The organism is Caldovatus aquaticus (genome assembly GCF_019458025.1).
Taxonomy (GTDB): domain Bacteria; phylum Pseudomonadota; class Alphaproteobacteria; order Acetobacterales; family Acetobacteraceae; genus Caldovatus; species Caldovatus aquaticus.
In genome coordinates this window covers 1-81,114 of the sequence record NZ_JAHZUY010000013.1, presented here as the reverse complement: position 1 = coordinate 81,114, position 81,114 = coordinate 1, and the positions used below count along the sequence as shown (strand labels likewise).

The following is an 81,114-nucleotide window of genomic DNA, read 5'->3' as shown; positions in this document are numbered from 1 at the left end:
ATGCTTCAATCGCCTCAAGCATTTCCGCCGCATCGCCACACGCTTCGACAAGCTCGCACGCAACTACCTCTCCACCGTCGCCCTCGCCGCCATCCGGCTGTGGACACGGTTTGAGTCCAGGACCTAGGCGGCCGCGCAGCGCATGCCCCACGCCTGGATCCCGGGCGACGGCGCGCAGACCCGCCTGCTCCGCCGGCAGATCGAGGCGATGCCCGACGGCGGCGGCGTCGCCTTCGCCATCCCGGACAACCCGTTCCGCTGCCCGCCCGGCCCCTACGAGCGGATCAGCATGGTCCGCGCACTCCCTCAAGCGCCACAAGCCGCGCTCGAAGATCCTTGCGCTCGACGCCAAGACGGCGTTCTCCAAGCAGGCGCTGTTCCAGGACTGCTGGCGCGCGCTCTACGGCGGCATGATCGAGTGGGTCGCGGGCGATCGCGACGGCAAGGTGACGCGCGTGGATCCGCGCAAGACGGTGCTCGAGACCGAGTTCGGCACACGGCACAAGGTCGCCGTGGCCAACGTGATCCCGCCGCAGATGGCGGCGCCGATCTGCGCCGAGGCCGGGCTGACCGACCGGTCCGGCTGGGTCCCGGTGGCCCCGCGCACCTTCGAATCGCGCGCCCAGGCGGGGATCCACGCGGTCGGCGACGCGAACATCGGCAGCCCGATGCCGAAGTCGGGCTTCATCGCCTCCAACACTGCGAAGCAGGCGGTGGCGAGCGCGGTGGCGCTGCTGCGCGGGCAGGCGCCGCCCGAGCCGGTGTACTACAGCACCTGCTACAGCCACGTCGGGGAGAACCACGCCATCTCCGTCGTGAACATCTACCGGAACGAGCAGGGCGCGATCGCGGAGGTGCCGAACGCCGGCGGCGTGTCGCCGCGCGGCGAAATGCCGGAGCAGCGCATGCTCGAGGCGCGCTACGCGGATGCATGGTACGCCTCGATCACGCAGGACATGTTCTCCTGAGCCGCCGCCCGCCCCGGCCGGGCCGCGCCCGGGCGCCGCGGCGGGGCGCGGAGGGCGACAGATCGGCGGGCGCCGCCGCCCGCCCCGGGACCGGACGGCGCCGGTCGGGCGGGGCCGGACCGGGTCCGGTCCGGGGGGACGGCGATCCCCGCCTGCCGGGCCGTCCCCGGCCGCGCCTGCCGGTGCGGTCCCTTGCAGGCCGCGTGACAGCCCGGGCGGTCTGTGGTTCCTTCGCTCCGCCAGAGCCATGGACGATCTGCCGTCGCCCGTCTCCTCCGCCGAACCGACGACGGCCACCCCTGCCCCGCCGGGGGGCGGCGAGGCGCTCCCGCCGTTCGTCCTTCGCCGGCCCGATCGCCAGACGGCCCCCCTGGTCTTCGCCTCGCCGCATTCCGGCGCCGACTATCCGACCGACTTCCTCGCCGCCGCGCGGCTCGATCCGCTGACCCTGCGGCGGAGCGAGGACAGTTTCGTGGACGAACTGTTCGCCGCCGCCCCCGCGCTCGGCGCGCCGCTGATCGCGGCGACCTTCCCGCGCGTCTTCTGCGACGTGAACCGCGAGCCCTGGGAGCTCGACCCGGCGATGTTCGAGGGGCCGCTCCCGGCCTGGGTCAACACCGGCAGCCCGCGGGTCGGCGCCGGGCTCGGCACCATCGCCCGCGTGGTTGCGACCGGAGAGCCGGTCTATCGCCGCAAGCTCGCCTTCGCCGAGGCCGAGGCGCGCATCCAGCGCTACTGGCAGCCCTACCACGACGCGCTCGCCGGCCTGATCGCCGAGACCCGGGCCCGGTTCGGCTGCTGCCTGCTGATCGACTGCCACTCGATGCCGGCCCATCCGGCCCAGGCGGCCAACCCGCCCGACTTCGTGCTCGGCGACGCGCACGGCACGGCCTGCGCGCCGCGCGCGACCCGCTTCGTGGAGGAGGTCCTGACCGGGCTGGGCTACCGGGTGCGGCGCAACGACCCCTACGCCGGCGGCTACGTCACCCGCCACTACGGCCGCCCGCGCGAGGGGGTCCACGCCCTGCAGATCGAGGTCGCCCGCGCGCTCTACATGGACGAGGGGCGGATCGAGCGCGGCCCCGGCTTCCCCGCTCTGCGGCGCAGCCTCACCCGCCTGATCGCCCGCCTCGCCGCCGCGGACTGGTCATATCTCCGTTGATCGCAAAAAAAAGGCGGTGCCCGGAGGCACCGCCGAGTTTAGGGAGGAAACGTCCAAGAATGCAGCGCCGCGGCGAACCGCCTTGCTGCGCTGCGGTAGATAGGAGCTGCACGACCCGCCCGCAAGTGACTTTTTGCACTGCACAATGGACGAGAACGCATAGCTCGGCCCGCAGGGGGATGGCCGCGCTGGCACGTCGGTTGCTGCCTCGGCTGCGAGACAGGACGTTCGATGGCCGGAAACCGCCCCCGCAGGACCGCCGCCGGGATCGGCGCCGCCGCACGCCGACGGGCGGGCGCGCCGCTCCTCCTCTTCGCCCTCCTTGCGATCACCGCTGCCCCCGCCCGCGCGGCTCCCGGAGGCATTCCGGGGCCTGATCCGGCACAGCAGTGCCGCGCCGCCATCCAGGCCGCGGAGCGGAGCCACAACCTGCCGCCGCAGCTCCTGCAGGCCATCGCCCGGGTCGAATCGGGCCGGCGCGACCCGGCGACGGGGGCCGTCAGCCCCTGGCCGTGGACCGTCAATGCCGAGGGCCAGGGGCGCCATTTCGACACCCGGGAGGAAGCGATTGCCCATGTCCGGCAACTTCAGGCCCGCGGCGTGCGGCTGATCGACGTCGGATGCCTGCAGATCAACCTGCATCATCACCCCCGGGCCTTCGCCTCGCTCGAGGAGGCTTTCGATCCCGCCGCCAACGCCCGCTACGCGGCCCGCTTCCTGAACGAGCTCTACGCGGCGCGGCGCGACTGGACCTGGGCGGCGGCGCACTACCACTCCCAGACCCCCGAGCTGGCCGAGGCCTACCGGGGGCGCGTCCTCGCCGCCTGGCCGGCGGAGCAGCGCCGGCCCTACACGATTCGCGACGAAATGGCCTACGCCTGGGCCCAGGCCGGCGGCGCCCGGGCGGGCGGCGCGCGGTCCGCGCTCGCCTCGGTCGCGTCCGGGGCCGCGGTGCGCGACCGGATGAGCGCCACCGAAGGGCCCGCCGGAGGGGCGCCGAACGGCTTCCAGGCGCTGGCGCTGTCCCTGTCCAACCGGGCCGAGCGGGCGCGGCTCCTGCCGCTCGCCGGCCAGGGGGGCGGCGGCCGCGCCGCGGGGCGTGGGCTCGATGCCTACCGCGCCGCGCCGATCGCCATCGCCGGCCGGAGCGCCCCGATGCTGCAGGTGGCCGAGGCGCCGCCGGACCGCAGGGCGGAGGCGCCAGGCGGCCCGCGGCGGCGCTGAGCGCCGGCCCGGCAGGGCGCGGCCGTCAGCCGGCGAACTCCGCCCGCACCCGCTCCGTGTGCTCGCCGAGCGCCGGGACCGGGCCGTAGCGCCGCTCGCCGTCGCTGAACCGCGCCGGCGGGGCGGCCATCTCCACCGGGCCGTTCGGCGTCTGCACGGCGAGCCGGCGCAGCGCCGGGTGGCGGGCGAGGCCGGCGACGTCGTTGACGAAGCCGAAGGCGGTGTTGGCGGCGAGCAGGCGCTCGCGGCACTCCTCGCGCGAGAGCGCGGCGAAGGTCGCGCCGATGTGCGCGTCCACCAGGGCGCGGTGGGCGACGCGCTCGACGTTGCTGCGGAAGCCCTCGCGCTGCGGCAGCTCGGGCTGCAGCAGGAAGCGGGCGCAGAACTCGGCCCATTCGCGCTCGTTCTGGATGGCGATCAGCACCAGGGCGCCGTCGCGGGTGGGGAAGGCGCCGTAGGGGCAGATCGAGGGATGGGCGAGGCCCATGCGCTCCGGCGCCTTGCCGGTGCCCTCGTAGAACAGCAGGGGCACGTTCATCCAGTCCGCCATGCCGTCGAAGAGCGAGACGGCGATGCCCTTGCCGCGGCCGGTGATGCCGCGCTCGATCAGCGCCTCCAGCACGGCGGCGTGGGCGTTCATGCCGCAGGCGATGTCGCAGGCGGAGACGCCGACGCGGCCCGGCCCCTCGGGGCGGCCGGTGACGCTGCACAGGCCGGATTCGGCCTGCACCAGCAGGTCGTAGGCCTTCATCCGCGCGTACTCGCCGGTCTCGCCGTAGCCGGAGATGTCCACGGTGATCAGGCGCGGATGGCGCTCGCGCAGCGCCGCGCTGCCGAAACCGGCGCGGGCCATGGCGCCGGGGGCGAGGTTCTGGATGAACACGTCGGCGCGGGCGATCATGCGCCCGAGCAGCGTCTTGTCCTCGGGCTTCTTGATGTCGAGGCAGACGCTCTCCTTGCCGCGGTTGAGCCAGACGAAGTAGCTCGACTGGCCCCTGGCGGCCCGGTCGTAGCCGCGCGCGAAGTCGCCCTCGGGGCGCTCGATCTTGATCACCCGCGCGCCGGCGTCGGCCAGCCGCATCGAGCAGAGCGGCGCGGCGACCGCCTGCTCCATGGAGACGACGAGAAGGCCGGAGAGGGGCTTCGATCCGCCGTTCATGCGCACCTGTTCCTTCACTGAAGCGTCTGCGCCTCGCGCGGGTCCATCCAGCGGCCGCCGTCCACGCCGCCGCCGCGATAGCAGCGTCCCGCCGGCACCACCGCGGCGACGATGAACCTCCGCGCCTCCTTGAGGAGCCACTGCGGCACGCCGCCGCCCGGCGGGTACTGATCGGGCTCGGCCATGCCGCTGTCGTGCCCGATCGCCGGCAGGATCTTCGCGACGCGCCGCGGCCCGCGGATCTCGAGCCCGTCCGCAATCCGCGCCTTGACCCGGTCGTAGCCCTGGGCGCCGAGCATCGCGCGCAGCCGCGCGTCCGCCGTCTGCCGCGCCGCGCCGAGGCCCGGATGCCCGATCCGCCCGCCGGAGAAGCGCGTGTAGCCGGCGAATTCGAAGTCGCCGGGCCGCAGCGGCTCGGTCAGCAGCAGGAGCGCCCAGCCCCGCGCGAGCCGTCCCCGGTGATAGCCGAGGATGTCCTCGAGCACCCGCCCGGGACGGTTGATCACGCTGTCGAGCCGCGTGACGAAGCCGTGCAGCGGCAGCACGGTCCCGGGCGCCGGCAGCGGCCTGCCGCTGGTCGCTCCGCCGGCCATGGCGCGTCAGTAGCTCCGCGGCAGGCCGAGCACGTGCTCGCCGAGGTAGCTCAGGATCAGGTTGGTGCTGATCGGCGCCACCTGGTAGAGCCGCGTCTCGCGGAACTTGCGCTCGATGTCGTACTCCTCGGCGAAGCCGAAGCCGCCATGGGTCTGGATGCAGGCCTCGCCGGCGGCCCAGCTCGCCTCGGCCGCGAGCATCTTGCCCATGTTCGCCTCCTCGCCGCAGTTCTCGCCGGCCTCGAACTTGCGCAGGCCCTTCTGCACGATCGCCTCGGCCGCGCGCATCTGCGCGTAGGCACGCGCGATCGGGAACTGCACGCCCTGGTTCTGGCCGATCGGGCGGCCGAACAGCACCCGCTCCTTCGCGTAGGCGACCGCCTTCTCGATGAACCACTTGGCGTCGCCGATGCACTCGGCCGCGATCAGCAGCCGCTCGGCGTTCATGCCGTCGAGGATGTAGCGGAAGCCCTTGCCCTCCTCGCCGATCAGGTTCTCGGCCGGGATCTCGACGTTGTCGAAGAACACCTCGGTGGTGTTGTGGTTCATCATGGTGCGGATCGGGCGGATGGTGAGGCCCTTGCCGAGCGCCTCCCGCATGTCCACGAGGAACACCGACAGCCCCTCGGTCTTCCTGCGCACCTGCTCGCGCGGCGTGGTGCGGGCGAGCAGCAGCATCAGGTCGGAGTGCTCGGCGCGGCTGGTCCAGATCTTCTGGCCGTTGACCACGTACTTGTCGCCCTCGCGCCGCGCCGTGGTGCGGAGCGCGGTGGTGTCGGTGCCGCTCGAGGGCTCGGTCACGCCGAAGGCCTGCAGGCGCAGCGCGCCGGAGGCGATCTTCGGCAGGTAGCGGCGCTTCTGCTCCTCCGAGCCGTGCCGGAGGATGGTGCCCATGATGTACATCTGCGCATGGCAGGCCGCGGCGTTGCCGCCCGAGTGCTGGATCTCCTCGAGGATCGCCGCGGCGGCGGAGAGCGGCAGGCCGGCGCCGCCATACTCCTCGGGGATCAGCGCGGCGAGGTAGCCGGCCTCGGTCAGCGCGCGCACGAACTCGGTCGGATAGCCGCGCTCGCGGTCGAGCGCGCGCCAGTACTCGCCCGGGAAGCGGGCGCAGAGCTTGCGCACCTCGGCGCGGATCTCGGCGTGGTCCTCGGCGGTCGCGGTCGTGGTGGTGGGGGTCATCGCGGCGTTCCTCAGGCCGCGCGGCTTAGGCGCGCGGGGCGCCACTGGCAAGGCGCGCCGCCCGCGCCGTCCCCCGCTGGCGGAAGCCGCAGGAGGCTGGCATAGCTTCGCCAAGGCGCCGAATCGAAAGCGCCCGCCACGCCTCGGGAGGCCACGTCATGGACCGTCGCACCCTGCTCCTCGCCCCTGCCCTGCTGCTGCCGCTCCCCCGCCGGGCGGCCGCGGGGCAGGCCGTCCCGCCCTGGCGCCCCGAGCGCCCCGTGCGCGTCGTCGTGCCCTTCGCCCCCGGCGGCGCCACCGACGTCGTCGCCAGGCTGCTGCAGGAGACCGTCAGCGGCATCCTCGGCCAGCCGCTGGTGATCGAGAACCGGCCGGGCGGCGCGGCCGGCCTGATCGGGGCGGAGGCGGTGGCCAAGGCGGCGCCCGACGGCCACACCATCCTCATCAACTCCAACGCCCACGTCATCGCCCCGGCGCTGGTCGCGCGCATGCCCTACGACGCGATCGCCGACTTCGCCCCGATCGCCCATCTCGGCCGCATCCCCCAGGTGCTGGTGGTCAATCCGCGCCTTCCCGTGACCGACATGCGCTCGCTGCTCGAGTGGCTGCGCGCCAACCGCGGCCGGGTGAACTTCGCCGCCGCCGGCATCGGCAGCGCCAATCACCTGGCGAGCGAGGTGTTCCGCGCCGCCACCGGCGCGGAGGTGCAGATGGTGCAGTACCGCGGCGGCGGCCCCGCCATGCAGGCGGTGATCGCGGGCGAGGCGCACATGTGCGTGGACCCGGTCGCCTCCGCCCTCGGCCACATCCGTGCCGGCACGGTGCGCCCGATCGCGGTCGCGGGCGACACCCGCGCCGCCGCGCTGCCCGAGGTACCCTCGGCCGCCGAGGCAGGCCTGCCTGCCTGGTCGGCGGCCGCCTGGATCGCCGCCTTCGCCCCGGCGCGCACGCCCCAGGCCGCCGTCGCCGCGCTCAACGCCGCCTTCAACGAGGCGATGCAGCGGCTGGAGCAGCGGCTGACCGAGCTTGCGATCGAGCGCCGGCCGGAGCTCGCCACGCCGGAGGCGCTGCTCGCGTTCGTGCGGCAGGATGCGGCGCGCAGCCAGCAGGTGCTGCGCGACGCCGGGGTGCGGCCGGAGTGAGGCCGCGCGGCGCGGCGGGCGGCTGCGGCGCGTTGTCCCTCGCGCGGATTCGCGCTCGCGGAGGTTTCCGGCCGTCCGCGCCCCGCTCTATCCGCCGCGGGCGATGATCCGCTGCACCGCGCCCTGCCACGCCTCCCAGGCCGCGTCCGCCGCGGCGCCGGCCCGCTCGGCGGCGAGGGAGGCGCGGTTGAGCGCCTGCCGTGCCTCCTCGCGCGCCGCGCCGGTGCGGTCCTCCGCCGCGCGGCGCGCCCGCTCCAGCGCCGCCTCGGCGGTCAGGTAGGCGCGCCGCCGCTCGCGGAAGAGGTCGAGCAGCCGGCGCGCCTCGGCCAGCTCGGCGACGAGCGCCGCCAGCGCGTCGCGCCCCGGCGCGTCGGCGGCCAGGCGCGCGAGCAGGCTCTGCAGCGCCTCCAGCGTGCCCGGCCCGCCCGGCAGGCGCCGCGCCTCGCGCTCCACGTCGATGTCGCGCCAGCGCAGCAGGATCGGGTCGTCGAGCCCCGGGTCCCAGAGCGGCATCTGGCGGAGGAAGAGACGCTCCCAGACGAACCGCAGCGTGGCCGGGGCCCCCTCCAGCGCCGCCTCGTGTCGCAGGCCGAAATCGCCCTCCGCCGCCACCGGGAAGCGCGGCTTCTCCCCTTCGTGCCGCGGCAGGTCCACGACCAGCGTCCCGCGCGCGCCCTTCGGGTCCACCGCGAGCGCCGCTTCGCGCAGGGCCAGGAACTCCACGTCCACGGCGCCGCGGCGCAGCGTCACCCGCCGCGGCTGCTCCGCCGTGCCGGCGGAGTTCGTCATCACCACGTCGCGGTCGCGCGCGAAGGCGAGGAGGCGCACCTCGCCCGGCGGCAGGGCGCGGATCTCCGCGTCGCCGAGGAAGCCGCCGGCTTCCGCCCCCTCGGTGCCGTACACGGTGGCGAGGCCGTCCGGCAGGGTGTGCGGCGTCGCGTTGCGCAGCCGCACGGCCTGCAGCGGGTGGCGGGCGGCGAGGTCCTGCACCCACCAGACCCGCTCCGCCGGCAGGCGGAGGTCGAGGAAGGGCACGTTCGCCGTCTCGCCGCTGCGGATCGAGACCGGCTCCGGCAGGACGAAGGCCACGCGCCCGGCCGAGGCCTCCGCCAGCGCCGGCGCGGCCGGCCGGGCCGGCGCGGCGAGCCGCGGCACGCTCCCGCCCTCGCGCGCCTCGGCGCTTTCCGCCGGCGCCGCGCGCGCGGCCGGGGCGGCCATCGCCAGCGGCGCCGGGGGCGGCGGCGCGGGCCGCACGCCGGTGTCGGGGCGCACCGGCACCGACTCGGCGCCGCGCACCGGCATCTCCGGGCGGGCGACCAGGACGGGGGTGTAGAGGGCCTGGCGGTAGGCGGCCGCCTCGCCGCTGACCAGGGTGAGGCGCACCCGGTCCCAGTCGCTGCCGGTCCGGTTCTCCACCACCGCCCAGCCCATCAGCCGCGCCTCGGCGCCGGCGGGCGCGCCGATCGGCGGCACGGCGAGCCGCCAGGAGGGCTTCCACAGCGGCGCCCCGGCGACGTAGGCGAGCGCCACCTCGCGCGGCCGCTCGGCGCGCAGCGCGACCTCCACCGCACGGGTATCGGCGGTGCGCGCCGCGGCCAGCGCCTCGGCGGCGCGCGCGACCCGGGCGGCGAGGGCGGCGTCCGTCAGGCGCACCTCCTCGCCCTCGCGGACGACGAGGCTGCGCAGCCCGCCCGGCGTGATCAGGGCCAGGCGCAGCGCGCCTCCCTCGCCCTCCGCCGCCTCGGCGATGCGCCCGCGCGCGCCGCCCGCCTCCGCCTCGTGCCCGCGCAGCGCGTTCAGCAGCGCGGCGCGCGAGGCGAAGTCCTCGGGCCGCAGCGGCAGGCCGCGGAACGCCTCCGCGGCGAGGTCTTGCGCGGGCAGGCGCACGCCCTCCACCGTGCCGGCGGGGTCGGCGACGACCAGGCTCTTGAGGATGTCGTCCACGTCCTCGACCGGGGCGCGGAACCGCGCCGCGGCGCCCGGGCCGAGCACGCCGGCGCGCTCGACCTGGATCAGCCCGGAGGAGGAGAGCGTCACCCGCCGGACCGGCAGATCCTCTCCCGGCGCCTCGGCGCCCATCGCGGCGGCCACAAGCAGCAGCGCGGCGGCGGCGGCCCCGGCCGCGACGAGGAGCGTGGTGTGGCGCATGGGCGGCGGTCCCCGGTTCGGCCCTGTCGGCGCGCGCCAGGGTAGCACAGGACGCGCCGGCTCACCCCCTGTTGCGCGTGATCAGCCGCCCCGGCTTCTCTCCCGTCGCCCCCTTGCCGGCGACATAGACCGGGACGCCGTTCGCCCACACCTCCTCGATGCCGATCGCGGGCTGGATCGGCCGCTCGAAGGTGGCGGCGTCGAGCACCGTGTGCGGGTCGAACAGCACCAGGTCGGCGAAGGCGCCGGGGCGGATCACGCCGCGGTCCACCATGCCGAAGAGCTGCGCCGTGCGCCCGGTCATCTTGTGCACCGCCGTCTCCATGCTGAACAGGCCGAGCTGGCGCGCATAGACGCCGAGCACGCGCGGGAAGGTGCCCCACAGGCGCGGATGCGGATGCGCATCGTGGGGGATGCCGTCCGATCCGATCACCGAGGAGGGATGCGCCATGATCCGGCGCACGTCCTCCTCGTCCATCTGGAAGCTGATCTGGCCGGCGGGCAGCAGGCGCTCGGCCGCCGCGCGGATGTCGGTGTTCCAGCCGCGGGCGATGTCGTCGAGGTAGCGCCCGGCCATCTCGGGGTGCGGCACCGACCAGGTGATCATCACCTTGACGTCCTCGCGCAGCCGCTCGGGCATCAGCACGGTGGAGCCGGCCGGGTAGGGATAGACGTCGAAGAAGATGTCCTGGCGCCTGGCGATGGCATCGATCAGCGCCAGCGTCTCCACCGAGCGGCCGTAGTTCTCCGGCATCGAGCACTTGTGGTGGCTGATCCACACCGGCACCCCGGCGCGCCGGCCGATCTTCGCCGTCTCCTCGATCGAGGCGCAGACGCGGTCCGCCTCGTCGCGCATGTGGGTGACGTAGATCCCGCCGAAGGGCCGGAGCGCCTCGGCGACCGCGATCACCTCCTCGGTGGTGGCATGCATGCCGGGCGGGTACCAGAGGCCGGTGGAGAAGCCCGACGCGCCCTCGGCGAGCGACTGCTTCACCCGCTGGTGCATGCGGTGGATCTCGCGGTCGCTGGCGGGGCGCATCACGTCGCCCGCCATCGCCTCGACGCGCAGCGTCTGGTGGCCGACGAGGGCGTAGGTGTTCACCTCCGAGCCCCTGGTCTTCAGCTCGTGCGCGTAGTCGCCGAAGGAATCGAAGCGCCACCAGCCCTCCTCGCCGACCAGGTCGAGCGGCGGCGGCGGCCGCCGCTCGAAGCGGGCGGGGGAGAGGCTGATGCCGCAATTGCCCACCACCACCGTGGTCACGCCCTGGCTGATCTTGCAGGTCATGCATTGCGGGCCGCACAGCACGGCGCGGTCGTCGTGGGTGTGGGCGTCGATGAAGCCCGGCGCGAGGGCCTTGCCGGTGGCGATCACCTCGCGGTCGGCGCTCATGCCGCCGAGATCGCCGACGGCGACGATGCGGTCGCCGGTGACGCCGACATCGCCGCTGCGGCGCGGCGCGCCGGTGCCGTCGAAGATCGTCGCGTCGCGGATGATGAGGTCGCAGCGGAGCGCCATCGGCCGGAACTCTCCAGGAGGGGGCGGGGGATCAAAGCGGCCCGGCGCCCGGCCGGGAAGCCCCCCGCCGCGCAAGGCCGCGCGCCTCGTTCACCACAAAATGTAGGGTCGCCAAAGCCGGCAGACCCATATATGCTGTGGCCATCGACTCGCAGGTGAGGGAGAGTGGTGCGCATGGACGGCTCGATCGCCGGCGTGGTGGTGGCCTCGAGTGCGGCGCGCAGGGCGAGCCGCCGCCCCCCGCCGGGGGCGAGCTTCGGCGAGGCGCCGTTGCCGCCGCGCCCGCTCGATCCCGGCATGGGACTCGCGGTGGCGCGGCGCACCGTGTTCCGCCCGGAGGACGGCGAGTGCTTCGGGCGCGTCGCGGATCGCGTCGCCGCCGGCAACATCGCCCTGCTGCCGCGCGTCCCCGACGCGGCCGACCGCATCGAGCAGGCGCGTCTGCGCAACGCCATCGCCACCGGCGCGCTGCTCACCTCCGGGCGGCACCTCCAGCACGGCGATCCGACGCAGCCCGGACGCAACATGGAGGTGTTCACCAACTGCGCCACGGCGATCGCCTCCTTCGCCAAGTTCTACCTTCTGCTCAACGGCAGCGGCGTCGGCCGCTCCTACGACGACGCGCTGATGGCGGTGGACTGGGCCGAGGCGCCGGACCTGCTGCTGCATCTCGACCCGGCGCACCCGGACTGGCCGCGCGCGCGCGCCGACTGGCACCGCATCGGGGTGGAATTCGGCCTCCTTCCCTGGGGCACGACGCTCGATTCCTTCGACGCGGCGCAGGAGGCGGCGGTGCGCGCCTTCTTCGCGCGCGAATTCCTCGCCGATCCCGCCGCGGCGCCGGCGGGGGTCCTGCGCCACGCCGTCGCCGACAGCCGCGAGGGCTGGGCCAAGGCGGTCGAGCTGGTCGAGAGCCTGGCCTTCGCGGGCGCGCGCGGCCGCGCCGTGCTGCTCGACTTCTCCGCCATCCGCCCCCGCGGCGCGCCGATCGGCGGCATGCAGGGGCGCCCGGCCTCCGGCCCGCTGTCGCTGTTGCGCGCCTTCCTCAATATCCGCCGCGCCGTGATCGAACCCGCGCGTGCCGGCGCCCTGCCGGAGCTCTGGGAGCAGGCGCTGCTCGTGGACCACCACCTCTCGGTCGAGGTGCAGGTCGGCGGCGCCCGCCGCGCCGCGCGCATGGCGACCAAGTCCTGGCGCGACCCCGGCGTGCTGCGCTTCATCCGCGCCAAGGAGGCGGGCGGCCTCTGGACCGCCAACAACTCGGTGATGGTGGACGCCGAGTTCTGGCACCGCCTGCGCGACGGCGGCGGCGACCCGCTGAGCCGCCACGCCCGCGCCGTGTTCGAGGAGGCGACGCGCTGCGCCTACGTCAACGGCGAGCCCGGCTTCATCAACGCCGACAAGCTGGAGGACCACCGCACCGGCGCCGCCCGGCGCAAGCCCGTCCACACCGACGGCCGCGACATCCGCAGCGCGCGCTACCAGGTGGACCACGCCGCGGCGCTGCTCGCCGAGCTGTCGCGCCGGGCGGCGCGGGCGGACTACCCGGCCACCACCAATCCCTGCGGCGAGATCGTGCTGCACGTCACCGGCGGCTACTGCGTGATCGGCGACTTCGCGCCCCTGCTCGCCTGTCCCGTGCCGCTCGAGGAGGTGACGCCCGGCCGGCTCGACGATGCGACCGCCGCGCTGTGGGATGCCCGGGTCGAGGACTCCGTCCGGCTGGGCGTGCGCTTCCTCATGCGCGCCAACCTGATGGACGCGCTCTATGCGGAGGAGGTCCGGCGCACCAACCGCATGGGCATCGGCCCGACCGGCCTGCACGAATGGGCCTGGCTGCGCTTCGGCCTCGCCTTCGACGACCTGCTCGACGAGGCGCGCTCCGCGCCCTTCTGGGCGATGCTCGCGCGGCTGTCGGAGGCGGCGAAGGAGGAGGGCGACGCCTACGCGGCGGAGCTCGGCCTCGCCCGGCCGCTCACCGTGACGACGATCAAGCCGGCCGGCACCACCTCCAAGCTGTTCGGGCTGACCGAGGGCGCGCACCTGCCGGCGCGGCGGCAGTATCTCCGCTGGGTGCAGTTCCGCGGCACGCGCGGGCCGGACGGGGACTGGACGCCGGATTCCGACCCCCTGCTCGCCGAGTACGAGCGCCGCGGCTACCCGATCCGCACCCTGCGCAGCTTCCCCGGCATGTCCGCCGTCGGCTTCCCGACCCTGCCGCTGATCCAGCGGCTCGGGCTCGGCGAGCGGCTGGTGACCGCGCCGGAGGCCACGCCCGAGCAGCACTACCGCTGGCTGATGCTGCTCGAGCGCCACTGGATCGGGGCGGAGCGCGGCAACCAGATCTCCTACACGCTGAAGGTGTTCACCGACCGGCACGACCTCGACGCCTTCCGCGCCATCGTGCGCACCCACCAGCCCGCGGTGCGCTGCTGCGCCGTGCTGCCGACCCGGCCCGACGACGTGCTCGGCTACGAATACCTGCCGGAGGAGGAGCTGCCGGCCGACCGTTTCGCCGCGACCGTCGCCGCGATCCGCGACCCGGCCCTGCACGAGGCCGTGGACCTCGCCACGCTGCAATGCGCGAGCGGCGTGTGCCCGATCTGAGCGGCGGCATGTCCGCGCCGCCCGCCTCCGCCCTGCCCTTCCGCCGCCCGTCCGAACGGCCCGACGCGATCGCGCCGGACGGGTCGGAGGTGCGCGTGCTCTGCGCCCTCGGCCGCGGCTCGATGGCCCTGTTCACGCTGCCGCCGGGCGCCGTCTCGCGCGCCGTCGCGCATCACCGGCTCGAGGAGCTGTGGTTCGTCCTGGGCGGGCGCGGGCGGATGTGGCGCCGCCTGGGAGAGGCCGAGGACGTCCTCGACCTCGCGCCCGGCCTGTCGCTCGCGATCCCGCCGCGGACCGCGTTCCAGTTCCGGTGCGACGGGACGGAGCCGCTGGTCGCGCTCGCGGTCACCATGCCGCCCTGGACCGACGCCAGCGAGTGCTACCCGGCGGCCGGCCCCTGGCCGCCGACGCTGTAGCCGGACCGCCACTTGGCGCCCGGCGGCCGGTCCGGCCGGGACGGCGAGGCGGACCGGCCGTCGCCCGCGCTCCGGCACGGCGCCGGCCCTGCCGCGCCGGCGGCCGGCGGCGTGTCCCGCGGCGAGGCGCAGACCGGGGCGCCCTGGCCCGCCCGCCGGCGGCCATCCGCATGGCCCGGGCGGCCACGCCCCCGGAGGGGCGAGCGCGCCGCGCCTCCCCCGCCCCCGGCGCCGCCCCGTTCGGACCGAACCGGCTCCGGGCGTCGCATCAGCCCTGCACCCGCCGCGGGGCGTCCGGCCGTGTCCTCGCTTGATTCCTGCCGCGCGGCGAGACAAGGATCGCCCCTCGATGATCCTCCTGATCGACAACTACGACAGCTTCACGTTCAATCTCTACCACTTCCTCGGCGATCTTGGGGCGGCGGTCGAGGTTCGGCGCAACGACACGATCACTCCGCAGGCCGCGCTCGCCCTGCGGCCGGAGGCGATCGTGCTCTCCCCCGGCCCCTGCACGCCGAACGAGGCCGGGATCTGCCTCCCCCTGATTGCCCTCGCCGCGGAGGCGGGCATCCCCCTGCTCGGCGTCTGCCTCGGCCACCAGGCGATCGGCCAGGCCTTCGGCGGCCGGGTGGTGCGCGCGCCGGAGCCGGTGCACGGCAAGGTCTGGGACATCCACCACGCCGGCAGCGACGTCTTCGCCGGCCTGCCCTCGCCCTTCCGCGCCACGCGCTACCACTCGCTGGTGGTCGAGCGCGCCACGCTGCCCGGCGACCTCGCCGTGACCGCCTGGACCGAGGACGGTCTGGTGATGGGCCTCGCCCACCGTTCGCTGCCCGTCTTCGGGGTGCAGTTCCACCCGGAGAGCATCGCCTCGGCCCACGGCCACGACCTGCTCTCCAACTTCCTCAAGCTCGCGGGCGTGCGGACCGCGCAACCCCTTGTCGCCGCCTGACACATCGCTGCGTCCGATCCTCGCCCGCCTCGCCGAAGGCGAGCGGCTGGCGGAATCGGAAGCCGAGCACGCCTTCGGCATCATCATGGCCGGGGAGGCGACGCCGGCGCAGATCGCGGGCCTGCTGATGGCCATGCGCGTGCGCGGCGAGACGGTCGCGGAGATGACCGGCGCGGTGCGCGCCATGCGCGCGCGCATGCTGGCGATCGAGGCGCCGCCGGAGGCGATCGACATCGTCGGCACCGGCGGCGACGCGGCGGGCACGCTCAACATCTCCACCGCCGCCGCCTTCGTCGTCGCCGGCTGCGGCGTGCCGGTGGCCAAGCACGGCAACCGCGCGCTCTCCTCCCGCTCCGGCGCGGCGGACGCGATCGCGGCGCTCGGCATCAGCCTGGACACGCCGATCGAGCGGCTGCCGGAGGTGCTGCGCGAGGCCGGGATGGTGTTCCTGATGGCGCCGCGCCACCACGCCTCGATGCGCCATGCCGCCGGCCCGCGGGTCGAGCTCGGCGTGCGCACGATCTTCAACCTGCTCGGCCCGCTCGCCAATCCCGCGCGGGTGAAGCGCCAGATGACCGGCGCCTTCTCCCCGCAGTGGCTGCGCCCGATGGCCGAGACCCTCGGCCGGCTCGGCACCGAGCGCGCCTGGGTCGTGCACGGCCAGGGACTCGACGAGCTGACGCTCGCGGGCGAAAGCCAGGTGGTGGAGATCCACGGGGAACGCCTGCGGGAGTTCACGGTCGCCCCCGAGGATGCCGGCCTCCGCCGGGCGCCCGCCGCCGCCCTAAAGGGCGGCGATCCGGCGGAGAACGCGGCGGCGCTCACCGCGTTGCTGCAGGGCGCGCCGGGTCCCTACCGCGACGTGGTCCTGCTGAACGCCGCCGCCGCGCTCGTGGTGGCCGGGCGGGCCGCGGACCTGCGCGAGGGCGCGGCGCTCGCCGCGCGGGCGATCGATTCGGGCGCCGCCGCCGCGGTGCTCGAGAAGCTCAGGACAGCGTGCACTCCCCCCGAGGCCAGAGGCCAGACATGAACGCCCCCCTGCTCCGCGTCGCGGCCGCCGCAGCGAATGAGCGCAAGACCATGCCCGATACCCTGGCGCGCATCCTCGCCGACAAGTACGAGGAGGTGCGCGAACGCTCGGCCGTCGTCCCCCTCGCCGAGATGGAGAGCCGCGCCGCCGCCGCCGAGGCGCCGCGCGACTTCACCGGCGCGCTCTGCGCCCGGCTCGCGGAAGGGCGGGTCGGGCTGATCGCCGAGATCAAGCGCGCCTCGCCCTCCGGCGGACTGATCCGCGACCCGTTCGATCCGGCCGCGCTGGCCCGCGCCTACGAGGCGGGCGGCGCCTGCTGCCTCTCGGTGCTGACCGATGCGCCCCATTTCCAGGGCGATCCGGAGCACCTCGTGGCCGCCCGCGCCGCCTGCTCGCTCCCGGTGCTGCGCAAGGACTTCATGGTCCACCCCTGGCAGGTGTTCGAGAGCCGCGCCATGGGCGCGGACTGCATCCTGCTGATCATGGCGGCGCTGTCCGACGACCAGGCGACGGAGCTCGAGGACGTGGCGCGCTCGCTCGACATGGCGGTGCTCGCGGAGGTGCATGACGAGCGCGAGCTCGAGCGCGCGCTCGGCCTCGAGACGCGGCTGATCGGTATCAACAACCGCGACCTCCGCCGCCTGACGACCGATCTCGCCGTCACCGAGCGCCTGGCGCCGCTGGTGCCCGCCGACCGCATCCCGGTCGCCGAGAGCGGCATCCGCTCGCCCGAGGACGTGCGCCGCATGGCCGCGGTCGGCGCGCGCTGTCTGCTGGTGGGCGAGTACCTGATGCGCCAGGCGGACGTGACGGCGGCGACGCGGGCGCTGGTGGAGGCGCTCTGAGCGGCGCCGCGGCGTGAGCGAGGACGGGGACCGGCGGCTGACGCATTTCGACGCGGCCGGCCGCGCCGCCATGGTGGACGTCTCGGCCAAGCCGGCGACGGAGCGCGTCGCGGTGGCGCGCGGGCGCGTGGTGATGGCGCCGGCGACGCTCGCGCGCATCCAGGAAGGCGCGATGGGCAAGGGCGACGTGCTCGGCGTCGCGCGCATCGCCGGCATCATGGCGGCCAAGCGCACCAGCGAGCTGATCCCGCTCTGCCACCCGCTGATGCTCGCGCGGGTCGCCGTGGACCTCACGCCGGCGCCGCCGGACGCGGTCGAGATCGAGGCGACGGTGAAGGTGGCCGGGCAGACCGGGGTGGAGATGGAGGCGCTGACCGCGGTGACGGTCGCCGCCCTCACCGTCTATGACATGTGCAAGGCGGTGGACCGCGGCATGCGCATCGAGGCGGTGCGCCTGGTGCGCAAGTCCGGCGGCAAGTCCGGCACCTACGAGGCGGAATGACATGCTCTCGGTCGAGGAGGCCCGCGCCCGCATCCTTGCTGCGCTGACGCCGACCGCGCCGGAGACGGTGGCGCTGCCCGAGGCCTGGGGACGCGTGACGGCGGAGCCGGTCGTCGCGCGCCTGACCCAGCCGCCGGCCGACGTCTCGGCGATGGACGGCTACGCGGTGCGCGCGGCCGACGCGCAGGAGGGCGCGCGGCTGCGCGTGATCGGCATCGCGCCCGCCGGCCATCCCTTCGCGGGGACGGTCGGTCCCGGCGAGGCGGTGCGGATCTTCACCGGCGGCGTCCTCCCTGCCGGCGCCGATTCGGTCCTGCTGCAGGAGGACGCCGAGGCCGGCGCCGACGGCACCGTGCTGGTGAAGGAGACGGTGCGCCCCGGCCGCTGGGTGCGCCGGCGCGGCCTCGACTTTGCCGAGGGCGAGGCGGTGATCCCGGCGGGGCGGCGCCTGACGGCGCGCGACATCGGCCTCGCCGCCGCCTCCAACCACGCCTGGCTCGCGGTGTACCGCGCGCCGCGCGTCGGCCTGCTCGCCACCGGCGACGAGATCGCGCTGCCCGGCGACCCGATCCCGCCGGGCGGCATCGTCAGCTCCAACACCCACGCCCTCGCCGCGCTGGTGCGCGCGGCGGGCGGCGTGCCGATCGTGCTGCCGATCGTGCCGGACGACGCCGCCGCCATCGCCGCCGCCGCCCGCGCCGCGCGCGGCTGCGACCTCCTCGTCACCACGGGCGGGGCGAGCGTCGGCGACCACGACCTGGTGCAGCAGGCGCTGGGGCCGGAAGGCTTCGCGCTCGACTTCTGGAAGATCGCGATGCGGCCGGGCAAGCCGCTGATCTTCGGCCGGCTCGGCCAGACGCCGGTGCTCGGCCTGCCGGGCAACCCGGTGAGCGCGCTGGTCTGCGGCGTGATGTTCCTGCTGCCCGCGCTCGCGCGCCTCTCCGGCCTGCCCGGCGAGCCGCCGCGCACGCGCCGCGCCGTTGCGGGGGCGGCGCTCGCCGCGAACGACCGGCGGCAGGACTTCCTGCGCGCCCGGCTGGAGGAGCCGGCCGAGGCGGGCGGGCCGCCGGTCGCCACGCCGTTCCCGGTGCAGGACAGTTCGATGTTGGCCACACTCGCGCGGGCGGACGCGCTGATCCTGCGGGCGCCGCACGCCCCCGCCCTGCCGGCCGGAGCGCCGGTCGAGGTGATCGTGCTGGGCGAATTGGGCCTTTGATACGCGCGCCGAAAGAAACCGTTTGACGGCGGGCCGCGAACCTATCTAGAACAAGCTGCGGTTGCCGGTTTGTTCCCCGACGGATTCTCCGGGCGTCTCGGGAAGCGGCGGGAGAGGAGGAGTCCGCGCATGCTCACGCGCAAGCAGCTCGAGCTGCTGATGTTCATCGACCGCCACCTGCGCACGACCGGCTTCTCCCCCTCCTTCGAGGAGATGAAGGACGCGCTGAAGCTGCGCTCGAAATCGGGCATCCACCGCCTGATCACGGCGCTCGAGGAGCGCGGCTTCCTGCGCCGCCGCGCCCACCGCGCCCGCGCGCTCGAGGTGATCCGCCTGCCGGACCACGTGGCGCCGCGCCCCGCCCCGCTGCCGGCCGCGGCCACCCTGCCCGCGCCGGCGGAGGCGAACCCGGCGGGCGGCGCCTTCGCGCCGAACGTCATCCACGGCCGCTTCGCCCCGCAGCTCAGCGGCGTCGCCAAGGCGGCGAACGAGGCGGCGGCGGTGCACCTGCCGCTCTACGGCCGCATCGCCGCCGGCCAGCCGATCGAGGCGCTGCGCGATTCCGGCGCGAGCGTCGAGGTCCCCGCCGCGCTGCTCGGCAGCGGCGAGCACTACGCGCTCGAGGTCGCGGGCGACTCGATGGTCGAGGCCGGCATCCTCGACGGCGACATCGTCATCATCCGCCGCGGCGACACGGCGGAGAACGGCGCCATCGTCGTCGCGCTGGTGGACGACAACGAGGTCACGCTGAAGCGCCTGCGCCGGCGCGGCAATTCGATCGCGCTGGAAGCAGCCAATCCGCGCTACGAGACGCGGATCTTCGGGCCCGACCGGGTGAAGGTGCAGGGCCGGCTGGTCGCGCTGCTGCGGCGGTACTGAGCCCGGCGGGCCCTGGCCGCCCGCCGCTCCCGCTACTCGGTCGGCGCCGGGGGCTCGGCCGGCGCGCGCGGGCGCGGCGGCGGCGGCACCCAGGGCCGCGCGCCGCGGAAGGCACGGTCGGAGACCACCCGTGCCCCGTCGCGCTCCAGCCAGACCGCATGCGGGCCGTCGCGCCAGACGCGGAAGCGGTCGATCACCGCCGCGCCGCGGCAGCGCATCCGCAGCGGCTCGGCCGCGACCACCACCGCCGCGCCGCCGGCGCAGGCCTCCTCCAGCAGCGCGTGCCGCGCGTTCTCCTGCGGGCCGCGGGGGGCGGCGCGCACCAGCAAGGCGTCTGCCGTCCCTTCGCGTGGCCGCAGCAGGCAGGCCGCAGGCGTGCAGCGGATCGCGCCGCCCGCGGCCTCGCCCGACTCCGGGAAGGGCTGTGCCTGCGCGCCGCCCTCCACCCCCCAGGCCCGCAGCATCGCGTCGCGCGTGAAGGCGGAGCCGCCGGCGAGGCGCTGGACGAAGGCCCCGCCGCCGTCCCCGGCGACGCGCAGCGCGATCAGCCGCGCATCGGCGGAAACCAGCAGGTCGGGCGGTCGCTCGAAGGCTCCGGACGAAAGGCCCAGGACGATCGCCGGCACCCCCAGCGCCCGCCAGCCGGTCCGCCAGAGGCAGAGCCAGACCATCCCGAACGCCGTCGCCGCCAGCCCCCAGGCGGGCAGCGGCGGCAGGGCCAGCGCCGCGCCCGGCCAGGACGCCACCGTGCGCGCGACGGCGAGGATCGCCTCCACGCCCCAGCCCATCGGCGCCAGCGCGAGGCCCTCGAGCCCGAAGGGCATCAGCGCCACGGCCGCCATCCCGGCCGGCATCACCAGCACCGAGGTGAGCGGCACCGCCACCGCGTTCGCGGCGACGCCGTAGAGCTGCAGCCGCCCGAAGTGATGCAGGCCGAAGGGCGTCGTTGCCGCGCCCGCGAGCAGGCTCGTCGCCACCCCGCCCGCCAGCCACACCAGCGCCCGCCCCGCCAGGCGCCCGGCCCACCCGCTCTCCGCCCGCGCAAGCCGCGCCGCCGCGAGCCGCGGGCGCACCCATTCCCAGCCGGCGACCAGCGCCAGCACGGCGGCGAAGCTCATCTGGAAGCTCGGCCCGAGCAGCTGCACGGGGTCGAGCAGCAGCAGCGCCGCCGCCGCGAGCGCGAGCCCGCGCAGCGACAGCGCCCGCCGGCCGAGCAGGATGCCGAGCGTGACCAGCGCCGCCATGGCGAAGCTGCGCCGCATCGGCACCTCGGCGCCGGCGAGGATCATGTAGAACCCGCCCGCCGCGAGCGCCGCCACCGCCGCGCAGCCCTTCGCGGAGATACGCAGCGCCAGCGCCGCCGGCAGCGCCGCCGCGAACAGCCGCACGACGGCGAAGGCCACGCCCATCACGATCGCGAGATGCAGGCCGGAGACGGAGAGCAGATGCGCCAGCCCCGAATCGCGCATCGCCGCCAGCGCCGTCGGCGGGATCGCGCTCTGCCCGCCGGTGAGCAGCGCCGCCGCGACCGCGCCGGCCTCGCCGGGGATGGCGGCGACGGCGCGGGCCTCGATGCGGGCGCGCAGGGCGGCGAGCGGCGGCGCCCTCCCCGCGCCGGGCTCCACGCTCGCCGGGCCGAGCGCGAAGCCGCTGGCGCCGAGGCCGGAGAAGAACGCCGCCCGCTGGAAATCCCAGGCCCCCGGATAGGCGGGAGCGGCCGGCGGGCGCAGCAGGGCGCGCACCGTCACGCGATCGCCCGGCATCGGCCGGGCCGGGTCGTCGCTCCGCAGCCGCACGCGGACCAGCCGCGGCAGGGGCGGCGCCGCCTCGCTGCTCGCCCGCTGCGCCGCGTCCGCTTCCGCCGCCTCCGCCAGGAGGCGCGCCTCGGCCAGCGTGACGCGGCGGCCCTGCGGCAGCAGGGCGACCGATTCGACGATGCCGGCGACGACCACGGCACGGGCCGGGACGGCGAGCGGCGGGGACAGGCGCGCCGCGGGCCGGGCGGGGCCGGCGCCGCCTCGCGCCGCCGCGGCCAGAAGCCCCACGCCCCAGGCGAGATGCGGCCGGCGCGCGGCGAGCAGCAGCGCGCCGGCCAGCGGCGGCAGCGGCAGCCACCGCCAGGCCGGCGACGGCTCGCTGCGGAGGCCGAAATACAGGAGGATGCCCGCCCCCAGCGCGACCGGCAGCCACAGCGCGAGCCGGCCACGCTCCGCCGCGAGCCGGTCGGAGAGGGCGGCGGCCGGGCGCCGGAGCGGCAGCGGCGCGCCGAACCGCGCGGGGCTCCCCGCGCCCGCCCCTGCCGGAGGAGCGCCCGGCCCCCGCGCGAGCGTGCCGACGCCGGACATGCCCACAACTTGCGCGCGCAAAAGCCGGGAGGGAAGTCTCCCCCTCGCGGCCTCCGCCGCCGCCCGCCCCATCCGCCGCGCCATGCTTGCGACGTGACCTGCGCGCCCGGCCGGGCTAGAGGAGCGACCCTTTCCGGGATTCGCCGAGCATGACCGTCCGCACGCGCTTCGCCCCCTCCCCCACCGGCTTCCTGCACATCGGCGGCGCGCGCACCGCCTACTTCAACTACCTGTTCGCGCGGCGCCACGGCGGGCAGTACCTGCTGCGCATCGAGGACACCGATCGCCAGCGCAGCACGCCGGAAGCGGTCCGGCAGATCCTCGAGAGCCTGGAATGGCTCGACCTCTCCCCCGACGAGCCGCCGGTGTTCCAGAGCACCCGCACGGCGCGCCACGCCGAGGTCGCCCACGCCCTGCTCGCCATGGGCAAGGCCTACCTCGCCTACGACACGCCGGAGGAGCTGCAGCAGATGCGCGAGCGGGCGATCGCCGAGGGGCGCCCGCCGCGCTACGACGGGCGCTGGCGCGACCGCGACCCGGCGGAGGCGCCGCCCGGGGTGAAGCCCGCCATCCGCCTCAAGGCGCCGCGCGAGGGCGAGACGGTGGTCAGGGACCTGGTGCAGGGCGAGGTGCGCGTCGCCAACGCCGAGCTCGACGACATGATCATCCTGCGCTCGGACGGCACGCCGACCTACCTGCACGCGGTGGTGGTGGACGACCACGACATGGGCATCACCCACGTGATCCGCGGCGACGACCACCTCACCAACACCTTCCGGCAGTGCCAGATCTACGACGCGATGGGCTGGCACCGCCCCCACTTCGCCCATCTGCCGCTGATCCACGGCCCGGACGGCACCAAGCTCTCCAAGCGCCACGGCGCGGTCAGCGTGCTCGAGTTCCGCGAGCAGGGCTACCTGCCGGAGGCGGTGTGCAACTACCTGCTGCGCCTCGGCTGGGGCCACGGCGACGAGGAGGTGGTGCCGCGCGAGCGCGCGATCCGCCTCTTCGACCTCGCCGATGTCGGCCGCAGCCCGAGCCGCATGGACTACGCCAAACTGACGCACCTCAACGCCCTCTATCTCCGCCAGGCCGACGACGAGCGGCTGGTGCGCGAGGTGCTGGAGCGCTTCGCCAGGCGGGGCGTGCTGTTCGGCGCCGAGGACGCGGAGCGCGTGCGGCTGCTGATGCCGGAGCTGAAGCTGCGGGCGAAGACGCTGGAGGAGCTGGCGGGCAGCGCCGTGTTCCTCGTCACCGAAGGCGCCCCGCCGATGGAGCCGAAGGCCGCCGCGCTGCTGACGCCGGAGGCGCGCGCGCGGCTCGCCGACCTCGCGGTGTTCCTCAACGACGCGCCGTGGGAGCGCAAGGATCTCGAGGCCTGGCTGCGCGACTATGCGGAGGTGAAGGGCCTCAGGCTCGGCGAAATCGCCCAGCCGCTGCGCGCGGCGCTGACCGGCAGCACGCAGAGCCCGCCCATTGACGCGGTGCTCCACGCGCTCGGCCGGGCCGAGGCGATGCGGCGCATCCTGGCGGCGGCGGAAGGCGGCGCCGTGCCCGGACCGGCCTGAGGCGCGTCCCCGGCGGCGGGCGCCGGGGCGCGCCCGGAGCGGATCGCGGACGGCCGGAACCGGCCGGGAGCGGGAATCCGCCCGGCAGACGGCGCGCCGCAGCCGTTGCCGCGCGCACGGCCGAGCGGCAACGGCTCTATGCCGCCGTCCGGGCCGCTGCCGGCGCCACCGCGTGGTCCTGGTTCGCCGCCGGCGCGCCCGGCAGGGGAGGCGCGGCGGCACCGGGCAGCGGCAGCGGCGCCTCGATGGTGCAGACCGCGCCGGCAGGCGGGAATTCGATGCGCGCCTGCCCGCCGAGGTCGTGCGCCAAGCTGCGCTCGATCAGGCGCGAGCCGAAGCCGCGCCGGGCCGGCGGCGCGACCGGGGGGCCGCCGGTCTCCGACCAGCGGATGCGCAGCCGGCCCTCCGGATCGAGCGACCAGGCCACCGTGACGCGCCCGGACTCGGAAGCGAAGGCGCCGTACTTGGCCGCGTTGGTCGCCAGTTCGTGGAACGCCAGGGTGAGCGTGAGCGCCGCGCGCGGCGGGAGCCAGACCTCCGGGCCCGCGATCCGCAGGCGGGCGGGATCGGCGGGACGCAGCGGCGCCAGCGCGGCGCGGATCAGCTCCTCGAGCGCCGCGCCCTCCCAGCAGGTGCGCGTCAGGACGTCGTGCGCCGCCGCGAGCGCGAGCAGGCGGTCCTGCAGGACCCGCCGCGCCTCCTCCGTGTCCGCGGCATGGCGCAGCGTCTGCACGGCGATCGCGAGCACCGCGGCCAGCGTGTTCTTGACCCGGTGGTTCAGCTCCTCGATGAGCAGGCGCAGATGGGCCTCCTGCCGGCGCAGCGCCGCCGCGTCGCGGACCCGGTCGGTCACGTCCACCATGGCGACGGTCGCGCCGACGACCGCGCCGGTGGCGTCGCACAGCGGCTCGGCCGTGACGTCGTAGTGCCCGGGCCGCCCGTCGCGCGTGGTGAAGGTGAAGTCGGCGCGAGCGCCGCGGCCCGCCTCGATCACGCCGCGCTTGAACGCCGCGAGCGCCGAGAGCTCGTCCGGGTAGCCGAAGTCCAGCTCCTCGTCGCGGCGACCGAGCAGCGCGGCCACGTCGTACTCGCCGCGCGGGTTGGCGATCCAGGTGTAGCGCAGCTCGCGGTCGCAGGCGTACACGATGATGGGCGCGTGCAGCAGCGCGACGCGGAAGCGCTCGCCGGTGAGGCGCAGCGCGGCGGTAGCGGCGGCGCGTTCCGCCTGGCGCGCGCGCAGCTCCGCGGCGGCGTCGGCGAGCGCGGCGCCGATCTCGTTCGCCTCCCGCAGCGGCGTCGCCAGGCGAGGCACGGGCGCATCGGTGCGCAGCGCGTCGGCCGCGCCGGAGAGGGCGCGGAACGCGCCGGTCAGGCGCCGGCCGACCAGCAGCGCCGCGAGCAGGCCGAGCGCGACCGCCGCGGCGCCAAGGGCGCCGAGGATCGCAAGCGCGCGCTGCAACGGCGCCCGCAGCGCCGCCTCGGGCACGCTGACGGCGACCATCCAGCCCGAGGAGCGCAGGCGGCGGTAGGCGACGAGCGACGGGACGCCGTCGCGCCCCGCGCCGGAGGCGACGCCGCTCTCGTCGGACCGGTCGAGGATCGCGTCGGCGAGCAGGAGCGACCGCTCGCCGATCATGCGGTCCGCATCGCGCGTCCGCGCGACGTAGGCGCCGCGCCGGTCCACGACGCCGGCCACCGCGCCGGGGGGCAGCGCGGGATTCAGGCCCTGCAGGAGACGCTGCACGCGCGCGACCGGGAAGGAGACGGCCAGGAAGTGCGCCTTCCCGTCCCCCCGCGCTCCCACCGCCACGGGCAGCACGACGGCGAAGCCGGGTTGCCCCGCGACCAGGTCGCGATGCAGGTCGGAGACGACCGGCTGGCCGCTCCCCGCCGCTTCCGCGTCCCCCTGCGCGAGGCCGGCGCCGGCAGGCGGCCCCCCGCCGCCCCGCGGGATGGCGAGGGCAACCCGCGGCCGGAGCGCGGGGCCGTGCAGAGTCACCGTGGCGCCGAGGACCCTGGCGGCGGCGGCGGCTTGGCGGCGGAAGGTCTCGAGGTCGCCGGCCTCGAGCGCCTCGGAGGCCGCGAGCACGCGCGCCATGGTGAGGATCTCGGCGATGTCGCGTTCGACCGCCGCCGCGACGTCGCGCGCCGCGTCCCTCGCCTGCGCGACGATGCGGCCCTGTTCCGCCTCGGCAAAGCGCCAGACGGCGATGCCCGAGAACGCCAGCACCGGCAGCAGCACGCCGAACAGAAGCAGCACCAGATGGGTGCGGACCGAATGCCCCCCCATCGGCGCGCGCGAAGCCGTTGCGCTTGCCGACATGTCGCACCCCGAGCCGACGTGTGCGACTCTGACGGAGAGAGGAACGCATCGCAACTTGCCATTCAGGGGCGAAAGGAAACCGGCATCACGCTTCCGTGACGCCGATCCGGGCCGCCCCGCGCGGCCGTCGCGCGGCGTGCGCGCCAGGTCCCGTCCGGCCGGTGTCACCGCCGCACCGGCGGCCCGCGCGGGCGGCACCCTTTCCGTTCCGTGCGCGCCCCTCCTATCGTGGCCGGCGCAACCCCGAATCGAGAGACGCCGAAGCGACCGGGAGGAAAACGTCATGGCCCCCACGCCGACCCGCCGCGCCGCGCTGGCGGCGACCGCCGCCGCGCTCGCCGCGCCGCGCCTCGCCCGCGCACAGTCCGACTATCCGAGCCGGCCGGTCCGCATCATCGTCCCCTTTCCGCCCGGGCAGGCGGCCGACCTGCTCACGCGCCTCGTCGCCGACGAGCTGTCGAAGCGCTGGCCGCAGCGCGTCGTGGTCGAGAACCGCGGCGGCGGCGCCGGCGCCCCGGGCGTGGAGGCCGGCGCGCGCGCGGCGCCGGACGGCTACACCCTCACCACCGCCACCTCCGGCACCTTCGGCATCAATCCGAGCGTGCTGCCGCGCCTGCCCTACGACGCGGAGAAGGATTTCGCCGCGATCAGCGGCATCGCCATCGTGCCGCTCATCGTCATCTGCCACCCCGCCTTCGCGGCGCGGACGATCGGGGAGCTCGCCGCGCAGGCGCGGGCGCGGCCCGGCGCGATCGACGTCGCCTCCGCCGGGCCCGCCACCGCGCAGCACCTGTCGGCGGAGCTGCTGATGCTGCGCACGGGCCTGCGCTTCAACATCGTGCACTACCGCGGCAGCGGACCGGCGGTGACCGACCTCGTCGCCGGCAACGTGCCGGTGATGTTCGACAGCGTCGCGAGCGCGCTGCCGCACATCCGCGCCGACCGCGCGCGGCCGCTCGCCGTCACCACCGCGCGGCGCGTGCCGCAGCTTGCGGACGTGCCGACGCTCGCCGAAACGCTGGCGCCGGGCTACGAATCGGTGGGCTGGACCGGCCTGGTCGCGCCGGCGGCGACGCCGCCCGAGATCGTGCGCCGGATCAACGCCGAGGTGGTGGCGATCCTGCGCGAGCCCGCGGTGGTCGCGCGCATGACGGAGATGGTCACCATCCCGCAGCCGACGACGCCGGAGGAATACGCCGCCTTCATCCGCAGCGAGATCGCGAAGTGGCGCGAGGTGGCGCGGGCGGCCAATGTGCGGCTGGAGGGGTGAGGAGCACCGCCGATGATGCGACGCCGCAGCGCCCTTCTCGCCGCCGCCCTGGCCGCGGCGGCCGCCCTGCCGGCGCGCCGCGCGCGCCCAGCGCGCCTTCCCCGAGCGCTCCGTGCGCATCGTCGTCCCCTACGGGCCGGGCGGCAGCAGCGACATCGTCGCGCGCATCCTCGCGCAGCGGGCGACGGAGCTCACCGGACAGTCCTTCCTGGTGGAGAACCGCGGCGGCGGCGCCTCCATCCCCGGGACGCAGGCGGTGGCGACGGCGCCGCCGGACGGCTACACGATCGGCACCGCCGACAACGCGCCCGTGGTCAACCCGGCGCTGTTCCGCGAGCGCCTGCCCTACGACACCGAGAAGCATCTGGCGGCGCTCGGCCTCGCCGTCACCGCGCCGCTGCTGCTGCTCGCGCACCCCTCCGCGCCCGCCCGCAGCGTGGCGGAAGTGCTGGCGGAGGCGTGGGCGCGGCCCGGCAGCCTCGCCGTCTCGCACGGCGGCATCGCCACGCCGACGCATCTCGCGGCGGTGCAGCTCCAGCTCGCCACGGGGCTGGAGTTCAACCTGGTCGGGTATCGCGGCGGCGGACCGCAGCTCGCCGGGCCGGTGGCGGGAGAGGTGCCCTACGGGCCCGTCGCCATCTCCTCCGCCTTCGGCCACGTGCAGGCCGGGCGGCTGCGGCCGCTCGCCATCACCTCGGCGACGCGCAGCCCGCAACTGCCCGGCGTGCCGACCATGGCCGAGTCCGGCCTGCCCGCCGTGGACCTGGTGGGGTGGTGGGGCTTCATCGCGCCCGCCGGCGTGCCGACGGAGATCGCGCGGAGGCTCAACGCCGTGCTGATCGCGCCAGCGCGCGAGCCGGCCATCCGGGCGCGGCTGGAGGAGCTCGGCTACAGCGTCGTCGCCGGCAGCCCGGAGGACTACGCCGATCGGATCCTGCGCGAGATCGCGCAGTGGCGGGAGATCGTGGCGCGGGTCGGGATCGGGGTGGAGTAGCGCACGCGCACGCGTCAGCGCCGCGGCACAATCCGGCACGCCTCCGAGGCGGCGCGCGCAAGCCGCAGCATGCGCCGCGCCGCGACCGCGCCGGCCGCCGCCTCGCCGGCGATCTTCTCGAGCAGCGGATTGGTCAGCAGCGCGCGCGCCGCCGTGTCCACCGCGACGTCGGTCGCGGCGACCGTCGCGGCATCGAGCAGGGTGCGGCGCAGCAGCGCGAGGGTGCCGGCGAGGCCGGGCCGCAGCCCGTGCAGCGCTGCGACCTGGCGCACCAGCCGCACGCCGCGCGAGGCGAAGACCAGCGCGTCGAACCCCGCCGAGGGGCTGATCGCCGTCACCGCGAAGGCCTGCAGCGCCGCCGCGCGCCCCAGCGCCTGCGCCTGCGCCTCCAGCGCGGCGAGCGGCCCCGCCTCCAGGATCGCGCGCAGGCTGTCGGGATCGTTGGCGGCCCGCAGCGCGGGCAGGACCGACTGCGCGGCGGGCACTTCCGCCGCCCAGCGCAGCGCCTCCGCGCGCGCCGTCGCATGGTCGCCGCGGGCGAAGGCGGCGCGCGCGCGGTCCACGCTGCGCAAGGCCGCAAGGCCGCGCGCCTCGCGCCACAGCGCGGCGCCGATCAGCCCGTAGCCGGCCCCGGCGACGCCGAGGGTGAGCACGCCGAGCCAGGTCGCGCGCGCGAATTGCGCGGCGACGAAATTCGCCGCCTCCAGCGCCGAGAGCCCGAGCACCAGCACCGCCGCGCCGGCGCCGAGCAGGCCGAGCGAGGACCAGCCGCCGGCCGGGCGAGGACGTGCCGCGCTCCCCTGCGCCACGGCGCGCTCCCAGCCGAAATCGAGCCGCGGCGCCGGCGGCGTCTCGCGGTCGCGCGGGGCGGGAGCGGCCGATCGCGGCGGGGGCGCCTCGCCCTCCTCCAGGATCACGCGCGGTTCGCGCGGCGGCGGCGTGCCCGGCGCGCTCACAGCAGGTCTCCGATCAGCCAGGCCAGCAGCGTGTCGAGGCCGAGATGCGGCACGCCCGCCGCGCCGTGCGGATCGAGACGCGGCGGCTGGAAGTCCGGCATCGCGAACCGCCGGCCGTGCCGCCAGAACTCCGGCCCCGGCCGGCGCGGCGGCACCTCGCCGGGATAGACCCTGGCGACGCGCCCGCTCTCGAGCAGCACGCCGCGCACCGCCTCGACCGGGCGGCCGTCCACGATCGCCGTGTCGTCCTCGGTGCAGCGGATCGCGGCCAGCGCGTGCACGCCCGTCTCCGCCCCCGCCGCCAGGGCGCGCTCGCGCGGCGCCTGGACGAGGTCCTCGAGCAGCGCGGTCAGCGCCGCGCGCTGGCGCTCCGGGACGTGATCCGCCTTGGTGGCGACGAAGGCGACGCGGCGCACCCCCTGGCCGGTCAGCCGGTCGAGCAGCGAGCCGCCGTAGCGCAGCGCGGCGGTGATCTCCGCCAGCGCCGCCGCGGTGTCGTCGAACGCCTCCTCGCCCTGGTGCAGCGCGGCGAGCACGTCCACCAGCACCGCCTGGCGGCCGAAGCGGCGGAAGAAGGGCTCGAGGAAGACGGAGCGCTGGTCGGCGAGATAGGCCGCGTAGCGCCGGGCGCAGAGCTCGGCGAGGCCGCCGCCCTCCGGGTGCGGCAGCGGGAAGAACCACATCAGCGGCGCCTCGCCGCGCGGGCCGGGGTTGAGGAAGCGCCCGGGCTGCAGCAGCCGCAGCCCGTGCGTGTCGCGCGCCGCGCGCAGGCCCTCGCGGTAGAGGGCGAAGCCGCGGCGCGACAGCGCGTCCTCGGCCGGCGCCGCCGCCGGCAGGGCGTCCACGAACGCGAGGAACGGGCCGAACGCCGCCGCGCGCGCGCCGCGCCGCAGGCGCGCCAGGGTCGCCGCCGACCATTCGGCGTAGGACTGGCGCAGCATCGGCAGGTCGAGCAGCCACTCGCCCGGGTAGTCGAGCAGCTCGAGCGTGACGCGGCGCGCGCCGAACACGCTGCCGAGCCAGGAGCGGCGGTCGAGCTCCAGCGTCAGCGCGAGGGTGGAGAGGTCCTCGGTGCGCGCCGGCCAGCGCGGCGGGTCGGCGGCGAGCGCGGCGAGATGCGCCTCGGGGTCGAAGCGCGGCACCGCTTCCACCCCCGCCGGCAGCAGGCGCACGCGCCGGAGCCGCCCGGCCGCCGCCGCCTCCAGCGCCGGCAGGGTGCTGAGCCCGGCGCCGGCAGCGAGCAGGTTGGCGACGAGCGAGGTGAGGAAGACCGTCTTGCCCGCGCGCGACAGGCCGGTGACCGCGAGTCGCACCCGCTCCTGCCCGAGCAGCGCGCGCGCCGCCTCCTCCGCCCCGGCGAGCGCATCGCTGAGGAAGCCGAGCGGGTCGGGCGCGGGCACCGGGCGGTGGGCGCGCTACGGCCGCTCGATCAGCTCGATCTTGTAGCCGTCCGGGTCCTCGATGAAGGCGATCACCGTGGTGCCGAACTTCACCGGCCCCGGCTCGCGGGTGATCTTCACGCCGGCGGCGCGCAGGCGCTCGCAGGTCGCCTTCACGTCGGGCACGCCGATCGCGAGGTGGCCGAAGGCGGTGCCCATCTCGTACTTCTCGACGCCGTAGTTGTAGGTCAGCTCGAGCACCGTGTTCGACGCCTCGTCGCCGTAGCCGACGAAGGCCAGCGTGTACCTGCCCTCCGGCACGTCGCGCCGGCGCAGCTCCTTCATGCCGAGCAGGCGCGTGTAGAAGTCGACGCTGCGGTCGAGGTTGCCGACCCGGATCATGGTGTGCAGGAAGCGGCCGCCGCCGGTCGCCGTCTCGCTCATGGCGTGCTCTCCTCCTTCATGGCGGGATCCTCCGGATTGATCGCGATCAGGAACAGGCCCGCCTCCTCCGCCGCCGCGACGACCGCGGCGCGGTCCAGGATGATGGTGCCGCCGGCCTCCACGGCGATGCCGCGCAGCCCGGCCATCGCCGCCTCCTCCACCGTGGCGAGCCCGACCGTCGGCAGGTCCACGAGGCGGCTCTGCCCGGGCTTGACCAGCTTCACCAGCACGCCGCCCGCGCCCTCGCGCGCCAGGTCGCGGCAGCGCCGGATCAGCGCGTCGGTGCCCTCGATCGCCTCGACGCCGAGCACGAGGCCCTGCTGCACGACGGCCGCCTGGCCGACATCCACGGCGCCGAGGGCGCGCACGACGGCGACGCCGCGCCGGATGTCGGCCATCGCCTGCGCGTCGGGGGCGTGCCTGGTCAGCAGCCCGGCCGGGGCGAACAGGTCGTCGAGGAAGGCCTGCGCGCCGACCACCTCGAACCCCTCCTCGCCGAGCACGCGGATCACCGCCGAGAGCAGCGTGTCGTCGCCGCCGAAGGCCCTGGCGCCGATGCGGGCGAGCAGCCGCAGGCCGGCCGCGTCCGGGCGCAGCGCCGCGAGCGAGGGCCGCGCGACGCGCCCCGCGAGCACGAGCTGGCGCACGCCGCGCGCGCGCAGGAGCTCGATCATCTGCCCGGCGGCGCCGAGGCGCAGCGTGACCTTCGGGATGCTGCCGAAGGGCTCGGGGTCGCCGTGGCCGCCGATCACGATCACGAACACCTCGCGCCCGGCGGCGCGGGCCGCCCTGGCGACGCGCACCGGCAGCTCGCCGCCGCCGGCGACGATGCCGAGCGGGCCCTCCCCGGCCGCGCCGGCGCGGGCGCCGCCGGGCGAGGCGGACGCCGCGCGGTCCGGCGCGGTGGCGCCGCTCATCCCTCGGCCTCCTCGCCCGCCTCCTCGTCGGGCATGGCGCGGCCGACCCGCACCAGCCCGCGGCGGGAGGGAGCGCGGATGAAGGCGAGCATCTCGGCGACGTTGGGATCGCCGGCGAATTGCGCCTCGACCGCCGCCTGGCGCTCGGCGAAGAGGCCGGGGTCGCGGAACAGCATGCGGAAGGCGGCGCGCAGGGCGTGGATCTGCGCGCGCGGGAAGCCGCGGCGCTTGAGGCCGATCAGGTTGAGGCCGACCAGGCGCGCGCGGTTGCCCATCGCCGAGCCGAACGGGATGACATCGGCCTCGACCCCGCTCATCCCGCCGATCACGGCCTGGCGGCCGATGCGCACGAACTGGTGGATCGCGGTGCCGCCGCCGACGAACACCGTGTCGCCGATCTCGACATGCCCGCCCAGCATGACGTTGTTGGCGAGGATCACGCGGTCGCCGAGCACGCAGTCGTGGGCGACATGCGCGACCGCCATGATCATGCAGTCGGCGCCGATGCGCGTGACGCCGGCGCCGCCGACGCTGCCGCGGTGGATCGTCGCGTGCTCGCGCACCAGGGTGCGGGGGCCGATCTCGCAGCGGGTCGGCTCGCCCTTGTACTTCAGGTCCTGCGGCGGCAGGCCGATGCTGGCGAAGGGAAAGACGCGGGCGCCGGCGCCGATGCGGGTGATGCCGTCCACCACGACATGGGCGACGAGCTCGACTCCCTCCTCGAGCGTGACATCGGGGCCGACGACGCAGCCCGGGCCGATGCGGCAGCCGCGGCCGATCGCGGCGCCGGGGGCGATGCTGGCGCTGGGGTGGATCTCGGCCGGCGCGGCGACGGGCGGGATGCGGGCGTCGTCCACGCTCAGCGGTCCAGGATCATCGCCGAATAGGTGGCCTCGGCGACGACCTTGCCGTCCACCTTCGCCTCGGCCGAGAATTTCCAGATGTTGACGCGGTGGCGCTCCTTGCGCACGTGCACGCGCATCTGGTCGCCCGGCACGACGGGCTTGCGGAACTTCGCGTTCTCCACGGTCATGAAATACACGAGCTTCCCTTCCGCCTCCGGCCCCAGCGTGGCGACCACCAGCACGGCCGCGGTCTGGGCCATGCTCTCGATGATGAGCACGCCGGGCATCACCGCCATGGCGGGGAAATGGCCCTGGAAGTAGTGCTCGTTGATCGAGACGTTCTTGATGCCGACGGCCGAGACGCCGCGCTGGACCTCGACCACCCGGTCCACGAGGAGGAAGGGGTAGCGGTGCGGGATCGCCCGCATGATGCGGGCGACGTCCCAGGATTCCAGGGTGGCGCCCGCCGCCGCCGGCGCCGCGTCCGCGTGCATTGCGTCGTCCATGCCGTTCAGCCCGTGTCCTCCCCGGCGCGGCCGGCGGCCGCCTTGCGCGCGACGCGGCCCTTGCCGTCCCCGCCGCGCGCGGCGAGCTGCCGCAGCCGCGCGACGGCGCGCCAGAACTCCCGCACCGGCCAGGCCGGACTGCCGAGGACGTCGGTGCCGGCCGGCACGTCGTTGATCACGCCGGCCTGCGCCCCGATGCGCGCCCGCGGCCCGATCGTGAGATGGCCCGTCAGCCCGGCCTGCGCCGCAACGATCACGAAATCCCCGAGCGTGGTGGAGCCCGAGACGCCGGCCTGCGCCACGATCACGCACCCCCGCCCGGTGCGGACGTTGTGCCCGATCTGCACCAGGTTGTCGAGCCGAGTGCCCGGGCCGAGCACGGTGTCGTGGCCGGAACCGCGGTCCACCGTGCTGTTGGCCCCGATCTCCACGCCGTCGCCCAGGATCACCCGGCCGAGCTGGGGCACCGTGACATGCGCGCCCTCCGCGGTGGTGGCGAAGCCGAAGCCCTCGTTCCCCACCCGCGCCCCGGGGTGCAGCACCACGCGGTCGCCGGCCAGGCAGTGGGTGATCGAGGCATGGGCATGGATCCGGCACCCAGCGCCGAGCACCACGCCCGGGCCGACGACGGCGTGCGGCCCGATCACGCAGCCCGGCCCGATCCGCGCCCCGGCGCCGATCACGGCGTAGGGGCCGATCTCGCAGCCCTCGCCGATATCGGCGTCGGGGGCGACGACCGCGGTAGGGTGGATGCCGGGCGTGGGCGGCGGCGCCGGATGGAACAGCGCCGCCACCCGCGCATAGCCGAGATACGGGGCGTCGGTGGCGATGGCGATCGTCCCGGGCGGCACCTGGCCCACCAGATCCGGCTGCAGGATCACCGCCCCGGCGCGCGTGGCGCGCAGCGCCTCCAGGTAGCGGCGGTTGTCGAGGAAGCTCACCTCGTCCGGACCGGCCGATTGCAGCGGCGCGACACCGGAGAACAGGCGACGCTCCGGATCGGCCGCCGCCGGCGCCGCCGCCACCACGCCTCCCGCGGCCCTGGCGACCGCCGCGAGGCTGAACGGACCCGAGCGGGGATGGAAGCGCGGATCGGCCGGCACGGCAGGCGCCCCGGCGCCCTTCAGTTCCGGCGCGGCTGCTGCGCCGGACGCTGCTGGGCCGCCGGCCGCTGCTGCGGCTGCGCTTGGCCGGAGGAGGCCGCCTCCCCCGTCTCCTCCGGCGGGATGTCCACACTGCGCAGCCGCTGGTTGAGCTGGGCGGCGACCTCGGCGGTCAGGTCGAACTGCGGCTGGTTGTAGATCACCACGGGCGCCGGCAGCACGAGGTTGACATGCCGGCTCTCCGCCACCTGCGTGATGACCACGACCAGCGCCTGCTCGACCTCGGCAAGGGCCTGCTGCGCCGCCTCCTCGATGGCGCGCTGGCGGTCCCGGAAGATGCGCTGCGCGTCCGTCACGCGGTCCTGGAGCTCGCGCTCGCGGGCGCGGAGCTGCTCGGGCGAGAGGGCGGCGCGCTCGGCCCCAAGGCGCTGCTGCTCCTCGCGCCAGCGCTGCTGCTCGCGCTGCAGGTCCTCGTTGAGCTTGGCGCGCCGCCGTTCGATCTCCTCGCGCACCTGGGTATGGGCGATGGAGACACGCAGCACCTCCGGCACGTTGACGAGCCCGATCACCGGCGCCGGCGGCGACTGGCCGGGCGGCAGCGGCGCCGGCGCGTCCACCCGCGCCTGCGCCGGGCGCTGCTGCGCCGGCCGCTGCTGGGGCGCACGCTGCTGCGGCGTCGCCGCGCCCTGGCCCGGCCGCTGCTGGCCGCCGGGGACGAACCATTCGGGCTGCGCCTGCTGCGCCAGGACCTGAACCGGGGCAACCCCGGCGCCCCCGCCGAGCAGCAGCGCCGCCGCTGCGAGGCCGGCAAGCCGGCGACGGCGGCCGCCGCGCTGCGGCGCGAGGCCCTTGGAACCCGCCGCGGCGCGGCAGACGAAAGGAACGCGGAACGACATGGGCGCTATCCTGGCTGGTGCTAGAATCGAGTGCCGAAGCCGAGGCGGAAGACCTGCGTCTGGTCGTAGGGCCGCTTCACCACGGCCTGGGCGAGGTCGATGTTGATCACCCCGAAGGGGCTGCGCCAGGAGACGCCGATGCCGGCGCCGACCCTCGGCGTCGCCTCGTCGCGCACGGTCGGGCCGCTGGTCGCGGAGGGCAGCCCCGAGAGCGAGCCGACGTCCACGAAGGCGCGGCCCGAGAGGCCGAGCTCCTGCGGCAACGGCAGCGGGAAGCGGAACTCCGTGCTCTGGGTCCAGATGAAGCGGCCGCCCAGCGTGTCGCCGGTGAGGACGTCGCGCGGGCCGGCGCCGCCGATCGCGAAGCCGCGCAGGTTCTCGCCGCCGAGGAAGAATCGGTCCACGATTCGGTCCTCGCGCGAGCCGAAGGGCTTGAGGATGCCGACGCCGGCCGAGATCGCGAGGACGTAGTCCGGGTTGCCGAAGAAGCGCTCCAGCGGGATGTAGTAGGCGCCGTCGAGCCGGGCGCGGACGTAGGCGACATCGCCGCCGAGGCCGGCGACGTCGGTGCCGAGCCGCACCACGTAGCCCGAGTGCGGGTCGATGCGGCTGTCGCGCCGGTCGTAGGTGATGGTCTGGCCGATCTGCGAGAGCAGGGTCTTGCCGCGCTGCTCCTGGATGAAGCGGCTGGCGTCGGGCTGGACGTTGTACACGTTGCGCTCGACCAGCGTGTAGGCCCAGGACTGGCGCAGGTACTCGTTGAACTCGTAGCCGATCCGCAGCGCGCCGCCGTAGCGCCGCTCCTCGTAGGAGGCGATGGTGAGCAGGTTGCGCTGGATGGCGAACAGGTCGAAGCCGGCCGCGAGGTTGCGCTCGAGGAAGGCCGGGTCGGTGACGGAGATATCCACCTGGCTGCGGCGCTGCGCGAGCGTGATGTTGAAGCGCCCGTCCACGCCGGTGCCGAGCAGGTTGCGCTCGCGCAGGCCGAAGTCGGCGAGGAAGCCGGCATCGGTGGCGTAGCCGCCGCCGAGCGAGATCTCGCCGGTGGCGCGCTCCGTCACCTCGGTGTTGAGGATCACCCGGTCCGGCGCGCTGCCCGGCTGCGGCGTGATCTCGACCGAGGAGAAGTAGCCGAGCTCCCGCAGCCGCTGGCGGGAGCGGCGGATCTGCGCGGGGATGAACGGGTCGCCCTCGGCGAGCCGGAACTCGCGCCGGATCACCCGGTCGAGGGTCCGGGTGTTGCCGGTGATCTCGATGCGTTCGATGTAGGCGCGCGGTCCCTCGCCGATCTCGAAGGTGAGGTTGACACGCCGCGCCTCGCGGTCGCGCTCGATGCGCGGCGTGACCTCGGCGAAGGGGAAGCCGCGCTGCTGGATGGCGTCGGTCAGCACCTGGACGGAGCGCTCGACCGCGTCGCCGTCGTACCAGTCGCCCTCCTCGATCGGCACCTCGCCGCGCACCGTCGCGGGATCGAAGTTGCGCAGCCGGGAGACCAGATCGACCCTGCCGACCCGGTAGCGCGGTCCCTCCTCGATCGTGTAGGTGATGAAGAAGCCGGAGCGGTCCGGCGCCAGCTCGGCGGTGGCGCCGGTCACCTGCACGTCGGCGTAGCCGTTGCGCAGGTAGTAGCGGCGCAGCAGCTCGCGGTCGAAGTTCAGCCGCTCCGGATCGTAGGTGTCGGCGGTGCTGAAGGGGCGGTACCAGGCCGCCTCGCGCGTTGCGATGATCTCCTTCAGGCGGCTGTCGGAGAAGGCGCGGTTGCCGACGAAGTTGATGCGCGCGACCAGCGCCGCCTCTCCCTCGACGATCTCGAACACCACGTCCACGCGGTTCTGGTCGAGCTCGATGATCTTCGGCTCCACCTGGGCGGCGAAGCGGCCGCGCCGGGCGTACAGCTCGAGGATGCGGTTGCGGTCGGCCTGCGCCGCGGCCGGGGTGAAGACGGCGCGCGGGCGCAGCGTCACCTCGTTGCGCAGCACGTCGTCGGAGATCTTGCGGTTGCCCTCGAAGGCGACGCGGTTGACGATCGGGTTCTCCACGACCTGCACGATCACGCGGCCGCCCTCGGTGGTGATCTCGACGTCGCGGAACAGGCCGGTGGCGAAGAGGGTGCGCAGCGACCGGTCGAGCCGCTCCTGGTCCATCGGGTCGCCGGGCTGGAGCAGCATGTAGCTGCGCACCGTGTCGGCCTCGATCCGCTGGTTGCCCCGCACCTCGATGGCCTGGACGGTGGCGCCGGCGGCGGCGGGCGGCGGCGCCCGGCGCGGCTGCGGCTGCGCCTGCGCCTCCCCCCCGGGGGCGGCCAGGACGACGGCGAAGACGAGCGGCAGGAGCGCGCGGAGCAGGGCTTGCAAGCGACTCGGACCCGAAAGCGAGGGTTGCGGAGGGGCGGCACACTAACCGGCCCGGTGCGGCCCCGCCACCCCCTGCACGACGGCCCCGCGGCGGCCCTGCCCCGGATCGGACCGCGCCCGGAGACCGGCCGCCCCGTCCGGGCGCGGGCGCTCGCCTGTCCCCGCGATCCGCGCCGCGGCGCGGGCTCTCAACCGGGGGTCAGCCGGCGATTCCCGCGATCCAGCGGAACACCCCCCACTGCGCCAGGTCGTTCCAGGTGGCGAACAGGAACAGCGTGATCAGCAGCGCGAAGCCCGCCCGCAGCCCGATCTCCTGGGCGCGCGGCGGCAAGGGGCGGCCGCGCAGCGCCTCCGCCGCGTAGAACAGGAGGTGCCCGCCGTCGAGGAGCGGGATCGGGAACAGGTTGATCAGCGCAAGGTTGACCGACAGCACGGCGATGAAGCTGACGAGGCTCGCCCAGCCCATCTCCGCCACCTGGCCCGAGAGCTGGGCGATGCGGAGCGGCCCGCCCAGCTCCTCGGTGCCGCGCTCGCCGGCGATCATCTGCCAGACGCCCGCCAGGGTCTGCCAGGTGATCTCGGCGGTGTGGGCCGCGCCGGTCCAGATCGCCTCCAGCGGCCCGAGCCGCTCATAGACCACCGCTCCGCCGCGGATGCCGAGCACCCCGATCCCGCCGCGGGCGCCGCCCGGAGCGGCGGCCGCGCCCGCCGGCTCCGGCACCGCGCGCAGCGTCAGTTCCTGCTCGCCACGGCGGACGCGGATCTCGATCGGCACGCCCGGCCGCGCCTGCACGTAGCGCTGCAGCTCCTCGAAGCGGTTCACCGGCGTCGAGTCGAGCGCGAGGACGCGGTCGCCCGGCCGCAGGCCGGCGCGCTCGGCGGCCGAGCCCTCGACGACGCCGCCGACGGCCGTGCTGGTCCTGGGCACGCCGACGGTGCCGAACAGGGCGGCGAACAGCACCGCCGCGAGGAGGAAATTGGCGAGCGGGCCGGCCGCGACGACGATCGCGCGGTCGCCCACCGGCTTCTCGTGGAAGGTCTCGCCGCGGCGGTAGCGCGCGCGCTGCTCGGGCGGCGCCTCGCCCGGATGCTCCTGCCCGTGCAGCTTCACGTAGCCGCCGAGTGGGATCCAGCCGACGCGCCAGTTCGTGCCGCGCCGGTCGGTCCACGACCAGAGCGGGCGCCCGAAGCCGATCGAGAACGCCTCCACATGCACGCCGCGCCAGCGCGCCGCGAGGTAGTGGCCGAGCTCGTGGACGAACACCAGCACGCCGAGCACCACCACGAAGGCGAGGATGGTACGGAACGGATCGGGCAGAAGGTCCAAGGATCAGCTCTCCTGAGCAGGCATGAACGGCGCCGCGCGCCCGGCCGGAAGGCGCGGCGGCGTGCGCTCCCCGCCGCGCCCGGAAGGGCTCACGCCGCCCGGATCCGGCGCGCCGCGGCGCAGCGCAGGGCCTCCTCCCGCGCCGCCGCGTCGAGGGCGAGGATCGCCTCCAGCCCCTCGGCCGGCGGCGCCCCCAGCCGCGCGAGCGTCTCCTCCACGACCGCGGCGATGTCGAGGAAGCCGAGGCGGCGGTCGAGGAACAGCCCGACCGCGGCCTCGTTCGCCGCGTTCAGGATGGTGGGGGCGCCGCCGCCCGCCCGCAAGGCCTCGCGCGCGAGGCGCAGCGCGGGGAAGCGGGCGAGGTCGGGCGCCGCGAATTCGAGCCGCCCGAGCGCCGCGAGGTCGAGCCGCGGCAGGTCCACCGCCATGCGCCGCGGCCAGGCGAGCGCGTAGGCGATGGGCGTGCGCATGTCCGGCGTGCCGAGCTGGGCGATGATCGAGCCGTCGGCGTACTGCACCAGCCCGTGCACGGCGGACTGGGGGTGGACCAGCACCTCGATCCGCTCCTCCGGCACCGGGAACAGGCGCGCCGCCTCGATCAGCTCGAGCCCCTTGTTCATCATGGTGGCGGAATCGACGCTGATCTTGGCGCCCATGCGCCAGACCGGGTGGCGGACCGCGATCTCCGGCGTCACCGCCGCCATCTGCGCCTGGTCCATCAGCCGGCAGGGCCCGCCCGAGGCGGTGAGCACGATCTTCTCGACCGCCGCCGGGTCGCGCGAATCGAGCGCCTGGAAGATCGCGCTGTGCTCGGAATCCACCGGCAGGATGGTGGCGCCGGCGCGGCGGGCCTCGGCCAGCACCAGCTCGCCGGCGCAGACCAGGCTCTCCTTGTTGGCGAGCGCGAGCACGCCGCCCCGGCGCAGCGCGGCCAGCGTCGGCCGCAGCCCGGCGGCGCCGACGATCGCCGCCATCGTCCAGTCGGCGGCGGCGGCCGCCGCCTCCTCGGCCGCCTCGGCGCCCGCGGCGACGCGGATCCCCGTGCCGGCGAGCGCCTCGCGCAGCGCCGCGTAGCCCGCCGGGTCGGCGAGCACGGCCCGGCGTGCGCCGAGCCGCCGCGCCTGGGCGGCGAGGGTGGCGGCGTCCCGCCCGGCGACCAGCGCCTCGACCGCGAAGGTGCCGGGCGGCGCGGCCTCGAGCAGCGCGACGGTGCTGCGCCCGACCGAGCCGGTGCTGCCGAGCACGCTGACGCGGCGGGGCAGCGCCCTTCCGGCGCTCTCCGGAGCCGCGGCGCTCATTGCCAGAGCGGCGTCCCCGCACCGAGGATCCAGGCGAGCAGCGCCGCCGCCGGCGCCGCCGCCAGCACGCCGTCCAGCCGGTCGAGCAGCCCGCCGTGCCCGGGGATCAGCCGGGAGGCGTCCTTCACCCGGAAGCGGCGCTTGATCCAGCTCTCCAGCAGGTCCCCCGCCTGCGCCATCACGCCGAGGAAGGCCGCCACCGCCATGCTGCGCCACGCTTCTCCTCCCGGCGCGAGGACCGCGGCGGCGGCCGTCCCTACCAGCACCGCCGCGGCCAAGCCGCCCGCCGCGCCCGACCAGGTCTTGTTCGGAGAGACAGCCGGCGCGAGCTTCGGCCCGCCCAGCGCACGGCCCGTCACGTAGGCGCCGATGTCGCTCGCCCAGACCACGAGAAAAAGAAATAGCACATTCGCGCGGCCCGCGTCGTTGTCGTCGCGCAGCGTGATCAGCGCCAGCCCGGCGAGGCCGATGTACAGCACCCCGGCGGCGAGCGCGCCGGCGGGCACGGCCACGCCGTCGCGCGCCGGCAGGCGCCCGGCGGCGCCGAGCCTGGCGGCGCCGATCCAGGTGAGGCCGAAGCCCGCGACCAGCAGCGCGAGGCCGGCCAGCGGCCAGCCCGCGACCGCCAGCGCGCCGGCCGCCAGCACCGCCGCCGGCACCGCGATCCCCGGCGCGGCGCGGGTGCTCAGTCCGCACAGATGCACCCATTCCCAGGCGAGCACCGCCGCAGCGGCCGCGACCAGCACGGTCCAGAGCGCGGCGCCGAACCAGATGCAGGCGAGCGCCGCGGGCCCGAGCACCAGCGCCGACAGCACCCGCTTGCGCAGGTCGGTCCAGCGGCGGGGGGGCGCCGTGCCCGGCGACGCGGCGCGGCTCGGAGACCCCTCGTCGCCGCCGAAGGCGGTCGTGCTCATGTCAGCCCGCCACGGCGGCCGGCGGCATCGCCTCCGGCGGCGGTCCGCCCTCGGCCGGCGGCGCCGGGGAGGCCCCGCCGGCCGGCGCCGGTCCGCGGCGCAGCCCGTAGCGCCGCTCGCGGCGATGGAATTCCGCCACCGCGCGGGCGAGATCGGCCGGGCCGAAATCGGGCCACAGCACCTCGGTGAAGACGAACTCGGCGTAGGCCGCCTGCCAGAGCAGGAAGTTCGAGAGCCGCTGCTCGCCCGAGGTGCGGATGATGAGGTCGGGATCGGGCATCCCGGCGGTGTGCAGGAAACGGGCGAAGGCGGTCTCGTCGAGCGCCTCCGGATCGAGCGTGCCGGAGCGCGCCGCGCGCGCCACCGCCCGCGCCGCGGCGAGGATCTCGGCCCGGCCGCCGTAGGAGAGCGCCACGGTGAGGTTGAGCCGCGTGCCGCCGGCGGTGGCGGCCTCCGCCGCCTCGATGGCGCGGGCGAGGTCCGGGCCGAAGCGGTCGTGCTCGCCGATCACGCGCAGGCGCACCCCCTCCTTCACCAGGGTCGCGACCTCGCTGCGCAGGTAGAGGCGGAGGAGGCCGGTCAGCGCGCTCACCTCCTCCGCGGGCCGGCGCCAGTTCTCCGAGGAGAAGGCGAACAGGGTCAGCCAGGAGATGCCCATGCGGCCGGCCGCCTCGATGGTCCGGCGCGCCGCCTCCGCCCCGGCGCGGTGGCCGAGCGAGACCGGCAGGCCGCGCGCCTCCGCCCAGCGGCGGTTGCCGTCCATGATGATGCCGACATGGGCCGGCGGCGGCGGAGCCTCCTCCGCGGCCGGTCCGGGCCGGGCGGCGCCGCTCAAGCCGTCCGCCATGGCCCGGCGCGGCGGGAGCTCCCGCGGCGTGGCTGGATGCGGCCCATCCCCGGGCTCCGCTGCGCGTGGTCGCGGCGTGCCATCAGACGTGGCGGATGTCCTTCTCCTTCTCGTGGAGCAGCTCGTCCACCTTCTTGATGTAGAGGTCGGTCAGCTTCTGCACCTCGTCGTGCCAGCGGCGCGACTCGTCCTCGCCGATCTCGTGCTTCTTGTCCAAGGCCTTGATCTGCTCCATGCCGTCGCGCCGCACGCCGCGGATCGCGACGCGCGCCCCTTCCGCATAGCGGTGCGCGGCCTTGACCAGCTCGTTGCGGCGCTGCTCGGTCAGCGGGGGGAGGGGGACGCGGATCACCTGGCCCTCGGTCTGCGGGTTGAGGCCGAGATTGGCCTCGCGGATCGCGCTCTCCACCGCCTTGACCAGCGACTTGTCCCAGACCTGCACGGAGAGCATCGCCGGGCCGGCGACCGAGACGTTGGCCACCTGGTTGAGCGGCTGGTGGCCGCCATAGGCCTCGACCCGGACGGGCTCGAGCAGCGCGGGGCTGGCGCGGCCGGTGCGCAGGCCGGCGAACTCGCGCTTCAAGGTCTCGATCGCCCCCTCCATCCGGCGCTGGAGATCCTGCTTGAGCGTCTTGAGGTCGGCGGGCATGGCCGCACCCTCCCCCTGCGGTTGCTGCTACTGGGTCTGCTCGACGACGGTGGTGAAGCGCCCCTCGCCCTTCATCACGGCGGTGAAGGCGCCGGGCTCGTGGATGTTGAAGACCACGATCGGCAGCTTGTTCTCCCGCGCGAGGCTGATCGCCGCGGCGTCCATCACCTGCAGGTCGCGCGCCAGCATGTCGAGGTAGGTGAGCGTCTCGTACCGTTCGGCGCGCGGGTTCTTGCGCGGGTCGGCGGAATAGACGCCGTCCACCTGGGTGCCCTTGAACAGCGCGTCGCAGCGCATCTCGGCGGCGCGCAGCGCGGCGGCGGTGTCGGTGGTGAAGAACGGATTGCCCGTGCCGGCGGCGAAGATGACGACGCGGCCCTTCTCCATGTGCCGCTCGGCGCGGCGGCGGATGTAGGGCTCGCAGACCGAGGTCATCGGGATCGCCGACTGCACGCGCGTGGCGACCCCGATCTTCTCGAGCGCCGACTGCATGGCGAGCGCGTTCATCACGGTGGCGAGCATGCCGATGTAGTCGGCCTGGGCGCGGTCCATGCCGGCGGCGGCGGCGGAGACGCCGCGGAAGATGTTGCCGCCGCCGATGACCAGGCAGACCTGGACGCCGAGGTCCACCACGCCCTTCACGTCCTCGGCGATGCGCCGGCAGGCGGCGGTGTCGAGGCCGTATTCGCGCTCGCCCATGAGGGCCTCGCCGGAGACCTTCAGCAGGACGCGCTTGTAGAGGGGCGGCTTGACGGCGGTCATCGGTGCGGCGGGGCCTTCGGCAGGGCCGGAACGGTCGTCCATCGGGCGGGGCACCATAGGCAGCGCCCCGGGGCCGGGCAAGGCAAAGCCGCCCGGCCGCGGCGAGGCCGGGCGGCGGGGCGGGCGCCGGCTCGCGCGGCTGTCAGGAAGCGCCGGCGGCGGACGCACCCGCGGCGGCGGCGACCTCGGCGGCGAAGTCGCTCGCCTGCCGCTCGATCCCCTCGCCGAGCTGGAAGCGGGCGAAGCCGGTGATCCTCACCCCGGCCTTGCGCGCCACCTCCTTCACCCGGGTCTCGCCGTCGTGGACCCAGACCTGCTCGAGCAGGACGACCTCCTCGTAGTACTTGCGGATCCGGCCCTCGACCATCTTCTCGACGATCGCCTCGGGCTTGCCGGAGGCGCGCGCCTGCTCCATCAGCACCGCCTTCTCGCGCGCGAGCGCGGAGGGGTCCACGCCGGCGATGTCGAGCGCCTCGGGGCGGGCGGCGGCGACGTGCATGCCGACCTGGCGCCCGAGGGTCTCGAGCACCTCGAGCTCGCCCGGCCCCTCGATCGCGACCAGCACGCCGATCTTGCCGAGCCCCGGGCGGACGGCGTTGTGCACATAGGTCGCGACCACGCCGTTCTCGACCTGCAGCCGGCGGGCGCGCCGGATCGTCATGTTCTCGCCGATGGTGGCGATCAGCCGCGTCAGCTCGTCCTGCACCGTGTGGGTGGTGCCGGGATAGGTGGCGCGCTTCAGCGCCTCCACGTCCTCGCCGACCGACAGCACGAGGCCCGCCACCTCGGCGACGAAGTTCTGGAACATCTCGTTGCGGGCGACGAAGTCGGTCTCGGCGTTGACCTCGACCATCCCCGCGACCTTCGGGCCGCTGGCGACGCCGATCAGCCCCTCGGCGGCGACGCGCCCGCTCTTCTTGGCTGCGACCGAGAGACCCTTCTTGCGCAGCCAGTCCACCGCGGCCTCCATGTCGCCGCCGGTCTCGCTGAGCGCCTTCTTGCAGTCCATCATGCCGGCGCCGGTCTTCTCGCGCAGCTCGCGGACCATCGCCGCCGTGATCTCGGCCATGGCGTGTCGTCTCCCCTCGGTTGCTTCCGGCCTCAGCCCTGGCCCGGCCGGGCCTCGTCCGCGCCGCCGCCCGTCTGGGCGAGCTCCTCGCGCAGCTCCCGCTCCATATCCTCGCGGTCCATCGCGGCCAGCGCCCGGCCCGGCGCCTCGCCCTCGAACAGCGGCTCGCCCGCCGCCTCGGGCGGGAGCTCTTCCGGCAGCGGCTCGGCGGCGGCGCCGATGTCCACCCCCGAGGCCTGCAGCTCGGCCGAGATGCCGTCGAGCACGGCGGCGGCCACCAGGTCGCAATAGAGGTTGATGGCGCGGATCGCGTCGTCGTTGCCGGGGATCGGGTAGGCGATGCCGGAGGGGTCGGAGTTGGAATCCACCACCGCCACGACCGGGATGCCGAGCTTGTTGGCCTCCTCGATCGCGAGCTTCTCCTTCACCGTGTCGATGACGAACAGGATGTCGGGCAGGCCGCCCATCTCCTTGATGCCGCCGAGCGCGCGCTCGAGCTTGTCGCGCTGGCGCGTCAGCATCAGGATCTCTTTCTTGGTCAGGCCGGCGGTATTGCCGGCGAGCTGCTCCTCGAGCTGGCGCAGGCGTCGGATCGAGGCGGTGATGGTCTTCCAGTTGGTCAGGGTGCCGCCCAGCCAGCGGTGGTTGACGTAGTACTGGCCGCAGCGCTTCGCCGCTTCGGCCACGTACTCGGCGGCGGCCTTCTTGGTGCCGACGAACAGCACCCGCCCGCCGGCGGCGACCACGTCGCGGATCGCGCGCAGCGCGCGCTCCAGCATCGGCACGGTCTGGCGCAGATCCAGGATGTGGACCTGGTTGCGCACGCCGAAGATGTAGGGCGCCATCTTCGGGTTCCAGCGCCGGGTATGGTGGCCGAAATGGACGCCGGCCTCGAGCAGCTGGCGCAGGGTGACCTCGGGCATCGCCATGGGCGAGACTCCTTCCTGGTGGTCCGGTTGGGCCTCCGCGGCGTCCCCCCGTCGCCGGGGGACCGGACCCTTGCCTGAGGATGCAGGAAGGGGGCGCCGCGTGCGGATTGCCGGCACGGGCGGGGCCCGCGCCGGCGGCGGGGATATGGCGGAAACGATGCCCCGGCGCAAGCCGCCGCCGGGCGCGCCGGCGCGGCCGCGCGGCGGGATCAGCGGCGCCCGGCGCGCCGCGGCGGGGCGGCGCCTGCCGGGCCGGGGCGGGCGCTCAGGCCCGGTCCCTCACCTCGTGCGCGCCCCGGGCGCGGGCGCAATGCGCGCAGCAGTAGATCTGCCCGCCCTCCTCCACGCCGTGCCCGGCGACGCGCACGCCGCAGTTCGGGCAGACGGGCGCGACCGCCTGGATCGCGCATTCGAAGCTGTCGAAGGTCCAGGTCCGGCCGTCCTTGGTCAGCTGGAAGGTCTTGTCGTAGTCGTTGCCGCACTGATCGCACCTGGGCATGCCTCTCCTCCCGTGCCGAGCGCCCGACGCAATACAACGCCCGAGCCGCCCGGGCGTTCGCGGCCGGGACAGGGCGCGGCGGCGCCGCTCAGCCCAGGCTCTCGCGCAGGCCGGCGAGGGCGATCTCCGCCGCCAGGGCGGCGAGCACCACCCCGAGCACGCGCCCGATCACGTGCTGCCCGGTCTCGCCGAGGAAGCGCGCGATCCACGCCGCCGCCAGCATGGCGGCAAGGGTGAGGAGCAGCGCCGCCGTCATCGCCGCGAGGATCGCGGCGAGGCGCGCCCAGTCCCCCTGCGCCTGCTCGGCGAGCAGCACCGCGGTGGTCATCGCGCCCGGGCCGGCGATCAGCGGGATCGCGAGGGGAAAGGCGCTGATGTCGCCGATGCTGCGGCTCGCCGCCGCCTGCTCCTCCGGGCTCGCGCGCAGCATGGTCCGGCCCATCACCATGTCGGCGGCGAGCAGGAACAGCAGCAGCCCGCCCCCGACCTTGAGCGACGGCAGGCTGATGCCGAGCGCGCGCAACAGCCCCCCGCCGCCGAGGGCGAAGGCGACGAGCACGACGAAGGCGATCGCGCTGGCGCGCACCGCCTGGGCGCGCCGGCGGGACGGGCTGTCGCCCGCGGTCATCGCCGCGAACATCGCCGCCGTCCCCGGCGGGTCGAAGATGACGAGGAAGGCGACGAAGGCGTAGAGGCCCGCCTCCCGCATCGCCGCCTCAGGTGCCGACCCGGAGCGTGCTGGCCAGGCCGCGCAGGCAGGCGAGGATCGAGAGCGGGGTGATCCTGCCGGTGCGCGGGTTCTCCTCGCTCGGCACGTTCTCGATCGTCATGGTCAGGCGCGCCGCCTCGGCCTCGACGCGGATGGTGTGCGTGTTGCGCGTGAGGGAGGGATCGGCCCAGATCTCCACCTGCGTCCGCTCGGGCCCGATGCCGGCCAGCGCCAGGGCGGCGGCGACGTTGACGTTGGCCGGGAAGCCCTGCGCCGCCTCGAAGGCGTTGCCGGCGAAGACGCGCGTCGGCGCCGTGACCGCCATCACGTCGATGCCGTGGCGCTCGAGGTAGGGCGCGCCGGCGAGGCCGCGCGGCGGCTTGCGGGTCTCGAGGGTGACGCTTTCGACCCGCCCCTCGGCGGCGGCGCGCACCGCATCGAGGCCGAGCAGGGCGCCGGTCGGGACGAGGATGCGCGCCCCGCTGCGCCGCGCCTCCTCGACCAGATGCAGGCGCGGCAGCAGGGCGCCGGCCGAGGCCGGCACGAGGATGCGCCCGCGCGCGATGGCGGCGCGCGCCACCTCCTCGAACACCGCCGCCGGCGCCGCCTCCACCACCACCTCCGCGCGCTCGGCGAGCCCGGCGAGGCCGACCACCGCCGGCGGATCGCGGAAGCCGGCGAGGGCGCGCTCCGCCTTCGCCCGGTCGCGCGCGGCGACGGCGACGAGGCGCAATCCCTCGACGCCCGCATCCAGCGCGCGGGCGAGAGGCAGTCCGATCGCGCCGAGACCGGCGATGCCGACGGTGAGAGTCCCCTGCGCCATGCCCTTGCTCCTCCAGAGTCGTTTCCGCCCGGCCGCGCCCTTCGCCGGCCGCCCCGATCCGCCGGCCCGCCGCGGCGCCGCCGCCGCCCGGGGCGCGGCGCCGGCCCGGGGCCGTGGCCGGCCGGGCCGCTTCACGGGCCCGGCCGCGTCCGGCCCTCCGCGACCGGCCTCAGACGACCGGGCAGCGCCCGCCGTCCACGTTGATCGCGGTGCCGGTGACGTAGCCGCACTGCTCGCTCGCCAGGAGCAGCGCCATCGCGGCGAACTCCTCGGCCTTGCCGATGCGGCCGAGCGGCACCGCCCTGCCCTGCTCCGCCTTCCACTCCTCCCAGGAGATCGCGCGCTGCTCCTGGGCGTAGCGGCGCACCCACTGGTCGGACTCGACGATGCCGACCAGCAGCGCGTTGACGAGGACGTTGTGCGGCGCGGCCTCGTTCGCCAGCACCTTGGTCAGCGCCATCCCCGCCGCCCGGCTCACCGAGGTCGGGGCGCTGGCGGCGAGCGGCGCCTTGGCGCCGATGTTGAGCACGTTGATGATGCGCCCCCAGCGGCGCGCCTGCATCCCCGGCAGGGCGAGGCGCGAGAGGCGGATCGCCGCGAACAGCTTGAGGTCGAGATCGGCCTGCCAGAGCGCATCGGAGATCTCGAGGAACGGCCCGCGCTGCGAGGTGCCGGCGTTGTTGACCAGGATGTCCACCTGGCCGAGCGCCCGCTCGGCCTCGGCGAAGGCGCGCGCGCAGCCCTCGGCGGTCGCGATGTCGGCGGCGATGGCGGCGACCTTGCCCCCCGGCGCCGCGGCCGCCCTCACCTCCGCCTCGGCCCTGGCGAGCGCCTCGGCGCCGCGGGCGACGATCGCGACATGGCCGCCGGCGCCGGCATAGGCCTTGGCGACGGCGAGGCCGAGGCCCTTGGAGCCGCCGGTGATCAGGGCCGCGCGGCCGTTCAGGGTGAGCTGCATGGGACGCCTCCGGGGTCGTTGCGACGCTTGCCGGGCCGGACTGTCGCCGGGCCGGAGGGGCCGCGCAACCGGGGGAGGAAGGTGGGGCGACCTACGGGATTCGAACCCGTGACATCCAGGACCACAACCTGGCGCTCTACCAGCTGAGCTAAGGCCGCCACTGGGGCGGCTCGCGGGCCGCCGGGACGGCGCGGAGATAGGGCCTCCGCCCGGGGAGCGTCAACACCGCGGCGCCGCCCGGCCGGGGCTCCGCTCCCCGTCCGCGCGCCCGCCCCGGCGGGGCCGCGCTCGCCCTAGCCGGCCGCGGCGCGCCGCTCTGGCGCCGCCCCCCGCGCCGCGAGCCAGCGCCCGAGCCGGGCCAGCGCCTCGTCCAGCACCGCCTCGCTCTTGCAGAAGGCGAAGCGGACGTAGTGCCGCGGCGGGTCGTCGCTGGCGAAGAAGGCGGTGACGGGGATCGCCGTCACCTTCGCCTCCTCGGTGATGGTGCGGCAGAAGGCGACGTCGTCGCCGGGGAAGCCGAGCGGGCGGAAATCGGCGGTGAGGAAGTAGGTGCCCCGCGTCTCCAGCACGCCGAAGCCGAGCCGGGCGAGGCCGGCGGCGAGCCGGTCGCGCCGCGCCTGCAGCGCAGGGCCGATCGCGGCGAAGTAGGCGTCGTCCTTCATCAGCCCGACCGCGACCCCGCGCTGCAGGTTGGGCGGCGTGGTGAAGGTGAGGTTCTGGTGCGCCTTGGCGACGTTGCCGGCGAGCGCGCGGTCGCAGGTGACGTAGCCGACCTTCCAGCCGGTCAGGCTGAAGGTCTTGCCGGCCGAGCCGATGCGCATCGCGCGCGCGCGCATCCCGGGCAGGGTCATCAGCGGGATGTGCCGCCAGCCGTCGAAGGTGAGGTGCTCGTAGACCTCGTCGCAGATCGCGTAGCAGTCGTGGCGCCGGATCAGCTCGGCAAGGAAGGCGAGCTCGGCGGCGGTGAACACCTTGCCGGTCGGGTTCATCGGCGTGTTGAGGAGGATCGCCTTGGTCCGCGGCCCGAAGGCGGCGGCGAGCGCGGCGCGCGGCAGCGCCCAGCCGGGCGGCTCGAGCCGCACCAGCTTCGGCACGGCGCCGAGCAGCCTCACCACCGGCAGGTAGGTGTCGTAGAGCGGCTCGATCAGCACGCACTCGTCGCCCGGGTTGAGCACGGCCATCAGGCAGGCGGTGATCGCCTCGGTGGCGCCGGAGGTGACGACGACCTCGGCGTCCGGGTCCACCGCGAGCCCGTAGAAGCGGCGGTTGTGGTGGGCGACGGCGCGGCGCAGCTCCGGCACGCCGGTCAGCGGCGGGTACTGGTTGCGCCCGTCGAGCAGCGCGGCGGCGGCGGCGTGGATGACGTCCGAGGGGCCGTCGTAGTCGGGGAAGCCCTGGCCGAGATTGATCGCGCCGTGCTCGAGGGCGAGCGCGCTCATCACGGTGAAGATCGTGGTGCCCGTGGCGGAGAGGAGGGCGTTCTGCGGCTGCATCGCCGGCATCTTTCCGTTTCGTCGCAGGAGGCAGGCGGCCCGGCGGGGCGCGGCCGGAGGCGGCGCGCGGGCGCCCCTCCGCGCCGGCGGCTCCCCGCGCCCCGGCCCCGGACCTGCGGCCGCGCATGATAGGAGACGGCCCGGGGGCCGCAACTCGGGCCCCGCCGGGGCGACGCGCTGCGCGTCCCGCGGGCAGGTGCCGGGTCAGGGATTCGGCAATTCGCCCAAGGAATGGGCAGAGACGCGCCGCGCGCGCGGATTTTTCCCCGCCCCTCCGGATTGAAGCCCTGGCGGGCCGCGTGCGATATCCCGCCCGCCCGCGCCCCCGCCGCGGCGGCACCGTGCGGCACGGCGGCCGCGCCGGGCGGGCAGAGGCGGGGGATGCGGCCGGGAAGGCGGGCCAGGCAGAGGCGATGAAGAAGATCGAGGCCATCATCAAGCCCTTCAAGCTCGACGAGGTGAAGGACGCGCTGCACGAGATCGGCCTGCAGGGCCTGACCGTCGTGGAGGCGAAGGGCTTCGGCCGCCAGAAGGGGCACACCGAGCTCTATCGCGGCGCCGAGTACGTCGTGGACTTCCTGCCGAAGGTGAAGATCGAGGTGGTGTGCTCGGACGACCTCGTCGAGCGCGCCATCGAGGCGATCCAGCAGGCCGCGCGCACCGGCCGCATCGGCGATGGCAAGATTTTTGTTAGCGAGGTTCTCGAGGTCATCCGCATCCGCACCGGCGAACGGGGCGAGGACGCGGTCTGACCGCAACGCCACCGCCGGCCGCGGCGCTCCGGCCAGGGGCAGGCGCGGCCGCGGGCGGCGGGCGTGCCGGTTCCGGCACCGCGCGCCGCCGGCGGAGGGCAGGGAACGGGTTCGGGACAGCAGCAGGGGATCAGAGGACCGCACACATGGCGAAGAAGTCCGCAGGAGGCGCCAATCCGAACGGCGGCGTCTCCAAGGTCATGGAGATGATCAAGGAGCACAGCGTGGAATACGTGGACCTGCGGTTCACGGACCCGCGCGGCAAGTGGCACCACACCGCCCAGCACGTCTCGACCATCGACGAGGAGGTGTTCGAGAGCGGGGTGATGTTCGACGGCTCCTCGATCGCCGGCTGGAAGGCGATCAACGAGTCCGACATGATCCTGATGCCGGACCCCGAGACGGCCTGCATGGACCCGTTCGCGGCCAAGCCGTCGCTGATCCTGTTCTGCGACATCATCGAGCCCTCGACCGGCCAGCTCTACAACCGCGACCCGCGCGGCACGGCGAAGAAGGCCGAGGCCTACCTGAAGAGCAGCGGCATCGGCGACACCGCCTACTTCGGGCCGGAGGCGGAGTTCTTCGTCTTCGACTCGGTGAAGTTCGGCACCGGCGGCAATTTCGGCATCTACCAGCTCGACTCGGTCGAGGGCCCGGGCGCCAGCCTGAAGGACTACCCCGAGGGCAACATGGGCCACCGCCCGAGCGTCAAGGGCGGCTACTTCCCGGTCCCGCCGGTGGACAGCGAGAGCGACCTGCGCGCCGAGATGCTCTCCACCATGGGCGAGATGGGCGTGGTGATCGAGAAGCACCACCACGAGGTGGCGCAGAGCCAGCATGAGCTCGGCATGAAGTTCGGCCCGCTGGTGCGCATGGCCGACCACATGCAGATCTACAAGTACGTGATCCACAACGTCGCGCACAGCTACGGCAAGACCGCGACCTTCATGCCGAAGCCGATCTACGGCGACAACGGCTCCGGCATGCACGTCCACCAGAGCATCTGGAAGGACGGCAAGCCGCTGTTCGCCGGCAACGGCTACGCCGACCTCTCGGAGATGGCGCTCTACTACATCGGCGGCATCATCAAGCACGCCAAGGCGCTGAACGCCTTCACCAACCCGACGACCAACAGCTACAAGCGGCTGATCCCGGGCTTCGAGGCGCCGGTGCTGCTCGCCTACTCGGCGCGCAACCGCTCCGCCTCCTGCCGCATCCCCTACGCGACCAGCCCGAAGGCGAAGCGCGTCGAGGTGCGGTTCCCGGATCCGGGCGCGAACCCCTACCTCGCCTTCGCGGCGATGCTGATGGCCGGCCTCGACGGCATCCGCAACCGCATCCATCCGGGCGACCCGATGGACAAGGACCTCTACGACCTGCCGCCGGAGGAGCTGAAGGGCATCCCGACGGTGTGCGGCTCGCTCCGCGAGGCGCTGCAGTCGCTGGAGGCGGACCACGAGTTCCTGCTCGCGGGCGACGTGTTCTCGAAGGACCAGATCGAGAGCTACATCGAGCTCAAGTGGCAGGAGGTGTACCGCTTCGAGCACACCCCGCACCCGGTCGAGTTCGAGATGTACTACTCGGTCTGAGCCGCCCCGCGCCCGGGCCGCGGATCGGGGCTCCGCCTGCCGGCGGAGCCCCTTTTCGTTGTAGGCTGGCGCAACGTCCGGTCCTTCGCCAGGGAGCCGCCGCCATGCCCCCCTCCCCCCGCGACATCCTGCGCAACCCCGTGCGCGACAAGCTCGCCCGCGACGAGGTGGTCGCCTCGATGACCGTGCGGCTCGTGCGCAGCATCGAGATCGCGCGCATCGCCGCCACCGCCGGCTTCGACTCGCTCTACGTGGACCTCGAGCACTCCCCGCTCTCGCTCGACGCCTGCGGGCAGATCTGCATGGCGGCGCTCGCGGCCGGGATCGCCCCCTTCGTGCGCGTCCCGGCGCCCGGGCCGGAATGGGTGGCGCGGGCGCTCGACGGCGGCGCGCTCGGCGTCATCGCCCCGCATGTGCGCGGCGCGGCGGAGGCGCGCGCGGTGGTGGCGGCGGCGAAGTTCCCCCCGCTCGGCCACCGCTCCGCGGCCGGCGGCCTGCCGCACCTGCACTACCGCGCCTTCCCCGCCGCCGAGGCCGACCCGGCGCTGAACGAGGCGACCATGGTGGTGCCGATGGTGGAGACGCTCGCCGCGCTCGAGGCGGTGGAGGAGATCGCCGCGGTCGAGGGCGTGGACCTGCTGCTGATCGGCAGCAACGACCTGACCGCCGAGATGGGCATCCCCGGGCAGTTCGACCATCCGCGGCTGCGCGCGGCCTTCGCGCGGACGATCGCGGCGGCGCGCGCGCACGGCAAGCATGTCGGCATCGGCGGCCTCGCCTCCCGGCCCGACCTGGTCGCGGAGTTCGTGCGCATGGGGGCGCGCTACGTCTCGACCGGGACCGATCTCGGCTTCCTCGCCGCCGCCTGCGCGCAGCAGGCCGCGCGGGTGCGCGCGCTGGCGACCCGCTAGCCGGCGCCGCGCCGCCGCAGGCACGCCATGAAACGGGAGAAGCACCCGACATCCGCGACACGCCCGCGCAGCGCGAATCCCCGTTCCGGAACACGTCTGCCGCGGAAGCCCTGACGGATGCGGAATGGTTTCGCGCCGCAACCGGAAAGCGGCAGCGAGAAGAGCCGCGGGCTTCCACGACGACCTGCGCGGCACGTACGACAGCTTCAACCGCCTCCCGATGGAGGTGCCGAAGGCCCTGTTCGCCGGCCGGCTCGTCTTCATCGACGAGACGGCGAAGTCCCTCGTGCCGGCACGATCGCGCGCCATCGTGCCGTGAGAGCGCCCGAGCGCGGGCCGGCCGCGGTCAGCCGCCGGGCACGCAGCCGAGCTGCCGCTGGATGGCGGCGAGGTCGCACCAGACGTTCTCGCGGGCGATCCTGCCGTCGCGGAACTCGAAGATGTGGAGCAGCCGGAAGCTCACCGGACCGCTCCTGCCGTCGCACAGAAAGGGCCGGCCGTCGGCGATGTGGCCGTGCCAGACCGCCTCGTCCACGACGAAGTCTTCGCCGTAGAGCCGGCGCACGGGGGTGACGCGCTCGCCCTTCAGGTCGCGGAAGAGCATCTCGTAGAAGGCGCGGATCCGGGCGCGGTCCTTGAGCGCCCCCATCGGCGAGGGGATGACCTCGTGCTCGGCGCCCTCGGCGAGGCTCCCGAGCACGCCCTCGACGCCGTCGGCCGCCTCGTAGGCGAAATGCTCGTTGATGAGCCGGTCCACCTGCTCGCGGGTCATGTTGTCCATGGTCATCCGCCCTCCGGGTGGCTGGGACTTGCGTCTCTCCATGAGACTTGCGTATCATAAAGATATGCCAGTCTCAGATCAAGCGGATTCCGGACACGAAGCGGTGAAGGTCGCGGGTCGGCCCGACCCTCGCGCCAACCAGAAGGAGCGGACGCGCGCGGCGCTCGTCGCCGCCGCGGCCGAGCTGCTCCGCCGCGGCACGCCACCCACGGTCGCCGAGGCCGCGGAGGCGGCAAGGGTCTCGCGGGCCACCGCCTACCGCTACTTCCCGACGCAGGAGGCGCTGCTGCTCGAGGTGGCCGAGCTCGCCCCGGCGGTCGCGCCGGTCGAGGCGATGCTCGCCGCCCTGCCGCCCGGCGGCGATCCGGAGGATCGGCTGCGGCGGCTGCTCGACGCCTTTCATCCGGTCATGTTCGCCGAACAGGTGCCGATGCGGACGGCGCTGCGGGTCTACCTCGACACCTGGCTCCAGAGCCGCCGCGCCGGCGAGGACGCTCCGCCGCTGCGCGAGGGCCGACGGCGCCGCTGGCTGGACCTCGCGCTCGAACCGCTGCGCCGGGAGATGCCGGAGCGGGACTGGCGGCGCCTGCGCGCCGCGCTCTCCCTCACACTCGGGATCGAGGCGGTGGTCGTGATGAAGGACGTCTGCCGGATCGAGGACGACGAGGAGGCGATCGCCGTCCTGCGCTGGGCGGCGGCTGCGCTCCTGCGCGCCGGGCTCGAACAGGCACGGCGGACTGCGCCGTCGCCGAGGGCGGCGGACGAGCCGGGGCGGGCGGCGCGGCGGATGCGGGGTGCCCGGAGAGGGCCGCAGCCGTGATGAGGCCCGGCGCAAGCGGGCCGCGCTGACGGCCTTCGCGCGCGCCGCCGGCTGTTCCGGATGCCGAATCGCCCTAGGCTGGGCTGGCCGATTCGCATGGCGGGGAGCAGCAATGGACCGCTTCTTCGACCTGGCGGCGCGCGGCACCACGCCGCGCACCGAGTTCATGGCCGGGCTCGCCACCTACCTGACGATGGCCTACATCGTCGTGGTCAATCCGCAGATCCTGGCCGCGGCCGGGATCGATCCCGGCGCCGCCTTCGTCGCCACCTGCCTCGCCGCGGCGATCGGCTCGGCGCTGATGGGGCTGCTCGCCAACTTCCCGATCGCGCTGGCGCCGGGCATGGGGCTCAACGCCTACTTCGCCTACGCCGTGGTGCAGGGCATGGGGGTGCCCTGGCAGGCGGCGCTGGGCGCCGTGTTCCTCGGCGGGCTGCTGTTCTTCGCCGTCTCCGTGCTGCGCATCCGCGAGTGGCTGGTCAACGGCATCCCGCTGTCGCTCAAGCTCGGCATCGCCGCGGGGATCGGCTTCTTCCTCGGGCTCATCGGCCTGCGCGGGATGGGGCTGGTGGTGGCGCACCCGGCGACCCTGGTCGGGCTCGGCCCGCTCAGGGCGACCCCGACCCTGCTCGCCTGCGCCGGGTTCCTGCTGATCGCGGGGCTCGCCGCGCGCGGCGTGCCGGGGGCGATCGTGATCGGCATCCTCGCCACCGCAGCGGCCGGGATTCCGTTCGGCCTGACGCGCTTCCAGGGCCTCGTGGACCTGCCGCCCTCCCTCGCGCCGACCTTCCTCCAGCTCGACATCGCCGGGGCGCTCGGCCTCGGCGTCCTCGGCATCGTCTTCACCTTCTTCCTGGTGGACCTGCTCGACAACACCGGCACGCTGATCGCGACCACGCACCGGGCGGGGCTGATGAACCCGGACGGCACCGTGCCCAATCTCGGCCGCGCGCTGATGGCCGATTCGGGCGGGGCGATGATCGGCGCCGTGCTCGGCACCTCCACCACGGTGAGCTACATCGAGAGCGCGGCCGGCATCCAGGCGGGCGGCCGCACCGGGCTGACCGCGCTGACGGTGGCGGCGCTGTTCCTGCTGACGCTGTTCCTCGCCCCCGTCGCCACCGCCATCCCCGGCTTCGCCACCGCGCCGGCGCTCGTCTTCGTGGCGCTGCTGATGGCCCGCGCGCTCGGCGACATCCGCTGGGACGACGCGACCGACTCCATGCCGGCGATCGTCACCGCGCTCGCCATGCCCTTCACCTTCTCGATCGCGACCGGGATCGGGCTCGGCTTCCTGGTGCATGCGGCGATGAAGACGATGGCGGGCCGGGCCCGCGAGGTCTCCGGCGCGGTGTGGCTCATCGCCGGACTCTCGGCGATCAAGTTCGCCTTGGGCTGAGCCGGCCTCGCGGCCAGTCACGGAGCGCCCGGGGAACAGGGGCGGCAGGACCGAGCGCGACCGCCGTGGCGGCCGGGCGCGGAACCCGGTTCGGGGGGCGGAGCCGACGCCGCGCGTCGGGCCGGACGACAACCGGTCCGCCTCCGCGCCTGTCCCGCGGATCCCCGGTCCCGGCTGCCTCGCGCCGTTCGCGCTCCGCCCTAGCGGCGCGGCTCCGCGTCTCCCTCGAGCGCCTCCTTCAGGGCCTCGCCCTTGCGCTCGAGCCACTCGCCGGTCCGTTTCAGCGCACTGCCCGTGGCCCGCGCGGCGTGGCCCGCGGCGGCACCGGCCGCCTCCGCGGCCCGGCCGAGCGCCTTGCCGGTCGCGGTGGCGGCGCGGTCAAGGGCGCCGCCGGCACGCGCCGCCGGGCCAGGAGGCTCGGGCGCCGCCGGCTCGCCGGTGTGCGGGACCGGTGGCGGCAGCGCGCCGGGCGCCGCCGGGGCGGTCCCGCCCTGCGCCAACGCTCCCGACGGTGCGGCGAGGGCGAGAAGCAGCAGCAGCGAAGCGAACGACAGACGCGGCGGCTGGCGCATCGGCACGGTCTCCCTCAAGCGCGGGGGTGGCCCCGTTCGCCCGCCGAATTGGCCCCGGGCCGCCGCCGGCGCAATCGCCGGAGCGGGAACGCCCGCTACAGGCCAGCGCGCCGCAGCTCGCCCTCCAGCCGGCCGGTCAGGAACAGCGCCGCCATGCGCAGGTCGCTCCGGAGGGACCAGAGCGGACGAGCGAAGCTGGCCGGCCGGTTGCCCTCGATGGCGAAGTGGGCGATCCAGGCGAGGCCGTAGCCGGCCACGGGCACGAGCAGCAGCAGCCGGAGCGGGCCGAGGACCAGGCCCCAAAGCAGCAGCAGCGCGGCCGCGACGGTGCCCGCGACGTGCAGGAGCCGCGTCGCCGGACGGGCATGCTCGCGGAGGTAGCACGGCCAGAAATCGGCGTAGCGGGCGATGCGGGACAGGTCCTGGCCCATACGCCCAGCCTAGCGGAAGGGCCGGCCGGCGCGCCAGCGCCCGCCGAGCGCAGCCGAGGCCGCGCACACCCACGCCGACGCGCCGCAGGGGGCTGACACGGCGGCGCTCCGCCCCATCTCTCCCCCGACACCTCAACGAAGGAGGAGATGGAGAATGGCGAAGACCGCGACTGCCGAGGCCGTGACCGGCAAGCCGCTGCACCGTACGCTCAACGACACGCCCGACAACGCGAAGAAGGTCTCGATCGGCGTGCTGCAGGCCTGCCTGACGGACGCGGTGGACCTCTACAACGCCACCCGCCAGGCGCACTGGAACGTGAAGGGGCCGCACTTCGCCGCCCTGCACGCGCTGTTCCAGGACTTCTACGGCCGGCTCGCCGAGGGTGCGGACGACCTCGCCGAGCGCATCGTCACCCTCGGCGGCACGGCGATCGGCACCACCCAGGCCGTGGCGCAGGGCACGCGGCTCCCGCCCTACCCGACCGACCTGCAGGACGGCCTCGGCCATGTCCGGGCGCTGGCGGAGCGCTACGCCCAGGTGGCGAAGGCACTGCGCACCGGCATCGACCAGGCCGCCGAGGCGGGGGATGCGGATACGGCCGACCTGCTGACGGAGCAGTCGCGCGCCGTGGACAAGATGCTGTGGATGCTGGAGGCGCACCTCCAGACGCGCGACTGAGCTCTGCTGCCGCGCGCCTGCCGGGGGCGGCGCGGCACGCCGGACGGCATCCGCCTGCCGCCGGGGCGCGACCGGGCCGCCCCGCGCTCCGCCCCGCCCCTGCGGCGCTGGAGATTCACGCTGCCGGCTGCGGCCGGCCGCCCGCGATCGGCGCCAGGTGCAGCGCCACCACCTCGCCCCCGGTTCCGGGCACGGCGGGGTGGCGGTGCCGCACTTCCGGATCGTGCCCCGGCACCACGCGCGTCTCGTCCCCGCCGGCGAGGCGCCTCACGAGCTTCCAGCCCTGCGTCATCGCGCCGAGGTCGAAGACGATCGGGAAGGGGTTGCCGCGCGCGACGTTGGCGTAGAAGTGCATCGCGTCGGAGGCGAGCACGACCGGGCCGCGCGCCGTCACGACCCGCACCACCTGCAGCCCGTCGCTGTGCCCGCCGACGCGGTGCACCGTGACGCCCGGCGCCACCTCGCCCTCGCCGTCGTGGAACACCATGCGGTCGCCGTAGAGGGCGCGGACCGCCGCGATCACGTGATCGGCCTCGAAGGGCAGGCGGATGCAGGCGGTGCACATGTGCCGCCCGGTGGCGAAGGCCATCTCGCGGTCCTGGATGTGGACCCGGGCGTTGGGGAAGAGGTCGATGTTGCCGGCGTGGTCGTAGTGCAGGTGGGTGAGGATCACGTCCCGCACCCCGGCGGGATCGGTGCCGAAGTCGCGGAGCGCCTGCCCCACGGGGCGGCTGATGCGGCGGTTGCGCTTCGCCGCCAGCGCCTCGTCGAAGCCGGTGTCCACCACGATCTCGTGCCCGCCCGGGCCGCGCAACAGCCAGACGTAGTAGTCGAGCGGCATCGCCTCGTGCGCGTCCTCGACCGGCAGCAGGAAGTTCTGCTGCGCTGGCCGCTCGTGGCGGCCGTAGCGGATGGCGTAGGCCTCCCAGGTCATGGCCCCTTGTTCCCTCCCAGGATGGTGTTGCCGGCGAGCTGCTCGCTGAGCTTCGCCATCGCCGTGTGGTCCTGGCCCGGCCCGAGCGCGGCGAGCGCCGCCGCCCACATCTCCCGGCACAGCGCAGCGAAGGGCGTGGGCGTCGCGGTCTCGCGCCCGACCTCGAGGGCGATCGAGAGGTCCTTCACCATCAGGTCGAGCGTGAAGCCGGCGTCGAAGCGGCGCGACAGCACGTACTGGGCGAACTTCTTCTGCGTGCTGTTGTTCATGCCGGTGGAGGCGTTCAGCACCTCCACCATCTTCTGCGGGTCGAGGCCGAACTTCTGGCCGATCAGCAGCGCCTCGACGCCGATCAGGAAGCCGCCGGCGCTGACCAGGTTGTTCAGGGCCTTCATCGCCTGGCCGGCGCCGATCGGCCCGCAGCGGTGGATCGAGCTGCCCATCGCGCGCAGCACCGGCTCGGCGCGGTCGAGGTCGGCCGCGGCGCCGCCGGCCATGATCGCGAGCTCGCCGCTCCTCGCGCGCGGCACGCCGCCGGAGACCGGGCAGTCCACCATGGCGACGCCGCGCGCGGCGAGCGCCGCCGCGATCTCCCGCGTCCTGCCCGGCTGGCCCGAGGTCATGTCGATCAGCAGCGCGCCGGGGGCGAGGGCGTCGCCCATCGCCGCCACCGCCGCGGCGACCTCAGCGCTGGTCGGCACGATGGTGACGACGCAGTCCGCGCCGCGCGCCGCCTCGGCGGCCGAGGCGGCGGCGCGGCCGCCCACCTCGGCGGCGAAGCGCTCGGCGCGGCCGGGCGCGACGTCGCACACCGCGACCTCGAACCCGGCCTTCACCAGGTTCGCCGCCATCGGCCAGCCCATGTTGCCGATGCCGACGAAGCCGATGCGGCGGATGGGTGCGGCGCTCATCTCATTTCTTGCCCGGCAGCGCGCCCTCGGCGACCAGCACCTCGTGCGCCGCCTTGAAGGCGTCGAGGCCGGCCGGGATGCCGCAATAGGCGGTCGCATGCAGCAGCACCGCCTTGATCTCGTCCACGGTGAGGCCGTTGTTCAGCGCGCCCTTCACGTGCAGCCTGATCTCCGGCGTCTTGCCGAGCGCCGTCAGCATGGCGAGGTTCAGCATCGAGCGCGTCCTGCGGTCGAGCGTCGGGTCGCCCCAGGCCCAGCCCCAGGCCCAGGCGGTGGTGGCGCGCTGGAACGCCATCATGAAGTCGTCGGCCTTGGCGAGCGACGAATCCACGTAGTCGGCGCCGAGCACGGCGCGGCGGATCGGCAGCCCCTTCTCGAACAGGGCCTGGTCTTCGGCGGACATGGCGGTGCTCCTCCCGGGCAGGGTGTCGTCGCGCGCACGCTCGCCCGGTCCGCCGCGGCGGTCAACCCGTGGACGCCGGGCCGCGCCGGCGGGAGTCGGCGCAAGCCCCGTGCGGCGCGGTCGCCCCGGACCCGCCGCCCGTCCCGGCGCGCGGGCGCGGCCGCAGGGGCCGGCGCCGGATCAGTCCCGACCCGCTGGCGGCGCGCCGGGCGCGTCGCGGCCGGCCGCGTGCGCGAGCATGCGATGGGCGATCTCGCGCTCGCCCATCACGATCAGGTCGGCGCCGAGCCGGCGGAGGTACTCGACCTCCTCGTCCGAATGCGCGCGGGCGATGATCTCGATGGCCGGGTTGGCGGTGCGCGCCTGCTCGACCACCTGGCCCGCCTCGAACGCCTCCGGGACGGTGACGAACAGCCGCTGCGCCGCCGCGAGGTTCGCCGCGGCGAGCACGTCCGGATCGGCGGCGTTGCCCGCGACGACCTCCGCGCCCGCGCGGCGCGCCGCCGCGATGGCCTCGGCCCTCTCCTCGAACACCAGCAGCGGGCGGCCGGCGGCCAACAGGCCCGCCCCGACCAGCGAGCCGACGCGGCCGTAGCCCACCAGCACGTCGTGGCCGGTGAGCGTGGTCGCCGGCGGCGCTTCCGGCGCCGCCTCCGCCTCCTCCCGCGCCGGCGGCGCGACGGCGGGCGGCGCCCCCGGCGCCGGCTCCGCACCGGCAGGCAGGCGGACGAGCCTCGTCCGCCGCCGCTCCACCGCGCCGAACAGCAGCGGGTTCAGCAGGATCGAGAGGATCGCCCCGGCCAGCACCAGGTCGCGCCCCTCCGCCGGCAGCAGGCCGAGCGCGACGCCGAGGCCGGCCAGGATGAAGGAGAACTCGCCGATCTGCGCGAGGCTGGCCGCGATGGTCAGCCCCGTCGCCCAGGACTGCCCGAAGGCGCGCACGATCAGCAGCGCCGCCAGCGACTTGCCGACGACGATGATCGCGACCGTCGCGAGCACCGCGAGCGGCGCCTGCACCACGATGCGCGGGTCGAACAGCATGCCGACGGAGACGAAGAACAGCACGGCGAAGGCGTCGCGCAGCGGCAGCGCCTCCTCCGCCGCGCGCTGGCTGAGCTGGCTCCCGCTCAGCACCATCCCCGCGAAGAAGGCGCCGAGCGCGAAGGAGACGCCGAACAGCGCCGAGGCCGCGTAGGCGACGCCGAGCGCGATCGCGTAGACCGCAAGCCGGAACAGCTCGCGCGATCCGGTGTGCGCCGCGTAGTGCATCAGCCAGGGGATCGCGCGCCGCCCTGCGACCAGCATCACCGCGACGAACGCCCCGACCTTGGCGAGGGTCAGCGCCACCAGCACGGCGATGCCGAAGCCGCCCGGTGCCGCGCCGCCCGCCGCCAGCGCGTCGCCGACCGCGGGCAGCACCACCAGGGCGAGGACCATCGCCAGGTCCTCCACCACCAGCCAGCCGACCGCGATGCGCCCGCGCTCGGTCTCCAGGATGCGCCGCTCCTGCAACGCGCGGACCAGCACCACCGTGCTCGCGACCGAGAGGGCGAGGCCGAACACCAGCCCCGCGCCGAGGCCCCAGCCGAACTGCCAGGCGAGCGCCGTGCCGAGCAGCGTCGCCACCGCGATCTGCGCGACCGCGCCCGGCAGCGCGATCGCGCGCACCGACATCAGGTCGTCCAGCGAGAAGTGCAGCCCGACCGCGAACATCAGCAGGATCACGCCGATCTCGGCGAGCTGGTCGGCGAGCTGCTGGTCGGCGACGAAGCCCGGCGTGAACGGCCCGACCGCGATGCCCGCGAGCAGGTAGCCGACGATCGGCGAGAGGCGCAGCCGGTGCGCCGCGAGACCGAGCGCGAAGGCGAGCGCGAGGCCGAGGGCGATGGTGGCGACCAGCGGCGCGTGGTGTTCGGGCAATCCGCCATCCTCCTCCGGTCACGCGGTGCAGTCCGGCCGGGAGGTCGCCGCGCACGGCTTCCTCCCCTGCGCCTTTCCAGCAGATCGGCCGCGCCCGCGCGAGTCCCGCCGCGCGCCGGAGGCCGCCCGGGCGGCGCCGCACGGCGCCGGTTGCCGAGGCCGGGATGGTCCCGCCAGACGCCCCTTCCGGGCGAAGCCTCATCCGCGGCCGTGCCGGCGGCGCCGGCGCCGCCCGGGCATCACCGTCGCCGGGACGAAGGACTTCCGGCAGATCGGATCGCTCGCCCTGACGCCGCCGTGCGGTGCCGCCGCCCGCGCCGCCAGGCAACGCCGGACCGCGACGCGGACCGCCCCACACGAGGCACGGGGAGCAGCCGCGGCCCGTCTTTCCGGTTTCCGGAAAGGCTCGCCGCGGCGCGCGCCCTCCGCGCGATCCTCTCCGGCGTCCGGCGGCCTACGGAGGCCGGCCGCCGCCGCTCCCGGCGGTCAGCCCCGCTCGATCGGCAGCGTCTCGTCCTTCGCCCATTCGCTCATCGAGGCGTCGTACACGGCGACGTCCCGGTAGCCGAGCTGGTGCAGCAGGAAGGCGTCGAGCGTCGCCGCGATGCCGCCCCCGCAATAGACCAGGATGCGCTGCGACGGCGCCGCACCGGCCGCGGCGAAGGCCGCCGCGACCGCCTCCGGCGGCCCGAGGGCCCGGGTGGCCGCGTCCACGAGAGACAGCGCCGGCACGTTGACGCTCCCGGGAATGCGGCCGGGACGGCCGTAGCGCGGGTTGTCGCCCCGGTGCAGGTCCGGCGCGAGGGCGTTGAGGATGCAGACGCCCGGATCGCCGATCGCGGCCCGGACCTCCTCCTTGCCGACGAACAGGCCGGGGCGCGGCCGGACGACGAGGGTCGCGGCCGGGTAGCGCGTCTCGCCCGTCTCGACCGGCCGTCCCTCGGCGCGCCATGTGTCGAAGCCGCCGTCGAGGATCGCGGCCTCGTCGAAGCCGATCGCGCGCAGCATCCACCACACGCGCGTCGCCCATTGCGGGTTCCCGCGCGCATAGAGGACGACGCGCGTGCCCGCGCCGACGCCCCTGGCCGCGAACCGCGCCGCGAGATCGTCCGCGGCCGGCATCATGAAGTTGAACGGACTCGCCTGGTCGGAGAGTTCGCCCTGGAGGTCGAGGAAGGCAGAGCCCGGGATGTGCCCCTGCTCGTAGTCCCTGCGCCCGCTCTCGACCCGGTATGGCCGGCCCGTCCCCGTCTCGTAGTGCAGATAGGTCGTGCAGTCGAACACGCGCAGCGCGGGATCGCGGAGGTGGTCGGCCAGCCACTGCGTGTCCACGATGGCCTCGGGATGGGCGTAGCGCACGGGCGCGGTCATCGGCGTCTCCTCCCGGCGCGAGCGTGCGCCCGGCCGCGGGCCGCCGCAAGCCCGCCGCGCCCCGGCCGCGCCCCGGTCGCGCCGGAGCGGCGCGGCGCCGGCGGCGCCCTCGCGCCACGGGCGGGACGCGCTTGACCGCCCGGCCGGAGGCGCGAGGATGCCGCGGCAGAGAGGAGACACCGCCATGGCCGAGATCCGCATCCTCGCCCGCGGCCTGGGCTTTCCGGAGGGCCCGGTGGCGATGCCGGACGGTTCCGTGATCCTCGCCGAGATCAACGGCGGGCGCATCACGCGCGTCGGCCCCGACGGGACGGTGACGCGGCTCGGCCCGGCGGGCGGCGGCCCGAACGGCCTGGCGATGGGGCCGGACGGGATGCTCTACCTCTGCGACAACGGCGGCAACCGCTACGTGCCGGGCCACTTCATGGGCCAGGGCCCGTCGGACGACTACGCCGGCGGCTGCATCGCGCGGGTGGACCCGGCGACCGGCGCGCGCACCGTGCTCTACACCGAATGCAACGGGCGCCGCCTCTCCGCGCCCAACGACCTGGTGTTCGACCGCCACGGCGGCTTCTGGTTCACCGACCTCGGCAAGCGCTACGCGACGCACCGCGACCACGGCGGGCTCTACTACGCCCTGCCGGACGGCTCCGCGATCCGGGAGGTCGCCTACCCGATCCTCAGCCCCAACGGCGTCGGCCTGTCGCCGGACGAGCGCACCGTGTACGTCGCGGACACCGAGTCCGCTCGCCTCTGGGCCTTCGACGTCGAGGCGCCGGGCGTCGTGCGCAAGCACCCCTTCCCCTCGCCGCACGGCGGACGCTTCGTCGCCGGCCTGCCGGCCTTCAGCCGCTTCGACAGCCTGGCGGTGGAGGCCTCGGGCAACATCGCGGTGGCGACGCTGGTGACGGGGCGCATCACCGTCTTTGCGCCCGACGGGCGCCTGGTGCGCGAGGTGCCGGTGCCCGACAGCCACCCGACCAACCTCTGCTTCGGCGGGCCCGACCTGCGGACCGCCTACATCACGCTGTCCGGGAAGGGCGAGCTCGCCGCGATGGAGTGGCCGGAGCCCGGGCTGAGGCTCAACTTCCAGCGCTAGAGCGGAGCGCGGACGGCCGGGGACAGCCGGGAGGCGCGGATCGGCCCTGCGGCCGGCAGCCCGGGCCGCCGCGGCGAACCCGGCCGCGCGGGAACGGCTTCGCGTCTCCGGGACGCGCACGGCCTTCCGGATGCGGGAGCGGGAGTTCCGCCGCCACCACGGCGCGGACCCGCCGGCACCGGCGGCGGGCGCAGGCACCCCGGCCGCGGCACCCCGGGCGGCCGCGCAGGGTTGCGCCGTGGCCACCCGTGCGCGGCCGGTCGGATCAGCGCGGCAGGTGGCCCAGCGCCACGAAGGCCAGGATCAGCGCCGGGACGACCCAGCGCAACAGGAAGCGCAGCGCGCCGACCGCCCTCGGGCCCCAGCGCAGCTCCGCGGCCAGGAGATCGCCCCGTGCGACCCAGCCGGCGAAGACGGCGAGGAGCAGCCCGCTGGCCGGCAGCAGCAGGTTCGAGGCGATGCGGTCGATCGCGTCGAACAGCCCCGCGGTCGCGAAGCCGGGCACGGCGCCGAGCGGGCGCACCTCGCGCCAGAGGTTGAAGGAAAGCACGCTGGGCAGGCCGAGGAGCCAGCAGACCACCCCGGCACCCACGGCGGCCCGCGCCCGCGGCCAGCCGGTCCGCTGCACCACCGGCGCGACCGCGAGCTCGAGCAGCGACACCGCCGAGGCGAGCGCGGCGACGAACAGCGAGAGAAAGAAGGCAGCGCCGACCGCATCGCCGAAGGGCAGCCGGCCGAAGGCGATGGGAAGGGTGAGGAACATCAGGCCCGCCCCCTCCGCCGGGTCGAGGCCGTGGGCGAAGACCAGCGGGAACACGGCGAAGCCGGCGAGGAAGGAGATCGCCGTGTCGCCGGCCACGGTCGCCACCGCCGCCGTCGTCAGGTCGGTGTCGCGCCCGGCGTAGGCCGCGTAGGTGATCATCGCGCCGAGGCCGACGCCGATCGAGAAAAAGCCGAGGCCGAGCGCCTCGAGCGCCACCCGGGGCGTCAGCGCCTCGGGCCGGGGCGCGAGCAGGAAGGCCACGGTCCGCCGCAGATCGCCCGCGGTCGCGGCGTAGGCGACGAGCCCCAGCATCAGCGCGGCCAGAAGCGGCATCAGCACCCGGCAGGCCCGCTCGATCCCGCCGCCGACGCCGCGCGCGACCACGGCGACGGTGGCGGCGAGAAAGGCCGCCTGGTATGCCGCGAGCGCCGCCGGACTGCCGGTCATGGCCTCGAACAGCGCCCGCGTCGCGGCGCCGTCGGCGCCGGCGAAGCCCCGCCGGATGGCGTGAAGGAGGTAGGCGAGGGTGAGCCCGCCGACCACGGCGTAGTAGGTGAGGATCAGGAATCCGGTGGCGATCGCGAGGCCGCCGATCCAGGCCCAGCGGCGGGGGGACCTTCCGGCCTCCGCGGCCACCGCGGCGACGCTCGCGGCGGCGTCGCCCCGGCCGCGCCGCCCGAGCGCGAACTCGGCGAAGATCAGCGGCAGCACGACGAGGACGAGGCCGAGAAGGTAGAACAGAACGAAGGCGCCGCCGCCGTTCTCGCCGACCTCGTAGGGGAATTTCCAGATCGAGCCGAGCCCGACCGCCGAGCCGATCGTCGCCAGGACGAAGCCGAGCCGGCCCGACCAGCGCTCGCCGCGCGGCGGCTGGCGCTCGCTCACCGCGGATGCTCCGCCCGCCCGGGCCGCTCCGCCGCAAGGCGGCGAGCGGCCGCGCCGCTCCGGCGAACGCCCCGCCCGCCCGCGGAGCGCCGCCCCCCGGCGATGGCGGGAGGCCGGGTTCCCCTGCTCGTCGTCGCGCCGTCCCGTCCGGCCCTCATGCGCCGCGTCTCCCGCAGGCCCGCCGGCCGTCCCCCGGCGCCGCCGGGGGCGCGCCGGCGCCCTTCCGCTGGCCCGGGCACGCGCCGACGGCTCTCGCGGATCGTCCGCCTGCGACCGCCCTCAGCCGCCACCGGCCCGTGCGTGCGTGGGCTCCGCAAGTTCCCGGATCCAGGCCTCGCCGCCACAGGTGATGTCCAGGGCGATGGCGGTCTCGAGGGTGTGCCGCAGAACGGCGGCGCCGTCCACGCGGCGGCCTTCCGCCTCCGCCGCGCGCAGCAGGGCGTGGCCGGCGCCGAGCGCGACCTCGCGCCCCGATCCCTCGGCCCAGACCGTGCCGGCCGGCACCGGCAGGATCGAGAAGTCGGCGCCGATCGCCCACACCCCGCCCGGGCGGGCGAGCAGGAGGGTCTGCGCGAGATCGAGCGGCCCGCGCTCCTCCGCGCCGCCGCGGAAGCCGTCGGCCTGCAGCAGCGCGCGCGCCCGCAGCGCGAACTCGTCGGGCCCCGACAGGCCCTCGAGCAGCGTCTCGGCGCCGCGGAACAGCACGTTGGCGGCGCGCAGGTGCCCCGCCACGCCGATCGCCCACGGCGCCCGCACCACCCATTTCGGGCCGAAGGCGTGGCGGATGTTGTCGGCGCAGACCACGGTGTCGCTGCCGACCCAGGTCCCGCCTCCGCCGCCGCGGCCGGTGCCGAGCCACAGGGCGACGATGATGCTCACGGCACGCGACCTCCGCTTCTCTCTCCCTCCGGGCCCGGGCAGGGGCCTCCTCGGCCGCACCATGGCGGGGATCGTGGCGGCGCGGAAGGCGCCCCGTCGCTCCCTCCCCCGTTCGCGCGGGCGCGATGACCGAGATCAAGGACGCGGCGCCCGCGCCGGAGCCGAATGCGCGCGCCGCCGGCGGGGCCGGGCCCGTCCGGGCGCCCATGCGGCCGCGAGGAGGAACGGGAAATGCCGCCGTCCTGCGGGACCGGCGCCATACGCCGCCCTGTCGCGCCTGCGGAGCGCCCGCCCCACCGGCCGGTCGCGACGCGGGGGCCTCCGCGGGCAAGGGAGCAAGGACGGTGAACGGCATCCGGGAATTCGACGAGGCGGTCCGCGTGGCCGCGGAGTGGTTCGAAGCGTTCGTGGCGCGGCTCGGCTGGCACGACCGGGAGCGGGCCTACCGGGCGCTGCGCGCGGCCGCGCACGCCCTGCGCGATTGCCTGCCGGTGGACGAGGTGGCCGCCCTCGGCACCCAGCTTCCGACGCTGTTGCGCGGCGAGTACTACGAGGGCTGGCGGCCGACCGGACGCGCCTTCCGCATCCGGACACGCGAGGCCTTCCTCGAGCGCATCCGCGAGGGCGTCCACCGCGACCCGGCGGTGGACGCCGAGCAGGTGGCGCGCGCCCTGCTCGCCCTCCTCGCCGCCCGCCTCCCTCCGGCCGAGATCGAGGACGCCAAGGCCGTCACCCCCGCCGAGCTGCGCGGCCTGTGGCCCGACTGAGGCGGCGCCTCAGCCCTTCCGGTCCTCCGCCGCCGGGGACTCCTCCGGCGGACCGACGAGGAGCGCGGGAACGCCGCGCGCCGAGACCAGCGGCGGCGGCAGCAGCCGCGCCGCGCCGGCGGCGCCGCGGCCGAGCACCAGCAGCCGCTCCCGCGCGCCCTCGAGCGCCTCCAGGATGGCGTCGGCGCTCAGCTCGCGCAGTCCGCGCGCGAGGACCCGCCCCTCGGGCAGGCGCGCCGCGCGCGTCGCCGCGGCCACCGCCTCCTCGAAGCCGGCGGCGCCCGGCGGCCGCAGCACGAGCAGCCGCTCGCGCGCCGCCGCGGCGATGCCGGCGGCGGCGCGCAGCCCAGGGTCGGAGGGGGTCGCCGCCACGGCCGCGACCGGTCCCGCGTGACGGGCGATCCGCTGCGGCAGCAGCATGACCGACGCCGCCGAGCGCAGCGCGGCCTCCAGGGCGCGGGGCAGCGGCTCGCCGCTCGCCCGCCCCGCCGGGGCCCGCGCCCCGGGCAGGGCGACGATGTCGCCCGCCCGCGCCAGGGCGCCGAGAGCCGCCGCCGGGTCGCCGCGCAGGAACTCGAACGCGGCGGAAACGCCGAGCCGCGCGCACTGCTCCTCGAGCAGCCGCCGCGCGCGCCGCGCGGCGCCCTCGAACTCCGCGGCGATCCGCGCCGCGTCTATCCGGCTCCACTCGTAGCCGGGCAGCCGCAGCTCCCGCGCCAGGGGAAGGTCCGCGAGGCCGAGCACCGCCTCGTCGGCGACGAAGACGCCGAGCAGGTCGACCCCCAGCAGGCGCGCGAGCTCCGCCGCCGCCCGGACCCCGCCCTCGCCGTCGCCCGTCTCGGCGAGGTCGAGCAGGACGCGCCGGAACGCGTCGGGTTCGCGCGTCATGATCCGCCCTCCTCCGGTCCCGCCTCCGCGGCCGCCCCCTCGTGCATCGCCCGCCGCGCCGCGGCGAAGCGCCGGAGGCGCTCCTCCACCAGGCGGTTGACGCTGCCCTCGGGATAGGCGCCGTCCGGCCCCCGGACCCCCGCGGGGCGCCCGGTCAGCAGGGCAGCCGCCTCGTCGATGCGCCGCACCGGGTAGATGGCGAAGCGGCCGGCGGCGCAGGCCTCGACGACGTCGGCGTGCAGCATCAGGTGCTGCACGTTGGCGTGCGGGATCACCACGCCCTGCGTCCCGGTCAGCCCGCGCGCGCGGCAGACCTCGAAGAACCCCTCGATCTTCTCGTTCACGCCCCCGATCGCCTGGACGTCGCCATGCTGGTTGACCGAGCCGGTGACCGCGAGGTCCTGGCGCAGCGGCAGGCCAGAGAGGGCCGAGAGCAGCGCGAGCAGCTCGGCGCAGGAGGCGCTGTCGCCCTCGACGCCGCCGTAGGACTGCTCGAACACCAGGCTGGCGTAGAGCGACATCGGCGCATCGAGGGCGTAGCGGCCCGACAGGAAGCCGGTAAGGATCAGCACGCCCTTGGCGTGCAGCGGACCGCCCAGCGCCACCTCGCGCTCGATGTCCACGATCCGCCCGGAGCCGGGCCGCACGCGGGCGGTGATGCGCGTCGGGCGGCCGAAGGCCTGGCCGCCGATCGTGATCACGCTGAGCCCGTTGACCTGCCCGACGCGGCTGCCCGTGGTGGCGATCAGGGCGATGTCGCGCAGGATCGCCTCGCGCGCGAGCTCGTGCACGCGCGCGAGCCGGCGCCGCTGCTCGGCGATGGTGCGCTCGACGTCCTCGCGGGCGATCGCGGCGCGGCCGGCGAGGCCGGCCCAGTGGTCCGCCTCGACCACAAGATCGCGCAGCCGCTCCGTGAGCAGCGTCAGCCGCTCGGCGTCCTCGGCGAGACGCGCGGCGTGCTCCACGGCGCGCGCCGCGGCGCCGCGGTCGAGCGGCCGCAGCCCCTCCTCCCGGGCGATGGTTCCGATCATCCGCGCGAGCATCGCCTCGCTCTCCGGCGAGCGCGCCGCCTCGTCGTCGAAATCGGCGACGATCTTGAAGTGCCGGTCGAGGTCGGGATCGAGCGCCGCCAGCAGGTAGTGGAGCAGCCGCTCCCCGACCAGCACCACCTTGACGTCGAGCGGGATCGGGTCGGGCTCCAGCGAGACGGTGCTGGTGAGGCCGATGTGCTGCGCGACGTCCTCGATGGTGATGCGCCGCTGCAGCAGCGCGCGCTTGAGGGCGGCCCAGCTGAACGGCTCCATCAGCAGGGCGCGCGCGTCGATCAGGATGGTCCCGCCGTTGGCGCGGTGCAGCGATCCGGGCTTGATCAGGCGGAAGTTGGTGATCAGCGCGCCCTGCACCGGGATGTGCTCGACCCGGCCGACGAGGTTGCCGAGCGTCGGGTGCAGCTCCTCGATCACCGGCGCGCCCGCCTCCGCGGGCCGCGTCACCAGGACATTGACGTCGTAGCGGTCGAACGGGCTCATGCTGCGCGGGCCCGCCGGCAGCCCGACCGGCATCCCGCCGTCCGGCGGCAGCGCCTGGGCCTCGAGGAAGAGCGGCGCGTGGTCCAGCAGGTCGGCGCGGACCGCCTCGAGATGCTCCAGCACCCGCGGCAGGTCGGCGAAGGGCGCCTTCGCCTCCTCGATCGCCTGGTCGATCGCGAGCTTCGCCGTCTCGCGGTCGAGGGCGCGCACCGCATCCCGGCGCTCCTTCTCGATGCGCGGGATGCCGCGCAGCGTCTCCTCCAGGTCCTTCTCGATCTCCTCGATGGCCGCGCGCATCTCGGCCTGGCGCTCCGGCGGCCAGGCGGCGAACTCGTCCGGCGGGACCACCTTGCCCTCGCGCGCCGGCGCGACCGCGAACCCCATCGGCGTGCGCAGGATCGCGACCCCCTTCGCCGCCGCCTTCTCGCCGAGCGCGGCGAAGCGCCGCTCGGCCTCGCCCTGGAAGGAGGCCTCGATGGCGCTCCGCCGGCGCTGGTAGTCCTCGCTCTCGAACAGCGCGGGCAGCGCGGCGCGCAGCTCGTCGATCAGGCCGGAGAGGGCGGCGCGCAGCGCCGGCGCCCGGCCGGCGGGCAGCGCGAGGGCCACCGGCCGGTGCGGCACCGCGAAATTGTTCACGTAGACCCAGTCGGGCGGCGCGGGGCGGCGCGCCGCGGCCTCCCGCAGCAGCTCCCGGAGCGCCTCGCCGACGCGCGCGGCACCCGGCCCCACGGCGAAGATGTTGAATCCGTCGGCGGCGATCTGCGTGCCGAGCCGGACCGCCTCGCGGGCGCGGGCCTGGCCCGCCAGCCCCTGCAGGGGCTCCAGCTCCGCCGTGGTCGTGAAGGCGAGCGCGGAGAGATCCGCCGGCCGGTAGAGCCGCTCGGCCGGCAGCGCGGCGGGCGGCGCCTCCGCCGGCTGGCCGGAAACCTGCGGGTCGGTCGCATCCATGCAATGTCCCCCTGGGGCCGGTGTTCGCCCCGGTGTTCGCTTCGCGCAAGGCCCGCCGCGCCGGCGGGTGCGCCCGCCGGTTGCCGCGGCACCGCCGGGCCGGAACCCGAAGGACGCCTCTTGCCGGGCCGGCGGCCGCGAACGGTCGGCGGCCGCGAACTCTACAAGGGCGCGGCCGCCCCCGTTTGATCGAGATCAGAACGGTGCGCGGACCGCAACGACACGCCCAGCCACCGCACCGGCGGGCAAACGGCCGCGCCCGCCGAAGGCGCGGGCAGCATGGCCGCGATCGCCGGGCCTTGCCAGGGGCCTCGCTGCGGGACGACGCCCGGCCTCGCCGGCGGCCACGGGGACGAGGCCTCCTCAGCCGGCGGATCCGCCGCCGCCCTCGGGGGCCGAGCGCGCCGCCGCGGCGGCGGCGTCGAGCAGGCGGATCACCTCGGCGTCGTCGAGCTGGTGGAAGTCGGCATAGCAGCCGCCGATGCCGAAGGGGATCTCGCTCTCCGCCAGGCAGACGATCTCGTCCGCCTCGCCGCGCAGCGCCGCGATGGTCTCGGGCGGCGCGACCGGGACCGCGAGCACCAGGCGCGCGGGGCCGCGCCGGCGCAGCGCGTGCAGCGCCGCGCGCGCGGTGGCGCCGGTCGCCAGCCCGTCGTCCACCACCACGGCGGCGCGCCCGCGCGGATCGGGGCGCGGCCGGCCGGCGAGGTAGAGCTGGCGGCGCCGCTCGATCTCCGCCAGCGCCTGCGCGCGCGCCCGCGCGATGTAGGCCTCGTCGGCACCGGTGAGCGCGACGACGTCGGCATTCAGCACCGTCTCGGCCTCGGCGCCGTTCACCACGGCGCCGAGCGCGAGCTCCGGCTGGCCCGGCGCGCCGATCTTGCGCACCAGGACGAGATCGAGCGGGGCGTGGCCGAGCGCCGCCGCGACCGCCGCCCCGACCGCGACGCCGCCGCGCGGCAGGGCATAGACGATCGGCCGCTCGAGCGGCGGGCTGAGGCGCCGCAGGCGCACGCCGAGCCGCTGGCCGGCCTCGGCGCGGTCGGCGAACAGCGGCGGTTCAGGCGGCCACATGGCTCGGCTCCGGCGCCAGCCAGCGGAGGAACCAGCCCGCGGCGAGCCGCGCCACCTGCTCCAGCGCGCCCGGCTCCTCGAAGAGGTGCGTCGCGCCCGGCACGATGGCGAGCTCGGTCGGGCAGGTCATCCAGGACTGGGCCCACTCGTTCAGGCGCAGCACCTCGTGGTCCTCGCCGCCGACGATGAAGAGCGTCGGCGCCGTGACGCGCGTGAGATGCCCCTCGCCCGCGAGGTCCGGCCGCCCGCCGCGCGAGACGATGGCGCCCACCGCTCCGGGTCGCGTCGCGGCGGCGACCAGCGCGGCCGCCGCGCCGGTGCTCGCGCCGAACAGGCCGACCGGCAGGCCCGCGGTCGCCTCGTGCGCGGCGACGTGTTCCATGGCGGCCGCGAGGCGGCGGGCGAGCAGGCCGATGTCGAACACGTTGCGCCGGTCGGCCGCCTCCTCCTCGGTCAGCAGGTCGAACAGGAGGGTGGCGAGGCCGGCATGGTGCAGCGCCGCGGCGACCTGGCGGTTGCGCGGGCTCAGCCGGCTCGAGCCGCTGCCGTGGGCGAAGACGACCACGGCCTCGGGCCGCGCCGGCAGCTCCAGCACGCCGGGAAGCCCCACGGGCGGAATGACCAGCGGCTCGGTCCGGACGATGCCGGGAGAGGAGGGCGGAGGCATGCCGCGTGCTCCCTGTTTCCGTTTCCGGGGCGCGGACCCAGATTGCTCCTGGACCGATCAACGCCGCGTCCCGGCCGCGTTTCCTAGGCGGCCCGGCGGCCCGCCGCCTTGCGCGGCGTCAATGTGGCGCGGCGGCGGCCCGCCCAGCCTGCGCGGCGGGCACCACGACGCGGGAGGCCGGAGATGCCGAACACGGAGCGGGGCGGGGGCGGGGCAACACCTGCGGCACAGGCGGCGCCGGAGGCCGGCTGGGAGCACTTCGCGCACGATGCCGACATCGGCGTGCGCGGCTGGGGCCCGACGCCCGAGCAGGCCTTCGAGCAGGCGGCGCTCGCCCTGACGCGCATCGTCACCACCGCCGAGGTCCGGCCGCTGGCCGAGGTCGGCGTGACCTGCGAGGCGCCCGACCTCGAGCTGCTGCTGGTCGAGTGGCTCAACGCCGTGATCTTCGAGATGGCGGTGCGCCGGATGCTGTTCGGCCGCTTCGCCGTCACCATCGAGGGCGGCGGCGCCGGTCCCTTCCGCCTGCGCGGGACGCTCTGGGGCGAACCCGTCGACGCCGCGCGCCACGCCCCGGCGGTGGAGCCGAAGGGCGCGACCCTCACCGCCCTGCGCGTCGCGCGCGAGCCCGCGGAGGCGGGCGGGCGCTGGAGCGCGGCCTGCGTCGTGGACGTCTGAGCCGAAGGCGCGAGGAAGAGGAGCTGCGAGCATGGACCCGGCACGCCTGACGAGGCTGGACGAGGTGACTTGGCGGATCGAGCCGACCGGCGCGATGCGCGTTCCCGTGATCCTCTACGCCGACGAGGCGCTGCTCCGCGACATGGACGACAAGGTCGCCGAGCAGGCGAGCAACGTCGCGACCCTGCCCGGCATCGTCGGCGCGAGCTACGTGATGCCGGACGCGCACTGGGGCTACGGCTTCCCGATCGGCGGCGTCGCCGCCTTCGACCCCGAGCAGGGCGGCGTCGTCTCCGCCGGCGGGGTCGGCTTCGACATCTCCTGCGGGGTGCGCACCATGACCACCGGCATCCCGCGCGCTGCGGTGGAGCGGGTGAAGGACGCGCTCGCCGACTCGCTCGCCCGCACCATCCCGGCCGGCGTCGGCAGCGAGGGCGCGATCACGCTCGACCCGGCGGCCATGGACGCCATGCTGTGCGGCGGCGCCCGCTGGGCCGTCGAGCAGGGCTGGGGCGAGCCCGCCGACCTCGAGCGCATCGAGGAGGGCGGCCGCGCCGAGGAGGCGCGCCCCGAATTCGTCTCCGGCCGCGCCAAGGAACGCCAGCGGCGCGAGATGGGCACGCTCGGCTCCGGCAACCACTATCTCGAGATCCAGGCGGTGGAGGAGGTCTTCGACCCGGCGACGGCCCGCGCCTTCGGCCTGGTCCCCGGCGAGGTGGTGGTGACGATCCATTGCGGTTCGCGCGGGCTCGGCCACCAGATCGGCTCGGAGTTCCTCAAGGAGATGGCGGTCGCCGCCGCGGCGGCGGGGCTCGCGCTGCCCGATCGCGAGCTCGCCTGCGCCCCGATCGCCTCGGAGGTCGGGCGGCGCTACCTCGGCGCCATGCGCGCCGCGACCAATTGCGCGCTGGCCAACCGCGAGATCCTCGGCCACTACGCCCGGCGCGTGCTGCGGCACTTCTTCCCGCAGGCGGAGATCCGGCTGCTGTTCGACGTCTCGCACAACACCTGCAAGGTCGAGACCCACCAGGTGAAGGGCAGGCCGCGCACGCTGTTCGTGCACCGCAAGGGCGCGACCCGTGCCTTCGGCCCGGGGCATCCCGCGCTGCCCGCGGCGCTGCGCGCGGTCGGCCAGCCGGTGCTGATCGGCGGCAGCATGGGCACCGGCTCCTACGTGCTGGTCGGCGCGCCCGAGAGCGAGGCGCGCTCCTTCGCCTCCGCCTGCCACGGCGCCGGGCGCGCGCTGTCGCGCCACGCCGCGACCCGGCGCTGGAGCGGCCGGCAGGTAGTGGACGAGCGCGCGGCGTGCTGGTGCGCAGCCCCTCGATGCGCGGCGTCGCCGAGGAGGCGCCGGGCGCCTACAAGGACGTGGGCGCGGTGGTGCGGGCGGCGGAGCGCGCCGGCCTCGCGCGCCGCGTCGCGCGGCTCGCTCCCCTCATCTGCATCAAGGGCTGAGGCGGCGGACGAGGCCATGCGCCCCGGCGGCTCGCCGCATCGTGATCCGCGCCTCGCGGCGGCGCCCGGGGCGCCCCCGGCGCTGCCGCCGCGATCCGTCGCCCGGCCGCCGGCGGCACAGGAGCATTGATGGGGATCAATGCGATCGCCGCCCCCGATCCCCAGGATCCGCGGCGCGCCGGCCCGTCGCCGCGCGAAGGACCAGGCCAATGACCGTTCCGCTGCAGATCACCTTCAAGGACATGGAGCCGTCGCCGGCGCTGGAGGCGCGCATCCGCGCCAAGGCGGCCGAGCTCGAGCGTTTCGAGCACGACATCCTGCGCTGCCACGTCATCGTCGAGGCGCCGCACCGCCACCACCACCAGGGGCGCCTCTACCGCGCGCGCGTCGAGGTGTTCGTGCCGCGCGGCGACGTCTTCGTGACGCGGGAAGGCCCACTGAACCACGCCCACGAGGACCCCTACGTGGCCGTGCGCGACGCCTTCGACGCGGCCATCCGCCAGCTCGAGGACCATGTGCGCAAGCTGCGCCGCCAGGTGAAGCAGCACGGGCCGGCGATGCGCCGCGGCCGGGTCGCGCGGTTCATCGCCGGCGAGGACTACGGCTTCATCGAGACGGAGGACGGCGAGGAGGTCTATTTCCATCGCAACAGCGTCTCCGGCAACGCCTTCGACGAGCTGCGCGTCGGCGATCCGGTCCACCTCTCCGTGGAGGAGGGCGAGAAGGGGCCGCAGGCCGTCGTCGTGCATCCGGTCCACCGGCACCGTTCGGCCGGCTGAGGGCGAGGCGCGGAGGAGGCAGTGGCAGTCACCGTCATGCCGGCGCACCTCCCGCGCGCCGCGCCGGAGGACGGCGCGACCCCGCCGGCGCGGCGGGCCGCGTCCGGCCCGCCCCTCCGCCGGCGGAAGGGGTGAGCGGCTCCGCCGCGCCCGGCCCGCAGGACGGCCGCGACGTCTTCGGCGCCCCGGACGGGGAGGCCGCCATCGCGGGGAGGGCGATCGTGCGCGCCCCGGCCCCGCGCAGGGGGAGGCCCGGGGCGCGACGGAACGGCGGCGCTCCGTGGCCCCGGCGGATGAGCCGCCGCGGCGATGGCGATCCCCGAGGCCGCGGGGACCCGGCCGGCGGGGTAAGGGCCGAAGCCTCCGGCCGACGGCGGGGCGCCACGGCCCCGCCCCGGCGACCGATCGCAAGGGAGCATCCGCATGCAGAGCGCCACCTTCCGCAAATGGCTTGCCGAGCGCGGCTGCTATTTCCGCCGCCACGAGCGTGGCCACGGCCAGGGCCACCCCACCGTCACGGTGGTGCGGGATGGCCGGACCGCCGAGCTGCCCCTCGTCGGCTCGCACGACCGGCTCGATCCGGAACTGGTCCGCGAAGTCTGCGAGCGCCTGGGCCTCGACTGGTCCGAGTTGCCCGGCGAGGCGAGCCGGGTCTGACCGCCAGGCGGAGCCGCCGATGGGCCCTGCCGGGCCGCGCCCCCCGCGGGCACGGCGGCGGGGCGTCCGTGACCCGGCGATCCGGGCCGGCGCGCGCCCCGACCCGGCACGCCGCGTCCGCCGCGGGCGGGTGCGAGCGGCGCGGCGGCCGGAGACACCGCGTCCGCCCCCCGTGCCACGCCGGGCGTCGCGGCGAACCGGCCGGCCGGCGGGTTCCGCCGCGCCCGGCCCGGGGTATCCCTTCCTTCCGTCGAGCGGAGGCACGCGCGATGCGCGAAACCGAACTCCACGGACCCGGCCAAGGCCGCCTGCGCATCGTCACGGACGACCGCGGCACCGACATCCTCGACGCCGCAGGCCGGGTGATCGCCAGCTACGGCTCCGACCGGCACGAGGAGATGATCGCCCGCTACGAGGAGGCCGGCTGGCAGATCGCCAGCGACCGCGCCGTGCGGCCTCCGATCCTGGCGCACACGCCGCCGCCGCCCGCGCCGGACACCGATACCGTGCGCGGCCCGCAGGACCTCGCCCAGCCCGACGCCGAGGACGCCTGAGGCACAGGGGGCGCCCGGCCGGGCCCCGTGGCGTCCCCTCGGGCGCCCCGCGCCGCCCCCATTGACGCAGATCAGCCGCGCCACGGCCGCGGCCGCCTAGGATGGCCGCGCGCCATGGCACGGCGGCCGGAGGATCGCGCGATGACGATGACTCTCTCGAGCCCCGCCTTCCCCCCGGGCGGAACCATCCCGAAGGCCTACACCTGCGACGGGCACAACGTCTCGCCGCCCCTCGCCTGGTCGGGCGTGCCGCCGCGGGCCGGCGCGCTCCTCCTGGCCTGCGAGGACCCCGACGTGCCGCGGGGCGTGTTCCGCCACTGGGTCGCCTTCGACCTCCCGCCCTCCTTCGACGGCCTGCCGGAAGGGGCCGGCGCCGCGGATTCCGGGCACGTCTTCCGGCAGGCGGTGAACGATTTCGGCCATGTCGGCTACGGCGGGCCGTGCCCGCCGCCGGGCGATCCGCCCCACCGCTACGTCTTCCGGCTGCTCGCGCTCGACCGGCCGCTCGGCGCGGCGGTGACGGCGCGCGCGCCGACCTGCGCGGAGGTGCTCGCCCTGGCCCGGCCGCACGTGATCGCCACGACCGAGCTCGTCGGCCGCTACGGCCGCAGCCCGAGGCGGTGAGGCGGCGGGGGCGCCGCCCGCGGGCGCCCCGGTCCCGCCACCCCCCTGCCCCCACCCTCGCGCCGGGCCGCTGCCCGGCCGGCGCGGCGCCGCGGGGGCCAGCGCCGATCCCGCGGGCGCGGCCAGGACCTTGTCGATGCGGCGGCCATCCATGTCCACGACCTCGAAGCGCCAGCCCTGCGCCAGCGCGGCGTCCCCCACCTGCGGCAGGCGGCCCAGCGTGGCGAGCACGAAGCCGGCCACCGTGTGGTAGGGCCGCTCCTCCGGCAGCCGAAGGCCGAGCCGCTCGGCCATCTCGTCGGCCGGCATCCAGCCCGCGAGCAGCCAGGAGCCATCCTCGCGCCGCACCGCCTTGGGCTCCTCCTCCTCGTCCAGGTCGGCGCGGAACGCGCCGACGATCGCCTCGGTGAGGTCGGCCGGCGTGACCAGGCCCTCGAAGTTCCCGTACTCGTCGTGCACCAGCGCCATCGGCACCGCGGCCTCGCGCAGCGTCGCCAGCACGTCGAGCGCGTCGGCCGTGTCCGGCACCGCGGGGGCCGGTCGGGCCATCGCCCGCAGGTCGGGCTTCTCGCCGCGCAGCAGCGCGGCGAGCAGGTCGCGCGCCTGGATCACGCCCAGGATCGCGTCGGGCGAGCCCTCGCCCACCGGCAGGCGCGCGTGCGGGGAGCGCAGCACGACCTCCCGCGCCGCCTCCGGTCCCGCCGTCGCGTCGATCCAGTCCACCTCGCCGCGCGGCGTCATGACGGCGCGCACCGACCGCTCGCCGAGGCGCAGCACGCCCGCGATCATGCGCCGCTCGGCCGCCTCGATCGCGCCGGACCGCTCCGCCTCGGCCACCAGGTGGCGCACGTCCTCCTCCGTCACCCGCTCCGCGGCCTCCTCGGGACTGCGGCCGAGCAGGCGGAAGACCAGGTCGCTCGAGGCGTCGAGCAGCCAGGCGGCGGGGGCGGCGACGCGCGCGAGCACGGTCATGACGGGCGCGACGAGGCAGGCGAGGCGCTCGGCGTCGCGCAGGGCGAGACGCTTGGGCACGAGTTCGCCGACGACGATCGAGAGGTAGGTGACCGCGAGCACCACCGCCCCGAAGCCGACCGGCTCGGCAAGCCCGCGCGGCAGGCCGAGCCCGGCCAGCAGCGCCGCCAGCCGCCCGCCCAGCGAGGCGCCGGAGAAGGCGCCGGCGAGGATACCGACCAGGGTGATGCCGATCTGCACCGTGGACAGGAAGCGGGCCGGGTCGTCGGCCAGGGCGAGCGCCGCCCGCGCCCCCGGGCGGCCCGCCTCGGCCATGGCGCGCAGGCGCGGGCGGCGGGCCGCGACCACCGCCAGTTCCGAGAGGGCGAAGAAGCCGTTCAGGAGGACGAGGACGAGGACGATGGCGAGTTCGAGCATGCGCCTCCCCGACGGCCGCCACCGCGCGCCATCCGCTGTCGTCCGGCCCAGCCTAGCGCGGCCGGCCGCGGCGGGGGAAATGCGGCGGCCGGCTCGCCCCCGCCGGGCGCCGACCGGCCGCGGTCGAAACCGGGCGGGAAGCGCGCGGGGCGGGCGCGCCGGCGGCGCCCGCGCTACGCCCCGCGGCGCAGCAGCGCCATCAGCTCGGGCAGCGGGCGGGTGTTGAGGACGTCGTCGGGCTCCAGCCAGCCGCGCCGCGCCTGGTCCACGCCGTAGCGCATGAAGGCCAGCTCCTCCGGGCCGTGGGCGTCGGTCGAGATCGCGACCTTCACGCCGATCTCCTTGGCCAGACGGCAGAGGCTGTCGGAAAGGTCGAGCCGGTCCGGCTGCGCGTTGACCTCGAAGTGGCAGCCGCGCTCCCGCGCCGCGCGCAGCAGCCGCTCCATGTCGAGCGGATAGGGCGGGCGGGCGTTGATCATCCGGCCGGTGGGATGGGCGATGATGTCGAGGTGGCGGTTGTCCATCGCGCGCAGCAGGCGCTCCGTCTGCTTCTCCCGCGACAGCCCGAAATGCGAGTGGATGGCGCCGACCACGAGGTCGAGGTCGGCGAGCACGGCATCCGGCAGGTCCAGGCGGCCGTCCTCCAGGATGTCCACCTCGATCGAGGCGAGCAGGGTGAAGCCGCCGCCCAGCGTCGCGTTCAGCCGGCGGATGGCGGCGACCTGGCGCGCCAGCTCCTTCGGGCCCAGGCCGTGCGCCATGGTCAGGCGGCGGCTGTGGTCGGTGATGGCGAGGTAGGCGTAGCCGCGGTCCCGCGCCGCCTGCGCCATGTCCTTGAGGCTCGCGCGGCCGTCGGTCGCGTCGGTGTGGGCGTGCAGGTCGCCGCGGATGTCGGCGGCCGTGACGAGGCGCGGCAGCCGGCCCTCGCGGGCGGCCGCGATCTCGCCCAGGTCCTCGCGCAGCTCGGGCGGGATCGGCGCCAGGCCCAGCGCGGCGTAGATCTCCTCCTCGGTGCGGCCGGCGATGCGCCGCCGCCCGCGGAACAGGCCGTACTCGTTGAGCTTCAGGCCCTTCTCCACGGCGATCCGCCGCAGTGCGATGTCGTGCGCCTGCGAGCCGGTGAAGTAGAGCAGCGCGGCCCCGTAGGAGGCGGGCTCGACCGCGCGCAGGTCCACCTGCGTGCCGTTGCGCAGGACCACCCGGGCGCGCGTCGGACCGCGCTCGGCGACCTGCGCGATCTCGTCGTAGCCGAGGAAATGCGCGATGGCCGCCTCCGGCGTCTCGCTCGCCACCACCAGGTCGAGGTCGCCGACCGTCTCGCGCCGGCGCCGGTAGCTGCCCGCGACCTCGGCCGCCAGGATCCCCCGGCCCTGGCGCAGATGCCGCAGCAGCGGCTCGACGATCTGCTCGGCCGCGCGCAGCTTGAGCCGGCGCGGCTGCCCCTCGCCGCGGGACAGCGCCTCCAGGATCTTCGCCTCGATGACCGGGCCGAAGCCGGGGATCGAGCGCAGCCGGCCGGCGCGCGCCGCGGCGGCGAGCGCCGCGACGTCGGTGATGCCGAGCGTCTCGTAGAGGGTGCGCACGCGCTTCGGCCCGAGGCCGGGGATCGCCAGCAGCGCGGTGATACCGGGCGGGACCTCGCGCTCGAGCTCCGCGAGCAGCGGCGGATGCTGTCCGGCGGCGATGGCGGCGATCTTGCCCGCGAGATCCTTGCCGATCCCCGGCAGCGCGTCGAGATCCTCGCCGGCGGCGAGCATGTCGGCGACGCTGCGCGGCAGCCCCTCCACGATCCGGGCGGCGCGCCGGTAGGCGCGGACGCGGAACGGGTTCGCGCCCTCGATGTCCAGCAGGTCGGCGATCCTGTCGAGCTCGGCGGCGATGTCGGCGTTGGTGACCGGCATGGGCCCTCGCTGCTGCGGATGTTTCCGGCCGCGCAGCAGATCACGAGTGGTCGCGCGGCGTCACCCGTGGGGCGCCCGCGCCGCCGGCCCTGCGGCCTGATCCAGATCAAGAACGGCGCGCGGCGCCCGCGCATAAATTTGAAAAAATGCGGCAGCGATGCGCCCGCCGCCGGCAGGCGGCTCCCCCGGGGCCGCGGACGGGGATCGGCAGCACGGGGCGGGGCGCGCGGATGCCGTCGGCATCGGGAAGGAGGCACGACCATGGCGGCCACCGGGCTTGAAGTGTTCGACCGGACGGTGCAGACGACCAACATCTGGCTCGACGAGATCATGAAGACGATCGGGCCGGACCGGCACGCCGCGTGGCACGCGCTCGGCGCCGTGCTG

General features: G+C 75.5%; 73 protein-coding genes, 1 tRNA gene and 3 pseudogenes. 31 read left to right on the top strand and 46 right to left on the bottom strand.

The window, feature by feature from the left end; genetic code table 11:
- Positions 1-142 precede the first annotated feature (142 nt).
- The 4 genes and pseudogenes from K1J50_RS19555 to K1J50_RS07580 form a co-directional block, all read left to right on the top strand.
- Positions 143-241 (top strand): annotated as a pseudogene (locus tag K1J50_RS19555) (hypothetical protein); the annotation flags it as partial.
- Positions 242-332: 91 nt separating this feature from the next.
- On the top strand, positions 333-968 hold the full coding sequence (locus tag K1J50_RS07590; protein WP_369413546.1) for an FCSD flavin-binding domain-containing protein: 636 nt from the start codon (positions 333-335) through the stop codon (positions 966-968).
- Between the two features lie 247 nt (positions 969-1,215).
- Positions 1,216-2,130, top strand: coding sequence for an N-formylglutamate amidohydrolase (locus K1J50_RS07585; RefSeq protein ID WP_220117102.1), 915 nt, complete (start codon positions 1,216-1,218; stop codon positions 2,128-2,130).
- A 231-nt stretch (positions 2,131-2,361) separates the two neighbouring features.
- Complete coding sequence (locus tag K1J50_RS07580) at positions 2,362-3,354, top strand: lytic transglycosylase domain-containing protein (RefSeq protein WP_220117101.1); 993 nt, start codon at positions 2,362-2,364, stop codon at positions 3,352-3,354.
- Between the two features lie 25 nt (positions 3,355-3,379).
- Here the strand turns inward: K1J50_RS07580 and K1J50_RS07575 are convergent, their stop codons facing one another.
- The 3 genes from K1J50_RS07575 to K1J50_RS07565 are packed head-to-tail and all read right to left on the bottom strand — an operon-like array spanning position 3,380 to position 6,288.
- A complete protein-coding gene (locus K1J50_RS07575) occupies positions 3,380-4,513 on the bottom strand; it encodes a CaiB/BaiF CoA transferase family protein (RefSeq protein WP_220117100.1) in 1,134 nt (377 codons plus the stop codon).
- Between the two features lie 14 nt (positions 4,514-4,527).
- Positions 4,528-5,106 (bottom strand): hypothetical protein, encoded by a 579-nt coding sequence (locus tag K1J50_RS07570; RefSeq protein WP_220117099.1) that lies wholly within the window; start codon positions 5,104-5,106, stop codon positions 4,528-4,530.
- Positions 5,107-5,112: 6 nt separating this feature from the next.
- Positions 5,113-6,288 (bottom strand): acyl-CoA dehydrogenase family protein, encoded by a 1,176-nt coding sequence (locus K1J50_RS07565; protein ID WP_220117098.1) that lies wholly within the window; start codon positions 6,286-6,288, stop codon positions 5,113-5,115.
- A gap of 158 nt (positions 6,289-6,446) precedes the next feature.
- Between K1J50_RS07565 and K1J50_RS07560 the strand changes: the two genes are divergently transcribed.
- Positions 6,447-7,430, top strand: a complete 984-nt coding sequence (locus K1J50_RS07560) for a Bug family tripartite tricarboxylate transporter substrate binding protein (RefSeq protein ID WP_220117097.1) — start codon at positions 6,447-6,449, stop codon at positions 7,428-7,430.
- 87 nt (positions 7,431-7,517) lie between these two features.
- On the opposite strand, the gene K1J50_RS07555 is transcribed toward K1J50_RS07560, so the two are convergent.
- Together K1J50_RS07555 and K1J50_RS07550 are read right to left on the bottom strand one after the other, a co-directional pair.
- On the bottom strand, positions 7,518-9,578 hold the full coding sequence (locus K1J50_RS07555; protein ID WP_255575031.1) for a DUF4139 domain-containing protein: 2,061 nt from the start codon (positions 9,576-9,578) through the stop codon (positions 7,518-7,520).
- A gap of 61 nt (positions 9,579-9,639) precedes the next feature.
- The gene (locus tag K1J50_RS07550; protein WP_220117096.1) at positions 9,640-11,094 is read right to left on the bottom strand and encodes an N-acyl-D-amino-acid deacylase family protein; all 1,455 of its coding nucleotides are present in this window, start codon (positions 11,092-11,094) and stop codon (positions 9,640-9,642) included.
- A gap of 174 nt (positions 11,095-11,268) precedes the next feature.
- Here K1J50_RS07550 and K1J50_RS07545 point away from each other — a divergent pair, with 174 nt between their 5' ends.
- From K1J50_RS07545 to lexA, 8 genes are all read left to right on the top strand, one after another.
- Complete coding sequence (locus K1J50_RS07545) at positions 11,269-13,701, top strand: recombinase (protein WP_220117095.1); 2,433 nt, start codon at positions 11,269-11,271, stop codon at positions 13,699-13,701.
- An 8-nt stretch (positions 13,702-13,709) separates the two neighbouring features.
- Positions 13,710-14,117 (top strand): cupin domain-containing protein, encoded by a 408-nt coding sequence (locus K1J50_RS07540; RefSeq protein ID WP_220117094.1) that lies wholly within the window; start codon positions 13,710-13,712, stop codon positions 14,115-14,117.
- Positions 14,118-14,466: 349 nt separating this feature from the next.
- Positions 14,467-15,069 (top strand): anthranilate synthase component II, encoded by a 603-nt coding sequence (locus tag K1J50_RS07535; RefSeq protein ID WP_220117093.1) that lies wholly within the window; start codon positions 14,467-14,469, stop codon positions 15,067-15,069.
- Positions 15,056-16,099, top strand: coding sequence for an anthranilate phosphoribosyltransferase (trpD, locus tag K1J50_RS07530; RefSeq protein ID WP_220117092.1), 1,044 nt, complete (start codon positions 15,056-15,058; stop codon positions 16,097-16,099). Before K1J50_RS07535 ends, trpD begins: the two co-directional genes overlap by 14 nt.
- Positions 16,100-16,149: 50 nt before the next feature.
- Positions 16,150-16,944, top strand: a complete 795-nt coding sequence (gene trpC / locus K1J50_RS07525; protein ID WP_220117091.1) for an indole-3-glycerol phosphate synthase TrpC — start codon at positions 16,150-16,152, stop codon at positions 16,942-16,944.
- A 13-nt stretch (positions 16,945-16,957) separates the two neighbouring features.
- Positions 16,958-17,446 carry a cyclic pyranopterin monophosphate synthase MoaC gene (moaC, locus tag K1J50_RS07520; RefSeq protein ID WP_369413544.1) on the top strand — a complete coding sequence of 163 codons (489 nt, stop codon included), beginning with the start codon at positions 16,958-16,960 and terminating at the stop codon, positions 17,444-17,446.
- Between the two features lies 1 nt (position 17,447).
- Positions 17,448-18,662: a molybdopterin molybdotransferase MoeA gene (locus K1J50_RS07515; protein WP_220117090.1), complete on the top strand. Its 1,215-nt coding sequence runs from the start codon at positions 17,448-17,450 to the stop codon at positions 18,660-18,662.
- A 129-nt stretch (positions 18,663-18,791) separates the two neighbouring features.
- On the top strand, positions 18,792-19,541 hold the full coding sequence (lexA, locus tag K1J50_RS07510) for a transcriptional repressor LexA (RefSeq protein ID WP_220117089.1): 750 nt from the start codon (positions 18,792-18,794) through the stop codon (positions 19,539-19,541).
- Positions 19,542-19,573: 32 nt separating this feature from the next.
- On the opposite strand, the gene K1J50_RS07505 is transcribed toward lexA, so the two are convergent.
- Entirely contained in the window at positions 19,574-21,886 is a 2,313-nt protein-coding gene (locus tag K1J50_RS07505) for a ComEC/Rec2 family competence protein (protein WP_220117088.1), read from the bottom strand.
- Between the two features lie 149 nt (positions 21,887-22,035).
- Here K1J50_RS07505 and gltX point away from each other — a divergent pair, with 149 nt between their 5' ends.
- Positions 22,036-23,454 carry a glutamate--tRNA ligase gene (gene gltX / locus K1J50_RS07500; RefSeq protein WP_220117087.1) on the top strand — a complete coding sequence of 473 codons (1,419 nt, stop codon included), beginning with the start codon at positions 22,036-22,038 and terminating at the stop codon, positions 23,452-23,454.
- A gap of 136 nt (positions 23,455-23,590) precedes the next feature.
- On the opposite strand, the gene K1J50_RS07495 is transcribed toward gltX, so the two are convergent.
- Entirely contained in the window at positions 23,591-25,744 is a 2,154-nt protein-coding gene (locus tag K1J50_RS07495; protein ID WP_220117086.1) for a sensor histidine kinase, read from the bottom strand.
- A 316-nt stretch (positions 25,745-26,060) separates the two neighbouring features.
- On the opposite strand from K1J50_RS07495, the gene K1J50_RS07490 reads away from it, so the two are divergent.
- Entirely contained in the window at positions 26,061-27,047 is a 987-nt protein-coding gene (locus tag K1J50_RS07490; protein WP_220117085.1) for a Bug family tripartite tricarboxylate transporter substrate binding protein, read from the top strand.
- Positions 27,048-27,159: 112 nt separating this feature from the next.
- The gene (locus K1J50_RS07485; RefSeq protein WP_220117084.1) at positions 27,160-28,041 is read left to right on the top strand and encodes a Bug family tripartite tricarboxylate transporter substrate binding protein; all 882 of its coding nucleotides are present in this window, start codon (positions 27,160-27,162) and stop codon (positions 28,039-28,041) included.
- Between the two features lie 14 nt (positions 28,042-28,055).
- Here K1J50_RS07485 and K1J50_RS19550 read toward each other — a convergent pair whose 3' ends face one another.
- From K1J50_RS19550 to K1J50_RS07370, 23 genes are all read right to left on the bottom strand, one after another.
- Positions 28,056-28,997, bottom strand: coding sequence for a DUF697 domain-containing protein (locus K1J50_RS19550; RefSeq protein ID WP_220117083.1), 942 nt, complete (start codon positions 28,995-28,997; stop codon positions 28,056-28,058).
- Positions 28,994-30,397, bottom strand: a complete 1,404-nt coding sequence (locus K1J50_RS07475; RefSeq protein WP_220117082.1) for a YcjX family protein — start codon at positions 30,395-30,397, stop codon at positions 28,994-28,996. Before K1J50_RS07475 ends, K1J50_RS19550 begins: the two co-directional genes overlap by 4 nt.
- 15 nt (positions 30,398-30,412) lie before the next feature.
- Complete coding sequence (gloA, locus tag K1J50_RS07470) at positions 30,413-30,820, bottom strand: lactoylglutathione lyase (protein WP_220117081.1); 408 nt, start codon at positions 30,818-30,820, stop codon at positions 30,413-30,415.
- Positions 30,817-31,737 (bottom strand): LpxI family protein, encoded by a 921-nt coding sequence (locus tag K1J50_RS07465; RefSeq protein WP_220117080.1) that lies wholly within the window; start codon positions 31,735-31,737, stop codon positions 30,817-30,819. Before K1J50_RS07465 ends, gloA begins: the two co-directional genes overlap by 4 nt.
- Entirely contained in the window at positions 31,734-32,594 is an 861-nt protein-coding gene (lpxA, locus tag K1J50_RS07460) for an acyl-ACP--UDP-N-acetylglucosamine O-acyltransferase (protein ID WP_369413543.1), read from the bottom strand. Before lpxA ends, K1J50_RS07465 begins: the two co-directional genes overlap by 4 nt.
- A 2-nt stretch (positions 32,595-32,596) precedes the next feature.
- Positions 32,597-33,088 carry a 3-hydroxyacyl-ACP dehydratase FabZ gene (fabZ, locus tag K1J50_RS07455; protein ID WP_220117079.1) on the bottom strand — a complete coding sequence of 164 codons (492 nt, stop codon included), beginning with the start codon at positions 33,086-33,088 and terminating at the stop codon, positions 32,597-32,599.
- A gap of 5 nt (positions 33,089-33,093) precedes the next feature.
- The gene (lpxD, locus tag K1J50_RS07450) at positions 33,094-34,191 is read right to left on the bottom strand and encodes a UDP-3-O-(3-hydroxymyristoyl)glucosamine N-acyltransferase (RefSeq protein WP_220117078.1); all 1,098 of its coding nucleotides are present in this window, start codon (positions 34,189-34,191) and stop codon (positions 33,094-33,096) included.
- A gap of 20 nt (positions 34,192-34,211) precedes the next feature.
- Complete coding sequence (locus tag K1J50_RS07445) at positions 34,212-35,087, bottom strand: OmpH family outer membrane protein (RefSeq protein ID WP_220117077.1); 876 nt, start codon at positions 35,085-35,087, stop codon at positions 34,212-34,214.
- A 20-nt stretch (positions 35,088-35,107) separates the two neighbouring features.
- The gene (gene bamA / locus K1J50_RS07440; protein ID WP_255575030.1) at positions 35,108-37,441 is read right to left on the bottom strand and encodes an outer membrane protein assembly factor BamA; all 2,334 of its coding nucleotides are present in this window, start codon (positions 37,439-37,441) and stop codon (positions 35,108-35,110) included.
- A gap of 199 nt (positions 37,442-37,640) precedes the next feature.
- Positions 37,641-38,768 carry an RIP metalloprotease RseP gene (gene rseP / locus K1J50_RS07435; RefSeq protein WP_220117076.1) on the bottom strand — a complete coding sequence of 376 codons (1,128 nt, stop codon included), beginning with the start codon at positions 38,766-38,768 and terminating at the stop codon, positions 37,641-37,643.
- A gap of 89 nt (positions 38,769-38,857) precedes the next feature.
- The gene (gene dxr / locus K1J50_RS07430) at positions 38,858-40,066 is read right to left on the bottom strand and encodes a 1-deoxy-D-xylulose-5-phosphate reductoisomerase (protein ID WP_220117075.1); all 1,209 of its coding nucleotides are present in this window, start codon (positions 40,064-40,066) and stop codon (positions 38,858-38,860) included.
- A complete protein-coding gene (locus K1J50_RS07425) occupies positions 40,063-40,980 on the bottom strand; it encodes a phosphatidate cytidylyltransferase (RefSeq protein WP_220117074.1) in 918 nt (305 codons plus the stop codon). The genes dxr and K1J50_RS07425 overlap by 4 nt, the downstream gene beginning before the upstream one ends.
- Position 40,981: 1 nt before the next feature.
- Positions 40,982-41,827 carry a polyprenyl diphosphate synthase gene (gene uppS, locus K1J50_RS07420; protein WP_220117073.1) on the bottom strand — a complete coding sequence of 282 codons (846 nt, stop codon included), beginning with the start codon at positions 41,825-41,827 and terminating at the stop codon, positions 40,982-40,984.
- A gap of 82 nt (positions 41,828-41,909) precedes the next feature.
- Positions 41,910-42,476, bottom strand: coding sequence for a ribosome recycling factor (frr, locus tag K1J50_RS07415; RefSeq protein ID WP_220117072.1), 567 nt, complete (start codon positions 42,474-42,476; stop codon positions 41,910-41,912).
- Positions 42,477-42,503: 27 nt separating this feature from the next.
- Positions 42,504-43,238, bottom strand: a complete 735-nt coding sequence (gene pyrH, locus K1J50_RS07410) for a UMP kinase (protein ID WP_220117071.1) — start codon at positions 43,236-43,238, stop codon at positions 42,504-42,506.
- Positions 43,239-43,380: 142 nt separating this feature from the next.
- Positions 43,381-44,307 (bottom strand): translation elongation factor Ts, encoded by a 927-nt coding sequence (tsf, locus tag K1J50_RS07405; protein ID WP_220117070.1) that lies wholly within the window; start codon positions 44,305-44,307, stop codon positions 43,381-43,383.
- A gap of 32 nt (positions 44,308-44,339) precedes the next feature.
- On the bottom strand, positions 44,340-45,236 hold the full coding sequence (rpsB, locus tag K1J50_RS07400) for a 30S ribosomal protein S2 (protein ID WP_220117069.1): 897 nt from the start codon (positions 45,234-45,236) through the stop codon (positions 44,340-44,342).
- Between the two features lie 265 nt (positions 45,237-45,501).
- On the bottom strand, positions 45,502-45,735 hold the full coding sequence (locus tag K1J50_RS07395; protein ID WP_220117068.1) for a hypothetical protein: 234 nt from the start codon (positions 45,733-45,735) through the stop codon (positions 45,502-45,504).
- Between the two features lie 88 nt (positions 45,736-45,823).
- Positions 45,824-46,444, bottom strand: a complete 621-nt coding sequence (locus K1J50_RS07390; protein ID WP_220117067.1) for a MarC family protein — start codon at positions 46,442-46,444, stop codon at positions 45,824-45,826.
- 7 nt (positions 46,445-46,451) lie between these two features.
- Positions 46,452-47,267 (bottom strand): aspartate dehydrogenase, encoded by an 816-nt coding sequence (locus K1J50_RS07385; RefSeq protein ID WP_220117066.1) that lies wholly within the window; start codon positions 47,265-47,267, stop codon positions 46,452-46,454.
- Positions 47,268-47,436: 169 nt separating this feature from the next.
- Entirely contained in the window at positions 47,437-48,225 is a 789-nt protein-coding gene (locus K1J50_RS07380) for an SDR family NAD(P)-dependent oxidoreductase (RefSeq protein WP_220117065.1), read from the bottom strand.
- Between the two features lie 82 nt (positions 48,226-48,307).
- A tRNA-His gene (locus K1J50_RS07375) sits at positions 48,308-48,383 on the bottom strand.
- 135 nt (positions 48,384-48,518) lie between these two features.
- Positions 48,519-49,718 (bottom strand): aminotransferase, encoded by a 1,200-nt coding sequence (locus tag K1J50_RS07370; RefSeq protein ID WP_220117064.1) that lies wholly within the window; start codon positions 49,716-49,718, stop codon positions 48,519-48,521.
- 413 nt (positions 49,719-50,131) lie between these two features.
- Here K1J50_RS07370 and K1J50_RS07365 point away from each other — a divergent pair, with 413 nt between their 5' ends.
- From K1J50_RS07365 to K1J50_RS07350, 4 genes are all read left to right on the top strand, one after another.
- On the top strand, positions 50,132-50,470 hold the full coding sequence (locus tag K1J50_RS07365; RefSeq protein WP_220117063.1) for a P-II family nitrogen regulator: 339 nt from the start codon (positions 50,132-50,134) through the stop codon (positions 50,468-50,470).
- Positions 50,471-50,616: 146 nt separating this feature from the next.
- The gene (glnA, locus tag K1J50_RS07360; RefSeq protein ID WP_220117062.1) at positions 50,617-52,059 is read left to right on the top strand and encodes a type I glutamate--ammonia ligase; all 1,443 of its coding nucleotides are present in this window, start codon (positions 50,617-50,619) and stop codon (positions 52,057-52,059) included.
- A gap of 104 nt (positions 52,060-52,163) precedes the next feature.
- Positions 52,164-52,970: an HpcH/HpaI aldolase family protein gene (locus tag K1J50_RS07355; protein WP_220117061.1), complete on the top strand. Its 807-nt coding sequence runs from the start codon at positions 52,164-52,166 to the stop codon at positions 52,968-52,970.
- A gap of 124 nt (positions 52,971-53,094) precedes the next feature.
- Entirely contained in the window at positions 53,095-53,289 is a 195-nt protein-coding gene (locus K1J50_RS07350; RefSeq protein ID WP_220117060.1) for a hypothetical protein, read from the top strand.
- A gap of 27 nt (positions 53,290-53,316) precedes the next feature.
- Here the strand turns inward: K1J50_RS07350 and K1J50_RS07345 are convergent, their stop codons facing one another.
- Complete coding sequence (locus K1J50_RS07345; protein ID WP_220117059.1) at positions 53,317-53,751, bottom strand: nuclear transport factor 2 family protein; 435 nt, start codon at positions 53,749-53,751, stop codon at positions 53,317-53,319.
- Positions 53,752-53,854: 103 nt separating this feature from the next.
- Here K1J50_RS07345 and K1J50_RS07340 point away from each other — a divergent pair, with 103 nt between their 5' ends.
- Together K1J50_RS07340 and K1J50_RS07335 are read left to right on the top strand one after the other, a co-directional pair.
- Entirely contained in the window at positions 53,855-54,571 is a 717-nt protein-coding gene (locus tag K1J50_RS07340) for a TetR/AcrR family transcriptional regulator (RefSeq protein WP_220117058.1), read from the top strand.
- 112 nt (positions 54,572-54,683) lie between these two features.
- Complete coding sequence (locus K1J50_RS07335) at positions 54,684-55,970, top strand: NCS2 family permease (RefSeq protein WP_220117057.1); 1,287 nt, start codon at positions 54,684-54,686, stop codon at positions 55,968-55,970.
- A gap of 200 nt (positions 55,971-56,170) precedes the next feature.
- Here the strand turns inward: K1J50_RS07335 and K1J50_RS07330 are convergent, their stop codons facing one another.
- Entirely contained in the window at positions 56,171-56,542 is a 372-nt protein-coding gene (locus tag K1J50_RS07330) for a hypothetical protein (RefSeq protein WP_220117056.1), read from the bottom strand.
- Positions 56,543-56,637: 95 nt separating this feature from the next.
- Entirely contained in the window at positions 56,638-56,973 is a 336-nt protein-coding gene (locus K1J50_RS07325) for a DUF962 domain-containing protein (RefSeq protein WP_220117055.1), read from the bottom strand.
- 154 nt (positions 56,974-57,127) lie between these two features.
- Here K1J50_RS07325 and dps point away from each other — a divergent pair, with 154 nt between their 5' ends.
- Entirely contained in the window at positions 57,128-57,652 is a 525-nt protein-coding gene (dps, locus tag K1J50_RS07320; RefSeq protein WP_220117054.1) for a DNA starvation/stationary phase protection protein Dps, read from the top strand.
- 115 nt (positions 57,653-57,767) lie between these two features.
- On the opposite strand, the gene K1J50_RS07315 is transcribed toward dps, so the two are convergent.
- The 5 genes from K1J50_RS07315 to K1J50_RS07295 all read right to left on the bottom strand — a co-directional run bounded on the left by K1J50_RS07315 (position 57,768) and on the right by K1J50_RS07295 (position 63,191).
- Entirely contained in the window at positions 57,768-58,586 is an 819-nt protein-coding gene (locus K1J50_RS07315; RefSeq protein ID WP_220117053.1) for an N-acyl homoserine lactonase family protein, read from the bottom strand.
- Positions 58,583-59,497, bottom strand: coding sequence for an NAD(P)-dependent oxidoreductase (locus K1J50_RS07310; protein WP_220117052.1), 915 nt, complete (start codon positions 59,495-59,497; stop codon positions 58,583-58,585). Before K1J50_RS07310 ends, K1J50_RS07315 begins: the two co-directional genes overlap by 4 nt.
- 1 nt (position 59,498) lies before the next feature.
- On the bottom strand, positions 59,499-59,900 hold the full coding sequence (locus K1J50_RS07305; protein WP_220117051.1) for a carboxymuconolactone decarboxylase family protein: 402 nt from the start codon (positions 59,898-59,900) through the stop codon (positions 59,499-59,501).
- A gap of 180 nt (positions 59,901-60,080) precedes the next feature.
- Positions 60,081-61,820, bottom strand: coding sequence for a YbaL family putative K(+) efflux transporter (ybaL, locus tag K1J50_RS07300; protein WP_220117050.1), 1,740 nt, complete (start codon positions 61,818-61,820; stop codon positions 60,081-60,083).
- 486 nt (positions 61,821-62,306) lie between these two features.
- Positions 62,307-63,191 carry a sulfurtransferase gene (locus K1J50_RS07295; RefSeq protein WP_220117049.1) on the bottom strand — a complete coding sequence of 295 codons (885 nt, stop codon included), beginning with the start codon at positions 63,189-63,191 and terminating at the stop codon, positions 62,307-62,309.
- A gap of 184 nt (positions 63,192-63,375) precedes the next feature.
- Between K1J50_RS07295 and K1J50_RS07290 the strand changes: the two genes are divergently transcribed.
- Complete coding sequence (locus tag K1J50_RS07290) at positions 63,376-64,290, top strand: SMP-30/gluconolactonase/LRE family protein (RefSeq protein ID WP_220117048.1); 915 nt, start codon at positions 63,376-63,378, stop codon at positions 64,288-64,290.
- 265 nt (positions 64,291-64,555) lie between these two features.
- Here K1J50_RS07290 and K1J50_RS07285 read toward each other — a convergent pair whose 3' ends face one another.
- Both K1J50_RS07285 and K1J50_RS07280 read right to left on the bottom strand, forming a co-directional pair.
- Entirely contained in the window at positions 64,556-65,938 is a 1,383-nt protein-coding gene (locus K1J50_RS07285; RefSeq protein ID WP_220117047.1) for a sodium-dependent transporter, read from the bottom strand.
- A gap of 279 nt (positions 65,939-66,217) precedes the next feature.
- Positions 66,218-66,817 carry a hypothetical protein gene (locus tag K1J50_RS07280; RefSeq protein WP_220117046.1) on the bottom strand — a complete coding sequence of 200 codons (600 nt, stop codon included), beginning with the start codon at positions 66,815-66,817 and terminating at the stop codon, positions 66,218-66,220.
- Positions 66,818-67,161: 344 nt separating this feature from the next.
- Here K1J50_RS07280 and K1J50_RS07275 point away from each other — a divergent pair, with 344 nt between their 5' ends.
- Positions 67,162-67,584, top strand: a complete 423-nt coding sequence (locus K1J50_RS07275) for a DUF2267 domain-containing protein (RefSeq protein WP_220117045.1) — start codon at positions 67,162-67,164, stop codon at positions 67,582-67,584.
- A gap of 9 nt (positions 67,585-67,593) precedes the next feature.
- On the opposite strand, the gene K1J50_RS07270 is transcribed toward K1J50_RS07275, so the two are convergent.
- From K1J50_RS07270 to K1J50_RS07255, 4 genes are all read right to left on the bottom strand, one after another.
- Positions 67,594-68,472, bottom strand: coding sequence for a hypothetical protein (locus K1J50_RS07270; RefSeq protein WP_220117044.1), 879 nt, complete (start codon positions 68,470-68,472; stop codon positions 67,594-67,596).
- Positions 68,469-70,949, bottom strand: coding sequence for a Lon protease family protein (locus K1J50_RS07265; protein WP_220117043.1), 2,481 nt, complete (start codon positions 70,947-70,949; stop codon positions 68,469-68,471). Before K1J50_RS07265 ends, K1J50_RS07270 begins: the two co-directional genes overlap by 4 nt.
- A gap of 363 nt (positions 70,950-71,312) precedes the next feature.
- Entirely contained in the window at positions 71,313-72,023 is a 711-nt protein-coding gene (locus K1J50_RS07260) for a phosphoribosyltransferase (protein WP_255575027.1), read from the bottom strand.
- Entirely contained in the window at positions 72,010-72,690 is a 681-nt protein-coding gene (locus K1J50_RS07255; protein WP_220117042.1) for a dienelactone hydrolase family protein, read from the bottom strand. The genes K1J50_RS07260 and K1J50_RS07255 overlap by 14 nt, the downstream gene beginning before the upstream one ends.
- 183 nt (positions 72,691-72,873) lie before the next feature.
- On the opposite strand from K1J50_RS07255, the gene K1J50_RS07250 reads away from it, so the two are divergent.
- The 6 genes and pseudogenes from K1J50_RS07250 to K1J50_RS07225 all read left to right on the top strand — a co-directional run bounded on the left by K1J50_RS07250 (position 72,874) and on the right by K1J50_RS07225 (position 77,437).
- Positions 72,874-73,368, top strand: a complete 495-nt coding sequence (locus tag K1J50_RS07250) for an archease (RefSeq protein ID WP_220117041.1) — start codon at positions 72,874-72,876, stop codon at positions 73,366-73,368.
- Between the two features lie 31 nt (positions 73,369-73,399).
- A pseudogene (locus tag K1J50_RS07245) lies at positions 73,400-74,823 on the top strand (RtcB family protein).
- Positions 74,824-75,032: 209 nt separating this feature from the next.
- Complete coding sequence (locus tag K1J50_RS07240; RefSeq protein WP_220117040.1) at positions 75,033-75,602, top strand: HPF/RaiA family ribosome-associated protein; 570 nt, start codon at positions 75,033-75,035, stop codon at positions 75,600-75,602.
- A gap of 423 nt (positions 75,603-76,025) precedes the next feature.
- The gene (locus K1J50_RS07235; protein ID WP_220117039.1) at positions 76,026-76,259 is read left to right on the top strand and encodes a hypothetical protein; all 234 of its coding nucleotides are present in this window, start codon (positions 76,026-76,028) and stop codon (positions 76,257-76,259) included.
- Between the two features lie 269 nt (positions 76,260-76,528).
- Positions 76,529-76,813: a hypothetical protein gene (locus K1J50_RS07230; RefSeq protein WP_220117038.1), complete on the top strand. Its 285-nt coding sequence runs from the start codon at positions 76,529-76,531 to the stop codon at positions 76,811-76,813.
- A 114-nt stretch (positions 76,814-76,927) separates the two neighbouring features.
- Positions 76,928-77,437, top strand: coding sequence for a YbhB/YbcL family Raf kinase inhibitor-like protein (locus K1J50_RS07225; RefSeq protein ID WP_369413545.1), 510 nt, complete (start codon positions 76,928-76,930; stop codon positions 77,435-77,437).
- 132 nt (positions 77,438-77,569) lie between these two features.
- On the opposite strand, the pseudogene K1J50_RS07220 reads toward K1J50_RS07225, so the two are convergent.
- A pseudogene (locus tag K1J50_RS07220) lies at positions 77,570-78,826 on the bottom strand (hemolysin family protein); the annotation flags it as partial.
- Positions 78,827-78,999: 173 nt separating this feature from the next.
- Positions 79,000-80,727, bottom strand: a complete 1,728-nt coding sequence (gene polX, locus K1J50_RS07215; RefSeq protein ID WP_220117037.1) for a DNA polymerase/3'-5' exonuclease PolX — start codon at positions 80,725-80,727, stop codon at positions 79,000-79,002.
- Positions 80,728-81,114: the final 387 nt, after the last annotated feature.

Excerpts from the sequence above, each read along its gene's own strand:
- K1J50_RS07585 (WP_220117102.1), top strand. The coding sequence starts at position 1,216 with ATGGACGATCTGCCGTCGCCCGTCTCCTCCGCCGAACCGACGACGGCC.
- K1J50_RS07580 (WP_220117101.1), top strand. The coding sequence starts at position 2,362 with ATGGCCGGAAACCGCCCCCGCAGGACCGCCGCCGGGATCGGCGCCGCC.
- K1J50_RS07575 (WP_220117100.1), bottom strand. The coding sequence starts at position 4,513 with ATGAACGGCGGATCGAAGCCCCTCTCCGGCCTTCTCGTCGTCTCCATG.
- K1J50_RS07570 (WP_220117099.1), bottom strand. The coding sequence starts at position 5,106 with ATGGCCGGCGGAGCGACCAGCGGCAGGCCGCTGCCGGCGCCCGGGACC.
- K1J50_RS07565 (WP_220117098.1), bottom strand. The coding sequence starts at position 6,288 with ATGACCCCCACCACCACGACCGCGACCGCCGAGGACCACGCCGAGATC.
- K1J50_RS07560 (WP_220117097.1), top strand. The coding sequence starts at position 6,447 with ATGGACCGTCGCACCCTGCTCCTCGCCCCTGCCCTGCTGCTGCCGCTC.
- K1J50_RS07555 (WP_255575031.1), bottom strand. The coding sequence starts at position 9,578 with ATGCGCCACACCACGCTCCTCGTCGCGGCCGGGGCCGCCGCCGCCGCG.
- K1J50_RS07550 (WP_220117096.1), bottom strand. The coding sequence starts at position 11,094 with ATGGCGCTCCGCTGCGACCTCATCATCCGCGACGCGACGATCTTCGAC.
- K1J50_RS07545 (WP_220117095.1), top strand. The coding sequence starts at position 11,269 with ATGGACGGCTCGATCGCCGGCGTGGTGGTGGCCTCGAGTGCGGCGCGC.
- K1J50_RS07540 (WP_220117094.1), top strand. The coding sequence starts at position 13,710 with ATGTCCGCGCCGCCCGCCTCCGCCCTGCCCTTCCGCCGCCCGTCCGAA.
- K1J50_RS07535 (WP_220117093.1), top strand. The coding sequence starts at position 14,467 with ATGATCCTCCTGATCGACAACTACGACAGCTTCACGTTCAATCTCTAC.
- trpC (WP_220117091.1), top strand. The coding sequence starts at position 16,150 with ATGCCCGATACCCTGGCGCGCATCCTCGCCGACAAGTACGAGGAGGTG.
- K1J50_RS07515 (WP_220117090.1), top strand. The coding sequence starts at position 17,448 with ATGCTCTCGGTCGAGGAGGCCCGCGCCCGCATCCTTGCTGCGCTGACG.
- lexA (WP_220117089.1), top strand. The coding sequence starts at position 18,792 with ATGCTCACGCGCAAGCAGCTCGAGCTGCTGATGTTCATCGACCGCCAC.
- K1J50_RS07505 (WP_220117088.1), bottom strand. The coding sequence starts at position 21,886 with ATGTCCGGCGTCGGCACGCTCGCGCGGGGGCCGGGCGCTCCTCCGGCA.
- gltX (WP_220117087.1), top strand. The coding sequence starts at position 22,036 with ATGACCGTCCGCACGCGCTTCGCCCCCTCCCCCACCGGCTTCCTGCAC.
- K1J50_RS07495 (WP_220117086.1), bottom strand. The coding sequence starts at position 25,744 with ATGGGGGGGCATTCGGTCCGCACCCATCTGGTGCTGCTTCTGTTCGGC.
- K1J50_RS07490 (WP_220117085.1), top strand. The coding sequence starts at position 26,061 with ATGGCCCCCACGCCGACCCGCCGCGCCGCGCTGGCGGCGACCGCCGCC.
- gloA (WP_220117081.1), bottom strand. The coding sequence starts at position 30,820 with ATGAGCGAGACGGCGACCGGCGGCGGCCGCTTCCTGCACACCATGATC.
- K1J50_RS07465 (WP_220117080.1), bottom strand. The coding sequence starts at position 31,737 with ATGAGCGGCGCCACCGCGCCGGACCGCGCGGCGTCCGCCTCGCCCGGC.
- fabZ (WP_220117079.1), bottom strand. The coding sequence starts at position 33,088 with ATGGACGACGCAATGCACGCGGACGCGGCGCCGGCGGCGGCGGGCGCC.
- K1J50_RS07445 (WP_220117077.1), bottom strand. The coding sequence starts at position 35,087 with ATGTCGTTCCGCGTTCCTTTCGTCTGCCGCGCCGCGGCGGGTTCCAAG.
- dxr (WP_220117075.1), bottom strand. The coding sequence starts at position 40,066 with ATGAGCGCCGCGGCTCCGGAGAGCGCCGGAAGGGCGCTGCCCCGCCGC.
- K1J50_RS07425 (WP_220117074.1), bottom strand. The coding sequence starts at position 40,980 with ATGAGCACGACCGCCTTCGGCGGCGACGAGGGGTCTCCGAGCCGCGCC.
- uppS (WP_220117073.1), bottom strand. The coding sequence starts at position 41,827 with ATGGCGGACGGCTTGAGCGGCGCCGCCCGGCCCGGACCGGCCGCGGAG.
- frr (WP_220117072.1), bottom strand. The coding sequence starts at position 42,476 with ATGCCCGCCGACCTCAAGACGCTCAAGCAGGATCTCCAGCGCCGGATG.
- pyrH (WP_220117071.1), bottom strand. The coding sequence starts at position 43,238 with ATGACCGCCGTCAAGCCGCCCCTCTACAAGCGCGTCCTGCTGAAGGTC.
- tsf (WP_220117070.1), bottom strand. The coding sequence starts at position 44,307 with ATGGCCGAGATCACGGCGGCGATGGTCCGCGAGCTGCGCGAGAAGACC.
- rpsB (WP_220117069.1), bottom strand. The coding sequence starts at position 45,236 with ATGGCGATGCCCGAGGTCACCCTGCGCCAGCTGCTCGAGGCCGGCGTC.
- K1J50_RS07395 (WP_220117068.1), bottom strand. The coding sequence starts at position 45,735 with ATGCCCAGGTGCGATCAGTGCGGCAACGACTACGACAAGACCTTCCAG.
- K1J50_RS07390 (WP_220117067.1), bottom strand. The coding sequence starts at position 46,444 with ATGCGGGAGGCGGGCCTCTACGCCTTCGTCGCCTTCCTCGTCATCTTC.
- K1J50_RS07385 (WP_220117066.1), bottom strand. The coding sequence starts at position 47,267 with ATGGCGCAGGGGACTCTCACCGTCGGCATCGCCGGTCTCGGCGCGATC.
- K1J50_RS07380 (WP_220117065.1), bottom strand. The coding sequence starts at position 48,225 with ATGCAGCTCACCCTGAACGGCCGCGCGGCCCTGATCACCGGCGGCTCC.
- K1J50_RS07370 (WP_220117064.1), bottom strand. The coding sequence starts at position 49,718 with ATGCAGCCGCAGAACGCCCTCCTCTCCGCCACGGGCACCACGATCTTC.
- K1J50_RS07365 (WP_220117063.1), top strand. The coding sequence starts at position 50,132 with ATGAAGAAGATCGAGGCCATCATCAAGCCCTTCAAGCTCGACGAGGTG.
- glnA (WP_220117062.1), top strand. The coding sequence starts at position 50,617 with ATGGCGAAGAAGTCCGCAGGAGGCGCCAATCCGAACGGCGGCGTCTCC.
- K1J50_RS07355 (WP_220117061.1), top strand. The coding sequence starts at position 52,164 with ATGCCCCCCTCCCCCCGCGACATCCTGCGCAACCCCGTGCGCGACAAG.
- K1J50_RS07350 (WP_220117060.1), top strand. The coding sequence starts at position 53,095 with ATGGTTTCGCGCCGCAACCGGAAAGCGGCAGCGAGAAGAGCCGCGGGC.
- K1J50_RS07345 (WP_220117059.1), bottom strand. The coding sequence starts at position 53,751 with ATGGACAACATGACCCGCGAGCAGGTGGACCGGCTCATCAACGAGCAT.
- K1J50_RS07335 (WP_220117057.1), top strand. The coding sequence starts at position 54,684 with ATGGACCGCTTCTTCGACCTGGCGGCGCGCGGCACCACGCCGCGCACC.
- K1J50_RS07330 (WP_220117056.1), bottom strand. The coding sequence starts at position 56,542 with ATGCGCCAGCCGCCGCGTCTGTCGTTCGCTTCGCTGCTGCTGCTTCTC.
- K1J50_RS07325 (WP_220117055.1), bottom strand. The coding sequence starts at position 56,973 with ATGGGCCAGGACCTGTCCCGCATCGCCCGCTACGCCGATTTCTGGCCG.
- dps (WP_220117054.1), top strand. The coding sequence starts at position 57,128 with ATGGCGAAGACCGCGACTGCCGAGGCCGTGACCGGCAAGCCGCTGCAC.
- K1J50_RS07315 (WP_220117053.1), bottom strand. The coding sequence starts at position 58,586 with ATGACCTGGGAGGCCTACGCCATCCGCTACGGCCGCCACGAGCGGCCA.
- K1J50_RS07310 (WP_220117052.1), bottom strand. The coding sequence starts at position 59,497 with ATGAGCGCCGCACCCATCCGCCGCATCGGCTTCGTCGGCATCGGCAAC.
- K1J50_RS07305 (WP_220117051.1), bottom strand. The coding sequence starts at position 59,900 with ATGTCCGCCGAAGACCAGGCCCTGTTCGAGAAGGGGCTGCCGATCCGC.
- K1J50_RS07295 (WP_220117049.1), bottom strand. The coding sequence starts at position 63,191 with ATGACCGCGCCCGTGCGCTACGCCCATCCCGAGGCCATCGTGGACACG.
- K1J50_RS07290 (WP_220117048.1), top strand. The coding sequence starts at position 63,376 with ATGGCCGAGATCCGCATCCTCGCCCGCGGCCTGGGCTTTCCGGAGGGC.
- K1J50_RS07270 (WP_220117044.1), bottom strand. The coding sequence starts at position 68,472 with ATGACGCGCGAACCCGACGCGTTCCGGCGCGTCCTGCTCGACCTCGCC.
- K1J50_RS07265 (WP_220117043.1), bottom strand. The coding sequence starts at position 70,949 with ATGGATGCGACCGACCCGCAGGTTTCCGGCCAGCCGGCGGAGGCGCCG.
- K1J50_RS07260 (WP_255575027.1), bottom strand. The coding sequence starts at position 72,023 with ATGTGGCCGCCTGAACCGCCGCTGTTCGCCGACCGCGCCGAGGCCGGC.
- K1J50_RS07255 (WP_220117042.1), bottom strand. The coding sequence starts at position 72,690 with ATGCCTCCGCCCTCCTCTCCCGGCATCGTCCGGACCGAGCCGCTGGTC.
- K1J50_RS07250 (WP_220117041.1), top strand. The coding sequence starts at position 72,874 with ATGCCGAACACGGAGCGGGGCGGGGGCGGGGCAACACCTGCGGCACAG.
- K1J50_RS07240 (WP_220117040.1), top strand. The coding sequence starts at position 75,033 with ATGACCGTTCCGCTGCAGATCACCTTCAAGGACATGGAGCCGTCGCCG.
- K1J50_RS07235 (WP_220117039.1), top strand. The coding sequence starts at position 76,026 with ATGCAGAGCGCCACCTTCCGCAAATGGCTTGCCGAGCGCGGCTGCTAT.
- K1J50_RS07230 (WP_220117038.1), top strand. The coding sequence starts at position 76,529 with ATGCGCGAAACCGAACTCCACGGACCCGGCCAAGGCCGCCTGCGCATC.
- K1J50_RS07225 (WP_369413545.1), top strand. The coding sequence starts at position 76,928 with ATGGCACGGCGGCCGGAGGATCGCGCGATGACGATGACTCTCTCGAGC.
- polX (WP_220117037.1), bottom strand. The coding sequence starts at position 80,727 with ATGCCGGTCACCAACGCCGACATCGCCGCCGAGCTCGACAGGATCGCC.